This window comes from Enterococcus sp. BWR-S5 (assembly GCF_016745255.1).
In the GTDB taxonomy this organism is placed as follows: Bacteria; Bacillota; Bacilli; order Lactobacillales; family Enterococcaceae; genus Enterococcus_L.
Map to the genome: position 1 here is coordinate 57,672 of NZ_JADOEQ010000005.1, position 115,343 is coordinate 173,014.

Annotated in this window: 108 protein-coding genes (2 of these 108 cut by a window edge); 81 read left to right on the forward strand and 27 right to left on the reverse strand. The window is 40.0% G+C overall.

Annotated features, from left to right (window positions below; translation table 11 throughout):
* The 6 genes from IW510_RS07940 to IW510_RS07965 form a co-directional block, all read left to right on the forward strand.
* Window positions 1–20: the end of a beta-glucoside-specific PTS transporter subunit IIABC gene (locus IW510_RS07940; RefSeq protein ID WP_202058391.1), read on the forward strand. 1,870 nt of this gene lie to the left of the window's left edge; 20 of the gene's 1,890 nt are visible here — the last part of the coding sequence; its start codon lies beyond the left edge, outside the window; it ends in the stop codon at window positions 18–20.
* An 18-nt stretch (window positions 21–38) separates the two neighbouring features.
* Window positions 39–1,487: a glycoside hydrolase family 1 protein gene (locus tag IW510_RS07945; protein WP_202058392.1), complete on the forward strand. Its 1,449-nt coding sequence runs from the start codon at window positions 39–41 to the stop codon at window positions 1,485–1,487.
* Between the two features lie 280 nt (window positions 1,488–1,767).
* Window positions 1,768–2,583 carry a PrsW family glutamic-type intramembrane protease gene (locus IW510_RS07950; RefSeq protein ID WP_202058393.1) on the forward strand — a complete coding sequence of 272 codons (816 nt, stop codon included), beginning with the start codon at window positions 1,768–1,770 and terminating at the stop codon, window positions 2,581–2,583.
* A 222-nt stretch (window positions 2,584–2,805) separates the two neighbouring features.
* The gene (locus IW510_RS07955) at window positions 2,806–3,627 is read left to right on the forward strand and encodes a hypothetical protein (protein ID WP_202058394.1); all 822 of its coding nucleotides are present in this window, start codon (window positions 2,806–2,808) and stop codon (window positions 3,625–3,627) included.
* Between the two features lie 44 nt (window positions 3,628–3,671).
* Window positions 3,672–4,178, forward strand: coding sequence for a hypothetical protein (locus IW510_RS07960; protein ID WP_202058396.1), 507 nt, complete (start codon window positions 3,672–3,674; stop codon window positions 4,176–4,178).
* Between the two features lie 264 nt (window positions 4,179–4,442).
* Window positions 4,443–5,252 carry a hypothetical protein gene (locus IW510_RS07965; protein WP_202058398.1) on the forward strand — a complete coding sequence of 270 codons (810 nt, stop codon included), beginning with the start codon at window positions 4,443–4,445 and terminating at the stop codon, window positions 5,250–5,252.
* A 102-nt stretch (window positions 5,253–5,354) separates the two neighbouring features.
* Here IW510_RS07965 and IW510_RS07970 read toward each other — a convergent pair whose 3' ends face one another.
* Window positions 5,355–6,128, reverse strand: a complete 774-nt coding sequence (locus tag IW510_RS07970; protein ID WP_202058400.1) for a CAMP factor family pore-forming toxin — start codon at window positions 6,126–6,128, stop codon at window positions 5,355–5,357.
* A 468-nt stretch (window positions 6,129–6,596) separates the two neighbouring features.
* Between IW510_RS07970 and IW510_RS07975 the strand changes: the two genes are divergently transcribed.
* The 15 genes from IW510_RS07975 to IW510_RS08045 all read left to right on the forward strand — a co-directional run bounded on the left by IW510_RS07975 (window position 6,597) and on the right by IW510_RS08045 (window position 22,683).
* Window positions 6,597–7,118 carry a hypothetical protein gene (locus IW510_RS07975; protein WP_202058401.1) on the forward strand — a complete coding sequence of 174 codons (522 nt, stop codon included), beginning with the start codon at window positions 6,597–6,599 and terminating at the stop codon, window positions 7,116–7,118.
* A gap of 360 nt (window positions 7,119–7,478) precedes the next feature.
* Window positions 7,479–7,766 carry a hypothetical protein gene (locus IW510_RS07980; RefSeq protein WP_202058402.1) on the forward strand — a complete coding sequence of 96 codons (288 nt, stop codon included), beginning with the start codon at window positions 7,479–7,481 and terminating at the stop codon, window positions 7,764–7,766.
* 132 nt (window positions 7,767–7,898) lie between these two features.
* Window positions 7,899–8,822: a hypothetical protein gene (locus tag IW510_RS07985; protein WP_202058403.1), complete on the forward strand. Its 924-nt coding sequence runs from the start codon at window positions 7,899–7,901 to the stop codon at window positions 8,820–8,822.
* 50 nt (window positions 8,823–8,872) lie between these two features.
* Window positions 8,873–9,544, forward strand: coding sequence for a response regulator transcription factor (locus IW510_RS07990; protein ID WP_202058404.1), 672 nt, complete (start codon window positions 8,873–8,875; stop codon window positions 9,542–9,544).
* Window positions 9,541–10,599 (forward strand): HAMP domain-containing sensor histidine kinase, encoded by a 1,059-nt coding sequence (locus tag IW510_RS07995; RefSeq protein WP_202058406.1) that lies wholly within the window; start codon window positions 9,541–9,543, stop codon window positions 10,597–10,599. The genes IW510_RS07990 and IW510_RS07995 overlap by 4 nt, the downstream gene beginning before the upstream one ends.
* A gap of 15 nt (window positions 10,600–10,614) precedes the next feature.
* Window positions 10,615–11,151 (forward strand): hypothetical protein, encoded by a 537-nt coding sequence (locus IW510_RS08000; RefSeq protein ID WP_202058408.1) that lies wholly within the window; start codon window positions 10,615–10,617, stop codon window positions 11,149–11,151.
* Window positions 11,152–11,383: 232 nt separating this feature from the next.
* Window positions 11,384–12,526 carry a helix-turn-helix domain-containing protein gene (locus tag IW510_RS08005; protein ID WP_236674661.1) on the forward strand — a complete coding sequence of 381 codons (1,143 nt, stop codon included), beginning with the start codon at window positions 11,384–11,386 and terminating at the stop codon, window positions 12,524–12,526.
* Window positions 12,527–12,771: 245 nt separating this feature from the next.
* A complete protein-coding gene (locus IW510_RS08010) occupies window positions 12,772–13,485 on the forward strand; it encodes an ABC transporter ATP-binding protein (protein ID WP_202058630.1) in 714 nt (237 codons plus the stop codon).
* Window positions 13,478–15,028: a hypothetical protein gene (locus IW510_RS08015; protein ID WP_202058410.1), complete on the forward strand. Its 1,551-nt coding sequence runs from the start codon at window positions 13,478–13,480 to the stop codon at window positions 15,026–15,028. The genes IW510_RS08010 and IW510_RS08015 overlap by 8 nt, the downstream gene beginning before the upstream one ends.
* Window positions 15,029–15,175: 147 nt before the next feature.
* Window positions 15,176–16,075 carry a D-alanyl-D-alanine carboxypeptidase family protein gene (locus IW510_RS08020; RefSeq protein WP_202058412.1) on the forward strand — a complete coding sequence of 300 codons (900 nt, stop codon included), beginning with the start codon at window positions 15,176–15,178 and terminating at the stop codon, window positions 16,073–16,075.
* A gap of 312 nt (window positions 16,076–16,387) precedes the next feature.
* Window positions 16,388–18,124: a DUF2264 domain-containing protein gene (locus tag IW510_RS08025; RefSeq protein ID WP_202058414.1), complete on the forward strand. Its 1,737-nt coding sequence runs from the start codon at window positions 16,388–16,390 to the stop codon at window positions 18,122–18,124.
* Window positions 18,121–18,951 (forward strand): hypothetical protein, encoded by an 831-nt coding sequence (locus tag IW510_RS08030; protein WP_202058416.1) that lies wholly within the window; start codon window positions 18,121–18,123, stop codon window positions 18,949–18,951. Before IW510_RS08025 ends, IW510_RS08030 begins: the two co-directional genes overlap by 4 nt.
* Window positions 18,952–19,117: 166 nt before the next feature.
* Window positions 19,118–20,281, forward strand: coding sequence for a glycoside hydrolase family 88 protein (locus tag IW510_RS08035; RefSeq protein WP_202058417.1), 1,164 nt, complete (start codon window positions 19,118–19,120; stop codon window positions 20,279–20,281).
* Window positions 20,282–20,292: 11 nt separating this feature from the next.
* Complete coding sequence (locus tag IW510_RS08040) at window positions 20,293–22,074, forward strand: glycoside hydrolase family 35 protein (RefSeq protein WP_202058418.1); 1,782 nt, start codon at window positions 20,293–20,295, stop codon at window positions 22,072–22,074.
* 180 nt (window positions 22,075–22,254) lie between these two features.
* A complete protein-coding gene (locus tag IW510_RS08045; RefSeq protein ID WP_202058419.1) occupies window positions 22,255–22,683 on the forward strand; it encodes a VOC family protein in 429 nt (142 codons plus the stop codon).
* Between the two features lie 158 nt (window positions 22,684–22,841).
* On the opposite strand, the gene IW510_RS08050 is transcribed toward IW510_RS08045, so the two are convergent.
* Window positions 22,842–23,549: a GntR family transcriptional regulator gene (locus IW510_RS08050; protein WP_202058420.1), complete on the reverse strand. Its 708-nt coding sequence runs from the start codon at window positions 23,547–23,549 to the stop codon at window positions 22,842–22,844.
* Between the two features lie 241 nt (window positions 23,550–23,790).
* On the opposite strand from IW510_RS08050, the gene IW510_RS08055 reads away from it, so the two are divergent.
* From IW510_RS08055 to IW510_RS08075, 5 genes are all read left to right on the forward strand, one after another.
* Window positions 23,791–24,717, forward strand: a complete 927-nt coding sequence (locus IW510_RS08055; RefSeq protein WP_202058422.1) for a PTS mannose/fructose/sorbose transporter subunit IIAB — start codon at window positions 23,791–23,793, stop codon at window positions 24,715–24,717.
* A gap of 18 nt (window positions 24,718–24,735) precedes the next feature.
* Window positions 24,736–25,527 (forward strand): PTS mannose/fructose/sorbose/N-acetylgalactosamine transporter subunit IIC, encoded by a 792-nt coding sequence (locus IW510_RS08060; RefSeq protein WP_202058424.1) that lies wholly within the window; start codon window positions 24,736–24,738, stop codon window positions 25,525–25,527.
* On the forward strand, window positions 25,520–26,320 hold the full coding sequence (locus IW510_RS08065; RefSeq protein ID WP_202058425.1) for a PTS system mannose/fructose/sorbose family transporter subunit IID: 801 nt from the start codon (window positions 25,520–25,522) through the stop codon (window positions 26,318–26,320). The genes IW510_RS08060 and IW510_RS08065 overlap by 8 nt, the downstream gene beginning before the upstream one ends.
* A gap of 275 nt (window positions 26,321–26,595) precedes the next feature.
* Window positions 26,596–29,067, forward strand: a complete 2,472-nt coding sequence (locus IW510_RS08070; protein WP_202058426.1) for a polysaccharide lyase 8 family protein — start codon at window positions 26,596–26,598, stop codon at window positions 29,065–29,067.
* A 313-nt stretch (window positions 29,068–29,380) separates the two neighbouring features.
* Window positions 29,381–30,883: a DUF1846 domain-containing protein gene (locus tag IW510_RS08075; protein WP_202058427.1), complete on the forward strand. Its 1,503-nt coding sequence runs from the start codon at window positions 29,381–29,383 to the stop codon at window positions 30,881–30,883.
* Window positions 30,884–30,972: 89 nt separating this feature from the next.
* Here IW510_RS08075 and IW510_RS08080 read toward each other — a convergent pair whose 3' ends face one another.
* The 4 genes from IW510_RS08080 to IW510_RS08095 form a co-directional block, all read right to left on the reverse strand.
* Window positions 30,973–33,471 (reverse strand): ABC transporter permease, encoded by a 2,499-nt coding sequence (locus IW510_RS08080; RefSeq protein ID WP_202058428.1) that lies wholly within the window; start codon window positions 33,469–33,471, stop codon window positions 30,973–30,975.
* A gap of 1 nt (window position 33,472) precedes the next feature.
* Window positions 33,473–34,144 carry an ABC transporter ATP-binding protein gene (locus IW510_RS08085; protein WP_202058429.1) on the reverse strand — a complete coding sequence of 224 codons (672 nt, stop codon included), beginning with the start codon at window positions 34,142–34,144 and terminating at the stop codon, window positions 33,473–33,475.
* Window positions 34,145–34,232: 88 nt separating this feature from the next.
* Window positions 34,233–35,159, reverse strand: coding sequence for a sensor histidine kinase (locus tag IW510_RS08090; protein WP_202058430.1), 927 nt, complete (start codon window positions 35,157–35,159; stop codon window positions 34,233–34,235).
* Window positions 35,141–35,818 (reverse strand): response regulator transcription factor, encoded by a 678-nt coding sequence (locus tag IW510_RS08095; RefSeq protein WP_202058432.1) that lies wholly within the window; start codon window positions 35,816–35,818, stop codon window positions 35,141–35,143. Before IW510_RS08095 ends, IW510_RS08090 begins: the two co-directional genes overlap by 19 nt.
* A gap of 224 nt (window positions 35,819–36,042) precedes the next feature.
* Here IW510_RS08095 and IW510_RS08100 point away from each other — a divergent pair, with 224 nt between their 5' ends.
* The 7 genes from IW510_RS08100 to IW510_RS08130 all read left to right on the forward strand — a co-directional run bounded on the left by IW510_RS08100 (window position 36,043) and on the right by IW510_RS08130 (window position 42,351).
* Window positions 36,043–36,510, forward strand: coding sequence for a VOC family protein (locus tag IW510_RS08100; RefSeq protein ID WP_202058433.1), 468 nt, complete (start codon window positions 36,043–36,045; stop codon window positions 36,508–36,510).
* A 57-nt stretch (window positions 36,511–36,567) separates the two neighbouring features.
* Window positions 36,568–36,966, forward strand: a complete 399-nt coding sequence (locus IW510_RS08105; protein ID WP_202058434.1) for an SRPBCC family protein — start codon at window positions 36,568–36,570, stop codon at window positions 36,964–36,966.
* Window positions 36,967–37,175: 209 nt separating this feature from the next.
* The gene (locus IW510_RS08110) at window positions 37,176–38,198 is read left to right on the forward strand and encodes an SPFH domain-containing protein (protein WP_330932641.1); all 1,023 of its coding nucleotides are present in this window, start codon (window positions 37,176–37,178) and stop codon (window positions 38,196–38,198) included.
* A 34-nt stretch (window positions 38,199–38,232) separates the two neighbouring features.
* Entirely contained in the window at window positions 38,233–38,418 is a 186-nt protein-coding gene (locus tag IW510_RS08115; RefSeq protein ID WP_202058436.1) for a ribbon-helix-helix domain-containing protein, read from the forward strand.
* A gap of 177 nt (window positions 38,419–38,595) precedes the next feature.
* Window positions 38,596–38,997: a YbaN family protein gene (locus IW510_RS08120; protein WP_202058437.1), complete on the forward strand. Its 402-nt coding sequence runs from the start codon at window positions 38,596–38,598 to the stop codon at window positions 38,995–38,997.
* Complete coding sequence (locus IW510_RS08125) at window positions 38,990–40,708, forward strand: ABC transporter ATP-binding protein/permease (protein ID WP_202058439.1); 1,719 nt, start codon at window positions 38,990–38,992, stop codon at window positions 40,706–40,708. Before IW510_RS08120 ends, IW510_RS08125 begins: the two co-directional genes overlap by 8 nt.
* Window positions 40,705–42,351: an amino acid ABC transporter ATP-binding/permease protein gene (locus IW510_RS08130; RefSeq protein WP_202058441.1), complete on the forward strand. Its 1,647-nt coding sequence runs from the start codon at window positions 40,705–40,707 to the stop codon at window positions 42,349–42,351. Before IW510_RS08125 ends, IW510_RS08130 begins: the two co-directional genes overlap by 4 nt.
* 91 nt (window positions 42,352–42,442) lie before the next feature.
* Here the strand turns inward: IW510_RS08130 and IW510_RS08135 are convergent, their stop codons facing one another.
* From IW510_RS08135 to IW510_RS08145, 3 genes are all read right to left on the reverse strand, one after another.
* Window positions 42,443–42,682, reverse strand: coding sequence for a hypothetical protein (locus IW510_RS08135; protein ID WP_202058442.1), 240 nt, complete (start codon window positions 42,680–42,682; stop codon window positions 42,443–42,445).
* Between the two features lie 23 nt (window positions 42,683–42,705).
* Window positions 42,706–44,010 (reverse strand): PTS sugar transporter subunit IIC, encoded by a 1,305-nt coding sequence (locus IW510_RS08140; RefSeq protein WP_202058632.1) that lies wholly within the window; start codon window positions 44,008–44,010, stop codon window positions 42,706–42,708.
* 440 nt (window positions 44,011–44,450) lie between these two features.
* A complete protein-coding gene (locus IW510_RS08145; RefSeq protein WP_202058444.1) occupies window positions 44,451–45,833 on the reverse strand; it encodes a glycoside hydrolase family 1 protein in 1,383 nt (460 codons plus the stop codon).
* Between the two features lie 166 nt (window positions 45,834–45,999).
* Here IW510_RS08145 and IW510_RS08150 point away from each other — a divergent pair, with 166 nt between their 5' ends.
* The 5 genes from IW510_RS08150 (at window position 46,000) to IW510_RS08170 (ending at window position 48,702) form a co-directional block, all read left to right on the forward strand.
* Complete coding sequence (locus IW510_RS08150) at window positions 46,000–46,767, forward strand: MurR/RpiR family transcriptional regulator (RefSeq protein WP_202058445.1); 768 nt, start codon at window positions 46,000–46,002, stop codon at window positions 46,765–46,767.
* Between the two features lie 29 nt (window positions 46,768–46,796).
* Window positions 46,797–47,336, forward strand: a complete 540-nt coding sequence (locus IW510_RS08155) for an O-acetyl-ADP-ribose deacetylase (protein WP_202058447.1) — start codon at window positions 46,797–46,799, stop codon at window positions 47,334–47,336.
* 93 nt (window positions 47,337–47,429) lie between these two features.
* Window positions 47,430–47,585, forward strand: a complete 156-nt coding sequence (locus IW510_RS08160; RefSeq protein ID WP_202058449.1) for a hypothetical protein — start codon at window positions 47,430–47,432, stop codon at window positions 47,583–47,585.
* A 162-nt stretch (window positions 47,586–47,747) separates the two neighbouring features.
* Window positions 47,748–48,251, forward strand: coding sequence for a hypothetical protein (locus IW510_RS08165; RefSeq protein WP_202058451.1), 504 nt, complete (start codon window positions 47,748–47,750; stop codon window positions 48,249–48,251).
* 91 nt (window positions 48,252–48,342) lie between these two features.
* Window positions 48,343–48,702 (forward strand): hypothetical protein, encoded by a 360-nt coding sequence (locus tag IW510_RS08170; RefSeq protein ID WP_202058453.1) that lies wholly within the window; start codon window positions 48,343–48,345, stop codon window positions 48,700–48,702.
* 40 nt (window positions 48,703–48,742) lie between these two features.
* Here IW510_RS08170 and IW510_RS08175 read toward each other — a convergent pair whose 3' ends face one another.
* On the reverse strand, window positions 48,743–49,411 hold the full coding sequence (locus IW510_RS08175; RefSeq protein ID WP_202058455.1) for a hypothetical protein: 669 nt from the start codon (window positions 49,409–49,411) through the stop codon (window positions 48,743–48,745).
* A gap of 474 nt (window positions 49,412–49,885) precedes the next feature.
* Between IW510_RS08175 and lepB the strand changes: the two genes are divergently transcribed.
* From lepB to IW510_RS08210, 7 genes are all read left to right on the forward strand, one after another.
* Window positions 49,886–50,428, forward strand: a complete 543-nt coding sequence (gene lepB / locus IW510_RS08180; RefSeq protein WP_321388162.1) for a signal peptidase I — start codon at window positions 49,886–49,888, stop codon at window positions 50,426–50,428.
* Between the two features lie 265 nt (window positions 50,429–50,693).
* Window positions 50,694–54,260 (forward strand): PD-(D/E)XK nuclease family protein, encoded by a 3,567-nt coding sequence (locus IW510_RS08185; protein ID WP_202058457.1) that lies wholly within the window; start codon window positions 50,694–50,696, stop codon window positions 54,258–54,260.
* Window positions 54,253–58,047: a helicase-exonuclease AddAB subunit AddA gene (addA, locus tag IW510_RS08190; RefSeq protein WP_202058459.1), complete on the forward strand. Its 3,795-nt coding sequence runs from the start codon at window positions 54,253–54,255 to the stop codon at window positions 58,045–58,047. The genes IW510_RS08185 and addA overlap by 8 nt, the downstream gene beginning before the upstream one ends.
* Window positions 58,048–58,117: 70 nt before the next feature.
* Window positions 58,118–58,462: a winged helix-turn-helix transcriptional regulator gene (locus tag IW510_RS08195; protein ID WP_202058461.1), complete on the forward strand. Its 345-nt coding sequence runs from the start codon at window positions 58,118–58,120 to the stop codon at window positions 58,460–58,462.
* 501 nt (window positions 58,463–58,963) lie between these two features.
* Complete coding sequence (gene pheS, locus IW510_RS08200) at window positions 58,964–60,007, forward strand: phenylalanine--tRNA ligase subunit alpha (protein ID WP_202058463.1); 1,044 nt, start codon at window positions 58,964–58,966, stop codon at window positions 60,005–60,007.
* Between the two features lie 234 nt (window positions 60,008–60,241).
* On the forward strand, window positions 60,242–62,665 hold the full coding sequence (gene pheT / locus IW510_RS08205) for a phenylalanine--tRNA ligase subunit beta (protein WP_202058465.1): 2,424 nt from the start codon (window positions 60,242–60,244) through the stop codon (window positions 62,663–62,665).
* A 254-nt stretch (window positions 62,666–62,919) separates the two neighbouring features.
* A complete protein-coding gene (locus IW510_RS08210) occupies window positions 62,920–63,300 on the forward strand; it encodes a hypothetical protein (protein ID WP_202058467.1) in 381 nt (126 codons plus the stop codon).
* A 118-nt stretch (window positions 63,301–63,418) separates the two neighbouring features.
* Here IW510_RS08210 and IW510_RS08215 read toward each other — a convergent pair whose 3' ends face one another.
* The 4 genes from IW510_RS08215 to IW510_RS08230 form a co-directional block, all read right to left on the reverse strand.
* On the reverse strand, window positions 63,419–64,078 hold the full coding sequence (locus tag IW510_RS08215) for an amino acid ABC transporter permease (RefSeq protein WP_202058469.1): 660 nt from the start codon (window positions 64,076–64,078) through the stop codon (window positions 63,419–63,421).
* 11 nt (window positions 64,079–64,089) lie between these two features.
* Window positions 64,090–64,815, reverse strand: coding sequence for an amino acid ABC transporter permease (locus tag IW510_RS08220; RefSeq protein ID WP_202058471.1), 726 nt, complete (start codon window positions 64,813–64,815; stop codon window positions 64,090–64,092).
* A gap of 46 nt (window positions 64,816–64,861) precedes the next feature.
* Window positions 64,862–65,668: a transporter substrate-binding domain-containing protein gene (locus IW510_RS08225; protein ID WP_202058473.1), complete on the reverse strand. Its 807-nt coding sequence runs from the start codon at window positions 65,666–65,668 to the stop codon at window positions 64,862–64,864.
* A 94-nt stretch (window positions 65,669–65,762) separates the two neighbouring features.
* A complete protein-coding gene (locus IW510_RS08230) occupies window positions 65,763–66,494 on the reverse strand; it encodes an amino acid ABC transporter ATP-binding protein (protein WP_202058475.1) in 732 nt (243 codons plus the stop codon).
* Window positions 66,495–67,193: 699 nt separating this feature from the next.
* Here IW510_RS08230 and racE point away from each other — a divergent pair.
* The 6 genes from racE to IW510_RS08260 all read left to right on the forward strand — a co-directional run bounded on the left by racE (window position 67,194) and on the right by IW510_RS08260 (window position 72,971).
* Window positions 67,194–68,015, forward strand: coding sequence for a glutamate racemase (racE, locus tag IW510_RS08235; protein WP_442896404.1), 822 nt, complete (start codon window positions 67,194–67,196; stop codon window positions 68,013–68,015).
* Entirely contained in the window at window positions 68,011–69,366 is a 1,356-nt protein-coding gene (gene rph, locus IW510_RS21555) for a ribonuclease PH (RefSeq protein WP_202058638.1), read from the forward strand. The genes racE and rph overlap by 5 nt, the downstream gene beginning before the upstream one ends.
* Window positions 69,363–69,878 (forward strand): metallophosphoesterase, encoded by a 516-nt coding sequence (locus IW510_RS08245; RefSeq protein WP_202058477.1) that lies wholly within the window; start codon window positions 69,363–69,365, stop codon window positions 69,876–69,878. Before rph ends, IW510_RS08245 begins: the two co-directional genes overlap by 4 nt.
* A 231-nt stretch (window positions 69,879–70,109) precedes the next feature.
* Complete coding sequence (gene cbpB, locus IW510_RS08250) at window positions 70,110–70,604, forward strand: cyclic-di-AMP-binding protein CbpB (protein ID WP_202058479.1); 495 nt, start codon at window positions 70,110–70,112, stop codon at window positions 70,602–70,604.
* 350 nt (window positions 70,605–70,954) lie between these two features.
* Window positions 70,955–71,656, forward strand: coding sequence for a 2,3,4,5-tetrahydropyridine-2,6-dicarboxylate N-acetyltransferase (dapD, locus tag IW510_RS08255; protein WP_202058481.1), 702 nt, complete (start codon window positions 70,955–70,957; stop codon window positions 71,654–71,656).
* A gap of 187 nt (window positions 71,657–71,843) precedes the next feature.
* On the forward strand, window positions 71,844–72,971 hold the full coding sequence (locus tag IW510_RS08260; RefSeq protein ID WP_202058483.1) for an N-acetyldiaminopimelate deacetylase: 1,128 nt from the start codon (window positions 71,844–71,846) through the stop codon (window positions 72,969–72,971).
* A gap of 51 nt (window positions 72,972–73,022) precedes the next feature.
* On the opposite strand, the gene IW510_RS08265 is transcribed toward IW510_RS08260, so the two are convergent.
* Together IW510_RS08265 and IW510_RS08270 are read right to left on the reverse strand one after the other, a co-directional pair.
* Window positions 73,023–73,508, reverse strand: a complete 486-nt coding sequence (locus tag IW510_RS08265; RefSeq protein WP_202058485.1) for a hypothetical protein — start codon at window positions 73,506–73,508, stop codon at window positions 73,023–73,025.
* A 32-nt stretch (window positions 73,509–73,540) separates the two neighbouring features.
* A complete protein-coding gene (locus tag IW510_RS08270) occupies window positions 73,541–74,473 on the reverse strand; it encodes a mechanosensitive ion channel family protein (RefSeq protein WP_202058486.1) in 933 nt (310 codons plus the stop codon).
* A 136-nt stretch (window positions 74,474–74,609) separates the two neighbouring features.
* Between IW510_RS08270 and IW510_RS08275 the strand changes: the two genes are divergently transcribed.
* Together IW510_RS08275 and IW510_RS08280 are read left to right on the forward strand one after the other, a co-directional pair.
* Window positions 74,610–75,635: a branched-chain amino acid aminotransferase gene (locus IW510_RS08275; RefSeq protein ID WP_202058488.1), complete on the forward strand. Its 1,026-nt coding sequence runs from the start codon at window positions 74,610–74,612 to the stop codon at window positions 75,633–75,635.
* Between the two features lie 161 nt (window positions 75,636–75,796).
* Window positions 75,797–76,621: an aldo/keto reductase gene (locus IW510_RS08280; protein WP_202058490.1), complete on the forward strand. Its 825-nt coding sequence runs from the start codon at window positions 75,797–75,799 to the stop codon at window positions 76,619–76,621.
* Window positions 76,622–76,680: 59 nt separating this feature from the next.
* Here the strand turns inward: IW510_RS08280 and IW510_RS08285 are convergent, their stop codons facing one another.
* Together IW510_RS08285 and gloA are read right to left on the reverse strand one after the other, a co-directional pair.
* Window positions 76,681–77,403 carry a gamma-glutamyl-gamma-aminobutyrate hydrolase family protein gene (locus tag IW510_RS08285; protein ID WP_202058492.1) on the reverse strand — a complete coding sequence of 241 codons (723 nt, stop codon included), beginning with the start codon at window positions 77,401–77,403 and terminating at the stop codon, window positions 76,681–76,683.
* A 559-nt stretch (window positions 77,404–77,962) separates the two neighbouring features.
* Entirely contained in the window at window positions 77,963–78,340 is a 378-nt protein-coding gene (gene gloA, locus IW510_RS08290; protein ID WP_202058494.1) for a lactoylglutathione lyase, read from the reverse strand.
* Window positions 78,341–78,843: 503 nt separating this feature from the next.
* Here gloA and IW510_RS08295 point away from each other — a divergent pair.
* From IW510_RS08295 to IW510_RS08330, 8 genes are all read left to right on the forward strand, one after another.
* On the forward strand, window positions 78,844–79,293 hold the full coding sequence (locus IW510_RS08295; protein WP_202058496.1) for an NUDIX hydrolase: 450 nt from the start codon (window positions 78,844–78,846) through the stop codon (window positions 79,291–79,293).
* A 449-nt stretch (window positions 79,294–79,742) separates the two neighbouring features.
* Window positions 79,743–80,210, forward strand: a complete 468-nt coding sequence (locus IW510_RS08300) for a PTS sugar transporter subunit IIA (RefSeq protein ID WP_202058498.1) — start codon at window positions 79,743–79,745, stop codon at window positions 80,208–80,210.
* Entirely contained in the window at window positions 80,203–80,487 is a 285-nt protein-coding gene (locus IW510_RS08305; RefSeq protein ID WP_202058500.1) for a PTS sugar transporter subunit IIB, read from the forward strand. The genes IW510_RS08300 and IW510_RS08305 overlap by 8 nt, the downstream gene beginning before the upstream one ends.
* Before the next feature lie 220 nt (window positions 80,488–80,707).
* The gene (locus IW510_RS08310) at window positions 80,708–81,970 is read left to right on the forward strand and encodes a PTS ascorbate transporter subunit IIC (protein ID WP_202058502.1); all 1,263 of its coding nucleotides are present in this window, start codon (window positions 80,708–80,710) and stop codon (window positions 81,968–81,970) included.
* A gap of 143 nt (window positions 81,971–82,113) precedes the next feature.
* The gene (locus IW510_RS08315; RefSeq protein WP_202058504.1) at window positions 82,114–82,713 is read left to right on the forward strand and encodes an SIS domain-containing protein; all 600 of its coding nucleotides are present in this window, start codon (window positions 82,114–82,116) and stop codon (window positions 82,711–82,713) included.
* A 23-nt stretch (window positions 82,714–82,736) separates the two neighbouring features.
* Window positions 82,737–83,612, forward strand: a complete 876-nt coding sequence (gene dapA, locus IW510_RS08320) for a 4-hydroxy-tetrahydrodipicolinate synthase (protein ID WP_330932642.1) — start codon at window positions 82,737–82,739, stop codon at window positions 83,610–83,612.
* 24 nt (window positions 83,613–83,636) lie between these two features.
* Window positions 83,637–84,257, forward strand: a complete 621-nt coding sequence (locus tag IW510_RS08325) for a ketohydroxyglutarate aldolase (RefSeq protein WP_202058508.1) — start codon at window positions 83,637–83,639, stop codon at window positions 84,255–84,257.
* Window positions 84,258–84,375: 118 nt separating this feature from the next.
* On the forward strand, window positions 84,376–86,448 hold the full coding sequence (locus IW510_RS08330) for a BglG family transcription antiterminator (RefSeq protein WP_236674666.1): 2,073 nt from the start codon (window positions 84,376–84,378) through the stop codon (window positions 86,446–86,448).
* Window positions 86,449–86,522: 74 nt separating this feature from the next.
* On the opposite strand, the gene yidA is transcribed toward IW510_RS08330, so the two are convergent.
* From yidA to IW510_RS08350, 4 genes are read right to left on the reverse strand one after another with little or no spacing between them, the layout of a single operon-like run.
* Window positions 86,523–87,338: a sugar-phosphatase gene (gene yidA / locus IW510_RS08335; protein WP_202058510.1), complete on the reverse strand. Its 816-nt coding sequence runs from the start codon at window positions 87,336–87,338 to the stop codon at window positions 86,523–86,525.
* Window positions 87,339–87,369: 31 nt separating this feature from the next.
* On the reverse strand, window positions 87,370–88,737 hold the full coding sequence (locus tag IW510_RS08340; protein WP_202058512.1) for an HD domain-containing protein: 1,368 nt from the start codon (window positions 88,735–88,737) through the stop codon (window positions 87,370–87,372).
* Window positions 88,721–89,593, reverse strand: a complete 873-nt coding sequence (locus tag IW510_RS08345) for a lipoate--protein ligase family protein (RefSeq protein WP_202058514.1) — start codon at window positions 89,591–89,593, stop codon at window positions 88,721–88,723. The genes IW510_RS08340 and IW510_RS08345 overlap by 17 nt, the downstream gene beginning before the upstream one ends.
* The gene (locus IW510_RS08350; protein WP_202058516.1) at window positions 89,586–89,945 is read right to left on the reverse strand and encodes a hypothetical protein; all 360 of its coding nucleotides are present in this window, start codon (window positions 89,943–89,945) and stop codon (window positions 89,586–89,588) included. The genes IW510_RS08345 and IW510_RS08350 overlap by 8 nt, the downstream gene beginning before the upstream one ends.
* Before the next feature lie 760 nt (window positions 89,946–90,705).
* Here IW510_RS08350 and IW510_RS08355 point away from each other — a divergent pair.
* The 10 genes from IW510_RS08355 (at window position 90,706) to IW510_RS08400 (ending at window position 99,961) form a co-directional block, all read left to right on the forward strand.
* Window positions 90,706–91,713 carry a thiamine pyrophosphate-dependent dehydrogenase E1 component subunit alpha gene (locus IW510_RS08355; protein WP_236674667.1) on the forward strand — a complete coding sequence of 336 codons (1,008 nt, stop codon included), beginning with the start codon at window positions 90,706–90,708 and terminating at the stop codon, window positions 91,711–91,713.
* Window positions 91,713–92,696 carry an alpha-ketoacid dehydrogenase subunit beta gene (locus tag IW510_RS08360; protein ID WP_202058518.1) on the forward strand — a complete coding sequence of 328 codons (984 nt, stop codon included), beginning with the start codon at window positions 91,713–91,715 and terminating at the stop codon, window positions 92,694–92,696. The genes IW510_RS08355 and IW510_RS08360 overlap by 1 nt, the downstream gene beginning before the upstream one ends.
* Window position 92,697: 1 nt before the next feature.
* Window positions 92,698–93,645 (forward strand): sugar-binding transcriptional regulator, encoded by a 948-nt coding sequence (locus tag IW510_RS08365; protein WP_202058520.1) that lies wholly within the window; start codon window positions 92,698–92,700, stop codon window positions 93,643–93,645.
* 209 nt (window positions 93,646–93,854) lie between these two features.
* Window positions 93,855–94,289 carry a DUF1934 domain-containing protein gene (locus tag IW510_RS08370; protein ID WP_202058522.1) on the forward strand — a complete coding sequence of 145 codons (435 nt, stop codon included), beginning with the start codon at window positions 93,855–93,857 and terminating at the stop codon, window positions 94,287–94,289.
* A 75-nt stretch (window positions 94,290–94,364) separates the two neighbouring features.
* On the forward strand, window positions 94,365–94,988 hold the full coding sequence (rpoE, locus tag IW510_RS08375; RefSeq protein ID WP_236674668.1) for a DNA-directed RNA polymerase subunit delta: 624 nt from the start codon (window positions 94,365–94,367) through the stop codon (window positions 94,986–94,988).
* A gap of 228 nt (window positions 94,989–95,216) precedes the next feature.
* On the forward strand, window positions 95,217–95,978 hold the full coding sequence (locus IW510_RS08380) for an IclR family transcriptional regulator (protein WP_202058526.1): 762 nt from the start codon (window positions 95,217–95,219) through the stop codon (window positions 95,976–95,978).
* Between the two features lie 343 nt (window positions 95,979–96,321).
* Window positions 96,322–96,969, forward strand: coding sequence for a bifunctional 4-hydroxy-2-oxoglutarate aldolase/2-dehydro-3-deoxy-phosphogluconate aldolase (locus IW510_RS08385; RefSeq protein ID WP_202058528.1), 648 nt, complete (start codon window positions 96,322–96,324; stop codon window positions 96,967–96,969).
* 2 nt (window positions 96,970–96,971) lie between these two features.
* The gene (locus IW510_RS08390; RefSeq protein ID WP_202058530.1) at window positions 96,972–97,982 is read left to right on the forward strand and encodes a sugar kinase; all 1,011 of its coding nucleotides are present in this window, start codon (window positions 96,972–96,974) and stop codon (window positions 97,980–97,982) included.
* A gap of 96 nt (window positions 97,983–98,078) precedes the next feature.
* Window positions 98,079–98,918 (forward strand): 5-dehydro-4-deoxy-D-glucuronate isomerase, encoded by an 840-nt coding sequence (gene kduI, locus IW510_RS08395; protein ID WP_202058533.1) that lies wholly within the window; start codon window positions 98,079–98,081, stop codon window positions 98,916–98,918.
* 239 nt (window positions 98,919–99,157) lie between these two features.
* Window positions 99,158–99,961, forward strand: coding sequence for a gluconate 5-dehydrogenase (locus tag IW510_RS08400; protein ID WP_202058535.1), 804 nt, complete (start codon window positions 99,158–99,160; stop codon window positions 99,959–99,961).
* A 128-nt stretch (window positions 99,962–100,089) separates the two neighbouring features.
* On the opposite strand, the gene IW510_RS08405 is transcribed toward IW510_RS08400, so the two are convergent.
* Window positions 100,090–100,986, reverse strand: coding sequence for an AraC family transcriptional regulator (locus IW510_RS08405; protein WP_236674669.1), 897 nt, complete (start codon window positions 100,984–100,986; stop codon window positions 100,090–100,092).
* 216 nt (window positions 100,987–101,202) lie between these two features.
* On the opposite strand from IW510_RS08405, the gene bglB reads away from it, so the two are divergent.
* From bglB to IW510_RS08455, 10 genes are all read left to right on the forward strand, one after another.
* Window positions 101,203–102,309: a beta-galactosidase BglB gene (gene bglB / locus IW510_RS08410; RefSeq protein WP_202058537.1), complete on the forward strand. Its 1,107-nt coding sequence runs from the start codon at window positions 101,203–101,205 to the stop codon at window positions 102,307–102,309.
* Window positions 102,310–102,456: 147 nt separating this feature from the next.
* Window positions 102,457–103,473, forward strand: a complete 1,017-nt coding sequence (locus tag IW510_RS08415) for a TRAP transporter substrate-binding protein (RefSeq protein WP_202058539.1) — start codon at window positions 102,457–102,459, stop codon at window positions 103,471–103,473.
* A gap of 11 nt (window positions 103,474–103,484) precedes the next feature.
* Window positions 103,485–103,970 carry a TRAP transporter small permease gene (locus IW510_RS08420; RefSeq protein WP_202058542.1) on the forward strand — a complete coding sequence of 162 codons (486 nt, stop codon included), beginning with the start codon at window positions 103,485–103,487 and terminating at the stop codon, window positions 103,968–103,970.
* Window positions 103,971–103,972: 2 nt separating this feature from the next.
* A complete protein-coding gene (locus IW510_RS08425) occupies window positions 103,973–105,268 on the forward strand; it encodes a TRAP transporter large permease (RefSeq protein ID WP_202058544.1) in 1,296 nt (431 codons plus the stop codon).
* 227 nt (window positions 105,269–105,495) lie between these two features.
* A complete protein-coding gene (locus IW510_RS08430) occupies window positions 105,496–106,326 on the forward strand; it encodes a sugar phosphate isomerase/epimerase family protein (protein WP_202058546.1) in 831 nt (276 codons plus the stop codon).
* A 228-nt stretch (window positions 106,327–106,554) separates the two neighbouring features.
* The gene (locus IW510_RS08435) at window positions 106,555–106,815 is read left to right on the forward strand and encodes a DUF3130 family protein (RefSeq protein ID WP_202058548.1); all 261 of its coding nucleotides are present in this window, start codon (window positions 106,555–106,557) and stop codon (window positions 106,813–106,815) included.
* Window positions 106,812–107,198, forward strand: coding sequence for a hypothetical protein (locus IW510_RS08440; RefSeq protein ID WP_202058550.1), 387 nt, complete (start codon window positions 106,812–106,814; stop codon window positions 107,196–107,198). Before IW510_RS08435 ends, IW510_RS08440 begins: the two co-directional genes overlap by 4 nt.
* Window positions 107,185–108,747, forward strand: coding sequence for a pre-toxin TG domain-containing protein (locus tag IW510_RS08445; protein ID WP_202058553.1), 1,563 nt, complete (start codon window positions 107,185–107,187; stop codon window positions 108,745–108,747). The genes IW510_RS08440 and IW510_RS08445 overlap by 14 nt, the downstream gene beginning before the upstream one ends.
* A gap of 16 nt (window positions 108,748–108,763) precedes the next feature.
* Window positions 108,764–109,462 (forward strand): PoNe immunity protein domain-containing protein, encoded by a 699-nt coding sequence (locus IW510_RS08450; RefSeq protein WP_202058555.1) that lies wholly within the window; start codon window positions 108,764–108,766, stop codon window positions 109,460–109,462.
* 25 nt (window positions 109,463–109,487) lie between these two features.
* Window positions 109,488–109,793 carry a hypothetical protein gene (locus tag IW510_RS08455; RefSeq protein ID WP_202058557.1) on the forward strand — a complete coding sequence of 102 codons (306 nt, stop codon included), beginning with the start codon at window positions 109,488–109,490 and terminating at the stop codon, window positions 109,791–109,793.
* Between the two features lie 370 nt (window positions 109,794–110,163).
* Here IW510_RS08455 and bglX read toward each other — a convergent pair whose 3' ends face one another.
* The 4 genes from bglX to IW510_RS08475 all read right to left on the reverse strand — a co-directional run.
* On the reverse strand, window positions 110,164–112,383 hold the full coding sequence (gene bglX, locus IW510_RS08460) for a beta-glucosidase BglX (protein WP_202058559.1): 2,220 nt from the start codon (window positions 112,381–112,383) through the stop codon (window positions 110,164–110,166).
* A gap of 22 nt (window positions 112,384–112,405) precedes the next feature.
* The gene (locus IW510_RS08465; protein ID WP_202058561.1) at window positions 112,406–113,677 is read right to left on the reverse strand and encodes a PTS sugar transporter subunit IIC; all 1,272 of its coding nucleotides are present in this window, start codon (window positions 113,675–113,677) and stop codon (window positions 112,406–112,408) included.
* Window positions 113,678–113,768: 91 nt separating this feature from the next.
* A complete protein-coding gene (locus IW510_RS08470) occupies window positions 113,769–114,590 on the reverse strand; it encodes an AraC family transcriptional regulator (RefSeq protein ID WP_202058563.1) in 822 nt (273 codons plus the stop codon).
* 146 nt (window positions 114,591–114,736) lie between these two features.
* Window positions 114,737–115,343 carry the 3' portion of an AraC family transcriptional regulator gene (locus IW510_RS08475; RefSeq protein WP_202058565.1) on the reverse strand. Its footprint extends 263 nt past the window's final position, so the window shows 607 of its 870 coding nt (coding positions 264–870); the start codon falls outside the window, past its right edge; it ends in the stop codon at window positions 114,737–114,739.

Consider the following 115,343-nt stretch of genomic DNA (forward strand, 5'->3'; position numbering starts at 1 on the left):
TTCTGGTAGTTGTTAAATAGAAACGGAGGAAACAGAGCATGAAAAAAATTACAGGTTTTCCCGAAGGTTTTTTGTGGGGCGGAGCAACTGCTGCAAACCAGCTGGAGGGAGCATATCGCGAAGACGGTAAAGGACTTTCCGTTGCAGATGCAATGCCGGGAGGAAAAGAGCGTTTAGCAGTACTTTCCAGTGAAGCGTTTGATTGGTCGATAGATGAAGAAAAATATGTCTATCCGAATCACCGTGGAATCGATCACTATTATCGCTTTAAGGAAGACATCAAGCTTTTTGCAGAAATGGGCTTTAAATGCTACCGCTTCTCCATTGCATGGGCTCGGATTTTCCCGCAAGGAGATGAGCTTGAACCGAATGAAGCTGGATTGGCATTCTATGAGGCGATGATTGATGAATGTTTGAAATATGACATCGAGCCAGTCATCACGATTTCTCACTATGAGCTTCCATTGCATTTGGCAGTAGCTTATGGAGGTTGGAAAAACCGCCAGCTAATCGAATTTTTTGAACGCTACGCAACAACTGTTTTAACCCGTTTCTATAAAAAAGTGAAGTACTGGATGACTTTTAATGAAATCAATTCTGCTTTTCATATGCCTGTTCTGAGCCAAGGTTTGATTAAAAAGACGGGAGCAGGAGACAAACAGAATCTTTTTCAGGCGTGGCATAATCAGTTTGTTGCCAGCAGTAAGGCAGTAAAAATCGGTCATGAGCTTGATCCTGATTTACAAATTGGCTGTATGATTATCTATGCAACAACTTACAGCTTAGATGCGAATCCTATCAATCAGATGGCGACGTTGGAGCAAAATCAAGAGTTCAACTTCTTTTGTACAGATGTACAGGTTCGTGGCGAATATCCGGCTTATACTAGCCGTATTTTCAAAAAATATGGCGTAGATGCTGATACGCTAGAAATCGCTGAGGGTGACCTTGAGCTCTTGAAGAAATATCCGGTAGATTATATTGGCTTCAGCTACTACATGTCTACAGCTGTGACAATTACTGAGCAGAGTGAGGAAGTCGGAGGAAATCTATTAGGCGGTGTACGCAATCCGTTTTTAGAAGCCAGCGAATGGGGTTGGCAGATTGATCCGGAAGGCTTACGTATCGCGTTGGATGAACTCTATGACCGTTATCAAAAGCCTCTGTTTATTGTTGAAAATGGTTTGGGTGCTATTGATAAGGTCGATGAAAATTTCTACGTAGCCGATGACTATCGTATTGATTATCTTCGTCAACATATCCAAGCGATGGAAAAGGCGATAGAGGATGGTGTAGACTTAATGGGTTATACACCATGGGGCTGTATCGACCTTGTCAGTGCGTCAACAGGGGAAATGAGTAAACGTTACGGTTTTATCTACGTGGATTTAGACGATAACGGAGAAGGTACAATGAACCGCTACAAGAAAAAATCATTCAATTGGTATAAACAAGTCATTGAATCCAATGGTAAAAATCTGGATTAAGCATTTAGAGAGAAAATAGAAGAAACGTTTGGAGACTTTATCAGAGGATAAAAGCTCTAAACGTTTTTTTGATTGAGAAGCTTTTAATAAGAAAATTGATATACATGGATGTTTGACTAAAACGGTTATGATACACAAGCTGCATACAGCGGTCTTTTTAAAGGTGAGGGCGATAGGCTATCATTTTTCTCATGAAGTGAATCGTGCTATATTTAGATATGGAGCTGAAAGGATAGACTACTTACTTTTGACTGTTAGACATTAAAAGGGGGAATAAGACATGAAAAGAAATAGTCTGTTATTTTTCATTTTATTATCTATCGCAATTGGTGTTGAGTATGAGCTGAGCAGCTTATCTGATTTGGAGCTATCAACAGGTAAATATTTGGAGCTTTTAAGCAGCTTCTTGCTATTATCTATCTACATCATCCCTATCTGTGCGATGCTTGTCATTTATGCAAAAAGATGGAAGGTTCCCAAATATATTATTCCACTTTCCATTGTTAGCGGAGCATATGGAACTGGTTGGCTTGCAGGTTATGGCAACGATTATTTATTGGAAGGCTTAAAACGATTGCTTGGCAGCTCGAAAGCATTGGAGGCTTGGTCAGCGGCACTGACTGCTCCATTTGTAGAAGAAACACTTAAGCTTTGCTGCGGGCTGATTATTTTGTACCTGTTGAAGCGAAAAAATAGTCAATCTGCTTTTGTTGTAGGTGCTAGTGTAGGGCTGGGATTTCAAATCATTGAAGATATCTCATATATTATAGAGGCGGCACAGGATTCTTTTCAGACTGTTGTGCCCAAAACGTTAGAACGTATTTCAGGCGGTATCAGCTCCCATTGGTCTCTGACCTGTATTTTTACTGTAGCGGTGATCTGTATACTTTCTAAAACCCAGCTTAACAATAAAAGCAAGTGGTTGTGGCTGGTCTTTCCAATTACCATGCACTTCATCTGGAATTCGCCAATCAACGATTTACCATTAATCAGTACAGTTATATCTGCTGTGACAATTATGATTATTATTCAAATGATAACTTTTATAGAAGCAAATCAGAAAAACCAGCACCAACAAGTACGAGTTTTCAAATAGGAACAGTTGGCAGATGAGCATAGTATGGCGCATCTAACCAGCTGTTTTTTTAGTGATAAGAGTCTATCATTGGAAATTGAGAAGACAGCAGCTAGAAGATTATTGAGTCCATCTGGATTGCCGGTTTCATCTTTGTTATGATAGAAACAAGAAATTGATCTTCACTGAAAATAACGATGAGGTAAGGTTGATTTTAAAATGGAAAGTCAGGAGTATAACCATATGGTGAAAAAAAGAGAATTTGAGCTATTCAATGAGCATGAGTTAATAGAGCCGGTAACAGCGGAAGCCATTACATCCGTCTTTGAAGGGTTGAACGATGGGAAATTTCATATAGTGGTACTGGAAGCAAATCCAATGATTGCTGATAGCCCATTTATTCAAATTGCACGAGGAGAAGGCGTGTATATTGTTGAGATTCAGTATAGTAAGGATGGGGAGATTCAGCAGTTCCGAAAAGAAACAGATGATATCGAAGCCTGTCTACAGCTTTTCTTAGATTATTATGCAGAAACACTGCCTGAAAATAAAGGCTGGCAGGACGTTACAGCGGAAATCAGCTACTATTATGATAAAGAAGAGGAAGGGGTGACCAGAGAAACCTCACATCCATTTTTTGTTCGTCATTTTACGGACGAGCTGTATTATGACATCACAGATGATTATGCGCCGTTTGGGAATGATACAGGAAATGATAGCCTATACATGCTAGAAAAGCAGCTAGCTGAAAATGATGACCTAGAGGATTTTGATGGGCTTCCCGTATTTATTGCGAAGTCATGGGGGGTAGAGTATGTTGACCCATTAGAAAGCTCGAGTGATTCAGCGTTTATTTCTGAAAATGAAGTAGATATTTTTGAATCGAGTCAGATTACAATTGCTGTCGGGTTTGGTTTAATCAAAATCACAGGGGGGATTGGGCTGTTGCTTAAGGAGAGGACCCTTCATGCATTAGAGCAGTTAAAGACCTTACTTCCTGATGGACAAAAGATTTATCAACGACAAATAGATGATTTGAAAAGCTACCGGAGCTATGATGAATAGCAGTATAGTTTATGAAGAATTTGGAATAGAGAGTGAGGAATACAATGAGCAGTTTTGACATTTTTAGTCAGGAGTTGGCAGAGCAGCTTCCAGCTGTAATCGAAGAAATTCTTTCGATTCCTTCTGAGAATAGAGTCTACAGCATTGCGTTTGTAACAACAGATGATTTCTATGGCTTCTATGTCTCGTTTGACTATGATACAGTGGACAATCCCCACAATATTTGGGAGCATTTTGAATGGAAACATGCAATCTATCCAAGCTTTCTTTATCAAACCCTAGTAGACATTGTTGAAGGCTCAACGATTGACTTTACGAGAACATCGGATGAGAAATGGGCATTTGCCGAACAATTGATGATGCTTCTAAATAAGCACATACAAGCGCTTCCTCATGAGGTGTTTGAAAAATACGGGTATCAAAAAGAAGATATTCTTTTCTTCACAACGATGTCTGATGGGGACTATATGGATGAGTTGCTGACGGAGTCGGCAAAGCTGTTTAATCAATCAGAAACGCTTGAAAAATATCAGATTTCTTTAGAGGATTGAGAATTAGCTTGTCTATGTATTGGGAGTAAAGATGTTTCTTTCGGGGATTAAATGATTTTCATGTGTGAAATATCTCTAAAATAGATAAAAAAATAATCATTTTTGATTAATTTGATTATTTTTTTATCTATTTTTTTACGTTTTTATATGATATTCTAGTTGATAGATAGAAAAGGATAGTAGCATAAAAGTACGATATTCTTTTTTATTTATGGGAACACTACCATTAAATCAGGTGCAAATTGATAATTCAGGAGGAGAAAAATGAAATTGAAAAAATGGTTAGGTATGGGATTAGTTGCAGTAGGAGTACTTGGCAGCCTGGGATTTGCTGCAAAAGCAGATGCAGAGGAAGTTGATGAAAGAGTGTATATATCGAATTCATCCTTACGCTATTGGATAAACGATAGTTTGTCAAACAACGGAGAGAACGTAGAAAACGAGTTGCCGACAGTTGGGCAGTTGAACGGTCTGACAGGTACGTTTGATGGATCTGTTGGTGATTCAAGTAGTTACAGCCTTGAAGGTATTCAACACATGAAAAATGTAAAAAACTTTGGTTTAGTTCTGGGTGGAAACATTATAGATTTTAGACCGTTGTCAGATTTGTCCACAGTAGAGAATTTTCATTTTGGGCATGCTCATGGTGAACCTTGGGGGCCTGTTGCAGACATCTCGTTTGTTGAGAACTGGCAAAATCTTCAACAATTTACTTTTGACAAGGTCGTATTTGATCTAAGTCCACTAGATAATGCGGATAATTTAACATATGCACACTTTAGCGGGAGTCTTGGAACGGTTGGTGCCAAGCAGGCAATTTCTAAAGCAAATCGAGAATTAGTAATGGCCAATCCTGTTACTTATTCTAAACACTTTGGTGATGATGTATTGGTAGACAGTTATGATAATCTTGAGATTGAAGTGAAAAATTCAGGAGACTTATTTATTATAAAAGATATCCCTGAAAATACGGAGAGTATAACGATTCTGATTTCAAACCAAACGAATGATTGGGAAGCGGATAAAAGTTATTCTCATTTAGCCACATACAAAATCCCATTAGTGTGGTACTAAAATAAGATAGTTTAGAATAAAAGTATAGCCGGATGAACGTCATTTGTTCATCCGGCTAAAACTGAATAGATGTTGTTTTATTGTTTGATTACATCGTTTGTCTTATTTTGACTGTGCAGTATAGCTTAAAGCTAATTCTAATGCGTTTTCCAAGCTTTGGATTGCTACATTCACATCACCAACTGTTGACTTCAGGCTTAACTGAACCCCAACTGCTTTTGTAATTACTTTGTTCAAATCGTTGTAGACAGCGAAAGAAACTTTACCAAGGACTTTTTTATCACGTTCAAAACGAGTTGCCCAGATAGCGGCATCTAGCTTTTGTTTTACAGTGTATGTTGCGATTGAATTGTCATTTAAATCATCGTAAGTTAATACCTTTTCCATCATTTCCTGTAGAGAAACGATTTGTCGTTCGATTCCGGACACTGTTGCAAACGGATCAGCAACAACGATGACTGCTTTTGTGATTTCAACACCAAGCTCACGATGTGCTTGCTGCACTTTGTTGCCCAATTGCTCTACAGAAAAAGCAATTGCATTACTGATTTCAGTAATCAGCTGTAAACGAACCCCGATACTATCAAGATCATAGATAGTAACCATGTTAAAGCGAGCCTTGCTTGTTGTCGCTTGTACATCCTGCTCAAGATTAGCCAGAACAGGAGCTAAATCCTGTAGCATAGCCTCGTAGTCTGTTCCAATTGCTTTTTCCTCTAACTCTTCCAGCTTTTCTTTTTGTTCTTGAACGATTGCTGCATCACTTTGAGTAACTGCCTGATTTTGACTTTCTGCCAAAACCGGTACACCTGCTGCGGCAATACTCGCCCCAAATAAAGCTAATGCCAATACGCTTGTTAATGCTACTTTTTTCATTTGAATCCCCCTAAAATTTGTTAAAGCTATTACGCTTGAAAAATTAGTATAATAAAAATAACTAATTTAAGCAATGTTTTTTTTACAAAAAGTTATTTTTATGATAAAGAATTTAATTAAGGTTTTTTATTTTTTAGAAGATAAAGCCTATTGGTAGTAGCTAAAAAAATGTTACTTATAAAATATATTCGAATGTATTCTTGGATAAATTATTCTTTCATTGTCTTTGTACAGATAATTCTGTAAGAAGGGGGGAAGGGCTGCTTTTATGCGCGATTTTAGCGCTAAAGCAGCCTTTTTAAGCTGGATAACAGGAGCGAAAATTCTTTTTGAACGAACCTCAACATCTATAAAGCAAGTCACGTTTGACGTTTTAACAATTTATAAACAAATTACAAGTAATTCACAAACAAAGGAGCGGTAAGCTACAGACAGATAAAAAAGCAATAAACGAAGGAGAGAATACAAATGATGGAAGACAGAAACACAGATTTTATCGGTTATGAATACAAGGAATCTACAGTTGGGGGTTCGATGGAGATGTTGTTTGTTGACAGCTATACCAGTTTAGGATGGCAATTAGTAGAAACAACAACGTCGATGCATGGGCATGGAAAAGTAGCGATGCGGTTCAAGCGAGATCGGAAGATTCGGAATAAAGGAGAGCTGAACAGGTTGCAACGCAAGCTCGATGAGCTTATTGAAGAAATTGAGCGATTGGAATTTTCAAAAATTACAAAGGCAGCCGCAGTTGCATATATAGTGGGAATAATAGGCACAGCATTCATGGCTGGCTCTGTCTTTCTTTATCTGGCGGGGATGCTTCTTCCTAGCATTGTTCTTGCGATTCCCGGATTTTTAGGCTGGATTGTCCCCTACTTACTGTATCGGACAATTCGTCAGCGAAAAACGAATGAAATCAACCCGGTAATTGAACAGCGCTATGATGAAATCTATAGAACCTGTGAGCAAGCCAGTACTTTAATCTAAGAATGGTATCTACGTTATTGACTAAAAAGGAAATTGATAACGATGATTATATAGAAAAAGAAGGAGGACATGGTACATGATTAAAATAGTTGTTGCAGCAATCGTAGTTGTGGTAGTAATAGCAATTGGAACTTTTATCGTCAAAAAAAAGAAATAATTTGAGACGGAAAGGGTCGAATCAGCGGAGTTAAAATGCTTTGTTGGTTCGGCTTTATACATAGCTTTTAGAGTAAAAAAGATGTAAAGGAAGTGAAGACATGATTGAGGTTGTTTTAGCTTTATTGATTGCAGTTTTTAGTGTGTATTATGTGAGGAAAGCAGCGCTAAATGTGACGATTAACGTGGGGAGCGGGAGAAAAAATGAGTATAGATAAAAATGGTCAAGATGTTGTAACCATGGATTTTGAGTTGCCGCAAATGTTTGTCGCTTCATGTGACGGCGTGAAACAATATCTTCTATTGGAGTATACCATCGACGACTTTCAAGGTGCAGGTCTTTGCTTGTTCGATAGCAGTGGAAAAATAGGGATTTGGAACCCTAGATCCACCAGCGGTCTCCTGTTAGATTATTGTTTAACAGGAAATCGAATGAGTATAAGCTGTTTTCCAACAGGTAGCTGCATTACCAATATCTCCTGCATCAATTAAACTGAACCAAATAGGTAAAAAAATGACCAGAGCTTTTTAGTTGGTGTAAATGGAAAAATTATTTCAGAATTTTAACAAAACAGAAACATTGCTGTGCTATAGTAAATGAAATCAGTGTTTAGGAGGTAGAGGATGAACGGATGGCTGAATAAAATCAGAAATATCCGCCCGAAGCTGCTGCCTTCTTTTCTAGTCTTTTTTCTTTTTATGAATGAGACTTTATGGGCTGTATTTTTCCCAAATGCAGTAAGCGTCCCTGTATGGTGCACGTCTATGATTTCTGCAGGAGCGTTTATCAGTCTCTTGTTCCTGAGCTGGTCTGTGGCTATTTTTACAAGACAGGGTCGAATAAAAGAGAAGGTCAAAAATTGGAGTGAGCAAAGCAAGTTTTTAACAAAGCTTTTTAATGATTCTTCGTTTAGAGCCATCTTCGGTATGTATCGCTCACTGTTTTTTAATAGCATTTTGGCATTTTGGAAAGGTTGGCTGGGGATAATCTCTTCCTCGCCGTGGTTTCTTATTCTCGGCTGCTACTATTTGACACTTGCCATTGTTCGTTGGTTATTAGTAAGAAGCGGCAGAAAATTGAAAAGCGTTGAAAAGAAGAAGCCTCATCGTATTCTTAGATGGAAAATTTATCGTTTGACGGGAATCTTTCTGCTGATAATTACCTGTCTTCTTTATTTGACAGTTTCTTATATTGTGATGGAGGGGAACGGATTTACGTATGACGGTGTATGGATTTATGGTGTAGCTTTTTATGATTTCTATTTTTTATTAAAAGAAAGTATACAGCTGATTAAGGCTCGAAAAACAAGTAATCCCGTTCTAAAAGCAATGAGGGCAATCAGCTTTTTGACAGCAATGGTTGCGATGCTTTCTTTGGAGACTGCAATGTTTGCTGCTTTTGGATCAAGTTCAGAGCAATCGTTTCAACAGTTGATGAATGCATTGAGTGGTACGATTGTTTGTGTACTGAGTTTGATTATGGGCATTCACATGATTGTTAACGGAACAAAACAGCTTGCTCAGGTAACAAATGAGGAGCTGAATTGATGCAGAAGTTTTTTGCGAAAAGTAAAGGATGCTATTTAGGGGGAATGTTGATGATTCATATATTGGTAGTGGAAGATGATAAAAAACTTAACCAGATTGTGTGTACTTATTTAAGAGATAAAGGTTATCAAGTGAAGGGCTGTCTGGATGCTGAGGAAGCCTACGATGCAATGTACAACCATTTATATGATTTGATTGTGTCTGATATTATGATGCCTGAGATTGATGGGTTTGAATTTGCTCAGACTGTTCGAGAGATAAATGAAACTATCCCGATTTTATTCATGACTGCCAGAGATGATATGACTGCGAAGCAAAAAGGGTTTCAAATGGGTATTGATGATTATTTAGTTAAGCCGTTTGACCTTGAAGAGCTGGCGCTTAGGGTTGGTGCTGTTCTGCGGCGAGCAAATATTGAGGCCGCAAAAGAGCTGGCGATAGGCAATCTAGTATTGGATTCAGATGGAGTGAGTGCTCTTGTTGACGGTGAAGAAATCGCAGTGACGTTAAGAGAATTCAATATTCTTTATAAATTGCTGTCCTATCCTAAAAAAACATTTTCTCGGAGTCAACTGATGGATGAGTTTTGGGGATTAGACAGTGAGACAAGCTTACGATCAGTAGATGTGTACATCACTAAGCTAAGAGATAAGTTTTCTGAATGTGATGGGTTTGAAATCGTTACAGTACGCGGACTGGGGTATAAGGCGGTCTTACGATGAAAAAGAAAAAAAGTATGAGGATTGGTCGGTTTTCATGGGTTGAGTACCTAATCCTATTCTTCAGTTTGTCAGTTCTATCTGCACTTCCAGCGCTATTTTATGGCGGTTTCAAAACGATGCTGGAACACTCAATGCCTTATCTTGCCTGGTATATTCTTTATTGGCTCCTTGTCACAGCATTTGTTTGTGGACTTTCTGCTTATATTCGCTATCAGTCCTTTGATAAGCCGATGCATGTGTTGAGTGAGGCAACTAGAAAAGTGGCGGAAGGTGATTTTTCTGTGTATGTACAGCCTTCCAATCTGGTGTCTGAAAAGCAGAATTATATCGATGTGATGATGGCTGATTTTAATAAAATGGTTGAAGAGCTGGGTAGTATTGAAACGATGAAAACAGATTTTATCTCAAATGTTTCTCATGAAATGAGAACACCATTATCAATTATTCAAAATTATGCGACAGCTGTGAAAAATCCATCTATTTCGACAGAGGAAAAAGAAGAATATCTGGATACAATTATTGATAGTACACAGAAGCTGGCAGACTTGATAACCAATATTTTAAGACTAAGTAAGCTTGAAAATCAAGTAATCCAAGTCGTTTCAGAGCCCTATGACCTTTGCCGTCAGTTGAGTGACTGTGTTCTTCACTATGAAGAACGCTGGTCGGAAAAGGAAATTGACTTGGCCTTCGAGAGTGAGGATCAAGTGCTGATTCGTGCGGATAAAAGCATGATGGAGCTGGTTTGGAATAATTTGTTGTCCAATGCAATCAAGTTTACAGATTCAAAGGGAAGTATTTCAGTGATTCAAAAGTCTGAGGGGGAAGATATTATTGTTTCGATTAGTGATACCGGCTGTGGGATGAGCAAGCAGACGATGAATCATATCTTCGATAAATTTTATCAAGGTGATACCTCCCATGCACGACAAGGCAATGGACTTGGTCTAGCGTTGGTCTTACGTGTTGTTCAGGTTTCTGGTGCGACAATTTCAGTGAGCAGTGAATCAGGAAAAGGAACGACCTTCACTGTAAGACTTCCTAAAATGAAATAGGCCGGATTGGAGCGAATGATGAATAGAATTGAAAGAAAAGGACAGAATTTTATTGGCTATGAATATAAGGAGCTTTCTACTGACAGTCCGTTGTTTTCCTTACTGATTGACTGTTATCAGCATTTTGGCTGGGAACTGGATGATACCGTATTCCGCAGCTCGACAGGGAATCGTGTAGAGCTGAAGCGTAATCGTCGAATCATCAACAAGGCTGAGCTGACTAGATTGCAGCGGAAATTTGAAGCCAATATTGCCAGTCTCGAAGAATTGGAAAAAGCAAAAACGATGAAAGCAACAATTGCCGCGTTGACAATTGGTATTGTTGGAACGGCTTTTATGGCGGGGTCTGTTTTTGCGGTAACCGCAGACTCACCTCGGATAATCTTGAGTATTCTTTTGGCTATTCCGGCATTTATTGGTTGGCTTTCCCCGTATTTTATCTATAAAAGGATAACTGCTGACCAAATCAAGCAATTGACTCCTGTGATTGAAGAAACCTATGACACCATCTATCTAGTTTGTGAAAAGGGAGCGAAGCTGCTGCACAAATAGCTTGGCGGAATATGAGGAGCGATAGCTGAGAGTGATGGTGATTATTGATTGGAGGCTTACCAATCAATTGAAAAAATAGGTGTGATGAACTGTATGTTTTTTGAACCGAACCAGTGAGCGCGCGACATCTGTTATTGATGGCGTGCTTTCTTTTTCGTGTTTCCTAAAAGTTGTTTAGAGTCACTGTTAATCAACTGACAATCTATTGCTGATAATGAGTAAGAGACGTAAAATGAACAGTGAGAGGATGATTGCTATGCGAATGAATCTTGGCTCTGTTATCGCAGAGAAAAGAAAAGAGAAAAAGATTACACAGCAGGAGTTGGCTGAGTTTGTCGGAGTGTCCAAGGCAGCTGTGTCAAAATGGGAAACAGGCTTAACTTATCCTGACATTACGTTATTGCCCTTGTTGGCAGCTTATTTTGATATGAGTATCGATTCTTTGCTGAATTATGAACCGCAATTGACCAATAAGGAAATCCAGCACATATATGCTTCTTTGAAGAGTTCCTTTGAGACAAAGGCACCGATGGAGGTACTGACTTCTATTCGCAGCTTTGTTCATCGTTACTATTCCTGTCACCCTTTTGTATTGCAAATGGGGCTTTTACTGATTAATCATTTCGATCAGCTCCCGGGAGATACTCAGGAAGAAAAAACGCAGCGATACATGACAGAGGCGAGAGAATGGTTTGTTCATGTGCGCACACAGTCAAAAGAACCGGAGCATATTGTCCAGGCCACCAAGCTGGAAGCTTATACGTTACTTATCATGGAGGAAGCAGAGCAGGTTCTTGAAATTCTAGGAGAAACGGTTCCGGCAAGCTTTCCAATAGAAAGTCTAATTGCCGGTGCCTTTCAAATGAAAGGAGAGAATGGACGGGCAATTGAAACCTTGCAAAGTGCGTTGTTTCAATATATCAGCGTGATGTTGAGTCTGCTTACAAATTATCTTCAGCTTTTGTTGGACCAGCCGGAAAAATTTAAGGAAACAATACGACGAGGCAATCAACTGGCAATTACCTTTGACTTAAAAAAATTGAACCCCATTCTTTTGATAAATTTCCAATTGTCCGCAGCCTATGGCTTTGCGCAAAAGGGAGACGGAGAAGCCTTGGAAATACTCAATGAAATAGCTGATACATTGAGCCAGACTCAATTCCCCCTTGATTTTCATGGGGATACCTATTTTGATCAAATTGATCCATGGTTTGATGAGCTGGAGACAGGAAACCAAACACCACGAGATTCTATGATGGTGAAGAATGACTTTATTGCGATGATTATCGATCACCCGATGTTTTTGGCTCTTGAGGATCAAGAGCTGTTTCAGAAAATAAACAATCGCTTTAAGCAGTTAAAAAAGATGGAATGAGGGACTTCATAGCTAGAGTTGGCAGGTAAGGGCTTCTGCGGCCGAACTTACCTGCTTTTTTCATTGGAAAAAGACAGTTGGTTACTCCTGGTCAGCCGCAGTTTTGAAATGCAAGTATCTTGTTGCGATACTTTTACTCCCGTGGGTTTCCTATGTCTCCTTTGCTTCTCTTACAAATAATTTTTATAATAGAGGAAGAACGTAGAATGAATTCTAGCTATTTTGAAGGAGTGTCACTCATGACTATTTTATCTATTCAACAATTAACGAAGACATACGCCGGAGGCTTCGTCGCTGTCAACAACGTCAATCTATCTGTTGAAGCGGGAGATATTTTCGGCTTTATTGGACATAACGGCGCTGGAAAAACGACTACTTTAAAATCCGTGGTTGGTGCGCTTCACTTTGATCAAGGGGAAATATTAATTGATGGACATGATATCGTAAAAGAGCCATTAGCTTGTAAGAAGCGCCTTGCCTATTTACCGGACAATCCTGACCTGTACGACTATTTAACTGGCTACCAATATATTAACTTTATCGCTGATATGTTTGAAGTGCCAACAACAGAGAGACAGAAAAGAGTTGAACGCTTTGCAGAACGTTTAACATTGACCCATCAGTTGGGAAATCTGATTAGCACTTACTCTCATGGGATGAAGCAGAAACTGGCATTGATTGCCGCCTTTGTTCATCAGCCCAAGCTGCTGATTATGGATGAACCCTTTGTAGGACTTGATCCGGAAGCGACCTATCATGTGAAGCAGATGCTCCATGAGCTGTGTGAGGCAGGCAGTGCCGTCTTTTTCTCTACTCATGTATTGGAGGTTGCTGAAAACTTGTGTAATAAAATTGCCTTGATTGATCACGGAGAGATAAAGAGATGTGGGACGACCGAAGAGGTGAGAGGAAGTCAAACACTGGAAGCTGTCTTTCTGGAGGTGGTCGGCGGTGAATAAATTCAAAGCTCTTGTTCAACTTCAAGTAAGGAGCTATGGGCTAAATAAGCTGCGCCATCAAAGCCGGGGAAAATTTATAGGTGTGCTTGTCGGTGTTGTTCTTTTGGTGATGATGGCTATTAGCTACTTGCTGGGGATTGCCTTTCTATTGATTGATATGGGATTAGCAAGCTATGTACCAAGCCTGATGTTTTTTTTATCCTCTGCTATCTGTCTGGTTATTACTTTTATGAAAGGCAGTCGTTTTCTTTTCGGCTTCAATGATTTTGATATTTTAATGTCTTTGCCATTGACTCCTAGGATTATCATTGCCGGTAAGCTATTGGGGCTGTACCTATTGAATCTGCTGTTTAGTTTACTTGCCATTGTCCCAGCCATGATGCTGTATTGCTGGCATGTTCAAGAGCTTGTACCACTTTTAGGGGCGGTTCTGCTTGTACCGTTTGTTCCTTTGCTGCCATTGCTGCTAGGCTTGGTATTGACTACTGTAATTTCCTTAATTGCTTCGAATTTCAGGTACCAACAGCTTGTTGTTGTCCTTCTTAGCTTAGGGGCTGTCATTGCTCTCTTGGCGGGGTCATTTTCTTTAACCGGCTATGATAGTGCCGAAATGAATCAGCTGCTGCGCTCTGCCATGGCACAGATGGAGCGATTCTATCCTTTGGCAGAAGTAATCAACAAAGGGTTTTCCGGTCAGCCATTACTCCTTTTGCTTTTCATAATCATATCGGTTGTTCCAATGTTCCTGTTCGTAGTTATTCTTGATCGCTACTACTTATCCATTCATGCATTACTGACTGTGCGTGTGAAAAAAGGGCATTTTAAACTTGAAACCTTTCGTCAACGAAGCGTGTTTTCCAGCTTATTGATGAAAGAATTACGCCTGTGCTTTTCCAGTTCGCTTTATGTAACGAACTCTGTGATAGGTGCAATCTTATTTTTAGCTGCGGCAATTAGTTTGCCATTTGTACAAGGACAATTGTCAGCGATTCTTCCGCCGGGCAGCTCGATAGAGCAATATGTCGCTTGGCTGCCATATATCCCTTGCCTGTTTCTGGGAATTACCACGACAACCAGTGCGGCAATCAGTATGGAAGGAAAAAACTATTGGCAATATGCCAGTCTCCCGATTCCGGTTGGAAAAATCTATCAAGCAAAATTAATGGTTAATCTGTTACTGTTCTTTCCACCGCTTTGGATTGGCTGTACGGTATTGAGTATCGCTTTTGTTTCAACGGCATTCTCTGTCTTTCTACTCTTTCTGCTGCCAACTTGCTTTTGCCTGTTCATGTGTATTGTCAGCTTAAAGCTTAATCAATTGTATCCAAATTTCAAATGGGTGAATGAGCAGCAAGTCATCAAGCAGTCGTTGCCTGTACTTCTGACGATGCTGCTGGGGCTTGTCACTACAGTGATTGCAGCGGGCAGTGCTTTTCTAATTAATAATAGTGCGATAGCGGTTCTTGGAACAAGTATTATTTTGCTGGCACTCAGTATCACTGCATGGCGTTCCTTGCAGAAGCGAAACGCATTTGTTGAGTAACCTTCTAAATAGAAAAGCCGATTTATCTGAAGAACTCAATAAGTGACAAATCAATCCATCTTAAGATATCTTAAGGCATCACTAAGTGAATATTAAAACATCCCCTTCCTGCAGATGGTTAAATGAGTCTGTAGGGAGGTTGTTTTTATGTATAAGAAAAATAATTTTAGAAAAGCAGCAGCAATACTTTTAGCAATGCTTACTCTTTTAATCGGAGTCAATTATCTTCCGGTTCTTCGTTCATCGGGAGAGACTTTCTTTCAAATTTTCAGGAGTGAAGCACCTGACATTTCAGGGAGGAACTATGTACTGAAAAAACGTGGTGGTCAGGTTTTAACAAGTAAGAAAGAAGAAGAACAGATAGCTATTGCATCAATGACAAAGATTATGACAGCCATTTGTGTTATCGAAGCAGTAGAAAACCTAGATCAACTGGTTGAGGTACCTGTTGACATATTTCCCGAAATCGAGGAGCAGGGATTGGCAACGGCCGGACTATTTCAAGGAGAAGTCATTAGTTATCGGACGTTGCTTTACGCCATGATGCTGCCTTCGGGTGCCGACGCAGTATTGACTGCTGTACAGGCAATCAGTGGAAATGAACAGATATTTGCAGATAGGATGAATGAAAAGGCCGCAAGTCTGGGCATGAAGCGTACTCATTTCTCAAATACAACAGGGAAGGATGCGACAGACCATTATTCGACCGTTGCAGATATTATGACTCTTTTGGACTATGCGCTTGAAAATGAAACCTTTTACGAAATCTTTACAACGCTCTCCTATCAGAGCGTTAGCACGAATCTGCATCCAGAAGGGCTACCGCTTATCAGTACAGTCATCAGTCGAAATGAATCATTGGCCTTGGACAATGGACGTATTTTAGGCGGGAAAACAGGCTATACAATAGATGCCGGACTTTGTTTAGCAAGTATGGCGGAAATCAATGGAGAGGAGTATTTGCTGGTGTTAGCAGGATGTAAAGGAGATAATTTGACTGAACAGTTTAATGTCATTGAGAGCCGAGTTCTTTATAACTTAGTGTAGAAAACGATAATTTTATTCCATAGAGTATCGTTGGCGATATCCATTCGTTCATTAGAGATTATAAGAATTTTTCTTTCTTGATACAGCCATTTTCTTCTTTTATTTTCATGGTTTATATGTTAAGTATTAAAGGAGGATATTTTTATTCTCCTTTATTGTGCGCTATATAAGAGTTTGCTTTGTCGGTTGATAAGGTAAGTTCTCAATTCGTTATGAGGAAATTCAAATGATTTTCTAATTATATTAGAAAAATTCTTTTGAAAAGTAAAAGGACTATTGCTATTCTTTCTTGTAAACAGAGGAGGGCAACGGATGCATATTCGAGAGAATAATTTTTTGACAAGAGAGGATTATGCAGAGGCATTAGAATTTTTGCTTCAGCCTTTAAGAGAGGACATGCTTCATTCTGAAATACCTGGGATACATCTTGGCAGCAGCGGCGCAGTGTATAATCAAAAACGAGCAGATATGGAAGCGCTTATTCGTCCCTTATGGGGCTTGGCACCGTATTGGCGGTTGAAAACGGATGATGCGCTGAGGCTGGCGTATCTAAACAAACTCTCGAAGGGAACCAATCCTGAAAGTTCCCATTATTGGGGTGAAATTGAAGACTACGACCAATACATTGTTGAGCTGGCGGCAATATCCTTAACCCTTTTACTTCACAAGGAGGATGTGTGGGATGCGTTAGCTGAACAGGAACAATTCAATCTGGCTGCTTGGATGTCTCAAGCGCTGGAAAGGAAGATTCCAAAAAATAACTGGACATTCTTTAAGGTACTTATTCGAGTGGCGTTGTTCAAATGTGGAAATGTCTTAGATCGTCAAAAAATGAATGAGGAGCTGCAGTTAATCGACTCTATGTATGTTGGCGCAGGCTGGTATGTCGATGGAAAGACGACACAGCGGGATTACTATATTCCATTTGCCTTTCATTATTATGGCCTGATTTACTCGGTTTATATGAGGGAAGAAGATCCAATGTGGTCCCAATTGTTCATTGACCGAGCAAAGACATTTGCGCAGGATTTTATTTACTATTTTGACGAAGACGGAGAAGCACTTCCTTACGGGCGCAGTTTAACCTATCGTTTTGCTCAAGCGGCATTTTACTCGGCGTTGGTTTTTGCCGATGTGGAAGCCCGTCCATGGGGAGAAGTGAAGACAATCCTTTCTAATCACTTGAGCAGCTGGATGAAGCAGCCGATATTTACCTATGATGGACGTCTGTCTATTGGCTATCATTATGAGAATCTGGTTATGGCAGAGGGCTACAATGCACCGGGGTCTCCATACTGGTCACTCAAAACGTTTCTTTTGTTAGCTGTCCCGGATGGCCATCCTTTTTGGCAGGCACAGCCTATTCCGATAAAGAGACAGTCTGAGAAGCTGATTGAACAAGGACAGATGGTGTTCCGGCATGTAGACAATAGTCGGCACGTATTAGGTTATCCGGCAGGAATGCTGGTCGAAGGGCAGGCACATGCAGAGGCAAAATACAGCAAGTTTGTTTATTCGACAAAATTCGGTTTTAGTGTTCCAAAAGCAGGAATCACTTACGAAGAGGGCGCTTTTGATAACGTACTGGCTGTTTCTCTTGATGGTCGCTATTTTCGAACAAAGCGAGAAACTATTGCTTATGAGCTTTCGAACAGTCGCATTATGCATCGTTGGTCCCCGTTTTCAGGTGTAGAAATAACCACCGAAATTTACCCGTTTGGGGAATGGCATGTGCGTGTTCATGACATTAAGACACTTCATGATTTAGAACTGAGGGAAGGCGGCTTCAGTGTTGCAATGGTTGGACGTTTGCCGATTGGTGATAGTACAGCACAAGAAGCATGGGTGAAGGAAGGAGAGTTAGCTTCACGAATTATTGGTATTGAGGGATATGATAAAGCGAAGCTCATTTGTCCGGAGGTGAATACCTCAGTATTTTTCCCAAGGTCCAGCTTTCCCTGTCTGGAAAAGAAAGTAACAGCTGGCAGCCATCGTTTAATATCTTTGGTTGGCGGAGTTGTTAATAAAAGAAAGGAAGAGAATAGATGATAAAAATAGAACTAAAAAATGAACAAGGGAATCCTATTATCGGAAAAATTGACCACGAAAAGGAGCCTGCGCCTTTCGCAGCTGAAGGAGAAGAGCTTGCTGTTTTAGCAATCAAGGAATACACTTACGAAACTGGCGATAAAATTGTTATCACCTCTGATGAAGCGGAGGCCTATTTTATTGTTCAGCTGGATGAAACCTTAGCACCGTCACTCATCTATTTTCCTCAGAAAACATGGGAATATCACATCCCAACAACAAAAGAGGAAGGAACTGCTTCTGTTGATACTGGTTTTCGCTCAAAACGCCATCATCTGATGGTTCGAAAAGCACATGATTTTGAAGTGAATAATTATCAGAATTTAGCGGTTAATAGTCATGACCAGAAGGAAGCCTCCGGAGTCTTTCCACATGCTTATGCCAATGTAGAGACTAGAGGAGAAGCTGTCTTTTTTGCCAAAAATGCCATTGACGGAAAGCTGGGAAATCTTTCTCATGGTTCGTACCCATTTGCTTCTTGGGGAATTAACCAACAAAAAGATGCCGCTTTAACAATTGATTTTGGGCGTAAGGTAGAGATTGATTGGGTCCGCGTGTTATTCCGAGCAGATTATCCGCATGACAGCTATTGGACGGAGATTGCTTTAGTATTTTCTGATGGAGAAGAGATGACAGCAACAACAGATAACTCGTTAGATTTTCAGGAAATCAGATTCCCAACGAAGCAAACGGAGACGATTACACTAACCAATTTGAAAAAGGCGGAGGATGAATCGCCATTTCCGGCACTGACACAAATCGAAGTATTTGGGAAAATAGTAAAATAAAAGACGAAGCTGTCGATAATTAAAGCAAGCAGAAGCCGAAAGGATAGGCGGATGCTTGCTTTTTTTGTGGACTCAAAATCATTTTTCAGAAGAACAGTCGCTTTTTTTCTTTTTTTGCGCTATAATGAAATAAGTTAATATGTTAACAAGTTAAGGAGATGTAAAAATGACTCTTCAAGAAAATAAAAAAAGACTGATTGAACTAGGCGGAAAGGTGACAGCTAGTTGGCTGTCTGCTCAAATTGATTTTTGTGTTCAGCAAATCCAGAAGAATATGCAGCGCTTTGGGACGGATTTTCCATCTGCCTGTGCAACGAATGGAAAATATCGAATCAAGCCAAATGATGATTGGACAAACGGTTTTTGGACGGGCATGCTATGGCTGGCCTATGAATGGACCGGGGGAGAAGAATTCAAGGAAAGAGCGATGGAGAATATTCAAAGCTTTCAACAGAGACTGGATAATCATTTTGTGCTAGATCATCATGATATTGGTTTCTTATACAGTCCTTCTGCCGGTGCTGGCTATCACCTGACTGGTGATACCCTGTGTCGGTCTGAGCTGTTGCAGGCTGCAGAGGTTCTGATTGCTCGATTTCAGGAAATGGGGAACTTCATTCAGGCTTGGGGCGGTTACGGCGACCCTAAAGAATATCGCTTGATTATCGATTCTCTGATTAATTTACCCCTGTTGTTTGAAGCGTCAAAGCTTTCGGGCGATCCTAAGTATGCGAATATTGCTGTAAAGCATTATCGTACAGTATTGAAAACTGTCATTCGTGAAAATGCAACAACGTATCATACTTATTATTTTGATCCTAAAAGCGGAGAACCTACTCATGGAGCGACACATCAGGGAAACAGTGATGATTCCATTTGGGCACGAGGTCAGAGCTGGGCTGTTTTAGGTATTCCGTTGAACGAAAGCTGCTTGGGTTCGATAGGAGTTCCGAGAATCTATTCAAAAATTGTAGATGCTTTCCTGGAAAATCTACCTGCTGATTTGGTCCCCTATTGGGATTTCGATTTTAATGATGAGCATCCTTCTGATAAGGACAGCTCAGCTTTAGCTATTGCAGCTTGCGGGTTGCTGGAGGCTGAGAAGCTGACAGCATATCCTGAAGCGAAAGCACTGGCAGCGGGAATGGTTTATCAGCTGGGTGAACTGTATACAGCAAAAAATTCACCTGGAAATGAAGGACTGCTTTTACATGGCGTCTATGCACATGCTGAAGGAAAAGGGATTGATGAGCCTAACCTTTGGGGCGATTATTTCTATTTCGAAGCGCTGATGCGTCTGGCAAAACCAGATTGGCGCAGATATTGGTAAGGAGAGAGACGATGAGAACATTTGAGATAAAAGAAGAATTCCTATTGGATGGAAAGCCGGTCAAGCTGATTAGCGGCGCGATTCACTATTTTCGTATGACTCCGGCACAATGGACAGACAGTCTGTACAATTTGAAAGCACTCGGTGCGAATACAGTGGAAACCTATATTCCTTGGAATATTCACGAGCCCATAGAGGGACACTATGATTTTGAAGGAATGAACGATATCACTCGCTTTGTTGCGCTTGCCGAAGAGTTGGGCTTGATGGTTATTCTACGACCATCCGTCTATATTTGTGCGGAGTGGGAGTTTGGCGGATTACCGGCATGGTTGCTGAAGGAGAAAGGGCTGCGTTTGCGTTCAACTGATCCTCGTTTTATGCAAAAGGTGCGCCAATATTTTCAAGTACTGATTCCTAAGTTAGTTCCGTTGCAGGTGACACATGGCGGTCCGGTTATCATGATGCAGATTGAGAATGAATATGGCTCCTATGGGATGGAAAAAGAGTATCTAAGAGCAACCAAAGCCTTGATGGAGGAACTGGGGATTGATGTTCCGTTATTTACATCTGATGGCGCATGGGAGGAAGTGCTGGACGCAGGAACATTAATTGAAGAGGATGTTTTTGTAACTGGAAACTTTGGTAGCCAGTCGAAAGAAAATGCGGCTGTTTTACAGAACTTCATGAAGCGCCACGGGAAAAAATGGCCGATTATGTGTATGGAATACTGGGATGGCTGGTTCAACCGCTGGGGCGAACCAATCATCAAACGAGAGGCAGAGGACTTGGCAGCTGAAGTGAAAGATATGCTGGAGATAGGCTCATTGAATCTTTATATGTTTCATGGCGGAACAAATTTTGGCTTTTATAATGGCTGTTCGGCAAGAGGGACAACAGATTTGCCACAGGTTACCAGCTATGATTATGATGCTCTGCTAACCGAATCAGGTGAGCCTACTGAAAAATATTATGCCGTACAGCGAGCAATCAAGGAAGTTTGTCCGGATGTGTGGCAAGCTGAGCCTCGTCGGAAAACATTGTCCAATCTAGGCAGCTTCCCTGTAACAGACAGCGTTTCTTTATTTGCAACAAAAGAAACGCTTGAAGAGGGAATTTCATCTGCTTATCCATTAACGATGGAAGAGGCTGGCACTGGTTATGGCTACATGCTCTATTCACTGACCTTAAAAAACTATCAGCATGAGAATAAGTTGAAGGTTGTTGAAGCCGGTGATCGCTTGCAGCTGTATGTTGATGGACAGCATCAGGTGACGCAATATCAGGAAGAGGTCGGAGAAGAGATTCTGATTAACGGTCAAGCAAATCAAGCAACGATAGCATTGGATGTTTTGATAGAAAATCTTGGTCGTGTGAATTATGGCTTCAAGCTGAATAGCCCAACTCAATCAAAAGGAATTCGTGGAGGAATCATGCAGGATATTCATTTCCATCAAGGGTATCGCCAGTTTCCGCTATCGTTAAGTAAAGAGCAGCTGGCAAAAATAGATTATCAGGCACCTTGCGTTCCCGAGCAGCCGTCATTTTATCGGGCAGTTTTTGAATTGGAGGAATTGACGGATACCTTTATTAATTGTTCCGCTTACGGAAAAGGGGTTGTCTGTATCAATGGGTTCAATTTGGGAAGATATTGGAACATTGGACCAATCTGCTCTCTTTATTGCCCTAAAGAGCTGTTGAAAAAAGGGCAGAATGAAATCGTCATCTTTGAAACAGAAGGAATAGAGATTAAGCATGTGGATTTTTCTGCTCAACCAGTGATAAAGGGGTAGCAAGAAGCAAAAGGTCGTTTGTTTTCCTATTTTTATACGGTAGAGAAAGCTAATCCTATTACGTAATGCTGAATCTATACACCTATGATGGGCGCTGTTCTTTCGCAACGGTGCATGATATAATTTACTTAATTATGGTTTGACTAAAGGTAATTTATATCAGTGAAGGAAGTGACCTAAATGGTGATTGTAACACCCACTTTTAATTCAAATGGGCAATGCGAAGAAGCAATACAGCTTTACCAAAAGGCTTTCAATGCCAAAGTAGATTTCTTATTACGTTATTCTGATGCAGATCCGCGTGATTTTGATGATCCTTTGACCGAGGAACAGAAGAACTATGTATACCATGCAGAAATATATATTGGTGAACAGCGTGTAATGTTTTCAGATATTATCGGTTCGGACCATCTTATGAAAAGTACGTCTTTATTCTTGACGGTAACTCTGGATAGCGCGGAAGAAGTCAAAAAGGCGTATGAGATTATGAAGAATGGCAGCACGACAATTTATCCGTTACAAAGCACTACCTATAGTTCTTGCTTTGTTTCTTTCGTTGATAAGTTTGGTTTTCGATGGGGAATCATGACAGAGCAGACTGAAAGATAGATAGATGTATGGTAGGAAACAAGTATTGTGTGAAGTATTAAAATCAGTAATAGAACCAAAAAACCGTGATGACTGCATCATGGTTTTTTGGTTCTATGAATAATTGAGTAGAGCATAAAAAAGAAATATGCCCTGCTTATTCCTTGAGGAGTAGAAGCTTATTCGGCTTCCACTTCTATTTTTGTTTTGAAATATTTCCAGTGCTTATAGCTAATAATATATTCTGCCACGCTTCTATCCGGCAGGTAGGAGTGCTTCACCTGTTTGACTGCCGGTTCACGAAAGCTGAGATTCAAAAGATTTAGGAGCTCCGGATCATCAGGAAAGACAATCTCGTTTGTCTCGATAGACGACAAGGAGAAAAGATCAATGTCGAAGTCTTTTCGTACCTTTTCGTATACACTGGTATAGGCTGAAAGGTCTTCAGAAATTGGTTCCTTCACCAATTTCTTTGGCAAATGTGTCATATGGACTAAGAAAGGAATTCCATCGAATGAGCGAACGCGCAAGATTTTGTAGTATGAGCCGCTGCCGGGCAGTCCTAATTCCTTTAAAATGTCAGGTTCCTTTTCTTCATGAATGGAAAGGACATCAACTGTTTCAGTATCCAGCGAATGAAGCTCAATATCAGAAAACTTCACGTTTTGAGAGACTTTCGATTTTGATACGAAGGTTCCCTTTCCTTGTATACGGTAAAGATAGCCGGCACTGGTTAGCTCATTCAACGCTTTAACAGCTGTTATCGAGCTGACAGAGTAATTTCGTTTGATATCTGCTTCAGAATAAAATTTATCGCCTGGAATAAATCTATGGTTTTTTATTTCACTTAAAAGGTCTTGTTTGATTTGTTCATATTTTGGGACCACAGAAAGTGCCTCCTTTTCTATAGCTAACTATACCTTTAAGGATAACATGTCAACTTAACTTTAGCAATCGCTTCATTTTTAGCGCTATCTAAAATATAATAGTCATAGAATAAAATATCAAGAAAAACTCAATATATTAAGATATTAGGTTTACGAATGAATTAACATGTGATATAGTATGTTTGTAAGCGATATAACATGTTAAGTGGAGGCGACCCACGCGATATAGGAGGGAAATCAAGTGAGGAATATTTTATTAATCAGTCATGGTGGTATGGCAGAAGGGGTCAAAAGCAGTCTTGAGATGATTGTAGGCCAACAGGATCAAATAAGCACAGTCTCTCTGCAACCGGATGGAGACAATATCCAATTTGAAAATGAGTTGCTTTCAAAAATGAAAGCCCTTAACGGAAAAACGCTCATTATAGCAGATTTGGCTGGCGGAACGCCTTGCAATGTAGCAATAAAAAACTATTTGGAAGATGAACAAGTAGAAATCGTAGCAGGCATGTCTCTTCCATTGGTAATAGAAGCAGCAGTGAATCCACAGCTCACGGCACAAGAGCTGGTCAAACTTTCTAAAGACAGCTTGATTGATGCAAAAGCAAAAATGAAGCAGACTGAGGACGTACCAAGTGTTCAAGCCAAAGGAACTGATTTGGAAAAATACAAGGACTATGAAGGTCAAGCGAACCTTGTGAATACTCGAATTGACGAACGGCTGATTCATGGACAGGTGGCAGGAATTTGGACAACCAGTCTGAATACACAGCGAATCATTGTCGCTAATGATGAAGCAGCGGCAGATCCATTGCAGAAATCTTCTCTTCGTATGGCCGCGCCAACAGCAATGCGCCTCTCTGTTTTACCCGTTTCAGAGGCAGCAGAAAATATTCAAAAGGGAAAATATGGGAAGCAGCGATTGTTTTTACTATTTAAAAACCCAACAGATGCTTTGCGATTTTTAGAAGCAGGCGGCAGTTTTGAGACAATTAATGTTGGAAATATGAGCTATAAGGATGGCGCCCGTGAGGTAACTAAAAGCATTCAGGTAATGCAGGACGAAGAGCAAGTGTTTGAGTCAATCGCTTCAAAGGGAATAACAATAACAGCACAGCTTGTTCCAAATGATCCATCAATTGATTTTATGGAAAAGCTGAGAAATTAAATTTAGGAGGAAAAAATCATGCATTTAGCGGCGTATCAAATCATTCTTATTACGGTTTATGCATTTATTGCAATCAATGACTCACTTATTTCAAATACTTTGACACAGCCGGCAATCGCCGGAATGATTTCCGGGATGATTATGGGGGATATTAAGACAGGATTGATGGTTGGTGGAACACTACAGTTGATGCGTTTAGGAATTGCGGCCTTTGGGGGCGCTTCAGTACCCGATTACTTTACAGGTGCTGTGTTAGGTACAGCCTTTGCAGTCATCTCAGGAAAAGGCGCAGAATATGGAATCGGCTTAGCCGTTCCCGTGTCCTTACTAATGCTTCAATTGGACGTTGTTGCTCGTTTCTGTAACGTTTATCTGTTACACCGTGTAGATAAAGCAATTGACAATATGCAGGTGAATCGTATTCCTCGCTTTGTCTTGTCCGGTTCATTCCTTTGGGGATTGTCTCGTGCGATTCCGATTTTGTTGATGCTTCTGGTTGGTGATGCTGCAGTAACAACAATCACTGAAAACACACCGGAATGGCTAATGACAGGTTTGAAGACTGCCGGAGGCGTACTGCCTGTTGTAGGTGTGGCGATTTTGCTGCGCTACCTGCCGACAAAACAATATATTCCTTATTTACTGCTAGGCTTCTTTTTAGCTGCTTACCTGCAAGTACCGATGCTGGGAGTTTCAATCATTGGTGTGGTTGCTGCTATGCTGGTATTCAAACGTGACAGTGAAAAGCCAATGGCACAGTCAGCTTCAGGTTCAGAGACTTTAGAAGGAGGATTTGATGGGGATGAGTAATCAAAAATTAACGAAAAAAGAATTAAATGCCATCAGCTGGCGTTATATTTTAGGAAGTCAGTTGAACTGGAACTACGAGCGTATGATGAGTACCGGTTATCTTTATGGGATTTTGCCTGTTTTGAAAAAGTTCTACGGACATGACGAAACTCAGCTTCAAGATATGCTGCGTACCCATAATCAGTTTTTCAATACGAATGCTATCTTCGGTAATTTAATCATGGGGATTGACGTGGCTATTGAAGAGCAAGACGGGTATAAAGCTAAAGAAACAATTGTCGCACTAAAAACAGCATTGATGGGCTCACTGGCTGGTGTAGGAGATTCCTTATTCCACGTCATCTGGGGAACAATCTTTGGTTCAGTTGCCGGCACGCTTGCTCAAAATGGTTCAGTTGTAGGCTGTGTTATCTGGATTATTGCCAATATTGCTTTATTATTTGCTCGGGCGGCATTATTGCCATTAGGCTATAAACAAGGTGTGAAGCTTGTTACTACGTTAAAAGATAAACTAGCTGCTTTTACAAATGCAGCAACTGTTCTTGGAGTGACTGTAATTGGTGCGCTGATTCCTTCTGTCGTGAAGGCAACCGTTCCATTTGTATACAAAAAAGATGGCGTTGAACTGGTCATTCAAGACACCTTGGATGCAATCTTGCCATCTCTAGTTCCTATCCTATTAGTAATGCTGACGTACTGGATGTTAGGACAGAAAAAATTGAATTCAACTCGAGTAATTTGGTTGATTCTAATTCTGTCTATTGCATTAAGTGCATTTGGAATATTAGGATAGTCTGGGATAAAAAAGCTGTAGAATACCTTTTCGATGGATTCTATGGCTTTTTTTGAGTCAAAAAATCAATGTTAGAGGTCCATCGGCCACTTATGAAGCAGTCTATGTAGAAGAATTGTTTTATCTTTTCAATCTGTTGAATTGGGTCAGCGGGTTGAAAAATATATAAGCTGTCAGTTTTGGAAGGGGGAAAGGGTTGAAGCAATATGCTGGACAGTTCTATAAATAGAAACGGGCACTAGGGGAGAACTATTAAATGAAGAGGACGTGCAAATATGCTATCAAGCTATAAAAATGCTATCTTACTAATCAGTTGTTCTATCTTAACAGGAGCTGCTTTCTACAGCAGTGTTTCGGCGGCAGCAGAAGAACCATCCACTGCAGAGTCTTATCAACAAAACGGTCAATCTGTGCAAAAAGAAGCATCGAGCTATCAGGAGCTTCAACAAAAATGGCGGGCGCAGCTGGTGTCAGATGACTATGATGCACAGGTACCGGAAATTGCTAATTATGTCCAAGCCCTCTCGGCAGCGGCAGAAGATTTATATCAAAAAATGGATAAAGACCCAGATAGAACCTATCTTTGGCCTCTTGAAGCAGGAAACACGCCTTCAGCTGATTTAACTACTCAATTTACTAAATTACAAAAGCTGACTTTGGCTTATGGAACTAAGGGAACTGCGTACTATAAAGACCCAGTTATTCTTTCAGCAGTTGAAAGTGGGTTAGACTTTATGATTACCAACAAGGGGTATGATGGAAAGAAATATCATGGCAACTGGTGGGATTGGCAAATTGGCATTCCCCAGAAATTTGTCGGTATTCTAATGGTTTTGAAGGGTGAATTACCAGCTGAAAAAGTACAGCAATATATCACAGCGATTAGCGGCTATGTCCCTGACCCATATAAACAGCTCTATACGAAGCCTCAAGGTGTATTTGTTGATTTGGCTTTCATCCCTAATTTTGTAACTTCCGGTGCGAATCGCACTGATTTAGCGCAAACTGTTTTAGGCTTAGGTATTCTACAGGAGGATGCGAGCAAGATTCGTCAAGCCTCAGAGAGTATTATCGATGTGTTTGAGCTTGTAGCAAAAGGGGACGGCTTCTATGCAGATGGTTCCTTTATTCAGCACAATAATATTCCCTATACAGGCTCTTATGGAAATGTGTTGATGAAGGGGGTAGGTCAAATTTTGAGTATTACGAAGGATTCTGAGTTCGAGTTGGCTCCGGAGGTCGTAGATGGCTTTGTGACAAATGTGGAGCGGGCCTTTCTACCGTTGATTTATCAAGGCGAAATGCTGCCGGGTGTGAATGGACGCTCAATCTCAAGAGCGCCTTCCAAAAATAAAAGCGGTTATGGCTCAACCACGATGTACAATTTATTGATTGTTGCGAAATTTGCGGACACCAACAGTCAGCAGAAGCTGAAGGAAGCAGTAAAGTATTGGATGAAAGAAAACGAAACCTATTATTTGACCAATACAAGAGACTACAACGACCTTTTGATGACGCTTTCACTGCTTAATGATTCTTCAATTATTGGTAATCAACTACCGTTTGTTGGTACACAGATGTATGCATCAATGGACAGATTCGTTCAGAGAACACCGGAATATATGTTGAGCTTAAGCTTGTATTCTAACCGTATTTCTTCCTTTGAAGCCGGCAATAAGGAGAATAAACGAGGCTGGCATACTGCGGATGGAATGATGTATTTGTATAATGATGACGAGGTACAATTCAATCAAGCCTATTGGCCGACAGTCGATCCCTATCGGTTGCCTGGAACAACCGTCGATACAGTTCCGTTACAGGATGAAATTTCCGCATTTACAACAGTTACCTCTAAAGAAAAATGGGTCGGCGGTGTGGCTATAAACGATAGAGCAGTCGTTGGAATGTCACTGAATAAGTCAGGAACGAAGAATAACGGACAGGTTCTGCCAATGAATCTGCAAGGAAAAAAATCATGGTTTATTTTGGATGGTCAGGTAGTTGCTTTAGGTGCTGGGATAACGGGTGATACGACCGCAACGATAGAGACTGTGGTAGACAACCGTTTACTGAATGATGCTTACGATTATCAGGTTCTGTCAAATAACGGAACGATTACCTCTCCGACAGAGAGCAGCAGTAAAGAATGGCTGCTGTTGCAATCGAATCACAAAAATGCCTCAATCGGCTACTATTTCCCGAATGGAGAAACTGTCGATGTTATCAGTGAGGCACGTACAGGAACCTATAGTGAAATCAATGAGGCTTTTCCAAGTAATGACCTTTATACAGGAAACTACCGCAAGTTCTTAATTAATCATGGGCAGCATCCAAGCGATTCAGACTATGCCTATGTGATGCTTCCGGGTATTGCTGAAGCGGAGCTGAAGGAGTATGCAGCGAATAAACCGGTAACTGTACTGGAAAACTCCCGAGATATTCAAGCAATAGCATTAGAAGAAGAAGGGTATACAGGAATCAATATATGGAAAAGCACAGGTGGAACAGTGACGGGTATCAGCTCAGATAAGCCAGTTTCCTTGCTGAAACAGGCAAAAGGAGCGGAAAAACACTATGTTCTATCGGAGCCAACGCAGTCAAATGTGACCATGAAAGTAAAGATTCCTAAGGACTATGCAACAATTCAGACGATGAGTGAAGGAATTACCTATGATAGTGTGCAAGACATTTTCACGATAGACTTTACAAATAGCAATGGCGGCAGTAAACAAATTATCGTGGAATAGAGTATCGTTTGTTCCTCATGTGAGTAAAACGAAACGCATAAAGAGGAATCAGATAAATAAAATCAGCAGCTTGTCACAATGAGCTGCTGATTTTTCTTAGATTATTGCTGAAAAAATAGGGCAGATGAACGAAAAATCAGTAATGAAGAATTTTCGTGCAGTTTCTTGTTGACGAATGAGGAGATTAATGGAAGAATGTTATGGAATGGTCGAGGAATGTAGGGGTGTTTTTTTGAGCAAACACAACAATCCTCGCAAGAAACTGACTCAGAATTTGAGAAAGAGGCAGTCTCAACGATAAGGAGGAGTCTTGGTGAGAGAAATAGGATTTGATTCGGAGAAATATCTGACAGAGCAATCCCAATACATTCTGGAGCGAGTAAATCAGTATGATAAGCTTTATCTGGAATTTGGTGGTAAATTGGTGGATGACAAGCATGCAAAACGAGTGCTGCCGGGCTTTCAGGAAGATGTCAAAGTAAAGCTGCTGCAAAAACTCAAAGATCAGGCGGAGATCCTGATTTGCTTGTATGCCGGAGATATTGAGCGGAACAAAATCCGTGGTGATTATGGCATCACTTATGATATGGACATTTTACGTTTGATTGATGAGCTAAGAGGCTATGGATTGTTGATTAATAGCGTGGTTATCACTCGATACAACAATCAACCGGCAACCAAAGTGTTTATCAATAAACTGGAGCGTAGAAACATCAAGGTCTATAAGCATGAAGCAATCGAAAATTATCCAATAAACGTTGAGAAAATCGTTTCTAACGAGGGCTTTGGAAAGAATGAATATATTGAAACTGAGAAGCCGATTGTGATTGTTACTGCTCCCGGACCGGGAAGTGGGAAGCTGGCTACTTGTTTGAATCAGCTTTATCATGAAAGTAAAAAGGGACACGCTGCCGGCTACTCAAAGTTTGAAACGTTCCCAGTGTGGAATGTTCCTTTGAAGCATCCGCTAAATATTGCCTATGAAGCGGCTACAGCAGATTTAGGGGATGTCAATATGATTGATTCCTTCCATTTGGATTATTATGGAAAGATGGCAGTCAACTACAATCGAGATATCGAGACATTTCCGGTCATTAAGCGAATCATCGAGAAAATTACCAATCAGGAATCTGTTTACAAATCACCTACAGATATGGGTGTAAATCGAATTGAGGCAGGAATTATCGACGATGAGATTATTCAAGAGGCCTCACGTCAGGAAATTATCCGTCGTTATTTCCAAACAGAATGTGACTTTAAAAAAGGTCTGGTCAATGAAGAGGCTGTGAATCGAATCAGCTTAATTATGGAAGAGGTTGGTTTGAAACCGGAGGATCGTAAAGTTGTTGCGCCGGCACATGCATATGCGGAAAAATTCGAGTCTCAGACGAAGGACCCTGCAGCTGTTATTGCATTGGAATTGCCTTCAAAAGAAATTATCACAGGGCGGACAACCCCTCTGATGGAAGCACCGGCTTCTGTTATCTTAAATGCTGTGAAGGCTTTGGCAAAAATTGATGATGATATTCACTTATTATCACCAATTACGCTGGAAACGATACAGAACTTGAAAAAGAATGAAATGCACATGAAGGATCATTCACTGGATGTCAGTGAAGTGTTGATTGCGTTGGCAATTAGTGCGGTAACCAACCCAACGGCCCAACGAGCTTATGAAAAGCTGGTTGAGCTGGAGGACGCTCAAGCGCATTCAACAGTTATATTAAGCAAGAATAATGAGCAGGCATTGAGAAAGCTGGGAATCGATATCACGTCAACTGCTGCGTTTCCATCAGAGCAGTTATACCACCAATAGTCTATTATCTGGAAACAGAATGAACCGCCCACTACGAAAGAGCAGCTTTTGTAGTGGGCGGTATTTTTTACGTTGTTTAAGGCTGAATTTTATTGCGCTTGGCGAAGCTGTTCAATAACGCTGGTGCGTTGAACATACTTCAAGGCAAGCAAAGGGGTGCTAACACAAATAAGAATCGCAGCGGTATAAATCACAATAATTAGAAGCCAAGGAAATGAAAAAGGGACTTGATATTCATTCAAAGTAGTAAAAATCAAATAGGAAATAGCCGTACCAACCGTAGAGGTGAGGAAAAGTGAAAATCCACTGTACATCAATCCTTCAAGCAACAGCATTTTTTGCAGTTGCCTTTTTGTCATACCAACACTTTGCAGGATTGCAATTTCTTTAAGACGGCTGTTGATGCTGGTAACCATTAAGTTGACATAGTTCATCAAGCCTAGTAATGCAAGAATCACTGCAATGCTTCCTCCAACGATAGTCAATTGTATTTCTGATTGTTTCATGTTATCGTAGCGGTTGATTTTTGATTCATAATCGATAAAGTTGTTGTTGCGAATCAAATGAAGAATTGCTTGGTCTGCTTTTCGATCGTAAGTTTCTTTGTAAGTTATTTCTAAATGATCGACAAAAGGAACTGCGCCGTCCACTTTTTCTTGTTCAGCAAAAGCATTACTACTCATCAGCTTTTTTAAAAAAACATTAGATACGACCATATCTGGATAAAACTCACTATACTGAGCGCGAGGAAGAAACTCAATAACAGCACTGTTGGTAATTTGTTTTGTAGAACCAAAAGCGGGATAGCTGATTTTTTGGGAAATCGTGTCCTTTAGAGAATCAGTCATCAGACCAATGCTTGTCAGGATACCAATTTCACCGGCAAGAAAAGCTTCTCGATCGATTGTGAATTGCTGTTCTGAGGCCAGTTTATCCAAATGCTCTATATCTAATCCGATAAAGGTCATGTTGAAATTTGCAGGTTGCTTTTCCATTTCTTCCATACCGGTTTCTAAGTCATAATGATAAAATACATCAAAGGCCTGCTTATAATAGTCAGTAAATATCTGCTGTTTTGTCATTGGCAGAGTAACAGCAGTTATCGGATAAACCGACGCAACCCCGTCAATTCTTTCAATTTCTGCTATAGTTTTTTGCGAGAATTGTTGAACCTGTTCGTCGCTGCCGGAGGTTTTATTGGTCAGCACCATATCAGTAATATTTAAGGCGGTTAGAATTTTATCTGCTTCATTAGCTGATGTAAGTGTTGCTACAGTGGTAAATGATGTGATACCTAAAAAGAGTGAAAGAAAAACTAGCAATGTCTGTTTCTTGTATCGAAAAATATTGGTCCAGGCCATGAAATAAATCTTACTGCCATTTTTTCTGATTTTCATTTTTCCTGAGGACAGGCTGCCTTCATGATTAAGTGCTTCAATAGGCGAAATGAGGCTGGCAATCTTGGCCGGCTTAAGACTGCTGGAAAAAATTGTCAGTAGGACGAAAATAGCCGCTACTAGATATATGGAAAAATGAAAGTTCATCGCAATGGGTATATTGTATATTGAGACAGCAGTTAAGATATGAGGAACAATTTTCTGAGAACTGACACCGCTTAGGAATAAGCCTAAGGTAATTCCTATGGCAGTTACAATCAATACTTGCCGATAGACAATCTGTCTAATTTGCTTTTTTGTTGTACCTACAGTTTTAAGCAGTCCATAAAAACGAATTTCTTTATTAATAGAAATCAAAAGAATGTTGTGAATAAGCAAATAGGCAGTGAGGGTAATCAGAAAAACTAGAAAGAGGACTGCTGCTCCCATTCTCAACAGAAGTGCACCACGTTCGGTGTCAATATGAAGCCGTTGATTCTTTTTAAGCTGCAGCTGATCCTCCATTTTTTTGGCTTTCTTTTCATTAATAAATGGTGTGTTGAAATTCAGGTAAAGACGTCCACGTTCCAAATCATCCGAAGCTGTTCCATAGATTTCTTGAAAATCTCTTGAGATAAACCCCCGATTTTTATTTGAATAATCATTGAAGTAGCCGCTAAGTATAAATTGTTCATTTTTTATCCCGTCATAAGCAGCAAATTCCAAGTCCAATACCATGCCTACCTGTGGCTTGGTAATGCCCATTTTTTTTAGTGCAGTCTTGGAAAGCAGGAGCTCATTTTTTGCTTCCGGGTAGGCTCCTACCAAGGATTCAAAAGCAGGCTTGAGCTGTATTTCCCAGTTTGTTTCATCCGACCAGGCAAGTGAAGTTGTTAAAGGTATTTCTCCAAACTGTGTAAGTGTTACACAGCCAACTATGATGCCGGCCGCTGAGACCTCCGGCATTTTTTTTGCAGCTGCAACCTGAGCCTCTGAGGGACCTGTAAGCATCGCATCATAGTCACTGCCATTTATTGAAATGTTTTGGTCTGTTAGGGAGGAGTAGTAAGTAATTCCAAGATTACAGACAGTTGTCAGCATAAAGGTTGAGAGAAGCACAGCAATCATCAGTAGAAAATTACGAGTCTTTTGACTTCTAAATTGAACGCCTGCTAATTTACGAATAATTGGTCGATTGTTTACACGTATCACGCTACTCACCAACCTTTACTTTTCCATCCTCTATGCGGATGATGCGATGGGCAAGCTGGGCAATCTCTTCATCATGAGTAATCATAACAATGGTTTGGCAGAAGAGCTCACTGGTAGTTTTCATTAGTCCAAGAACGTCCATAGATGTCTTGCTGTCCAGATTGCCCGTAGGCTCATCAGCAAGAACGATTGAGGGCTTTGCAGCGAGTGCTCTGGCGATAGCAACACGCTGCTGCTGACCACCGGATAAATTATTTGGCATCTCGAATTTTTTTTCACTCAGATTCAATGTGTCCAATACAGCATCGATATAGGACTCATCTATTTTCCCACCATCTAATTGAATAGGTAAAACAGTGTTTTCATAGACATTCATCAATGGAAGTAAATTAAAATTCTGGAAGATGAAGCCGATTCTTCTGCGTCGAAAAATAGTCAGCTCATCATCGGATAATTGTGAGATATTCTGTTGATCAATCCATACTTCTCCGTCTGTTAACTTATCTAACCCGCCAAGCATGTGTAACAAAGTTGATTTTCCGCTGCCTGATGTACCAACGATTGCGACAAATTCACCTTGTTGAACGCGTATCGATACATCATCTAATGCTTTGACTTGATTTTCTTTTGATCCATAATATTTTTTCAGGTGTTCTGCTCTTAAACTATCCATTTTCAACTCTCCTTAATTTTGATAATTTTAGAATACAGAAACATCCTTTCAAACTTCTTTCTCAAATCTTACATCCTTGCAAGAATTCTTATTTTGGAAGAAAGAGACTGAAACACGCTCCTTGTTTTTTATTATTGGCAACTTTAATGAATCCACCTTGACCGGAAAGAATTTCTCTCGCTAAGTAAAGACCAATTCCCAATCCATCTGATTCCCGGACAGCTGTTCCACGATAAAAGCGTTCGAAAATCTGAGCGTGTTCTTCTTCCGGGATGCCAATCCCTTGATCCGAAATAGTTATTTTTACAAAAAATTCGTAGGCTTCACAAGAGATGAAGATTTCTGTGTAGGAAGGGGAATATTTAACCGCATTTTCCAATACATTCACAATTGCCTCGAGCGTCCAGCGAAAATCATAAGAAACCGCTAAAGATGTGTCTTGAAGTCTAAGCTCAATTTGCTTTTTCTCTGCTGCGGGAGTAACCGAATCGACGGCTTGTACCAGCAATGGCTGGATAGCTTTTTCTGTTTTAGAAAGCTGAATTAAATCATCTTCCAGATAAGCCGTTTTAATTAGCCTTTCAATAAAAAACTGCATTTTATCAGATTGCTGCTCAATTTCATTTGCATAATTTTGTATGGTTGGTTCCTTGTTCTTTTCCTGAATCAATTGATTGTATAAAATAATATTTGTTAAAGGGGTCTTTGTTTGGTGACTGATGGTTGCAATCAGCTCTTTAATTTGCTTTTTTTCCAATTGACTTTTTTGTGTTTGCAATTGTTGAATGGATAAGAAACGATGTAATTTTTCTTCTATCTGGGAAGCATACGCCTCATCAAATTTGGCTGTAACAGGACTTTGGGAGATAGCTTTTTCTAGAGAATCATCTAGCCGTTCCATTATCCTGCGTGTCGCATAAAGTTTATGTAGACCAAAAATGGCCAGCATTCCTCCGCAAACCAAAGGAGCTGTAAATAAAAAGAACAGAGAAGTGGTCATGGCTTCACTTCCCATCGATAGCCTAGTCCGTAAACAGTTTTGATTAGGTCGATTTTTTTTGAATCCTGCACCAATTTGTTACGTAGTCGGTTCACTGATACAGAAAGAGCATTTTCATCGACAAAGCTGGAATCTATGGACCAAATCGCATCTATTAATTGCTCCCTTGTTAGTACACGATTCGGATTGGAAACAAATAGCTTTAATAATCGGAACTCTGTGTTGCTTAATGGAATCAGCTGATTTCCCTGTTTTACTTCCATTTTTTCAAAATCAAAGGAAAAGCCATTTTGCTCATAATAAACTGGTGTCTGACTTGTTCGACGTAGGACAGCTGTTACACGTGCACGTAAAATTGAAAGATTAAATGGTTTTGTGATGTAATCATCGGCTCCATAGCCAAATCCGGTAACAATGTCATATTCAGAATCATTTGCCGTTAACATAATGATTGGTGTTTGAGAGATTGTTCTCAGTTCTTGACAAAAATCCAGTCCACTTCCATCAGGTAATTGAATATCTAATAGGAATAAATCAAACATCACTGCTGTTTGCAATGCTTCTCTGGCTTGTTGGATTGTACTGCACTCAGTAAAAAGATAATCATCTCCTAATGACAAAATGATTCCCTTTCGCAAAACCTGATCGTCTTCTAACAATAAAATTTGCTTCATTGATTACTCCTCCAATTTTTCTTACTTTATATCATACAATATTTTGGACGAATGAACAGTGAATTTAGTGAAATCTTTCGGCAGCTGGTTTTATGATGGAGCAAGATGGAGATGGGGAGAAAATGATACAAAAAATCCTCCTAGCATTTCACGGCAGAGAATGTGTGATGCCCATTTCCTCATTTTGATACAATAAATGAAAATAGCAAATAGGGAGCGAGACGATGAAATTTAGAGGACCGATGCTGGTTGTAAAGGATATTGAAAAATCAAAGAACTTCTATACACAGATTATAGGAATAAGGGTCATTTCTGATTTAGGTGAAAATGCAACACTGACTGGAGGTCTTGCACTTCAAACAGAAAATTCGTGGATAGCATTTACAAACTGTAAAGAGGAGTTTTTCACTTATCGTGGGAATGTGACGGAAATGTATTTTGAAGAAGAAAACTTTGATGCATTTTTGGAAAAGCTTGAAGGCTTTGAGGTTGAAAGGCTTGGCTCAGAGCTGATTATGCCGTGGGGGCAGAGAGTTGTTCGATTGTATGATCCCGATGGACATATCGTAGAGGTTGGGGAAGAGCTGAAGGTAATGGTTAAACGTCTCTATAATGAAGGATTGACGATTGATGAGCTGGCGGAAAAGACATTTATGAAAAATAAAATGATTGAAAAGATCATCAACAGCTGATTGAAAAAACATTTATAAGCTGTAAGAATGAAAAGCTAAATCAGTGGAGGAACTCATATGACAACAGTCAATAGTAAAGCAATGTTTGATTGTGACTGCCAAACCATATGGCAAATAGTAACATCATTAACCGATTATTCTTGGCGAAGTGATATAAGCAGGATTGATATTGTTAGCGAAACGGAATTTATTGAGCATACGCCAGACGGGTACGCAACAACCTTTCGAGTTACTGCTTCTGAAGAGCCAAAGTATTGGGCGTTTGATTTGGAAAATGATACCATCAAAGGTCATTGGACAGGCAGTTTTACAGCTAAAAATGGACGGACAGAAATTGATTTTACAGAGATAATTACAGCGAAAAAGCTAGTGATGAAGCCCTTTGTTAAGGGATATTTAAAAAAACAGCAAGCACAGTATATCGCTGATTTACAGCAAGCTATCGCAAAAAAATGAATAGATTAAAGGCGTATGCCGGGAAAAATTACTTCCTATGAACCTGATAGTGGAAAAGGTTCGTAGGAAGTTTTTTATTCTCTCTTTAAAAAGAGAAGGATACGAATTCTTTTGACAACAATTGTTTTTTCTGGTAATATTACTGTAATATTTAAGTGATATCAAAATGATATCACTTGGAGAGGATGAAAAAAATGGAAAATAAAAAAATGGGTGTAAGTAACGTACCTTCACAGGAGGTTCAATTAAAAGCAACAAGCGGGATGCCTATTCTGCTGTTGAATATTTTGGGAATCGTTTTATCGATTATCGCTTTTATCTTTGGCGTTGTTTATCTGGAGAAGGAAGCGTTTGTGTTAGGCGGTATTCTTCTGACGATAAGTGTATTTTACTGGTGTGTGCCGATGCCTTTGTTATTTGCAGGTCTGAAAATAATTAGACCAAATGAAGCGATGGTTATGACCTTGTTTGGACGTTATATTGGGACACTCAAAGGAGAAGGCTTTTACTTTGTAAACCCGTTTACAACAGCAGTACCTATGCCCACCGGCTTGACTTCTTCTGAAAAGGCTCCGGCTTTAGAAGCGGAAACAATTTCTTCTGCAAAAGGAACTGGCAATGCACAGCAACGTGTGTCACGTAAGCTTTCCTTGAAGACAATGGCATTGAGTAACAATAAACAGAAGGTTAATGACCGATTGGGAAATCCAATCATCATCAGTATCGTTGTTATTTGGCGAGTGGCAGATACAGCGAAAGCGATGTTTGACGTTGATAATTTTACTGAATATTTATCTATTCAATGTGATTCTGCATTGAGAAATATTGTTCGTCTGTATTCTTACGATGCTGCTGATAATGAAGATGCCAATGAGAAGAGCTTACGTGGATCAAGTCAGGAAATCAGTAATCGCTTGAGTGAAGAAATTCAGTCAAAGGTTACCGTAGCCGGGCTGGAAATCATCGAAGCACGAATTACTCATTTGGCTTACGCTCCTGAAATTGCTGCAGCTATGCTTCAGCGCCAACAGGCTTCGGCAGTAGTTGATGCACGACAATTAATCGTTGAAGGTGCTGTTGGAATGGTTGAGATGGCGTTGGAAAAACTAAGCGAACAGGAAATTGTCGAATTGGATGACGAGCGCAAAGCTGCGATGGTTAGTAATTTGATGGTTGTTCTATGTGGAAATCGAGATGCTCAGCCTATTGTAAATAGCGGATCATTGTACTAAGATACGTATAGTATTTGCGGAGAGGATTGTTATCATGGAAGGAAAAGAGCAGAAAACAAAAAAGCAAGTGCCGCTGCGCCTTTCCACCGCACTGTATAATGAACTGGCAGCTTGGGCGGAGGATGAATTCCGCAGTGTGAATGGGCAAATTGAATACTTGTTGACAGAGGCTGTGAAAAGAAGAAAGGGCTCTGGAAAACAAATGAATAGTGAAGAGTGAAAAAGAGTCAGCAATGGGGAGACCTGTTGCTGACTCTTTTTATATGAAATATACATGAGAATGATTATCATTATCGTTTTCTTGTGTTATACTTAACAAATGAGAAGAGCGGTTTTTAGAGCCGATTCGATAGCAGTGCAAAATGAATCTATAATGAAATAAGGAGTGACGTGTCCTATGAAGAAGGGACTATTTATTTTGTCGGGAACCATTACATTTATTTTAGGAACAATCGGCATTTTTTTACCATTCTTACCGACAACTGTTTTTTATTTATTAACCGGCTTCTTCTGGTTGAGAAGTTCGGAAAAGCTATACCATCGCTTTATTCAGTCAAAACGCTATCAAAAATATGTAGAGGAGCCGATTATTAAGAAAAATATTTCTACCGGAAATATGATTAAAATGTTTTTAGCTATTTTTGTTGTGTTCCTGATTCCTTGTATTTTTGTAGATAATTTGATGATGAGAGTGACGATGGCGATTGTTTATATTGCCCACGTTGTTTTGTTGACTTGGTACTTAAAAGGAAAGAATCGAAACACAGTATCTGTGAAAGCAGGTAGCGGTAATGATTGATAAACGACTTTTTCAATTGGTTGAAAAGAAACAATTAATTTGGCTCGTGCTTGTCCGCTTGTTGAATCTGGGGCTTTCAATCAGCATGTGGCTTGTTTTTGCCCAAGCGTTAGCGGAGTATATTGAATACGGGCTTATAGATAGTACAAAGCTGCTTGTTTCAGCAGCAGGAGTATTGATTGGTAAGAGTATCTTAACGAAGATCGTTGAAAAGCTGACGTATGATTCTTCTGCAGCTTTACGTCTGGCAATTAGAAAATCAGTCATGCAAAAAGCTTTTCGAATGGGTAATAATGAAGGACAGCTTCCCTCTGCGACATTAGCACAATTATCCGTTGAGGGGATTGAACAGCTGGAAATTTACTACGCCCGATTTTTACCGCAATTTTTCTATTGTATGTTGGCATCATTAATGATTTTCTTCACATTAGGTATTTTCGCATGGCAGCCTGCCGTAATTTTACTCATTTGTATGCCGCTTATTCCGATTGTGATTATGGCTGTCATGAAAATTGCTAAACGAATCTTAAGTAACTATTGGGGCAAGTATACGGATTTAGGTAAGAAGTTTCATGAAAATTTGAACGGACTAAGTGTCTTAAAAGCCTATAATCAAGATGAATTCAAACAAAAAGAGGTTGCTGATGACGCAGAACGTTTTCGTAAGGTAACGATGAGCCTGCTTTCTATGCAATTGAATTCAATTACAATCATGGATATTATCTCGTATAGCGGCGCGGCTTTAGGTATTGGTTTCGCCCTACTTGCTTATCAAGACGGAACAATCAGCACGGTTGGACTTTTGCTGTTCATTCTTTTAAGCGCAGAGTTTTTCATTCCAATGCGTCAATTAGGTTCACTCTTTCATGTTGCAATGAATGGTATTAGTGCTTGTGGTAAGCTGTTTGCTTATTTAGAGCTTCCTGAACAGAAGTACGGAAATCGAGAATTACCGTCGATTCTGCAAACCATTACTGTAGAAGAAGTGAATTTTCAGTACAATAAATCTGATTGTCCGGCGTTACAACAAATATCAGCTACATTTAAACAAGGAAGTTTTTCAGCTCTAGTTGGGAAATCCGGCTCGGGAAAGAGCACCTTCGTCCGTTTACTTCTTCATCAGCTTTCCGAGTACAACGGAAAGATTTTATGGAATGATTTAGAGTTAAGTGAGTTGACTGCTGAAACGATTCATAAACAAGCCTTATTGGTTGATAATCATGGTTATCTTTATCCTGAATCAATTAAGAAAAACTTGCTGCTTGCAGGAGCAAGCATTTCAGAAAAGGAACTGTGGGCTGTCTTGGACAAGGTTCGCCTGAAAGAATTTGTAGAGCAGCTGCCCATGCAGCTGGAGGAGCCGCTGACTGAAAATGGCGGTAATTTATCCGGTGGGCAACGACAACGACTGCTTTTAGCACGCGCATTATTACGACAGGCACACGTTTATATTTTCGATGAAATTACCTCAGGGATTGATTTGGAAAGTGAAGAAATCATTTTAGAGGTGCTGAGAAACCTTTCTCAGCAGGCTATCGTTTTATTCATTTCTCATCGCTTATATAATGTGTTACAAGCAGACCAAGTATTGGTTTTTGAGGATGGTAAAATTGTTGAAAGCGGAGCGCCGGATCAGCTGCAAAAGCAAAACGGTTATTTCAAAGATTACTTCCAAGAAGAAAATGTACGATTAAAGGGGGCGAGCAAATGAAGCAATCATCGATTATTATCTGGCTGCTTTCTTTCGTGAAGCCTCTAAGAGGAAAAATGGCACTTGCAATAACATTGGGAATTATCAGCAATTTAGCTGTTGTTGCGATTCCAGTCATCGGTGCGAAAGAGCTTTGGCTGCTTTTTTCAGGAGCAGAGGGAAATCCGTTAACTGCTTTGTTTGTTATGGTAGGCTGTGGCATTTTGCGAGGAATTGCTCGGTATTCTGAACAATACTTAAACCATGATATTGCCTTTCGTCTATTGGCTCATATTCGGGAAGAAATTTTTTCTGTGTTGAGAAAGCTAGGCCCCGCAAAGCTAACAGGAAAACAGAGTGGTGAGCTGATTACAGCGATTACCTCTGATGTAGAGGCGTTAGAAGTCTTTTTTGCCCATACGATTTCACCGACTTTTATTGCAATTGGAACAACTCTGTTTACCGTTGGCTTTCTATGGTACTACGATGTAGGGATGGCTCTGATTCTTTTGGCTGGCCAGCTGTTGGTTGGTGGCGTGATTCCTATTGTTGGATATCAAAGGAATAAAGCTATTGGTGACGACTATCAATCCGCTTTGTCAGCACTAAATCAGCAAGTAATGGAAAACGTGGAAAGTCTGCAGGATATCACTCAATATGACCTTTCAGAGCAACGTTTGGAGCAGTTGGAGAAAACAGGGAAAGCTTTGAATAGTCAATATCAGGGACGTCTAAAGCAGTCAAGTATTTTACAGATTTTGAGCGAAATTGTCTTGCTTGGTACGGCCGTTTGCCTCTTAATATATGGAGGTGCTATGGAATTTTCCGGCGAACTTGTGATGCTTGGAACTATTTTAAGCTTAAGCTCTTTTGGGTCTGTTTTAGCACTTAGCGGTTTGGGAAATGCGCTTCTTACAACCTTAGCAAGCGGTAGGAGACTACGCGCGCTTGTTCAGGAGGAGCCGACGACTTCCTTCCGGCAAAGTAATCAAGAGATAACAGATTTTTCAGGAATTTCATTGGATAAGGTATCCTTTGCTTACGATCATGAGCAGCAGTTGCTAGATAACCTTTCTTTGGAAATACCACAAGGTAGTATCGTAGGTATTGGTGGAGAAAGCGGAAGTGGGAAAAGTACATTGCTTAAGCTGCTCATGCGTTATTGGGACCCGCAGTCTGGAACCATTCAGCTTAATGATGTGAACCTGAAAACAATTACGGAGTACTCGATTCATCAATTAGAAGGGGTCATGGAGCAGGCAACCTTCATTTTTGAAGACACGATTGCCAGTAATATCAGTTTAAGAAAATCTGGTGTTTCAATAGAGGAGATAGAAGAAGCTGCCAAGCAGGCAGCGCTTCACGAGTGGGTATGCTCGTTACCGGAAGGCTACGACACGATAATTGGCGGACAGGCTCGTGCTGTTTCTGATGGAGAACGCCAACGGTTTGGATTGGCACGTCTCTTTCTACATGACGCACCGCTTTTATTGTTGGATGAACCAACCAGTAATTTAGATTACCTCAACGAGCAGGAAATTCTGAATGCCTTGTCTGAAGCATCAGCAAATAAGACAATATTCTTAATTTCTCATCGAGCAACAACCCTAGCGTTTGCCGATCAACAGCTGTTTTTAGCGCAAGGAAAGTTACATTTAAACTAAAAGAGGCAGGGCCTGATATAGCGCCCTGCTTTTTTTAGTTTGGATTGATTTCGCTGATAAGCAGTGTTTACTCTAACAAGACAAATATTCTTTATTTGTTTCTTGTTTGGATATTCCGTAGGTACGTATTCTGCAAGAGGACAGCTGTGACTAAGGTGCTGAGGATAACTGGCTGCAGTGTTCCAATAAAGGTACTAATGACAGCAGATAAAAGCAGCAATATTACTGTTAGTCCTAACAGCTTACCAAAAGACAGACTGATTTTCCTCTGGTAACGATTAAAAAGAACATGCGTCAGAAAAATAATGCCGGCATATAACAAGTAGTTCATAGAAATCTCCTCCTGTGCGTAAGTTAATCAAGTTTAGCCGCTTCTGCAGATTCCTGTTCTACCTGCATTTTTTCGAATGCCTTGAAGAATGGGTAGTAGATCATTAAAGAGACGGCGAAACAAACAAATACCATCACACAAGCAACCCAGTTCCAATTTGATGTAATCAAGGCCCCCAGTGGTGCCGGAATAGAAAATGGCGGTTTGACCATCATTTTCGGCATCCATCCAAGAATCGTGACGATATAGACAAGTATGGTATTAACAATCGGAACTAAGATAAAAGGGATTGCCAATAGCGGATTCATGACGATTGGTGCACCAAAAATGACAGGCTCGTTGATATTGAAAATTCCCGGAAGAATGGAAAGACGTCCCAGCTGTTTCAAATATTTTGAACGAGAGAATAGGAAAAGGACGACTAAAGCCAAAGTTGCTCCGGTACCACCCATTTGTGCATACCATTGATAAAATTGTTCAGTGAACAGGTTAGGCAGTTGAAAGGCGCTAGTTCCATTTTGAAACAGCTCAGCATTTTCGATAATTGCCTGATCCCAGAATGGGCGAATGATTGGACCGAGAACAGCATGACCGTGAATGCCAAGTGCCCAGAAGAGACAAATCATAAATTGAGTAATTACACCGCCAAACAGATTATTTCCAGTTAGAAATCCTTTTAGTGGTGAAATAGCTAAGCTTAGCAGCTCATTTAGATTGAAGTTCAAAAAGTGTCTTGGAATCCAGAAAAGCAAGATGACAATTAAGGTTGGTAAAAGTGCGGCAAAGGATTCACCTACAACCGGAGGAACGCCCGCTGGCATTTTAATTTCCAGTTTTTTTTCTTTTGTGAAGCGATAAATTTCAACAGAAATAAGTGCAGCAACAATCGCGCCAAAGAGACCTTGTGAGCCTAATGGAGTAATGGGAATATATCGACCAGCAGTAACTGCCTGACCGACTGTATCCACTCCTTCTTGAATGTTAACAGGAACAACCATTAGTAAAGTGGCAAGCATAGACAGGAAACCACTGGTAATCTTATCCAATTTATATGTGCTTCCCAAAAAAGCACCAATCGTGAATGAAGCATATAGTGACATCAGTCCGACGGTAAAACGAAATGGAACGTCCAATGCTTGTATATAGGGGGCAATCATTTCTGAGTACCCGTCAATTGGAAGGTTTAATAGTATCGTGAAAAATGAACCAACGATTGTTAATGGCAGAATAGAAATTAGTCCGTTTCGTATGGCTTGCAGATGCCGCTGATTTCCGATAGCGTTTGCAATTGGCAGCAGCTTAACAGCTAAATTATCAAAAACTTTCATCATGAGAGATCGCTCCTTTAATTTGTAGAGGAAACTCGTCAGGTAACTGCCGAGTTTCTTCATTTAGGTGGTCCGCAGTCCGCTTCCCTAGATAACGTGGAAAAAGGGAAGTGGCGCTCCTTTAATTTATAGAGGAAACTTGTCAGGTAGCTGCCGAGTTTCTTCATTTAGGTGGTCCGCAGTCCGCTTCCCTAGATAACGTGGAAAAAGGGAAGTGGCACTCCTTTAATTTGTAGAGGAAACTTGTCAGGTAACTACCGAGTTTCTTCATTTAGGTGGTTCGTTGTCCACTTCCCTAGATAACGTGGAAAAAGGGAAGTGGCCCTCCTTTAATTTATTGAGGAAACTTGCCAGATAACTGTCGAGTTTCTTCGTTTTGGTGGTTCGTTGTCGATTTCCCTAGAAGATATGAAGTAAGGGAAATCGCACTTCTTCGTTTTTTATTCAAATCCATGATTCTCTGTCAGCTTTTTGAACCAGTGTCCGGATTTTTTGCAGGTTTTTTCTCCTGTTTCGGTGTCTAAACGGTAAAAGCCGTAACGGTTTTTATAGGCATTTCCCCAAGACCAGCAGTCCACAAAGGTCCACATATGGTACCCTAAGCAGTTGGCGCCTTCCTTCATTGCCAGATTCAAATAGGTCAAGTGCTCCTTCAGAAAATCAATGCGATAATCGTCTTGAACAATCCCATTTTCCATGAACTGCTCCTCCTCTTGGATACCGATTCCGTTTTCTGAAACAAACCAATCAATGTTGCCGTATTCGTTTTGAATTTTTTTTGCGATATCGTAAATTCCTTTTGGATAGATTTCAATCCCTCTGGAAGTATTCATTCTACGACCAGGCATCTCATAGTTGTCAAAAAACCATTCCGGAGAGAATACACCTTGAGGGTTAGGTAAGCATTCTTTTGCCTTTACCCGTCTAGGTCGATAGTAGTTAATACCCAAAAGGTCAATTTTTGTTGAAGCAATAAGAGCCGTGTCCGTCGTTGTAACCTCAGGAAGTTGGTCATATTCAAGAAGAACTGATTTCAGCTTATCGGGATATTTCCCCTTTAAAATCGCATCGTTGATACTTTTTGTATAGAAAAGATCAGCCATTTCAGCAGCTTCAAGGTCGGCTGGATGCTGACTGCGGGGATAGACAGGAATGACATCCATGATAATTCCAATTTTTCCTGAGAGCTTCATTTCTCGGTATATTTTTACTGCTTCACAATGGGCGAGGACGATATGATGTAAAACAGCGGCGGCTCTCTTAAAATCGACGACATAAGGATAATGCCGATCGTGAAGGTAACCGGCCTCAGCAGGAATCATTGGTTCGTTGAACGTAAACCAATAGTTTACGCGATCGCCAAACAGTTCAAAGCAAGTCCTGGCATAATCAGCATATGCCTGAATGACTTCGCGGTTTTCGAACCCGCCGATTTCCTGCAGCTTTATCGGCATATCGAAATGATACAAATTGATAAATGGTTCAATCCCCTGAGCCAGTAGCTCATCAATCATTTGATTATAAAAATCGACCCCTTTTTGATTCAGCTCGCCAACACCATCTGGGAAAAGTCTGGACCATGAAATTGAGGTTCGAAAAGAGTTGAAGCCAATCTCTTTCATTCGTTGAATGTCTTCTTTGTAGTCTTGGTAAAAATAAGAAGTATGTTCGGTTGTTACGCCGTCGTAAAATCGAAAGTTGAATTCTTTGGATGAATAATCCCAGATATTTTCTCCTTTGCCATCATGCGGCTCACGACCTTCTGACTGAGTGGCACTGCTGGCAGCTCCCCAGAAAAAGTTTTTTGGAAATTCCGTTGTCATGTTGTTCCTCCTCGTTTGTCTATTGCGGATTGTTAGGACGCCCTCTATAATGGAGTATAGCATCATGAATAGTGTAATGTTATACGCTTTCAATCTGTTGTCATTTGTGTCGACAGGTTGATACAAATGACAAAAATGTCACAGCCTGTGACAGGGGAGGGTACGCATGCTTTTTTTAGATTATATTCCTGAATTGAATCCTTTGGAGTACGAAATTTACCATTATATTGCGAACAATCTTAAGACAGTTTCTTATATGAGAATTAGAGACCTTGCGGAGGAAACACATACAAGTACAGCTACTATTCAGCGATTTTGTCATAAATTTGAATGCAGCGGCTTTGCAGAGTTTAAGGTTAAGCTTCAGCTCTATGCGGATTCCCTTCAAAAGGCTCAGGTTGCTGATGTGGATGAGACTCAGTACATTCATTTTCTCGAACGCGTGAATGAGCCGTTTTTAAAAGAAAAAATTGAGCAGGCGGTTGATATTCTTGAACAGAAGGGGTTGGTTTTGTTTCTCGGCTCCGGTTCATCAGAAATGATTGCGGGCTATGGTACCTTGTACTTTACAAATCTTTCTCAAACCGCTCTGCGTATTGAGGACCCCTCAAACTATCCTATTGAATGGTTCCCTGATGATGTGCTGCAAAACACCTGTGTAATTGCTCTATCTGTCACCGGAGAAACCAAAGAAATTATTCATTATATCAAACGTTTGAACACAAAAAAATGTCCAATTATTTCTATTACAAATAGTGATAGCTCGACAATCAGTCGGATGTCTGATTTGAACATCCCTTATACAATTAATCGAGAAACAATCTATAAAACCAGTGACAACCATGATAAAACGATTGAGCTGACTTCTCAGCTGCCTGCACTTTTTTTGATTGAAAAAATCGCCAAGCGCTTGAGACTACGTAAAAATATTTAGAAGCCGGTTCAAGAAATATAAGGAGAAAATTGATGAAAATAAAATTAATACTGGGAGATATTACAACGATGTCCGTTGATGCAATTGTAAATGCTGCAAATAGTTCACTGTTAGGCGGCGGAGGTGTGGACGGAGCGATTCATCGAGCGGCTGGAAAACAGCTGGTAGAGGAATGCCGAACACTTAATGGCTGTCGCACAGGTGAGGCGAAGCTGACAAAGGGCTATAACTTGCCGGCAGATTATGTGATCCATACAGTTGGACCTGTTTGGAATGGCGGCAGTAAAAATGAGCAGCTTCTTTTGCAGAACTGTTATTTGAACAGCCTGAGCCTAGCCGCTGCAAATAGTATACAGACGATAGCTTTTCCTTGCATCAGTACTGGCAGATACCGATTTCCTTTAAGACTTGCTGCGGAAACGGCGGTAACAGCAATTGTGAACTACAGCGAGAAGCATAACGATATAGAGGAGGTTGTTTTTAGTTGTAATGACCGAGAGAATTACCGGCACTATTCAGAAGTTTTGAAAGAGCTTCAATCATCCAATGTAACGATAGAGTTTCTATAGATAGGGATAAAGAAGTAAAGAGCAGCTTTAATTACTGCTCTTTTTTTCTGTTTTTTCTTTGCGCAACCTTTTTTAAAAGATGGATGGAACAGTTTGTTCTATAATAAGATTCATCAAGTAATTGATTTGGTAATCAACTTTCTGAACAATTCCAGACTGGCGGGTTCGATTCCTGTATTACTTATAAAGACACTGACAGCAATGCAACAGCCAATCTATCTACTTAAAATAGACTCATGTGTCTTGTAAGGGCGCCTACAGCAAACAAACAACCTACTCTTTTCCGAGAATGTGAAAACGAGCGCCCTGTAAAAAAAGGAGTGCAGCAGAAACAGCCTAGCTAGTTGTTTCTGCTGTTTAGCAGTGCCATGAAAAGCTGCAGCTGCTAACAAAGGAAGGCGGACGTTAATTGTGGAGCAAATTAAAAAACTGCTGAAAGAAAATAGAATCAAAGAAGTTTATCTCGTTGGCTTTGTTGATGAAATAAATGGGGTATTTGAGTTTTGCCCGGACCTTCGTTTCCTCTATTTCGAGTTTTCGGAAGGAATCATTGAATGTCGTTCTGTTGAACAGTATTCAAGACTTCAACTAAGGATTGTTGATTCAATCAGGCATGATTTTGAGATTGATGAGGATATGTTTGCAGCGACATCCAGAGCCGGCGAATTGATTTTGGACAATCCGGAATTGCTTACGAATGAGATTGCCCATTTGGTCGCTTATGATTTAAAGCAGATGGATGGGGGAATGAACTGTTTGGCGTTGGAAATGCAGCTGAAATCTGGACAGTTTATTTTTATAGATCCAACTTTTCTTCATGGGATTAGTGTAGGCAGTCATAACCAAAAGAAGCTGTGGAAGGAAAATCTGGTTGATAGACTAGCTGTGGAAGCAAGTGAGTATAGCGTATTTTAGAGGAAGCGCAGCACCTTTCTCTCGTATTTAATGATGAGAGAACATAAACGAACAGGGAAGAATGGGTGTGATAAAGGAGTAGGAGATAGGGATGGATTTTTATTGTAAAATGTTTGTCCAGACACCACTAACTAAAACTGAGTTGGTAGGTAGGTTGGCTCAAGAGTTTGGTTGGCAGTTTGATGCTCATTTTTCAACAGAAAATGACTATCTAAGCTTGGATATTCGTGATAATGAAGAATTTGATACAACGGGCTTGAACAAAGAAGCAACTGGATTTTTATTTTTTCGTTATTTTTTTGATATCGAGCTTTTAGATGAGCGCAAGGTGGACGAATACAAAGAGCAGGTAGCTCGCGTAATATACTTGCTACAAGATAGAAAGTGTTTGGTTGTAACCGCCTGTTCCTTCGAAGAGGAGCTGCCTAAAAGCGGGAAGTGTTCATTTTAAAGAAATAAAGAATCCCGAAGCCGTCAGGCCTCGGGATTTTTTATTCATATCTATTGTCTGAGTTTTCTTCATCCTGATAATGATTCTCCTCATTTGCCTGTTGTTGCTCCGGCTGTTGATAGTAATCATTTGGTTGCTCAGAGTATTGATTAGAGTAATTATCATAATTTGTAGAATAATCATCCTGTGAGTAAGTATCAGAAGGCTGCTCCTGATAAGAAGCTGGTTGTGTATAGTGTGCTCCTTCATCATAAGCAGTTGGCTGAGATGGATATCCGTCACTGTTCTCCTGATAGGAATTAGGCTGTGAATAGTAATCCGCTCCATTTTGATTCTCGTGATAATACCCATTATCTTGATAGGGCTGATTGTCTTGATAGGTTTGTTGTGTATCGCTTTGATTGTTCTGTTCCTCATAGCTAGGAGGATAATCAGCTGAAGCTTGATTTGTATAGTAAGCATCTTGATTTGAAGGGTACTCATTAGTCCCTTCGGTTTGGGTTGATGAATTTGTATTATTCAGATAAACAAAACTTTGGTCCTGAGATGTGGATGGTGGTGTTGTTTGAGCGACCTGCTGCTCCACCTTCATTTTAAGCTTGGATTGCTTTTTATCCTTATCTCCAGTTAAGGTTAGGTAAATAATCAAACCGATCATGATGATCGTTAGGATAATCAGCCCAATGTATTGGCCAAAAGATATAAACATGGTGACCTCCCCAGTCATTTGATTTTTATTAGAAAATATGCGAAATCATTCTTTAGATAAGAAGTGGTGGCTTTCATTGTATGAAAACAGTAACGCTTCGTTTTTGAATGAACCATTTCGTTGTATTCATATAGTTTATCAAATGTTTCTTTTGACGTCATCCTTTTTACAGGAAATTTTCAAAGTCTTAATCATCTTTATATGAAAAAGAATGAACATGGTTGGAAATAATTTACATAGATACTGAGAATCCTACTTTTAGTATTAAAAAGATAGCTGTTAAGGCTTTAATGAAGAAGGAGAGCATTTTTATTTATATATCTGATTTAAAATTCTTAATGCGTGAGGAACTAATCAGAAAAGCAGCTAATCGTTGTTTTAGTATGTAAGGTTAATTATTTGTAAAAACAGTCAATTATGTTTGGATAGATAAATTGGTTATGGTAAACTGTATAAAGCAAGCTTTTTGGAGGAATACTATTGAAATCAAAAGAGATGTTAAAAACTATTCTATTTTTTGTGGGATTGGCAGCAGTGCTGTTTTTACTTAGACAATTTGTGTTTACACCAGTAGTCGTGAAAGGCCATTCAATGGATCCGACACTAGCTGATGGAGAACGAGTAATTGCGTTTAAAAATACGAAAATCGAGCGTTTTGATATTGTAACATTTCCCGCTCCGGATGAGCCGAATAAGAACTATATTAAGCGAATAATTGGCTTGCCGGGAGAAACAATTGAGTACAAAAATGATGTGCTGTATATTAATGGAAAAGAGACCAATGAGCCTTATTTGGACCAGTTTAAATCTGAACTGACTGATGGCGGTCCGTTAACCTATGATTTTTCATTGGAAGAAATTGGCGCCACTACTGTACCTGAAGGCGAATACTTCGTTTTAGGAGATAATCGCAGAAACTCGAAGGATGGGCGTATGATTGGCTTTGTCAGTGAAGAAAAGATTTTAGGCGATGTCAAATTTGTTTTATGGCCATTAGATCGGTTTGGAACAATCTAGGCATTAGATACTAAGAATAGAAAATACAGCTGGGATGGCAAGTATCCCAGCTTTTTCTTTTGGGTTTCAATTTTTATTGTTGCAAAAATGAACAGGTTTTTGTGGTGGAAATCATCTGCCACGATTATAATGATGTAGAGTGAGTAGGTACTCGTCAGAGAAACACAAACTCCTCACATAGATACAGACTATTTTACTGCGGCGTTCAACTAATAACGGTTGACTCCCTGTTATTTATAAGAATCAAGGGAAAGGAAGTGGGAGCATGTCACTACAATTTATTCGAGGAACCGGAGAAAAGAATCTGGAGAAAACGTTGGTAGACAAAGCGACGGAATGGTTGGAATCTCACCCGAATAATGAAGTATTTTATTTGGTTCCCAACTATATTAAATTCGAAAAGGAAGTTCTCTTCTTAAAAGAAATCAGGAAGAGAATTGCACCGTCTGGAAAAATGATGGCAACGATGCGTTTACAAGTATTCAGTTTTCAACGATTGGCTTGGTATTTTCTGCAGCACACACAATACTATCAGCAGGAGCTGTTATCTGAAGTAGGGGCAGCAATGATTTTCCGTAAGCTGTTGAAGGAAAATGAGGAGAAGCTGACTGTTTTTCGCGGAGAAATCAATAAATCTGGATTTATCCAACAGCTGTATGCTTTGTATCAGGAAATGAAGGATGGAAATGTTGAGCTGTCTGATCTTGCGTTAATAACTGAGGCAGAGCAATTGCCGAATGATCAGGACATGGCACGAAAGCTGGAGGATATTCAATGGCTGTTTACTGCATTTGAGCAGGAGCTTGAGAAGCATGGAATTAATGAAATTGAGTATTTGACCGTTTTAAGTACGTATTTAAAGACGAAAGATTTAAGCAATGTTCTTTTTGTGTTGAGCGGTTATGATCGTTTTAATGCCAAGGAACAGCTTTTACTTCAAACCCTGATGGAGCAAGGTGCAGAGGTAAAGGTTGCGCTGACATTGGATCGACCATATGCGGATAGAAAACCGGAGGCCGTGGATCTGTTTTATGAAACAGGCAGTACCTACTTTGAGCTGTATCAACTGGCTAGAGAATCTCAGGTACCGGTTTTGACTGACGATGTTGAAAAGAATTATTCGCTCATTCAATCGGAAGAAATAGCCGCGCTTGGTGATTTCTGGGTTCAATCACGAAAAGAATTTAGTAACAACAGTACAGCGGATAAGATGCAGGATGTTGAATTGTGGTGTGCCGAGACGCCTAAAGAAGAGCTGGATTCAGTGGCAAAGGAAATTCGACGGCTCGTCGTCGAAGAAGGATATCGCTATAAAGATATTCAGCTTGCGACAAGAGCATTTGATGACTACCAACCTATATTGAAGCCGATTTTTCAACTGCATGATATTCCAATTTATATCGATCAGGAAATGTCTATGGAACAGCATCCGCTGGTTGAGCTGATACAGGCGTTATTCGCTATTCATAACTACCATTTTAGGTATCGTGATGTCTTGCGTTTCTTGAGAACAGAGCTGTTTTTCCCAGGTACCATGTATACTGAGGAAGTGCAATGGCAGCTTGAGCGAGATGATTGGCGAAGAAAGATAGATATCACTGAAAATATCGTTTTAGCCTATGGTTATGAGGGAAGTCACTGGACCAGAGAAAAGGACTGGACATTCATTCGGTATGATTTTGAAGAAGAAAAATTAGACGAGACTGCTGTGCTGGAAATGGAATCAAATGAAGTTCGTTATGCTGTAAGAGATATCCTACCGGCATTCTTTGCGAGTCTTAAGGAAGCTGAAAATGGTGAAAAAGCAGCAGCAATTTTTTATCAATTTTTGATTAACAGTGGTGTCGAAGAACAAATAAGAATGTGGCGGAATCAGGCGATTGCTGCAGGTGAGCTGGAGGAAGCAAGGAACCATGAACAGACATGGGATGCGCTGATGGCGCTTTTAGATGAATATGTCATGATTTATAGCGATGAGGCATTTGAATTTGAAAGCTTTCAAGAGATTTTTGCCAGCGGTCTGGAAAACCTGCGCTACAGTAAAATTCCAACGGCGATTGATCAAGTACAAATCCGTCATATTGACACTCTTCATCCCGGGCAGGGAAAAGTTACCTTTGCTGTTGGCTTAACGGATCAGGTGTTTCCGCAGAAAATTGAAAATAAAACATTGCTGTCTGATGAAGAAAGAAGTCGTATGAATGAAGGCTTAGCAGAAGGGAAATTCTTTCAGCAGGGAGTTAGTCAACGCATGGCACAAGAACCCTATACTGCCTACACCATGCTGCTATCCGCAACAGAAAAATTGTACCTGACCTATCCGAGAATGTCAGATACAGCGCATGATGTGAAGCCATCCTCTTATCTTTCAATTTTGCAGAAGTATTCGAAGCAGCCGTTTATTTACAAAAATAGTTTAACCATTTCAGATGATGAAGCGGCCAGCTTGCAGCATGTCGGTACTTACCGCACGCTGATTGGAGAGCTTACCAATCTGAAGAGACAAAACAAAGAAACCGCTATTGGTATATCCGGCTTTTGGCAGATGCTTGAGCGTTCCTTGCAAAACCAGCCTTTGGCACCACTAGCAGCGCAAATCTTCGAGAGTCTGAAACATAAAAATATACCTGAGCCTTTAGGAGCAGAGCTGGCAGAAGAGCTGTATGGGAAGCATATCTATACCTCAGTATCCCGTGTTGAGAGCTTTTACAGATGTCAGTATCAATATTTTTCACGGTTTGGTCTGCGACTGAGAGAGCGGGATGTATTTGGTTTGTCTTCGGCAGCGACAGGTGAATTTTTCCATGAGGCGCTCGATCAGCTGTTCAAGGTTTTGATAAAAAATAACCAACAGCTTTCCGAGTTAACAGATACTCAGCTGAACGAAGTGGCAGAAGAGGTACTTTTCAACGTCTTAGGAGATCAGCGATTCGATATTTTGCATTCATCTCATCGTATGAACTTTATTCGTCATCAGCTGCGCCAAACAATTAAAAAGGTCAGCTGGGCGTTAAAAAAACAAAGCGAGCGCAGCGGGCTTTCGACGGTTCAAACGGAAGTTTTGTTTGGTCAAATTGCCGGGAAAAAGGGTATCCGTGGACTGGAGCTGCCGTTACAAAATAACGGTCAAATCAGTGTTCGTGGGAAAATTGACCGTGTCGATCAGCTTTCAATCGATGGGGAGACCTATTTGGGTGTCATTGATTATAAATCGAGTCATCGTAAATTTAATTTAACAGAAGCCTACTATGGATTGGCCATGCAAATGCTGACATATCTGGATGTGGCACTGATGGATGCCGTTGATTTGGTTGGTCAGCAAGCCAAAGCGGCAGGCTCGCTGTATCTGCATGTGCATAATCCGATACTGGGCTTTGAAGGAGAAGAGCAGCAGGAAAAGCAGCTGCTGAAAAAATTCCAATTTGATGGTCTTTTAGTGAATGATTCGAAGCTATTAGATTATCTGGACCGTTCGCTCGAACCTAAACAGAGCTCATTGGTATTTCCAATTGAGGAATCTGCCAAAGAAATTATTAAACCCGGCCGAAGACAGGAAGATAAGTTCGTATCAAGCGAAGAGTTTGAACTATTAAGAACGCATAATCGAAACAAGTTTACAGAGGCCGGGAATAAAATGATTAGCGGGGAGGTCCTGCTTGATCCTGCCTATCAGGGGAAAGAACGGATTGCCTGTAAATATTGTCCATTCCGTAGTGTATGTACCTTTGACGTTATGCTGAAGGAAAATGATTACCACCGAATTGAAACAATGGGTAAACAGGAAATTTTGGATCGAATGAAACTAGGAGAGGAGGGACAAGCTGATGAGTAAGACAATTCCGTTAAGACCGCCTCATGAATTGTTTACAGACAATCAATGGCAGGCAATTTTTGATGAAGGACAGAATATTTTGGTCTCAGCTTCTGCTGGTTCAGGGAAGACGACAGTCCTTGTACGGCGCGTGATAGAAAAAATTAAAAGCGGGACAGATATTGATCGTCTGTTAGTTGTTACTTATACAGAAGCGGCTGCCAGAGAAATGAAGGAACGAATTCAGGTAGAATTGCAGAAGGCATTGACGCAAGAGACGGATCCACAGCAAAAGCAGCACTTTGTTCGTCAGCTGTCTTTACTGCCGACCGCCAGTATCAGCACTCTTCATTCCTTCTGCCTTTCGGTGATTCGCCGTTTTTATTATCTAATTGATATGGACCCGGTATTTCGTTTATTGACAGATGAAACAGAGATGCTGCTGCTAAAAGAGGATGTCTGGGACGATTTAAGGGAGAAGCTGTATGAAAGGGAAGAAGAATCTTTCTATCAATTAACCAGTAATTTTTCTAATGATCGTTCAGATGACGGGCTGACAAAACTGATTTTTTCTCTTTATGAGTTTGCAAAAGCCAACCCGGACCCGGAAGAATGGTTACAAAAGCTTCCGAAAGCCTATCAAATCGATGGCGATATTGGTGAGTCATCTCTGTATCAAGAGACCCTAAAGCCGCCGGTAATTGAGAGTCTGAAGCTGGCTATTCAAAGATATGAAAAAATGTTGGAGTTTTCTGTAGGACAAGAGAAAATGGAGAAGCTTGCAGCATTGAGTCAAAAAGAGCTGGAATGGACAACTCTTTTTACACAAAAATTGATGGATAATGAGCTGTCAGCTGCTTATCAGCTGACTGAGACCTTAAGCTTTGATCGTTTTCCGACTGTCCGAGTGCCGGAGCTGAAAGAGGATGTAGAGCAAATTAAATCGTTGCGAGAACAGAATAAAAAATCGCTTAAAGAAATTACCTCTTCGCTTTTTACTTTAGACCCGGAAAAAATGAAAGACATTTTAGAACAGGCAGCTGTTTTGGTTCAAACTATGGCCGAAGTTGGTGCACAGTTTATGGCAGACTATGGTTCAGAGAAGCTACGCAAAGGGTTAGTTGATTTTAATGACTTAGAGCATTTTACCTTGAACATTCTTTCAACGAAAGAAAATGGGGAGTGGCTGCCGACTGAGGCTTCGAATTATTATCGCAGCAAGTTTGATGAAGTGCTTGTTGATGAATATCAAGATATCAATCGTCTGCAGGAGAGTATCCTTTTCTGGCTTCGCCGTTCTGAAGCGGATGAAGGGAACCTGTTTATGGTGGGCGATGTCAAGCAATCTATTTACTCTTTCCGATTGGCAGACCCAAGCCTGTTTATCGAAAAATATACACGATACGGCAATCAGGAGGACGGTAAACGAATTGTTTTGGCTGAAAATTTTCGTTCCCGATCCAATGTATTGGATTTTACTAATTTGGTTTTTGAACAGTTGATGGATGAGCAAGTTGGGCAGATTCCTTATGATGAGGATGCGAAGCTGGTGAATGGGTTTCAGCAGTTCTTAGAGGCTGACGACTATACGACTGAAGTGTTGATTTATGAGAAAAAGAAGACTGCTGATTCACAGGATGATTTTCCTTTAGCAGCAGAGCTGCAAATTGAGGATAAGACTGAGGGCGAGCTGCATATGACTGCCCTAAAAATCCGCGAACTAATTGATCAAGGGTACCTCATCTATGACAAGAAATTGAAAGAAAGTCGTCCGGTTCGTTATCAGGATATTGTGTTACTGACACCAACGAAAAAGAACAATTTAACGATTCTGGAGATTTTCAAACGCTTCGATATTCCGTTACAGGTTAATGATGCGCAGAATTATTTTCAGGCAACAGAGATTCGAACGATGATTTCATTGCTTCAGCTGATAGATAATCCGTATCAGGATATTCCGCTTGCAGCTGTTCTTCGTTCGCCGATTGTTGGTCTTAAAGAGACGGAGCTGGTGAAGGTGCGTCTGGCCAAAAAAGAAGGGCTGTATTATGATGCGTTCCTAGCCTTTAACCAAGACCCGGAATCTTCTAACGAACAGCAGGTCGTTGAAAAAACACGAGCATTTGCTGAAAAATTGGCACGTTGGCGCGAGCTGTCTCGCAGAGTCAGCTTGTCAGAGCTGATTTGGAAAATTTATCAGGATACTGCTTATCTCGATTATGTAGGCGGAATGCCGGCTGGACAGCAAAGGCAGGCGAACCTCTATGCGTTAGTTGATCGAGCGGCCAATTATGAGAAAACCAGTTTTAGAGGGTTGTTTCAATTTATTCGTTTTATTGAAAAAATGCAGGAAAAGGATAAGGACTTAGCCGAGCCTGTCATACTTGAGGATGAAAATGCGGTTAGGGTCATGACAATTCATGCCAGTAAAGGGCTGGAGTTTCCAATTGTTTTTCTACTGGATATGACGAAGGAATTCAATCTGTCTGATTTGAAGGAGCGCTGCATTTTTGATGACCGGTTGGGCGCAGGTGTCCGTTTTCTTGATGAGGAGACACGTGTCCTTTATGATACACTGCCGTATCTTGCGTTGAAGCAAATTAAAATGAATAAGCTTCTTTCCGAGGAGATGCGGAAGCTGTATGTTGGACTTACCCGTGCGGAACAAAAACTGTTTCTTGTTGGTTCTTATAATGATCGAGAAGCAGCTTGGAAAGAATGGGGAAAGGCGAAGGATACAGAGTCATTGGTACTCCCTCAGGAAAGTCGCCTGCAAGGAAAAAGCAGTTTGATGAATTGGATTGGTATGACTCTGATTCGGCATCGGGATGCTGAGCCAATCAATGATTTTTATGAGACAGCTAAGGTAACTGAAGTAACGAATCATCCAGGACGGTTCAAGATTTCGTTTATGGATGAGCAACAGATTGAAGCTGGTTTTTCAATGGTACAGCATGGGGTTGGGCAGGGGCAGTCCGTCCTTCACCAACCTGAAAAGGAAAATCAGGTGTTGCTAACCAGAGGGTTGAAAATTCTAAACTATGAGTATCCGTATCAGCTTGCTGCGCATACAACCAATTATCAATCGGTTTCAGAAATCAAGCGTATTTTTGAAGACCCTGATGATCGCTCCATTGGAAAGCTGGAGATTGGCGAAAGCCAAGTCTCTCATTCCTCAGGCATCGTTCATAGGCTGACTACTCAGGAGCTTGGCAGACCAAGCTTTTTTCAGGATGTTCAGCAGCCGGCCTCTGTGGAGATTGGAACAGCTACCCACTATCTGCTTCAGCTTATTGATTTGTCACAAGAGCCGACCTTAGAAAGCTTACAGGAGCTATTGCATAATCTAGTCTCTCAACGACTCATTGCAGAAAAAACCAGTGAACGGATTGATCTGCATAAGATACTTGATTTTTTCCAATCAGAGTTGGGCAGTATGCTATTGGTGCATTCAGAACGAGTCAAAAGAGAGCAGCCGTTTTCTATGCTGCTTGATGCTGAGGAAATTATCAAGGATTATCCGGAAAAAGCCGAAGACGAGCTGCTTATTCACGGAATCATCGATGGCTATATCGAGTTGGATGAAGAGTGTATTCTATTTGATTACAAAACAGACTATGTAAGGAATAGCAATGATCCGGCAGAGCTAGAAAAGGTCATCAAACGTTATCGAGGACAGTTGAACCTCTATCAGAAGGCGCTGGCTTTAACGATGAACAAACCGGTAACTCACGTATATATGGTCTTACTGCGTGCAGAAGTAATGATTGATATGGTGAGCGGTGATGTGATTCCAATTAAGAAATAGGAAATTGAAAAGCAAATGAACTTACAAATAGTAAGTTCTGTGCTATACTCATGGCATGAGGTGAGGAAAAATGGAACAAGTAAAAACAACCAACTTTTCTTTGTGTCCCAAATTTGAAAAAGCATTTAGCATCCTAGGTAAAAAGTGGAATGGCTTGATTATTGATGTGTTGCTGGAGGATGGACCTCAGCGCTTTGGCGAATTAAAGAATAAGATTCCAATGCTGAGTGATCGTTTGCTTGTAGAGCGGTTGCGTGAATTGGAAAGGGAGCAAATCGTTGCGAGAGCTGCACGTTGTGAAGACTCCGCCAGATTGGAGTATTTCTTGACAGACAAGGGTCAGGATTTACAATTGGCAATGAATCAGTTGCAGGTTTGGGCAGAAAAATGGGTTACTGAAGAAGAATGCGGTTGACCAAATTCAGAAGTTCTTGTAAAATATATGAATACGACCAAATAGACAATATGGTGTAGAATTGCTATTGTTTATAGTGCAAACAATAGCCACTCTTCGTGTAGCGTATTATTTCGTGCGATTCATATAGAGTCAATTGAATAATAAAGAATGTTGATGGAAGCAAGTAATTTGGCTGATTCGTACAAGGGAAGACCTGTCATAGACTGGAAGCAGGTCACGTAATCGAAAAATGAACATTTCACTTCCGGAGTTTGTTTTGTCTTGATTGACTTGACCGGCTGATGTCGTTAAAAAATAGAGTGCACAGTGTTTTTTGCTGTGAATGAGGATGGTACCACGAGAGCTCGTTCCTTTTTTAGGAATGAGCTCTTTTTGTTTTTTTCAGGATGCCGACACTATTTTTTAAGAAGTATGCCAGTTAGATGAAAAGACAAGTGAGGAAATGAATAAACTGCGAATTAACAGCAGTGAGCGTATAAAAAGAAAGGATGGAAATGTATGTCATTACAGACACAGCTTGAAGTGTTGAAGGATGAAACACTTTTGAAAATTAATGAGTCGAGTGATTTAAAAGAATTAAACCAGATTCGTGTAGAAACACTTGGGAAAAAGGGACCAATTACTGAAGTTTTGAGAGGAATGAAGGATCTTTCTCCCGAAGAACGACCTGTAGTTGGAAGCTTTGCCAATGAAATCAGAGATGCGTTGAATCAAGCGATTGAAGAACACAAGGAAGTGTTGGAAGCGGAAGCGATGAATGCTTCTTTAGCACAAGAAACGATTGATGTGACGCTGCCGGGAGAACAAATGCCTCGCGGAACCAGACATGTTTTGTCTCAAGTAATGGAAGAGATAGAAGATATTTTTGTAGGTATGGGTTATCAAATTGTTGAGGGTTATGAGGTTGAGTCGGATCATTATAACTTTGAGCGAATGAATCTGCCTAAGGATCATCCGGCAAGAGATATGCAGGATACATTTTATATTTCCGATGAAATATTGATTCGTACGCATACATCCCCGGTACAGGCACGAACAATGGAAAAACACGATTTTTCTAAAGGTGCTTTACGGATGATTTCTCCGGGGAAAGTTTTCCGCAGAGATACGGATGATGCTACCCATAGTCATCAGTTCCATCAAATTGAAGGTCTGGTTATCGACAAGAATATTACAATGGGCGATTTGAAGGGGACATTGGAAGTTGTTATGAAGAAAATGTTTGGTGAGGATCGCAGCATTCGTCTTCGACCAAGCTACTTCCCATTTACTGAACCCTCAGTAGAAGTCGATGTCAGCTGTTTTAAATGTGGCGGCTCCGGCTGTAATGTATGTAAGCATACTGGTTGGATTGAAATCCTTGGTGCAGGTATGGTTCATCCTGATGTACTGAAAATGTCAGGCATTGATCCTGAGGAATACACAGGATTTGCCTTTGGCTTAGGACCTGATCGAGTAGCGATGCTTCGCTACGGTGTCAATGACATTCGAAGCTTCTATCAAAACGATTTACGCTTCCTAAATCAGTTCAAAGGACAGTAAGAAAAAAGAAGGAGGCACTATTTCTCCTATCAAATTTTTAGGGAAATAGGAATCGAACCTCCAAAATAAAGAAACGGGACAGTTGCCTGGCCTGTTTCCTCACTAAATTGTAAAGGAGAGCCATTATTCTAGTGTAGGAACCTCTAGAGATAATAGACATCGGACCTCCAAAATAAAGAAACGGGACAGTTATCTGGACTGTTTCTACAATAAAACGTAAAGGAGTTATAACTAATGTTAGTTTCTTATAAATGGCTAAGCGAATATGTTGACCTGTCAAAGGTAACGCCAAAAGAGTTGGCAGATACTATGTCTGTCACTGGAATCGAAGTCGAAGGAATCGAAGTGCCTGAAGAAGGCTTGAAAAAAATCGTTGTCGGAGAGGTAAAAGAATGTGTTCCTCATCCGGATTCGGATCATTTATCAATTTGTCAGGTAGATATCGGTGAAGAAGAGCTGTCTCAAATTGTTTGTGGTGCGCCAAATGTAAAAGTGGGGATTAAGGTAATTGTTGCGCTTCCCGGTTCCCGTATCACTGGAAATCAAAAAATTAAAAAAGGAAAAATGAGAGGTGAAGTGTCAAATGGAATGATTTGTTCACTTCAAGAGTTGGGCTATTCAGACAATGTCATTCCTAAAGCATACGCTGAGGGAATTTACTATATGCCTCAAGAGGCAGTAAATGGAGATAGTGTCTTTTCTTATTTAGATATGGATGATTCAATTATTGAGCTATCGATTACACCGAACCGGGCAGATGCGCTAAGTATGCGCGGTGTTGCCTATGAAGCGGCGGCAATCTATCGCCAGACCCCTAAGTTTGAAGAAATCAACTTACAGGAGGATACTTCTGAAAAAGCAGAGGATTACATTTCTGTAGATGTGGCGGATAAAGAAGACGCACCCGCTTACCAAATCCGAATCATCAAGGATGTAAAAATTCAGGAAAGTCCTCTTTGGCTGCAAACACGTTTGATGAATGAAGGCATTCGTCCAATCAACAATGTTGTTGATGTGACAAACTACATTCTCCTATTGTTCGGTCAACCGTTGCATGCATTTGATTACGACAAGCTGGGAAGCAAAAATATTTTGGTTCGTCGAGGCAAGGACAATGAAGAAATCGTTACTTTAGACGGAGAGACACGCAAGCTCTCTGCTGAGAATATTGTTATTACAAATGGCGAGGTACCTGTCGCATTAGCAGGAGTAATGGGAGGAGCCGATTCAGAAATTACGGAGGCAACCACTACTGTAGCGTTAGAATCTGCTTTATTCAATAGCCTTTCTATTAGAAAAACATCAAAGCAATTCAATCTGCGCAGTGAATCATCCAGTCGCTTCGAAAAGGGCATCAATAAAGGAACAGTTAGTGATGCCGGTGCGGCAGCAGCAGCAATGATTGCCGAGCTTTCAGGCGGGACAGTTGTTTCAGGAGCAAGTACAGGCAGTGAATTGGTTGTTCCTCCTGTTGAGGTTAGTGTTTCAGTAGAACGCGCCAATAAATACTTAGGCACAGAATTGACAGATGAGGATGTAGCAGAAATCTTTACAGCACTTGGTTTTGATTATACTGCTGCAAACGGTGTTTACACAGTATCCGTTCCTTCAAGAAGATGGGATATTACGATTGAAGCTGACTTGATTGAGGAAATTGCCAGAATCTATGGTTACGATAAATTGCCTTCTACATTACCTAAAGGTGAGACAGTAGCCGGCAGTTTAACAGATACACAACGCTTTGTTCGTAATTTAAAAGGAACATTGGAAGGCTATGGTGTGAGTGAAGCTATCAGCTATGCACTGACTACAGAAGAAAAAGCCGGACAATTCTCTATGAAGGAGAGTAAAGCAACGAAACTGAATTGGCCGATGAGTGAAGAACGTTCTGTTCTACGAATGAACTTGATTTCAGGATTGCTTGATGACATAAACTACAATGTTGCACGCAAAAACAGTGCGATTGCTTTGTATGAAGTGGGGCATGTGTTCTATCAAGAGAAAGATCCATTAAAGGATTTGCCGTATGAAGAAAATCATTTGGCACTTGCTCTGACTGGCGATCAGCTGGAAAAGGATTGGCAGACAAAAGCGAAAGCAATTGATTTCTATACAATCAAGGGAATCTTAGATCATCTATTTGAGATGACTGGTTATCAAGAATCGATTACGTATGAAGCAACACAGAATATGAAAGAAATGCATCCTGGTAGAACAGCTTATGTTAAATTGAATGATGAAATCATTGGTTTTGTCGGACAAATTCATCCATTAACAGCAAAAGCTTATGATATTCCTCAAGCTTATGTAGCTGAGTTGAACTTACATGGCTTGTTGGCTGGAGAAAAAGCACCATTTGTCTTTGAAGCAGTTTCTAAATTCCCGACAGTTAATCGCGATATTGCCTTGCTTGTGAAGGAAGAAGTAACTAATCAAGAATTGACAGACTGTATTTGGAATCATGCCGGACGTTTCCTGAAACATGTTCATTTATTTGATGTTTATCAAGGAGAGAATATTGAAGCAGGAATGAAATCAATGGCGTATAGCTTAACTTTTGCTAATTCTGAAGCCACATTGGTAGAAGAAGAAATCAACGGTGCAATGAAGAAAATTGAAAAAGCATTGGTTGAACAGCTAGGTGCGGAAGTTCGCTAAGAAACAAGAACTAAAAAACAGTTACCTTTAATATGAAAAGGGACGATAGCTAAAGAACCTCTCGAGAGATTGAGGGGTTCTTTATTTTGTAAATGAAACTCTTAGTCGTAAAAGCACTTTTCTAATGATACACTATTTTATAGGCAGTTTCCCTTTATCTGAACAACAAATTTTCTATTGATGAATGTGAGATTGGACTCGTTTTAGGCAATAAAATATTCAGGCTTTTATTTTAATTTTTTGGAGATGAACAAATGAAAAAGAAACCGTTACCAATTATAGCTCTGCTGGCAATCCTTGTTCTTTGTACAGGCGTATTGTCGATGAAAAAAAGAACAGGAAATTCACATTTAGAGTACCTTTATGGTTACGCAGAGGATGTGCGAAGTGAGTCAATAATCATCGTATTAACGCGTTCTTTTTCTAAGTCGAATGATTTAACGCCAAGACAAGGAGACAAGGTATATCTTTTTATTCCCTTAAAAGAAGTGCAAGAAGAGCTGCTGAACAGCTATGAAAAGGGTGAAAATATAAAGATTTCGGTCTATGATTCAAACAGTATTCACAATAGTAATGGGTTGTATTCAGTGGTGATTATGGATAGTGATCAGATAAGTAAAAGCGGTTCGAATTAGTCATGCTATTTCAACTTAAAAACTATGCCATGTCCAACAGTATTGGTAAAAGAAAAAAGTTGAATATTTACTAACCTATTGCAGTATGCACTGGTTAGTAAATATTCAACTTTTTAAATTAATACCCTTTCGCCCAATTACGAGACAGCCATCTCGAAAACTGAGAGATAGAAAAGTTGACGAGAAAATAAATCAAGGCAACGATTCCGTAGATTGTAAATACTTGTCCGGTTTGTCCATATCTTCCCATAAGAATATAAGATTTTCCGAAAAGCTCTTGAAGAGCGATGACGGAGTAGAGGAAGCTGGTATCCTTAATTACTGTTACAAATTGTGAAACAATTGCAGGGAGTACGTTTCTGATTGCTTGAGGCAATACAATATAACGCAGAATTTGGAGCTTGCTGAACCCTTGTGAACGAGCGGCCTCCTTTTGTCCTGTGTCAACGCCATTCAATCCACCACGAATAATTTCTGCCAATGCAGCAGTGGTAAATACGGTGAAGCTGACAATTCCTGCTGGTGTTGATTTAATTCTAAAGATTAAAAAAATTACATAAATCCAAAGTAAGTTTGGAATATTTCGAACGATTTCAATATAAATACTGGCAAGAATCTTGAGCGGTCCTCGTTTTTGATTTCGGAAGACAGCTAAAATCGTTCCGAAAATCGTACTCAGCACAATAGCGATAAACGAGATATACAGGGTAAGCTTAAGACCATCAAACAAGAATTTCATATTGTTCGCTGTAAATATTTGACTGATTTGTTCTGACATCGTTTACCCCCTTATCTGCTATAGGCTTTCTTATTTTTTTCTTCCATTCTGCGTGCAAAGGTAGCCAATGGAAAGCAGAGAATGAAATAGAGAAGGCCGGCTAACGCGAATGCCGGTATATAGTTTAAGTTCGCAGAAGACCAGCTGTTCGCGGCAAACATGACATCGGCACCAGAAATGATTGCGACCGTTGCGGTATTTTTAATTAAGTTTACCAGCTGATTTGTTAATGGCGGCAACATGATTTTCCACGCTTGCGGTAAAATGACATACATCATAGTTTGCTTGTAATTAAAGCCTTGTGAAAAGGCAGCTTCAAACTGTCCTTTGGGAACAGCACCAATCCCGGAACGAACAACTTCTGAAATGTAAGCCCCGTGGTACAATCCAACACAAAGAATAGCTGTAGATGTTGCAGAAAAAACAAAAAATGGCTGTCCGTTAATGAGAATCAATGGTAGCCCGTAATACACGACAACAAACTGAATCAGCAAAGGTGTATTTTGAAAAATTTCCACATATACTCGGCTGAGTGCTTTCAATAGTTTGCTTCGCGTCGTAGACATGCTTCCGAAAAGAATACCCAAGGCTAATGCAAGCGCAAGGGCTCCTAGAGAAATCATGATTGTATACAGAAAAGCATCTGCAAACAGACGCCAATCCGTTAAAAGTGCCCGCCAGCGATGAAGGGCAAAAGGCCCTTCATTCAGCCAGGAAGCAGTAGCTAAAAATGACATAACAATCCCTCCTAAATTCTTTTATTCCACACTCGAATCAGAAAGGTTAATCTAAATTCCAAGTTTTGTAGATTTCTTCCAATGAACCATCATCCTGCCATTTTTTAATCAGGTCATCAAGATAGTCATTCAATTCAGCATTTGATTTTTTAGTTGCGATACCATATTCCTGAGGAGAGAAGCCGTCAGCAAGAATTTCTGTGTTTTCATCAACATAACCACTCAAGATAGATTTATCCACTGAGAAAGCATCGATTCTCTTAGAAGTCAGAGCAGTTTTCAGTTCAGGGTAAGAACCAAGCTCTTGGAACTTGAAGGATACGCCCAATGTATCTCCTTCAGCGATAATAGCATCTTTTGTTGTTGCAGATTGAGCGACACCGATTGTTTTTCCATCCAGGCTCGCTGTATCAGTAAAGCCGTCGTCTTTTCTCACTAGGAAACCAACTTCATCTTGATAATAGGGTGTAGTAAAGTTATACGTTTCTTTACGCTCATCTGTAATTGTGAATGTCGCAATGACCATATCTAGCTCACCATTATCTAACAAAGGTCCGCGAGTTTTTGCAGTAACACCGACAAACTCTACGTTGTCTTCGCTACCAGTTAGCTCTTTGGCAATTTTGCGAGCGATATCAGGCTCCATTCCTTCATTCTTATTTGAGTCAGGATTCATATAGCCGAAGTTCGGAATATCTTCTTTGATTCCTACTTTAATTACACCGGCTTCTTTAATTTTATCAATTGCTGAACCGCTGGAATTTGCTGCATCTTCACTGCCGCCACATGCTGTAAACAATCCTAATAATGCCAATAGTGATAACCCGCCAAGTACTTTTTTCATGCTTTTCATAAATTTTCCTCCCAGTTTACTTGTTTTATTCAATAGAATGAAGCGTAGTTCATTATCGTAATCGTATTTATTTGTTTTTGTGTTTCTTCTTTGATTATGAATTATGGATAATTTTACTTAGAAATTCTTTTGCACGTTCATTTTGTGTGTTAGTAAAGAAATGCTCCGGAGTTCCGGTCTCCACGATTTGTCCATCATCCATAAAAATAACCCTATCGGCTACCTGACGTGCAAAGCCCATTTCATGTGTAACACAAATCATTGTGATATTTTGCTTTGAAAGGTCAACCATTACGTCCAATACTTCTTGAATCATTTCAGGATCAAGTGCAGAAGTCGGCTCATCAAATAGAATAACCTCAGGATGCATATTCAATGTTCTTGCAATAGCAACACGCTGCTGCTGACCGCCGGAAAGCTGTGCAGGATAAGCATTCGCTTTATCAGCTAAGCCAACTCGCTCCAGATACTCCATACCTGTTCGTGTAGCTTCCTCTTTGCTGACACCTTTAACTTTTATAGGCGCCAATGTCAGATTGTCGATAATCGTTTTATGGGCATATAGATTAAAATTTTGAAAGACCATGGCTACTTTTTGACGTATCTGCTGGATAGGTGCTTTCGGTTGGGTGATATCAACACCATCAACAGTTATTTTTCCGTCGGTTACTTTTTCAAGTCGATTGATACAACGAATCAAAGTACTTTTACCGGAACCCGATGGCCCAATGATAACGATTTTTTCACCGTGATCGGCAGTTAATGAAATATCTTTTAATACGTGATGGTCACCAAAATATTTGTTTACATGTTCCAAAGAAATCATAGTCGTGCTCCTTTACTTAGTTGTGGCTAACTCCTAGAACTGCATATCTGAGTTTGCTCCATTTTGGAGGTCTGTTATCCCCATTCCTAAGCCGAAAAATCGGCAAGAAATATAGACCTCATTTTTTATTCCGATATACCCATTCCGGTTCTCATAAGAACAAAAGGGGAGACTCTCTTTTAATATGAAGATAGTTGATGTGCAATGACATCTTTTAAGTATGAAGGTACTTTTGGGATGGTAGGCATGTGATGATGATCTGCGCCTTCTAATCTTTCAATCAAGCTGTCAGATTCTCTTATGTCTGGTTTTGTATCATCATATGCTATAGTATGTAGAGAATGTCTATCGGAAAAATGAAAAAAAGAATTGATAAAACCCATTTTTGTTGGAAAAATGGAAGGAGTACGTGTCGAGAACCTTGCTAACTAGTTGAAATTAGGGGAAATGGCACTGTTTTTCATATTGTAAAAACACTTATACTCGAAATTTAATCCTATTATCATAATTCTTTTCTTTTGTTAATGTTAGAAATTATAACATATGTTTGATTCGAATACCAGTTTTTTATAAAAATCATTCGTTGGACAACAATGAGTAATTACTAAATGGTTTATAAGAAAAGGAATAAGACTTGAAAAAGTCTCTGAAAAAGTAGAGAATAAATGTATTGAAAAAAACAATAAAGGTTTGATAAATGTGAACAATGGAGCAATTGGATTTATAGATTCAGGTGTTGGCGGGCTGACAGTTGTTAAGGAAGCATTGAAGCAGCTGCCGAATGAACAATTGATATATCTAGGAGATACGGCAAGATGTCCGTATGGACCGAGACCTGCTGAACAGGTCATTCAATTTACATGGGAAATGACTTCTTTTCTATTAAAGAAAAATATTAAAATGCTGGTGATTGCCTGTAATACGGCAACAGCTGTAGCACTGGATGAGATAAAAGAGAAATTAGATATTCCGGTAGTTGGCGTTATATTGCCGGGATCACGTGCTGCATTGAAGGCGACACGAACGAACCAGATTGGTGTCATTGGAACACTTGGAACAATCAAAAGTGGCTCTTATAAAGAAGCGTTGAAGAATAAAGTTCCTACTGTAGCAGTCCAGAGTTTGGCTTGTCCAAAGTTTGTTCCTATTGTAGAAAGTAGCGAGTATCGATCGTCTGTTGCTAAAAAAGTTATTTCAGAAACGCTGAGACCTTTGAAAAACAAGGTTGAATTAGATACACTAATCTTAGGCTGCACCCATTATCCGTTACTAAGACCGTTGATTCAAAATGAAATGGGGAGCGGTGTAAAATTGATTGATTCAGGAGCAGAAACAGTTAGTGAAGTAAGTGTATTGTTAGACTACTTTAATCTGGCGGCACAGCCTCAAAAGATTAATCCTGCGAATGAATTTTATACCACCGGTTCAGCAAATATGTTTAAAGCGATTGCCAATGATTGGCTTGAATTAGAAACAATTAATGTAGCACATGCAAAAATAGGAGGAAATACGAGTGATTAGACATGATGGAAGAAGTCCAAAGCAATTACGAAAAGTGACAATAGAAACAAATGTGTTCAAGCATCCGGAAGGCTCAGTTGTTATCTCTTTTGGTGATACTAAGGTAATCTGTTCGGCAACTGTAGAGGAAAAAGTACCTCCTTTTCTAAGAGGACAAGGAACTGGTTGGGTTACTGCTGAATATAGTATGCTGCCAAGAGCAACGAATACGAGAAATATTCGTGAGAGTGCGAAAGGAAAACTTTCCGGAAGAACGATGGAAATTCAGCGTTTGATTGGTCGATCCCTTCGAGCTGTGACTGATTTAGAAAAGCTTGGGGAACGAAGTATCGTAGTTGATTGTGATGTCATTCAAGCGGATGGCGGTACAAGAACCGCAAGTATTACCGGAGCTTTTACAGCAATGAAGCTGGCGATTGAGAAATTGATGCTTTCCGGTGAGCTTGCTGAAGATCCTATAAAAGAACATCTTGCAGCAGTCAGTGTTGGTATATTGCCTGAAGGAGATTGTGTATTAGATTTGGATTACCAAGAAGATTTTTCAGCGAAGGTTGACATGAATATTGTCATGACGGAATCCGGTGAATTTGTTGAAATCCAAGGAACTGGGGAAGAAGCGACATTTTCAGGTGACGAGTTGAACGCGATGCTCTTTTATGGAAAAAGCGGGATTAGTGAGTTGATCGCAGAGCAGAAAAATGCGTTGCTTGCGTCATTTTCTGAGCGGCCTATTGAAGAAAATACTATTGTCATTGCTACTGGAAATGCTGGTAAAGCTGCTGAATTTAAAGAATTATTTGGAGCTAAAGGGTATCAGGTAAAGACTTTATTGGACTACCCTGAGCTTCCTGAGGTGGAGGAGACAGGTAAGACCTTTGAAGAGAATGCGCGTTTGAAGGCAGAAACGATTGCAGCTATTCTGCAACAGCCGGTTCTTGCAGATGATTCAGGCTTAATCGTCGATGCTTTAGGTGGTATGCCGGGTATTTATTCTGCACGTTTCGCTGGAGAGCCGAAGAGTGATGCGTCGAACAATGCGAAGCTGCTGCATGAAATGACAGATGTGCCTAAAGAAAAACGTACAGCCCGCTTCCATTGTACCTTGGTTTTTGCAGCACCCCATAAGGACAGCCTTGTTGTTGAAGGGGAATGGGAAGGAATGATTGGGACGATTCCTCAGGGAGAAAATGGATTTGGTTATGATCCGTTGTTTTATGTACCGGAGGAAGGGAAAACATCTGCTGAGCTTCCGCGAGAACTGAAGAATAAAATTAGTCATCGAGGAAAAGCTGTTGAAAAGCTGAAAAACGAATGGGAAAGCTGGTTGAACGGTCAGGAGGTAGCCAAATGAAGTATTTAGTTGTCAGTGACAATCACGGAGATCGGGATATCTTGGTACAGCTGGTTGAGAAGTATAAAGGAAATGTTGATGCTCTCTTCCATTGTGGCGATTCTGAGCTGGAAGCAACTGATCCTTTATGGGATTCGTTCACTGCTGTAGTGAAGGGGAACTGTGACTATGGTCCGGGTTATCCTGAAATCGCATTAAAGAATACGGGTGAAGATACAGTGTTTATGACACATGGGCATTTATCCAATGTGCGTTTTGGTTTGACCCAATTAGGTCTTCAGGCGGAAGAAGCCGGGGCAACAATTGCACTCTTTGGCCATACTCACGAAATCGGTTGTGAGATGCATCAAGGCTGCTTGTTTTTGAATCCTGGCAGCATTCGTCAGCCTCGCGGACCTATTCAAATACAGTCCTATGCAATAATTGAAAGTACAAAAGAAGCATTTGATGTTCAATACTATGATCGAACATTTAAACCGGTGAGCAATCTTCATTTCAAATTTTCAAAATAAGGTATTTGTTCCTCGAACAGCTGATTCCTTTTACATTGGGAAGCCTGTTCGAGGTATTTTTTAGAAGATAAGAAAGCGGAACCATATCAAAGGCTTTCTAGCAAAAAAAGGATACGAACTTAAATGTAAAATTTTTTAAACTATTGTGAAAAAACTGCGAATTTTGAGACATTCGACCATCTTTTCTGTACAATAAAGACTGTAGTGAAAAAACGAAATGGAGGCACTCCAATGATTGGAAATGCTGTTAAAGAATTACTATTAGAAAAACAAGATACCTTTATGATACCAGCCGAAAATGTAGCGAATGTTATGTGTTTAAATCCGTTAAATCATGCGTTGCTGGTTCTATCACAAGTAAGATATTCGAAAATTCCTGTTTTAGATAAGGGAGATAGATTTGTCGGCTTGATTAGTCTGGCTGATGTTGTAGATAAGATGTTTGACCTGACAGAAATTGATTTAGAAAAGCTGCAAGAGTTTACTGTAGCAGATGTAATGGAAGTCGGCGTGACAGTTGTCGGTGAAGATTGGGATTTAGAAGATGTGCTGCATTTACTCGTAGATTCACCATTCTTACCTGTTGTAGATAACAATCAATGCTTCAAAGGGATTATCACTAGAAAAGAATTGCTGAAAGCCATCAATCACATGGCTCACGAATTAGAAAAACACAACATTGTTCTACCAAAAATTGATGAAGAACAAGAAAATCAAGCGATTTAAAACACCTATATTCACATTTTACAAAATTTTTGATATGCTATATGAATCGCACGAAACAATACCTTGCGCGATGAGCGCATGTTGCAATCAGAGCTAATAAGCAACAAGAATAATCGTTTCGTCGATTCATATAAATGAATTGCACGGAACAACACCTTGCGCGAAAAGTTGCCAGTTCCACTAAAGAAGCTTACCTAGTGGAATGGTATGCGTACGAAGATAAGACTGAATGTTTGGCAAAACATTCAACCTTTTATTTGAGTTAGCCAATGTTGCAATAAGAGCTAAAGGCAACAAAATAATTGTTTCGTCGAAGTGTTTTTTTGTAGAATCTGAAGGGGGTTAATGTGATGGATGCGTATGAAATTATTAGTTATATCGGGAATGCTAAAAAGAAAACACCAGTGAAAGTTACCTTAAAGGGTCAACTAAAAGGAATGGAGTATCCAGAGTCCATTAAGGCCTTTACAAACTGTAAAACCGGTACTTTGTTCGGTGAATGGGAAGATATCAAAGCTTTTTTAGAAGAAAATAAAGCTGTTATTGCTGATTATGTTGTAGAAAATGATAGTCGCAATTCTGCTATTCCATTGCTCGATACAAAGGAGATTAATGCGCGTATCGAACCAGGTGCGATTATTCGTGATCAGGTTGAAATAGGAGACAATGCAGTTATTATGATGGGCGCTGTTATCAATATCGGTGCAGTCATTGGAGAAGGGTCAATGATTGATATGGGGGCTATCCTAGGTGGAAGAGCTACTGTTGGGAAAAACTGTCATATCGGAGCAGGAACAGTATTGGCAGGTGTTATCGAACCGCCTAGCGCAGAACCTGTGGTCATTGAAGACAATGTCTTAATTGGTGCCAACGCAGTTGTATTGGAAGGAATTCGTGTGGGTAAAGGTGCTGTAGTAGCCGCCGGAGCGATTGTTGTGAATGATGTTGCACCGAATACAGTAGTTGCCGGAGTACCGGCAAGAAAAATCAAAGATATTGATGAAAAAACTAAAGGCAAAACAAACATGATGGACGAGCTGCGCAAGCTTTAATCAATTAGAAACTGAGATGAGGAAGACAACCTGTATATCCCGATTAGCGGATTGACGTTCAATACAGTATTGTCTAGTTGGAATGAGCAGGTGAGCAGGGATAGCTTTCTGTTCATCGGCTTCCTCTTCTTGGTTTTTTCGTATATGCTATATTGAAACGTGGAAATGGAATGGGAGAATAGACGCAATGATACAAGAAAGATTAAGTGAAATAAGAAGAGCGCTTCATCAAATTCCTGAAATTGGATTAGAAGAAGTTAAAACACAAAGCTATCTACTTGATGAAATCGAGCGAATTAAAAAAGACTATATTGAGGTAAGCTGTTGGCAAACCGGCACACTGGTATTTGTTCACGGGAGTGCACCAGAAAAGACGATTGGTTGGCGTGCAGATATTGATGGACTGCCAATTACTGAAGAGGTTGAGTCTGGATTTAAATCCGTTCATGAAGGAAAGATGCATGCTTGTGGTCATGATTTTCATATGACAATTGGATTAGGCTTACTGGAAAAGCTTTCTGAGGAGCAGCCTAAAAACAATTATCTTTTTCTGTTTCAACCTGCTGAGGAAAACGAGGCTGGCGGAATGCTGATGTATGAGCATGGCGCATTTGGTGATTGGCTGCCAGATGAGTTTTATGCGCTGCATGTCAATCCAGAGCTTCCAGTCGGCAAAATTACCACTAGACCTGGCACGCTGTTTGCAGCAACCTGTGAGGTTCGTGTCTATTTTAAAGGAAAGAGCGGTCATGCAGCTTTTCCTAATGAATCGAATGATATGATTATTGCTGCTGTCAACTTCGTTCAGCAGGCTCAGACGATTATCAGTAGGAATGTTAATCCGGTTGAAGGAGGAGTTGTTACCTTTGGAACCTTCAATGGAGGAACAACGAATAATGTAATTGCGGGAGAAGCGAGTGTTACAGGGACGATTCGAACGTTGACCGAGGAAACAAATCAACTGACTCAAAGAAGAATCAGAGAGCTGGCTAAAGGAATCAGCTATTCATTTAATTGTGAGGTAGAAGTGGTTTTGGATCAAAAGGGTTACGTACCGGTCATCAATGACAAGGAGACGACGGAGCGCTTCATTCAATTCATGGAGGATAATCCTGAAGTAGCGTTTGAAAAAGCCCCAGTTGCGATGACTGGTGAGGATTTTGGTTATTTACTTTCCAAGGTTCCCGGAACTATGTTTTGGCTAGGTGTAAACAGTCCTTATGGCTTGCACTCTGAGAAATTTGAGCCTGATGAAGCAGCACTGCCATTTGCAGTAAAACAGGTCGGTGCTTTTTTAAAAATGTTGGATAAATAATGCAAAACAGTGCCCTCGCAAATACATGTTGTGAGGGCACTGTTTCATTTTTTACTTTTTAAGAACTGTTTCTTCATCGAGTAGTAGCCACAAGTTCTGCTCATCATAAGCTAATATTTTTCCATGAACTGTTTGACCAGCATAGATTTCACCAGCAGAAATGCAACTATCTTCTAAACGTTGATAGCTTGCCAATGCAATATAATCATTGATTGATACAAGAACTCCTTGTGGATAAATCATTTTGACTGTACCAATAACTGAAGCGCCAATTGGGTATTCACTCTTTCCTCGTTGAAACCTATCCATATAGTGTGAAAGTTGGCTCTGCCAAACCGCTTCAAAATCTTCAGCAGAGATAAATGAAACGAGTTCATCGATTTCGACCGTTTGATCAGCCAAATTATCATGAATGCAGGAAATTTCCCAAATATCATCAGGAAAGGTTTGATGCGTAATTTGTCGGTAGGCAGTACCTTGGGCATCAATTTCAATCCAGTAGTTGATTGCATCAAATTCAAAATAAATGTATATCATATTTTCTCCCTTGGTCTACAAAAATAAATTATTTACAATTTTGTTATTGGTGTGTTCGGAATCGTAAAGTCTTCAGCAGATAGAGCTGTAACAGACTGAGCGAGAAAATCCTCTTTGATGACTGCCTGCTTTCCGTTTAATACATACATCGTCGTTCGAACAGCAAAGTTTCCATTGCCCAAATCAACCATTCCGAATAGTGTTGGACCGCTTTGGATATCTTCCTTATGCTTATCAGCTAAGCGTTGGTTTACTTCGGAAAGAATCTCCTGTATCTTCTCTATGCCTTCCTCAGGCACGATGCGAATATCAACAATCACTTGAATATTAGAACGTGAAAGGTTGCTGATGGTCGTGATATTTCTATTTGGGATGAAATGAACCGTTCCATCTAAAGATTTCAGCTGAGTGGTTCTTAGCCCGATGGATGTCACTGTTCCTTCGATATTTAATGCCAGCAAACGAATGTAATCTCCAACATCCATCTGCTGTTCAAGAATAATGAAGAAACCAGTGATGATATCATTCATAAATCCTTGCGCCCCTAACCCAATAGCGACTCCGGCAATCCCGGCTCCTGCAAGAAGCGAACCAATAGGCACACCTATGACGCTCAATAAGGAATAGAGGAAGAAAAAGAATAGTGTGTATTGAAAGGCATTTCGAGTCAGTAGGTGGAGCGTGCTGACACGGCTGTCACTGATTGATTGGCGTTTACTAATTTGACTCTTATATAGATGATTAATTAGGCTTTTACCAATTTTATTAATCAAAGCAAAAAGTAAAAATAAGAATAAAAGATAGATTGCTTTTTCAATAATCAGTGTAGTAATTTGATCCCAGTTAATTGATTCCCAGTATCGCTGAAAGGCGTTAACCTTTTTCACCGTTTCCTGGGTTAGGTCGCCGACAGAAGAATCAATCGTCGACTCAATTGTTGATGTAGACTGTTGTAACAAAAACATACATAATCACCCTTTTAGAACATTTCCTTTATTTTACCTAAAAAGAACGATTCTAGCCAGTTTTCTCTATGTGCAACGAAAAACTTTCAAAAAATTCTAACAACTCAAGAAATAGTGTGGTACAATAATCAGAAAAATGAAGGGGGAATATAAGATGATCGATTGGGATAACTTAGGATTCAACTATATAAAAACACCATATCGCTATTTATCAATTTGGAAAGATGGCGAATGGGATGATGGGGTATTGACTGAAGATAATACCCTGCATATAAATGAAGGCTCCGCTGCACTACATTATGGACAGCAAAGCTTTGAAGGGCTTAAGGCCTATCGTTGCAAGGATGGCTCAATCAATCTCTTTCGGGTAGAAGAGAATGCAAGACGGATGAATCGCAGTGCAGAGCGGCTGCTGATGGCAAAGGTGCCGGAAGAAAAGTTTATCCATGCGGTAAAAGAAGTTGTAAAAGCGAATGAGGAATACGTTCCGCCTTATGGTACTGGAGCAACTTTATACATTCGTCCTTTGCTAATCGGGATTGGTGAAGGAATCGGTGTGAGTCCTGCGCCGGAATACTTGTTTACTGTTTTCTGTATGCCTGTTGGGGCTTATTTTAAAGGCGGACTGACACCGACAAACTTTATTGTGTCTGACTTTGACCGAGCAGCGCCACAGGGAACAGGTGCGGTTAAGGTTGGAGGAAACTATGCAGCCAGCTTGTATCCGGGACAGGAAGCACATGAGAGAAAGTTCTCTGATTGTATTTATCTTGATCCTGAAACACATACGAAAATTGAAGAAGTTGGCTCAGCGAATTTCTTTGGTATCACCAAGGATAATCGGTTTGTGACACCGTTGTCTCCATCCATTTTACCGAGTATTACAAAATACTCGCTGTTACATTTAGCAGAGCACCGTTTAGGGATGGAAGTACTGGAAGGCGACGTCTATTTGGACCAGTTAGATCAGTATACAGAGGCTGGAGCTTGTGGCACGGCAGCTGTGATTTCGCCAATTGGCGGTATTCAGACCTTTGATTCTTTCCATGTGTTTTATAGTGAGACTGAAGTAGGTCCTGTCACGCAAAAGCTTTATGATGAGTTAACAGGGATTCAATTCGGGGATGTAGAAGCACCAGAAGGTTGGATTCAAAAAGTTTAATATAAGCTGTAAAAGACTGTGGTATCGTCAAAAATGAACGATGCTGCAGTTTTTTTTATAGTTAAAATAGAAAAATGAAGAAGACATATTTTTTTATAGAATAGTTTTTTTGACGTATAATGGAAGAAGTAATGATTTTCCGGAAAGGGTGGAAGTATACTATGACTTTTGAAGAAACGAAAAAACTGGCAAATGGGAATCTGATTCCTCGTTTAGGCTTAGGTGTTTGGCGAGTAGAAGATGGCGATCAAGTCATTGACTCTGTGAAATGGGCTTTACAGGCTGGTTATCGCTTAATCGACACAGCGGCAGTTTATAAGAATGAAGAGGGCGTAGGTGAAGGAATTCGTCAGTCCGGTGTACCCAGAGAAGAAATATTTGTTACAACTAAACTTTGGAATGATGATCAAGGCTATGAATCAGCGCTGGAAGCCTTTGATATCAGCTTGAACAAACTTGGCTTGGACTATGTTGATCTATATTTAATCCATTGGCCTGTGAAAGACAAATATAAAGATTCGTGGAAAGCGATGGAAGAAATCTATGCTTCTGGTCGTGCGAAAGCCATTGGTGTATCGAATTTCCACGAGCATCATATCAAAGATTTGTTAACAACGGCTAAAGTGAAGCCGATGGTTGATCAAATTGAGCTTCACCCAACATTGACACAAGAGCCTTTAAGAGCTTATCTGAAGCAAGAGGGTATTGCAGTGGAGGCTTGGTCACCGTTAGGACAGGGAACGATATTAAAAGACCCTGTTCTTGTAGAGATTGGGAAAAAGTACGGAAAATCTGCTGCACAGGTTATCATTCGTTGGCATTTGCAGAACGATATCATTGTGATTCCTAAATCCGTTCATGAAGAACGAATCAAAGAAAATTTTGATGTTTTTGATTTTGAACTAAGTAGTGAGGATATTGATAGAATTAATCAACTGAACAGTGATGAACGATTAGGATCAAACCCTGATAGTTTTGATTTCTAAGAAATAGAATAAACAACAGCCGCTACTCTTTTTTTCATAGAGTGTCGGCTGTTGTTTTATTATAGCTGATTGACAAAATAACGGAAAAGCTCAAATTCTTTTTCATCATTATGAAAGATTAATTCAGGGTGCCATTGAACACCCAACAAACGCTGCTCAGGGTTCTTTGCTTCTACGCCTTCAACAAGCCCGTCTGTTGAATAGGCTGTAGCAACCAACTGAGTAGACAGTCTGCGAACTGCTTGATGGTGATAAGAATTTACTAAATGATTTTCTCCGAATAACTGGTGCAAAATACTGCCTTCTTCAGTGCTGATTGAATGGGTAGGAAACTCTGGTGCTGTTGGCTGCTGTCCGTGCTTTACTTTCCACTCAGAGTATTGAGAAAGATCTTGATATAGTGTGCCGTCCAAGGCAACATTTAATATCTGCATCCCTCGGCAAACAGCAAAGATTGGTTTTTTCTGCTTGATAGCTTCTTTAATCAATGCCAATTCAAATAAGTCTCGATTTCTGTTCGTTTCTTCCAGTTTAGGATGTGGTTCTTCACCATAAAAATCAGGCGATACATCCTGACCACCGGCAAGAAGCAGCTTGTCGATTCGTGAAATATAGTCAGCTGCAGTATTGGTAGAATCGATTGGAATGATTAGAGGAATCCCGCCTGCCTTTTGAACTCCTGTAACAAATCCTTGTGGTGTATAAGAAATCTGATTGCCATGAAATGCTTCCACTGCATGAATCAGCTGATTTCCGGCAATCCCGATAATTGGTTTTGACATGGTATCTCTCCTTTATTATTTTGAGGAAAGTAGTCAGGTAACTGACTACTTTCTTCATTTTGATGGTCCGATATCCGTTACATCTAGAGGTTCCTACACCAGAGTAACGGTTCTCCTTTGGGTTGTTGAGGGAACTAGCCAGATAACTGTCTTATTTCTTCATTCTGGTGGTTCGATGTCGATTTCCCTAGAAAGCTTGGAGCAAGGGAAATCGCTCTCCTTTGTTTTGTTGTGGAAATAAGCCAGATAACTGTCTTATTTCTTCATTTTGGTGGTCCGATATCCGTTACATCTAGAGGTTCCTACACCAGAGTAACGGTTCTCCTTTGTTTTGTTGAAAAAAGTAGTTAGATAACTGTCTACTTTCTACATTACTAGAAGGTTATTTATTTGATTAATGAGTAAGTTTCTGTAAATCGTTGTTCTTATTCTATCATTTATTTTAGGTTTGGCTATTGATATGCTTTTCAATCAAGTAAAAAAGGACTTGGCAAGGATACCAAAGTCCCTTTTTATAATGAGTAAGAACAAATGTACTAGGACAATGTTCTCATGTTTTTTAGTACTTTGTACGAATAACCTCAACTTTGTATCCATCTGGATCAGTGATGAAAAAGTAAGAAGGAGGTGTGCCAGGTAAGCCTTTCATATCAGTAACATCAAAACCAGCTGCTTTTTGCTTTTCGTGCAATGCTTCGATATCATCTGTGCTGATTGCAATATGTCCATAACCATTTCCGAGGTCATAACCTTCGTGGTCGTAGTTATAAGTCAGCTCCAATTCATATTCATCGCCTGGTAAAGTCAGATACACTAAAGTAAATTTATGTTCAGGGAAGTCTCTTCTGCGGCTTTCTTCAAAACCAAAAGCATTTTGGTAAAAAGTCAGTGAAGCCTCTAAATCTTTTACACGTACACAAGTGTGCGCCATTTTCATTCGTTATTCATCCTTTCGTTCTGCTTTTCAAAAGCATCATTCTTTTTAATACTAGCATAGTCTTTTAGAAAAGATAAGTATTTTGTATCTTTACAGTGATTGAGAAATTGTTTTTTTGCAGGTTATTAAGAACGTTTTTTTTCTGATAACTCTGAAGGCAACACTTACTTTGCTCATAATGTAGCCTACGAAGTGCCGTTGGTTTGGTACTGATAAAAATGAAAGTTATTCATAATTATTGGTGAACGGATGTATTGATATGAAACTAGAATGTGTCTGAAAATAGAAACGGTAAATATTTTCGTTACTTTGATGGGACTCATCAGTAGACATACTTGATTAGGTACCACATAATCCATGTTTTCTTTCCAGCACTCTGTCAAAATCTCTGAAAAATTTGGAATCCGTAAACTTTTCCGACGCGTTCTATGAATACTCCTTTTTATACTTGTTTATTAGAATGTTCTCATGTAAAATTAAAGAGATTTAAAGGAGTTGTTCATATGGAAATCCCTACTTTTGGAGAAAAATTAAGCCAAAGGGACTATAAAAAGCGATTGGGTGCGTATATTATCGTTACCAGAAATGATTTACAGGAAATGGTTTTGATTCAGGCGCCAAATGGAGCCTATTTTCTTCCTGGTGGAGAAATTGAGAACGATGAAACAAAAGAGCAGGCGATTGCTCGTGAGATGCTGGAAGAGCTTGGCATCGAAGTCGTGATAGAGAGTTATCTCGGTCAAGCAGATGAGTATTTTCATTCCCGTCATCGAGCAACGGATTACCATAATCCTGGCTATTTTTTTGTTGCGGCCAGTTGGAAACAAGTTTGCGAACCTCTTGAAAAATGCAATACGATTCGTTGGGTCAGCATTAATGACGGAATTGAGCTGCTAAAGAGAGGCAGTCACAAGTGGGCTGTTCAAACTTGGCAAAGCCAGTTAAAACTATAGTATCAATCTATTAGAAAGAGCAGATGTCTATTCACGTGTTGATAGGTGTCTGTTCTTTTTTTGTTCAGAAAAAATCAAATGGATGCTATCAATTTTGAATAGAGTTAATGAATGTTTTTTTGAATATTTCTGAAAAAAGGAAAAACCATTGAAAAAAATGTGTGTTTCAATCAATGATTGATAGAGTGCAGAAACATTATCTGGAGGGAATAAGTGCCTATAGCATCATTAAGTTATAATTTTTTATCATAATTCTATACTTGGACCGATTTAAACCTATCTTTTGTTTAACTTGGGTCTTTTTTTGTCTGTTTTTGGAACACTCTTTGTGGCAGATAGGCACAAAAGTAGCTTCCAAATTCGTTTGAAAATGCTTTCTTTCCGTAATATAGTTTAATTAGAAACAAACAAGTCGTACGCTTGAGTATCTATGAAAGAGGTGTTGCATATTGTTAAGCGAAATGATCAATGAAGAGTTTATACAACTGAAAATAGAGGTAAATGACTGGGAAGATGCAGTCAGACAATCCGCAAAACCTCTGATAAAAGGAGGTAAAATCACCGAAGGGTACGTGGATAAAATCATAGAGATTGCTCATGATACAGGACCATACATCGTTATCACAAAGCATGTAGCACTTCCACATGCACCATCAGAATTCGGTGCATTAGGGTTAGCTATGGGAATTACAACATTAAAGAAGCCTGTTGTATTCGGGAATCAAGCCAACGACCCTGTGAAGTATCTATTTTGTATGAGTGCAACAGACAGTGAAGCTCATCTTGAATCAATGGCTGAACTAGTTGATTTACTAAGTAACGAAAGCTTTTATCATTTATTGGATTCAGCCGCTTCAGCAGATGAAATTCTGACATATATTAAAAAGATTGAACAAGGAGGAGAAAGCAATGCATAAAGCACTTATTGCCTGCCGTGCCGGAGTAGGCTCAAGTTTAATGTTAAAAATCAAAACAGAACAGGTCATAAAGGAAAATCAGTTTCCAATCGAGGTAGAGCATTCTTCCTTGGATGCTGTCCATGGCTTCAACGGAGACCTGTTAATAACTTTATCCGATGTAGCAGAAGAGTTAAGCAGCAAAGGATTGAAACAAACCATTATCGGTATCAATAATATTGTAGATAAAAATGAAATCCAGACAAAACTCTCAGCATTTCTTGAGCAAGATAAATAGGAGTTTGAAGAGCGAAAATATGAAGCTGTCTTTTGGCTTTAACTATCAAGAGAAAAAATGAAGAAATAAGGCAGTTATCTGACTTATTTCCACAACAACCCAAAGGAGAGCGATTTCCCTTTTACCAAAGTTTCTAGGGAAATCGACATCGGACCATCGAAATGAAGAAAGTAGCCAGTTACCTGACTACTTTCCACAACAAAACAAAGGAGTGAACAGTGTGGATTTTATTATTAGTTTTCTAAGTACCCCTGCAGTCTTATTGGGGATTGTAGCTCTTATTGGATTAGTTGCCCAACGCAAAACCGGAACAGAGGTATTGACGGGCACATTTAAAACGATTATCGGATTTATGGTTTTTAGTGCTGGTGGTAGCTTGATGACCGGCGCTTTACAGAACTTCAATAAGCTGTTTCAAACAGGTTTCAACATTGTCGGAGTAGTAGCTTCTCCTGAAGCAGCTACAGCGATGGCGCAGGATCAGTATGCTTTAGTTACTTCCTGTACACTGATTCTAGGATTTGTGATGAACTTGGTGTTTGCTCGAATCACGCCAATGAAAAATATTTTCTTTACTACTGGCCACAGCTTATTCTTCGCCTGTGTATTGTCGCTGATTCTTAAGTCTCATGGAATATCTGACATGGTAGCGATTGTTGTCGGTGGTTTGATTCTTGGCTTCTGTTCTGCTGCTTTACCTCAGCTTTGTCAGCCGTTTATGCGTAAAATCACAGGGAGTGATGATGCGGCAATTGGTCATTTCAATATGATTGGGTATTCACTATCAGGGTATATCGGTAAGTTGTTCAGCAAACACGAAGACAAAAGTACAGAGCATATTAATTTTCCAAAATGGTTGTCCTTCTTTAGAGACTTCCTAATGGGTGTGGCAGTTATCATGTTGATTCTATTCTATGTATCCGCGTTGAAAGCGGGTCGTGATGTAACACAGGAATTAGCTGGTACAACGCATTGGTTAGTATTCCCGATGATTCAAGCCTTTACCTTTACCGCGGGAATGTCAATCTTGATGACTGGTGTGCGGATGTTTCTTGCTGAAATTACAGCAGCATTTGTATCAATTTCTGAAAAATTTATTCCGCATTCACGTCCTGCACTGGATGTGCCGACTGTTTTCCCCTATGCACCAACAGCAGTAATTGTAGGTTTCCTTTCTTCTTATGCTGCGGGCCTATTGGGAGTAGCTGTTATGGTTATCTTTAAGTTTCCTGTAGTTATCATTCCGGCAGCACATATCTGCTTCTTCTCGGGTGGTACAGCTGGTGTGTTTGGGAACTCAACTGGTGGCTGGCGGGGTGCCGTTGCCGGCTCATTTGTAGTAGGTTTACTGCTTGCTTTTCTACCGACAATTCTCTATCCGGTATATGGCAGTATGGGCTTAGAAGGTTCGACATTCCCTAATATCGATTATAATGTTGTCGGTATTTTCCTTGAAAAGATTTTGGGGTTATTCTCTTTCTAAAAAACTAAATTAGACCTACAGCAAAAGAAAAAATCAAATACTTCAAAAATAATGGGGCTGAATGGTGCAAATAAATGTTTGCCAGGGAATAAGCTGAGAGAACAGCTATTTCCTTCAGCCTCTTACATGAAGGAGAATTATCGATGGATCAGACATTAAAAAGTTTTTTTAGTACAACGTTCGAAGAAATACAACGATTTATGGAGGCTGTTTCAGTTGAACAGCTGCATTTAGCAAAGAATATGATTATCGAAGCAGAGGAAAAAGGCGGGAGAGTTCATATTACCGGTATTGGAAAACCTGGACATGTAGCCGAATACATTGCTTCACTATTTTCCTCTGTAGGAACACCGGCATATTTTTTAGATGGAACTGAGGCGATTCATGGCTCATCTGGACAGGTTTTACCTAACGATATAGTGATTTCGATATCAAATAGCGGAGAGACAGAAGAATTGAAGAAAACAATCACGACTTTAAGGAACAATGGCGCGAAAATCATATCAGTTACCGGCGGAGAGCAGTCGTGGCTGACAAAAAACAGTGATTGTGTGCTATTTGCCAAGGTGGAACAAGAAGGTGATACGTTGAATAAACCTCCGAGAGCGTCCATTATTATTGAAGTCTTTGTTTTACAATCTTTAAGTATTCTGCTTCAAGAGGAGAAAAACCTGACCTTGAAGGAATATGTTCAATGGCATCCCGGCGGTACGCTTGGAAAATCGTTGGTTTCGGAAAAATAGAGAGAGGAGGAAACGATTTGGAAATGAAAGGTATTATTACCGCAATGGTTACACCCTTCGATCATCGAGGAGAGATTAGCAAGCAAGGCACAAAGGAATTGGTTCGTTATCTCTTGGGAAAAGGAATCGACGGGTTGTTCATTTTAGGAACAAATGGTGAGTTTCATGTTATGGAAGAGAAAGAAAAACTTGAATTTGCAGAGCTGGTCATAAATGAGGTAAGTGGTCAAATTCCTGTGTATGTTGGAAGCGGGGGCAATAGCACTAAGCAAGTGATAGAACTGTCAAAGCAGTTTACTCAATTGGGTGCAGATGCATTATCAGTCATTTCTCCTTACTTTGTGGCACCAACTGAGCATGAGCTGGTCGCTCATTACACAATGATTGCAGACGCAGTGACGATTCCCATGCTTATGTACAATATTCCTAAAAATACCGGAGTAAACATTAGCAAAGAAGCGGTAACTGTTCTGGCCAGACATGAGAATATTGCTGGTATTAAAGACAGCAGCGGCAAGCTGGAGAATATGGTGAGTTATATCCATGCCGCTGAAGGCCAGTCTTTTAATGTCCTGTCGGGTTCGGATTCTTTGATATTATCAGGCTTGAAAGCCGGAGCAACAGGAGCCGTTGCAGCGACCTCTAACGCGTTACCTGAAATTGATCGAGCAATTTATCAGCTCTGGTTGGAAGGGAAAATTGCTGAAGCAGAAGCAATGCAACAAAGAATCGAACCATTCCGTTCAATTCTTAAGCTGGGAACGATTCCTTCTGTGTTAAAGGCAGCAATTCAGTGGCGAGGGATTGATGTCGGTGCGGCTCGTTTACCTGTGCAGCCCTTATCGTCAGCTTCTCTTCAACAGGTAGAAGCTGTAATGAAGGAATACTACGAACAATAGTAGGAGTATAGAAAGGAGAAATACATGTACCGAAATACAATCATAAATCGTATAGTAAACACAAAAATAATGGCAATTGTTCGAGTTGAAACTGTAGACCGAGCGGTTGAAATTGCTGAGGGCTGTTTAGCTGGTGGTGTTGATTGCTTGGAAATCAGCTATACATTACCAAATGCCGGTGAGGTTATTGCTGCATTAAATACGCAATATGGCGATCGTTTGGTGATTGGTGCAGGAACAGTCTTAGACAGTGAGACAGCTAGATTGGCGATTTTATCCGGTGCAAAGTTTGTCATCGCACCAAATTTTAAAGAAGAGGTCTGCCGTTTATGTAACAGGTATCAAATCCCTTATATGCCTGGTTGTACCAGTATGACTGAGATGGTTGATGCGATGGAAGCCGGAGCTGCAATGATTAAGGCATTTCCAATCTCCGGCTATTATGGATCAAGTGTCGTTTCGACCTTGAAAACCCCATTACCTTATATGCCAATTCTGTCTTCCGGCGGAGTAACGTTAGATAATGTGAAGGACTGGGCAGCGACAGCAATTGATTGTGTCGGTGTCGGTAGTCTCTTGACCAAGGGAACGACTGAAGAAATAGCAGAAAATGCCCGATTGTTGAAGAGTGCTTTTTCAAGTTAGCCAAGGTGTCATACGAGCTGTCGAAGAAGCCAATCTTCTTCGGCAGACTCAATCGGCTGTAGCTTTTCAATGATTCTCTGATTATAATAAACAAAATAGCATAGGGGAGGTGACGCAAATGATTAGCGATGAACGCAGTAGAAAGGTCATAAACTATTTACTTGAACGTCCGATCCATAACATAGAAGAGCTGGAGCTGCAGACTAACCTTACAAGAAGACAGTTGGAATATTCATTGGATAAAATCAATGAATGGCTGACGGAGCATGGCGAGCAATCTCTTAAGGTAGAAAACAATCGAGTGGTGGTCTCCGAAAAAACAAGAGAACAATTCTTTGCTCAGCTTGAGAAAAAAGTTCCCACTAAAAATTATTGGATGAATAGTGAAGAACGAATCAAATACTTATTTTTGCTATTATTTTATTTTTACGATGATTACTTTTCTGTTAATCATTTTGTTGAAGTTTTCGGAGTTGGTAAGACAACAATTATCAACGACCTGAAAAAACTGAATGCTGAGCTGGAGCCGGAGAACATTGCTGTTGTTTACTCAAGAAAGAAGGGCTACCAACTCGTTGGTGAAGAGAGGAATATTCGCTATTATCTGATGAAGCTGATTCTTTGGGATTTTACTGCCCACCAATCAACATTTATTTATGATCTATTCATCGAAAAAAATGAGTTAATTGGTTTTCAGGAGACGAAGAAAGTGGTTGAAGAGATGCTGCAAAAATATCATATTACGTTTGTAGAAAATCGCTTAACAGAATTCATTTATACCTTTATCTTCTTGAAAAAACGTATCGATTCAGAGGTTCAAATCATCGGTAAACCGTATAAAACGACAGCAATGATTCCGATGAAGGAGTATCAATTTTCTGAAGAGCTGTTGAAAAACTATCAAATTTCCAGCCAATCAGCCATTCTCTATATCTGTTCTTGGATATTGGGCGTATCAATCGGAACGCCGGATAAAATGACGAAGGATTATGAAACAATCATGAATCTTGTAGAGCGGATTAGTCTACGTTTTGAAGCGTTATCCGGTATCCGTTTCTCTAATGAGGAAAAAGCTGTTCGACAACTCTATGCACATTTTCGCCCGGCCTATTATCGATTACTTTTCAAACTGCCGATTATCAACCCGCTACATGAAAAAATAAAAGAAGAGTACAGTGAACTCTATGATATTGTCGAAGAGGCTTTGAAGCCGATTGCGTCCCTTTTCAAAGAGCCAATACCTAAAGATGAAGTTGCCTTTTTGACGATGCATTTTGCTTCATTATGTTCGAATGCTGAGGACCGTCACTATTCTAAGAAAGTAGCTTTGGTTGTTTGTCCTAATGGGATAGGCAGTTCGTCAATTCTCTATACGGAGCTAAAAGCACTCTTCCCGGAACTATCGTTTATTGGACCTGTAGAGACCAACGAGGTAGAAAAACTGGGAGATTCGTATGATTTAATCTTTTCAACGGTTCCCAATGTTCGGCTGTTTTATACAAAAAAGCTGGTGTATGTAGTTAGTCCCATTATGAGTACCTCAGAGAAATATCGTTTGATTAGCGATGTATATACGCATATTGGAAACTTCAATTTTAAGATTCCTCGTGTCGATAAGCTGCTGTCTATTGTTGATAAATATACGACGATTGAGAACAGAGAGGGTCTGGAAAAAGAGTTAGCTGATTATTTAATCAAAGGAGAAGAGCAGCCAGTTGATATACCGGAAGAAGGACCGGAGCTGTATCGAATTACAGCTTCAGATATGATTCAAACCGGTGTGAAAGCAAGTGATTGGGAAGAAGCCATTCGTTTGTCTGCAGCTCCTTTGCTGAAAAATAAAAAGATTAATCGTGAGTACATCGAAACGATGATTCGAACTGCGAAGGAGGAAGGACCTTATATGGTCATCGCCAAGCATGTTGCACTTCCTCATGCTCGTCCGGAGGAAGGGGCATTGGATTTGGGAATTAGTATTACTGTATTGGACTATCCTATCAATTTTGGAAGTAAAGGGAATGATCCGGTAAAGTACATCTTTTGTCTGTCGGCACCGAAGAGCAATCGTCATTTGAACGCGATGGCTGAGCTGGTAAATCTGCTTGATGATCCTCAGTTTTACAAATTATTGGACACAAGTAAAGAACCGGCAGAAATTTATGCGTATATTTGTAACCAGTCAAAACCTTAGCGTGGGAGAAAGAGACATCAAAAACACCCTTGGCTTTCAAGTCGCCAAGGGTGTTTTTTACTGTTGCATTGTGTTTAAACATTCAATACGTAATTATTCAATGCTTCGGCAACGCCGTCTTTGTCATTTGTACCTAATAGAATATCGGCGGCTGATTTAATTGATTCAGTCGCATTGCCCATAGCCGCGCCGACTCCGGCTGCTTCAATCATGGATAAATCATTTTCATTATCACCGATGGCCATTGTTTCCTCAATTGGGATATTCAGGTGAGCAGCCAGTTTCTTTAAAGCTGCGCCTTTGCTGGCTTCTTTGTTTAGAATTTCATAGTAAAACTCAGTGCTTTTAACTGTTGTGTATTTTTCCTTGAAGCTCTCAGGAATTTTACTGATTGAAGCGTCCAATACTTCCGGATCATCAATCATCATCATTTTAATCACATTGATATCCGGTGTAATTTCTTCTACTGTACGATATCTAAGAGGCATGTCTACTAGGTAAGCCTCATGGACAGTGTATTTTCCGATGTCTCTGTTAAACGTATAGATGGAATGCTCATCGCTCATATGCAAATGACTGCCAACTTTTCTGGCCATCAGTTCAATTTCCATAAAATCGTCGTAGGAAAGGGTATACTGAGAAATAATTTCTTTTGATTTAGTCGCCTGAACCAATGAGCCGTTATAAGTAATGACGTAATCATTTTCTTTGTAAAGATCCAGCTCTTTGAGTAATGCTTCCACTCCCGGTAATGGTCGTCCTGTACATAAAACGATATAAATTCCTTGGTCATTTGCTTTTTTTACCGCTTCCTTCACACCTGGTGTCAGTGTGCGGTTTGAATCTAATAATGTTCCATCAATATCGATGGCTACTAGTTTAATTGCCATAGTGTCTAATTGCCTCCTGAACTTTTGGTAGTTATTGCTTGTCTATAATTGCGCCATTATGAATAAATGACTGAAATTCCCGATAGGTTTCTTCAAAAAGATCCAAATGCTGATCCTTAGCAGGCTGCAGCATTTCTTTTGGGAAATAAAAACGATGGTCGCCTTGTCCCTGTCCTGCGAGTGCAGCAACGAGCTGGCTGACCTTTGATAGTTCAACTAAGGTTCCGTCTTTTTGAATAATTTCTATTTGCGTGCGATGACTGTCCTTTTCAGGACGATAAAAATCATAAGGCAGATCATAGCTTGAATTGATAGCTGTGTAATATTTTGGATTGAAACCAACCTTCTCAATAAGCTCCTTCAGATGTTCAATAATCTTTTCATCTCCGACCTTTGAAAAAGTGGCTGATTTCAATGGTTTACGCATTAAAAATCGTTTAGTCAAATCTGTTAAGACAGAATCTCCCAGCTCACTCCACTGAGTAAAATACGTACTTAAAACACCATCATCAAGCTTTAGATACTCCTGTAATGTATAGCTCCCCTTGAAGAAGGGAACTAACAGTCTGGAATGGAGCAGGTAGTCTTCCGGTTGCTCTTCGTAAAGCTCTTTCGCACGATGTAAGAGATGGTCCAAAATAACCTCCATCCCTCTGGATACTGGATGGAAATAGACCTGTACATACATCTGATAGCGACTGACGATGTAATCCTCGACGGCATGCATCCCGTTCATCGTAAAGGCGATTCCGCCTTTATATGGGCGAATCACACGCAAGATACGTGTTAAGTCAAAGGTGCCATATTCTGTTCCTGTAAAATAAGCATCTCGCAGCAAATAATCCATCCGATCAGCATCAATCTGACTGGAAATCATTTGAACGACCTGAGGGTTTGGGTATTCCTTGGTGATTACGCTGGCAACTTTTTCCGGAAAATCGGCAGAAACCCGATTCAATATTTGGAAAACCTCTGTCTCCGGAGAGGTAATGATAGCGACCGTGAACTTTTCATGGTCAGTCTGGAAGATGTGCTCAAAGGTGTGGGAGTATGGTCCATGCCCCACATCATGCAGCAGCGCAGCACATAGTGCAACTAGCCGTTCCTCGTCGTTCCAACCATCTTCTCCCAGTTGTTCGGAAGAATAGTTGCGTTGAAAAATGTCACAAATGCGCCTGGTTATTTCGTAGACACCAAGTGAGTGGGAAAAACGACTGTGTTCTGCGCCGTGAAAGGTTAAAGAAGAAGTACCTAGCTGTTTAATTCTTCGAAGTCGTTGAAACTCTCCGGAATTAATCAAATCCAAAATCACTTGATGCTGTACATGGATATAGCTATGGACGGGATCGCGAAAAACTTTTTCGATTGGCAAATATTGGTTTTTATAAGAATAGGTCATTCTGATCCTCCTTTAACTGTTGATTTCGCTGAATCATTTTCTCCAGCTGTTTTTGATACTCTTGTTTTACATCAGGTGAGGAGAGCCACTTTGAAAAATCAAGCGTTTCGATGGTCTGCTTCCCGTCATCACAAAAAGCTGTTAACAGCTTTTCCTTTGTTTCTTCTATCGTTAACTGGTATTCCAACAGCTCTGCCAAGTTCTCCATGACAGATGGGTTAACTGCAGGATAGCCATCTGTTCCAAAATTCTCTCTTAAGCCTGCGTGATAGAACTCTTGGACCGTTTTTCCGCGTGCCTGTTGGTCACCGCTAATACTAAGGTAAGCCATCACTGCTAATCCGTTTCGAACTCTACGCTGGGCGATTCCAGCAAATTTCTTTCCATTGATGCTCAAATCGAAAGTACCGGGACAGTACGAGCTGCTTATTTCATACGCTTCGATTTTCTTTCCTGTCTGTTCAAACGCCTGTCGAATCCAATTCCACATAAAAATATAGCCTTCATCAATCGTAAACTTGTGATTGGAAGGCTGTGGCAAGATGAGTGAGACATTCAAGGTTCCTGTATCTGCAATGACGCCCAGTCCGCCTGAATTACGCACTACTGCATTGTAGTGGTTCTTTTCCAGTGAAGCCAGTGCATCTGCAAGGTGAGGAACACGAGTATCTTTCATGCCCAATATCATGGTTTGATCCAATTGCCAGAAATGCAAAATCGGTTGCTGTACCTGCTCGGAATAGGCAACTAATGTATCTGTGAGTGCAAACGGAATAAGGCTCTCGTCTGCTGACAAAATTTTCTGGTTTAACAGCAAGACAGCTTTTTCTGAATACAGCGGTCTGAAATCATTCATAAGGTTCATCGTCCTGCTTGCCTTTTGATACATATTCTTTGACTTCCTTGTTCATCTGCGAGTACTCATTCGTAAATCGAACGGGTTTGCTGATAAGCCTCATCGGCATTGAAGAAAGGAATTTACTAAAATCTTTTCGAGCTTCTTCTGATAAACGTCCCGGTTTGGAAATCAGACGTTCATATAAATAATGATAGAACTCTTTCATCGCATCAACATCGATGCTCATTTGGCTATGACATTCTTCACACTCAATACTTGAAATAACTTCGTTCATATATTGAATATCGTGAAGTGTCTCTTTTTGGCAATGCATACAAAATAACATTGCTTCCTCATCATGAAACAACATAGTTTCCACCCCCGTAATCTATTATAAACTATTTATAGCAAAAGTTACGTATGAAAACCGGAAAGTCTAAAGAAAGTTTTATTTTTTTTATAGATTCACAGGAAATGCTTTTTTAGGGTTGCAAGTATGGTAGGAATGTTATAAAATGTTTACATGACTGTTTACAAATGATTTTATGGAGAACAAATGTAAAGATGACTGACGTTTTTTGTTACTTTAACAAGTAGAAGTGTAGGGTGTTGGAGAAAGCAAAAGTTAAAATATTTCTATAATAAGTTCTGTAAAAGATAGTATGCTGGAAAGAGTGACCATTGTTTGTAGTATTACGGAAAAGAAGCGATTGTACAACTTCCATTTCTTTTACAAAATTTATATATGAATGGTGTAAAAAACAGCTGAATGAAAGAGTGTTATCAGCTTTTAGTTTACGAAATTCATATATTTCACTGAGAGAGGGCTAATGATTTTTTTCTGACGGATAGAGCGAGTGTAAAGCTTTAATAAGCCGTTCGTTTGGAAAAAGAAATTAGTTTCTCGACTAACATCAAGGACAATAAGAGAACGACTTACGTGTTTGCTTATTTCGAAGCTGGGAGTATCACCTGAGGATATCTGAGAATGCAGAAGAAGCTAATGGGATACAGCATAGTTGCGCTATGTGCAAGCGGAATAACGAACGATAGACAGACAGCTTTTTCGAGAGCAAGGTTTCTCGACGGCGTATGTCGCAATCTTATTGTCAGAGAATAAGGAGATAATTATGGTATATCTAATGGGTCAATCAGAGAATGCAGACATCTATTCTGTAAATGTTTTGGAAGCATATAAGGAAATGTGGGAGATACGTATCTTTGAAGAAGCGATTCAAACATTGTTTGATGAGGGAAAAATGTATGGCACGATGCACTTATGTATTGGTCAGGAAGCTACTGCAGTCGGCGGAGCAGGCATCTTAAGAGAAAGTGATTGGATGTTGTCTACACACCGTAACCATGGGCATGCGATTGCCAAGGGAACGGATCGTCGTGCAATGTTTGCAGAAATGCTTGGAAAGAAAACCGGAACAAATGGAGGAAAAGGCGGCAGTATGCATATTGCTGACCTTGAGGTAGGAAATCTCGGCTCCAACGGTATTGTCGGTGGAAACTTTCCTATTGCTGCCGGAGCTGCTCTAAGTGCGAAAATGAATCATACGGATCAAGTTGTTTTGTGTTATGCCGGAGATGGAGCAACGAATGAGGGGAGCTTTCACGAGGCATTGAACTTGGCTTCTATTTGGCAGCTTCCGGTTGTTTATCTGATTGAAAACAACCAATACGGTATGAGTAGTGCCATTGAACGCATGGTGAATATCGATCGTTTGGCAGAACGCGGCAAAAGCTATGGCATTGAAGGTGTAACGATTGATGGCAACGATGTGTTTGAAGTCAATCAGGCAGTGAGTGCAGCGGTAGAAAAGGCACGAAGAGGCGATGGACCTACATTGATAGAAGCAATTACTTATCGCTATAAGGGGCATTCGAAATCTGATAAATTGCTTTATCGTTCGGAAGAAGAATGCCACTATTGGATGGAAAATCACGACCCCATTTTACGTTTGGAACATTATATATTGAAAGAAAAATTGGCTGAAAAAGCTGTTTTAGAAGAAGTTGCTTTAGCTGTACAGCAGGAAACTGAGGCGATGATTCATTCTGTGCTAAATGATCCGGAGCCTACACCGGAAGAACTGTGGCTGGATGTTTATGCTGAAGGAGGCCGAAGCTGATGAGAGCAATCACTTATCTTGAAGCTGTGAATGAAGCATTAGATGAAGCCTTGCAAGATGATCCAAAGGTGTTTTTATTAGGTGAAGATATCGGTGTTTACGGCGGCGGCTTTGGAGCAACTCACGGCTTGCAGAAAAAATACGGGGCAGAACGAGTGAGAGAAACGCCCATTTCAGAAAGTGCAATTGCCGGTGTAGCTGTCGGAGCAGCCATGACTGGCATGCGCCCGATTATGGAGCTGCAGTTTTCTGATTTTATTACCGTAGCGATGGATCAGCTGGTGAATCAGGCAGCTAAAATCCATTATATGTATGGTGGAAAAGCCAATGTTCCAATGGTTATGCGGACTGCCGGCGGCTCAGGTACAGGAGCTGCAGCACAGCATTCACAAAGCCTGGAAAATTGGATGGCGCATATTCCGGGACTAAAGGTTGTTCAGCCGGCTAATGCCTATGATGCAAAAGGCTTGCTTCATGCAGCGATTGAGGATGAAAATCCAGTCATGTTCTATGAGCACAAGTTGCTTTATAAAACGGAAATGGATGTGCCTAAGGCAAAGTACACGATTCCATTAGGCAAAGCAGATATCAAACGCGAAGGTCAAGATGTGACAATCGTGGCAACGGGAATTATGGTAGAGAAGGCACTGAAGGCTGCTGAGCTTTTAGCGCAGGAGGGAATCAGCTTGGAAGTGGTTGACCCACGTACCTTGGTTCCGTTGGATAAGGAAACGATTTTTAGCTCTGCTGCCAAAACGAAAAGAGTTATTGTTGCAACAGAGGCTGTGAAGAACAGCGGGTTTAGTGCTGAATTAGCAGCTGTCATCGCTGAATCGGAAATCAGTCGGCAACTGCTTCATCCAATCGTTCGTTTAGGTGGAGAATTTGTTCCAATGCCAGCTCAGCGACTTCTTGAAGAAATGGCAACACCGCAAATTGAAACGATTGTTCAGGCAGCCAAACAATTATTGAAAGAGGGATAACATGAGAATCAGTGAGAATCGTCGGAAATTATTGAAGGTTGTAACCCTTTATTATGATGCTGGGCTGACACAGGCTGAAATTGCCAGAAAAATGTCTATTTCCCGTCCGGTGATTTCCAAAATGCTGCAACAGGCAAAAGAGGAAGGAATCGTAAAGATATCCATTCACGATGATTCTGCTTATGCGGTCAAGCTCAGCCTTGAGCTGGCTGACCGTTATCAACTTGAGGATGTAATCATTGTTCCGGACAATGATTACAGTCCTGAATTGAAAATAAAGAGAAAGGTCAGTGAAGCGGCTGCCGATTATCTGGGAAGTATCCTGGAACCGGAAATGTCGATTGGCCTATCTTGGGGCACAACCTTGGCAGATGTGATTGACGCACTGCCATTTTATTCGTTTCCGATGATTGACGTCTGTCCGTTAGTCGGGGGAGTGTCAAGTGAGCATCTTTATTATGACACCAACCATTTAGCCTTCCGTCTATCTGAAAAACTGAATTGCCGCTGTCAATACGCTTATTTTCCTGCATTGGCTGAAAGTACTGAGCTTGCGGATGTATTGAACCAGAGCAATATGCTGCAGACAGCAATGGATCATGCGATGAAGGTTGATTTGGCGATTATAGGTGTAGGAAATCCGACAAAGCATTCAACGTGGCATGAGCTGGGTTATTTTGATGAGCAGAATATGTTGGATATTAAGCAGGACGATATCAAAGGTGATGGTGTAGCGTCATTGTTTGACAAAAATGGCGAAACGGTGAACAATACTATTAGCAGACGCATGCTGGGAATAAAGGTTGAAGATTTGGCGGAAATTCCTCAAGTCATGGTTATCGGCAGTGGGAAAGAAAAAGCGGAAAGCATCCATCCATTGTTAATCGGTAACTATTGTTCAATTCTTGTCACTGACCAAATGGCGGCAGAAGCATTGCTGGCAATGTGAGTACATACAAAGAGCGCGCGTAATTGTGAAAGCTTGAAATCCAATACAAAGTACACTACAATATATCAGTACAAAAACACTTCACTATAGAGTGTTTGGTCTACTGATAGAACGAGAAGACTGCTATTTGTAGAAATGAAAAACATAGATGAGAAGAAACCTAGAGTGCTGACCTAGTTTCTTCGTTAGTTAAAAGGAGGCTCATCAAGATGGATTTAACACAAGGAACAGATATTTCAATTCAATTGAAAACAGAAGTAACACAAGGTGGAGAAAAAAAGGATTTCTTTTTTGACTTAACAGGTCAGATTGTAAAGATTGGAGATACCCTTTATATTCGCTATAAAGAAGAGCTGGAAGATGGAAAAGAAACACCAGTAACCATTAAGGTTGAGCCGGATGGGAAAATCCAGCTAATCCGCTCCGGTGAACTGCGGATGCGTTTGAAATTCGGTTATCGTGAACGACTGGATACTACCTATCGAACACCGTATGGACTCTTTGAAATTACAACATACACCCATAATTTGAGATTTAGTCTGAAGGATCAGCCTATATCAGGGTCAATTGTGATCGATTACGATTTGTACTCTCAAAGTGAAAGAGTTGGGGAATACCATCTAGAGTTAGAATTTACTGCGTAATTGTGAAAGAATCAATTGCTTTTTTGAGTGTGATTTTGTATGATAAAGTGTAGACTGTGAAAGGACGTGTACTACTTGGAAATTAATGTATTTGAAGGATTGAACAAGAACGAATTATCCATGATTGAAGTTGCCCACGCAATTTTAGAACAAAAAGGTGATGTCATGGATTTCTCAGACTTGGTAAATGAGATCCAAAACTATCTTGGAACGTCTGATGGCAACATCCGCGATTCTTTAGCGCAATTTTATACTGACCTGAATATCGATGGAAGTTTCATCTCTTTGGGGGACAATCAGTGGGGCCTTCGTTCATGGTATCCAATCGATTCGATCGATGAAGAAGTAACACATGGCCTTGATGAGGATGAAGATGATACACCACGTCGTAGAAAGCGTAAGAAAGTCAATGCGTTCATCATGGATACAAATGATGAAGATGTCATTGATTACAATGATGATGATCCGGAGGATGCAGAATTAACTGCAGATGAGGATGAAGACATCTACGATGATGAAGAAGATGATGAAGATGAAGAAATCAAAGCATATAACAGTGATCTGCAGGAAATCGGTGCAGATGAAGATGAAGAAGACGATGAGCTGGAAGAGTTGACAATCATCGATGACGATGAGGTAGACAGCGACTTTGACGATGAGGAAGAGGAAGAAGAAGAGTACGATTCTGAAGAAGAATAGTTCGTTTGATTCGACTTTTTATTTCTTAAGAGACAAACAGTGAAATCAATTGGAACTGTGGCGAGTCAGTCGTCACAGTTCTTTTTATGTCCGATTTTTTTAGAGAAATATTTCTTTCGAAAGGTAATCAATCAGCAATGGAGTAACTTATTTCCCAAAAATTGATGAGAAACAGTTGATTTTTCTTATTTATACTATATAATTTCTTATAAAGAAAGGATGAGGGCGATGGCAGAAGCAAAACCTTATGGAACAGTGCTAATCAAAGCAGCGAAAATTATGGATTATCTATCAGAGCATCCCAACCGTTCTCTACAGGAAATTGCAACTAGTATTGGGATGACGGCATCAACAACAATTAAAATCCTTGATACCCTTGTATTGATTGGCTATGTTCAAAAAAATGAAGATAAAAGCTATCGTTTGGGCTCTAAACTGATTCGATATGCCAATAAAAGGCTGGAACAATTGGATTTGGCAGAGATTACTTATCCTTATTTGGAGAGACTTCAACAAACGATTGATGAAACAATCCATTTGGGTATACTGAATGATAATGAAATATTATATATCAATAAGCTGGAACCGAAGCATCAAACGATTAGGATGTCTTCAAAGGTTGGGATTACTCGACCTCTATACAGCTCTGCGATGGGGAAGGCGGTACTGGCGAAATTTTCTCAACCAGAGTTTGAAGCATATTTGGAAAGTCATGTATTGACTCCTTACACCGAAAATACCATTACGAATCCTTTGAGATTGGCAAAAGAGCTGGATGAAATCCGGCAGACTTGTGTCGCCTTTGATGATGAAGAGATGGAGATGGATATTTTTTGTATCGGTGCCTCTCTTGAAAGTGAAAACCAGATTATCGGTGCATTTAGTGTCAGCATGCCAAAGTATCGCTTGAATGAGAAGACGAAGGAGCTAATTATCCAAGCCGTGCTAAAAACAAAGGAAGAGCTGGAACAGATTTTGATGGCAAAATAGAAAACAGAAGGAATGAGAGAATCGCAAGCAGCGCTTCTCTTTTTTTGTATGTAAAGAAATTAGTAAGTTTGTAATTTCAATGATATCAAGAGATAGAGCGGGAATAATTGGAAGAATGTCTAGCTGAACGAGCCCGTTCGGCGTTTCTAATGTAAAGTCGATTTAGCTCAAAAGATACAGCCTTTTTGAGAAACGACAGAATGAAGAGAGTTAAAAGTTTTAGGAAGCTTTCGATAGATTTATCATTAAAAAACGTTTGCATTTTCTGTTTTTGTATGTATAATGAAAGTGTAGATTTCTTAATAGTAAAACAAAATTTCTAAATAAGAAAAGAGTGGTGGGCTTGAAAAGAGTTAATATTCTTCAAAGATTGGAAACAGCAGGAGTAATTGCTGTAGTTCGCGGAAAAGACAAAGAGGAAGCAATCAAAGCAAGTCATGCAATCGTAAAGGGTGGTATGCATGGTTTGGAGCTGACATTCACTGTACCTCAAGCAGATGAAGTCATCAGAGAATTAGCAGAAGCATACAAAGATAAGCCGGAGGTAGTCATTGGAGCCGGTACAGTATTGGATGCTGTAACAGCACGTATGGCAATAATGGCAGGAGCAGATTATATTGTGAGTCCGTCCTTTGATCGAGAAACAGCTGAAATCTGTAACTTGTATCAAATTCCATATTTACCGGGTTGTATGACTATCACCGAGATGAAAGAAGCATTGAAGAGCGGTGTTGATATCATTAAGTTGTTTCCTGGTAGTGCGTATGGTCCAAGTATTATTTCAGCATTCAAAGCACCAATGCCTCATTTGAATATTATGCCAACAGGTGGTGTAAGTCTGGATAACATGGCCGAATGGTTTAAAGCCGGCGTAATTACAGTAGGTGTAGGTGGGAATCTTTTAGCACCGGCAGCTGTTGGTGATTTTGATAAAGTAACTGAAGTTGCTGCTGAATACATGGCGAAGTTCCATGAAATAAAAGGAGCATAGCGATGGGTAAAGTTGTAACTCTTGGTGAAATTATGCTGCGATTTTCAACAGACTGCGGCATTCGTATTGCTCAAACTGAAGCTTTTACGGCACATTACGGTGGTGGTGAAGCAAATGTTGCTGTTTCTCTGGCAAACTATGGACATCAGGTAGCTTTTGCAAGTAAGGTTCCGAACAACGCTTTGGGTGAAGCGGTGAAGAAACATCTGAATCGTTATAGTGTTGACACCAAATATCTGTTAAAAGGTGGACCAAGGCTAGGCTCTTACTACCTTGAAGCAGGAATTGGTGAACGTGCTGCCAGCGTTATCTATGATCGAGCGGGCTCGAGCTTTGCGTTGATGACAGCTGTTGAATGGGATACAAAAGAGCTATTCTCGGATTGCGATATTTTTCATATCTCAGGGATTACACCAGCGCTTTCTGAGGCTTGGAAAGAGCTGACCATTCAATTGATTCAAGCTGCAAAGGATGCAAGCTGTCTGATTAGTTTTGATGTCAATTATCGCGGCAAGCTTTGGACTAAGGAAGAAGCGGGGCAAACAATCCGCACCATCCTGCCATATGTAGATTATTGTTCAGCTGGAAACTTGGATGCACAGCATTTTCTGGAAATCAGTAAATATACTGGAACTTCAGAAAAAGAAGAATCAAGCTATTACTATCAAGAAATGCAAAAGAAATATCCGAATATTTCTGTGTTTTATTCAACAAAACGCAAGGTTCATTCTGCCAGTGCAAATGAATTGATTGGTACACTTTGGGCTGGGGAACAGTATTACGAATCTCAATGCCATTTAATCGATCCGATTGTTGATCGAGTGGGCGGCGGAGATGCGTTTGCGGGTGGTGTGCTGCATGGTTTGTTAAACAAAACAAACTACCAAGATGTTATCAGCTTTGCAACAGCTGCATCTGCCTTGAAACATACCGTACATGGTGACTGCAATCAATTTAGTGAAGAGGAAGTCAATAGCTTCTTAGCTATGGGCTCTGGGAAAATTATTCGTTAGTACATGCTAAATGACTCAAGTAAATCAAAGTTATGCCTATAAAGTGACTGAAACTGCTGTTTCAGTCACGTCAAAATAGAGAGGAGCACTAGAAACATGCAAAATATGGAAACTCGTTACACTCATAGTCCGGAGGATATCCGTCATTATTCTACAGAACAGCTGAGAGATGAATTCTTAGTAGAGAAGGTTTTTGTGCCTGGGACAATTGCATTGACCTATACACACAATGACCGCATGATCTTTGGTGGGGTTACACCTGCGAAGGAAGCATTGGAAATCAAGTTGGATAAAGAGTTAGGCGTAGACTACTTCTTGGAACGTCGTGAATTAGGTGTTATCAACATTGGTGGACCTGGATTTATCGAAATTGACGGACAAAAGGAAGAAATGAAAAAGCAAGATGGCTATTACATCGGAAAAGAAACACGTCATGTTGTTTTCTCTTCTGAAAATCCTGAAAATCCGGCAAAATTCTATATCAGCTCAGTTCCTGCACACCACAAATATCCAAATGTGAAAATCAGCATTGACGATATCAAACCGATGGAGACTGGTGAGCCGTTGACACTGAACGAACGTAAAATTTATCAATACATCCATCCAAATGTCTGCGAAAGCTGTCAATTACAAATGGGTTATACAATCTTAGAACCAGGCAGCTCATGGAATACAATGCCTTGTCATACCCATGAACGTCGTATGGAAGCATATGTATACTTCGATATGGAACAAGACACACGTGTGTTCCACATGATGGGTAAACCAGACGAAACAAAACACTTGGTAATGGGGAACGAACAAGCAGCCATCTCACCAAGCTGGTCGATTCACTCTGGTGTTGGAACAAGCAACTATTCATTTATCTGGGCAATGTGCGGCGAAAATATCACATACACAGATATGGATATGGTACCAATGAATCAATTGAAGTAAGAAAAGCTGAACAGACCGGGCAGCTCCTGAGCAATAAAGAGACTTGATTCAATGATAATCTGTATCATTGCAAGCAAGGCATCCTATTGTCGAAGGCGTTGGTCAGTGAAGCTGGACAAAAAGAAAAGCTGAACGAGCTCGTTCAGCTCTCGAGCACTATAGCTCAAATAAACGTTAAGAGAACTCGTCAGCTTTGGCATGACGGTCGACAACAAAAAAGAAAAGAGGAGAAAAATCAGATGGATTTTAATATGGATAGCTTCCGCTTAGACGGAAAAATTGCTCTTGTTACAGGAGCTGTATACGGAATTGGGTTTGAAATTGCCAGCTCATTAGCAGCTGCAGGTGCAACAATTGTTTTCAATAATATTGACCAAAAATCAGTAAATGATGGTGTTGAAAACTATAAAAAAGCTGGTATTGACGCGAAGGGTTACGTTTGTGACGTAACGAATGAAGAGCAAGTACAGGCAATGGTTAAACAAATCAAAGAAGAAGTCGGCGTTATTGATATTCTTGTAAATAATGCGGGTATTATTAAACGTACACCAATGCACGAAATGGCTGCTGCAGATTTCCGTCAAGTAATCGACATCGATTTGAACGGACCATTTATTATGGCAAAAGCTGTTCTTCCTGGTATGATGGAACAAAACAGTGGGAAAATCATCAATATTTGTTCAATGATGAGTGAGCTTGGACGTGAAACAGTAAGTGCTTATGCAGCTGCTAAGGGCGGATTGAAGATGTTAACGAAAAATATTGCATCTGAATACGGTGAATACAACATCCAGTGTAACGGCATTGGACCTGGCTACATTGCAACACCTCAAACAGCGCCATTGCGTGAACAGCAAGAGGATGGTTCTCGTCATCCATTTGACCAATTTATCGTTGGACGTACACCGGCAGCACGTTGGGGAACACCTGATGATTTAGCTGGGCCAGCAGTATTTTTGGCTTCTAAAGCGTCAGATTTTGTTAATGGTCACATTCTGTATGTTGATGGTGGAATCCTGGCATACATTGGTAAACAACCTTAAGTCTTCAAGGTCTCCTAAGTAATAACTGTATATAAAAAATTCCTAAGTAAATAAATAAGGTTCTGCTTCACATGCGTGAGTGAAGCAGAACCGTTTTTTGTCCTATGAATCATGGGATGCATCTTTGTTTATGATTGGTGGTGATCGAAAAAGATAATTTCTTGGTTCTGGTGTTTTTTTAAATATTCCTTTGGCGTCAGCCCAAACTCTTTTTTGAAGCATTTTAAGAAATGAGGATAAGACTTAAAGCCGCATTGCAGATAGATTTCATTCGAGTTTTTGTAAGTCACCAACAGCTGTTTTGCATAGAGCAGTCTCTTTTTCAATACATAGCTATGAAAGGTGAATCCAGTTGTACTTTTGAAGGTACGGGCAATGTAATATTTGCTGACGAAGAATTTCTTCGCAACATCCTCAAGCGTCAATGAAGCATCTAAATTTTCCGATACATAAACCATTAAGTTTTCAATTAGGCTATTTTCCATCACCTCTTTTGGCTGCACCTCTTGTTCTTCGCTCATTACCAGCTTATTTAAAAAGACCAAAAAGTTAATAAATTGCTGCTCATACATCAAATCCATGCCGTAGATTTTTTTGTCTGCCGGCGCTTCAATTAATGAGAGATAGTATTTTAAACGCTCAGGGTCTGTTTGAATGATTTTGCTTTTAGTTGTACCGGTAGGGTGGAAGCAACGTTCCAAATTCGTATATTTACTGGAATGGCTACGTAAAAAACTAGGCGTAATGAACATATAGACCCGTTCAAAGACTTCAGAATCTTGTTTGACAATCCTATGTAAATCTAAATTATGGATAAAAATAACAGAACCGGGCTTCAAAAGATATTGTTTGCCATCTAAATAGAATTCTGCTGTTCCAGCCAATGTGCAATGTATCTCATAGAAGTCATGATAATGATAAAGCGTTTTCTCTTGGACGACGAAATCCCTTACATGAAAGAGTTCATAGTCATTTGACAGCATGGTATTTACTAGTGAAGTGTTGAGCAATGTGGAGTCTTTCATAAAATATCCCCCCTGAATAATCATTTATTACGCTTACTATAATACACCAAAAAAGAAATGAAAAGGCTTTATGTGCAATTTTTGACAGTAATTAGGCAATTTTTACTATATATTCATTTTTGATAACTTGTTAAACTAAGAACATGATAAACGATTGAAAGCGCTTTGAGAAAAACTCGAGGATACTATAAATGTAAAAGGAGCTTGAATGACAAAATGATAATTAAACAAGAGTTATTCGTACCAAAAGAAACTGTAGAAGAAAAAATTGATTTGATGATTGCCAACTTGACGACAATCAAAGATAACAGCGGAGAATTCCTTTTGGATTTTGATGGCTTAAAGGTTGATGACAAAAGCTGGACAATTTGGAACTGGCCGCAAGGGGTTGGTTTGTATGGTATTTACAAAAATTATCAAATTACTAAAAATGAAAAAGCCTTGAAAGTCGTCAATGATTGGTTTGATGGACGAATGAAAGAGGGCGCTCCTCCCAAGAATGTAAACACAATGGCACCGTTGCTAACAATGGCTTATCTTTATGAGGATACAAAAGATTCGAAATACATTCCTTACTTGGAACAATGGGCCGAGTGGGTAATGCATGATATGCCTAGAACAAATGAAAACGGCCTGCAACATGCAACTTATGGACCGGCGAACACAAATCAGCTGTGGGATGACACATTGATGATGACGGTTCTTCCGTTGGCAAAAATCGGTAAGCTGTTGAATCGTCCGGAATATCTGGAAGAAGCAAGACATCAATTCTTGATTCATATCAAATACTTGATGGATAAGAAAACCGGACTATGGTATCACGGTTGGACCTTTGAAGGAAATCACAACTATGCGGAAGCGCTATGGGCACGTGGCAATTGCTGGATTACGATTGCCATTCCTGAAATCATTGAAATTCTTGAGCTTCCAAAGGGAGACGGACTAAGAGATTTCTTAATTAACACGTTGAATGCACAGGTTGCTTCTTTAGCGAAATATCAACATGAATCAGGCTTATGGCATACGTTGTTGAACGATTCAAGCTCTTATCTGGAATCTTCGGCAACAGCGGGATTTGCTTACGGTATCTTGAAGGCTGTTCATAAAAAGTATATCAGTAGTGAGTATGAAGAAGTTGCTTATAAAGCGATGGCTGGCCTGTTGGAAGAAATTGATGATAAAGGTGAAGTACAGCATGTATCCGTTGGAACCGGAATGGGTGATGATTTAGATTTCTACAAAAATATTGGGATGACAGCTATGCCATACGGTCAATCACTGACTATTCTATGCCTGACAGAGCTGTTAGTATCGTATTGCTAAATAACTAAGTATCAAAAATGGGATGCGACAATCATTTGCTGATTCATAGATAAAGTGATGATTGTCCTCTCTCTTAACAAGGTAGCGAGTGTTAGTTGTAAGTTGATTTTTAAAAGAGCAAACTTAGAAAAAGCAGGAGGAAGAAAAATGAAGAAAAGACATGTTATTTCCGGATTGATGCTTTCAGCAGCTGGATTGACTTTGCTGAGTGGTTGCAGCAGCTCAGAGGCATCTTCAGACGGTACCATCGTATTACGCTATGCTTATGCCAGCAATAGTCAGCCGGTTATTGATTCAATGAATGAGTTTGGCAAGCTGGTGGAAGAAAAGACCAATGGAGAAGTAACCATAGAATATTTTCCAGATGGACAGCTCGGTGGAGAGACGGAACTGATTGAGCTGACTCAAACTGGCGGTATCGATTTTACCAAGGTTAGCGGCTCTGCACTGGAGAGCTTTTCGAAAGATTATTCCATTTTCGCCGTTCCTTATATTTTTGACAATGAAGAGCACTTTTTCGCGGTAATGGAAGATGAAGAGATTATGGATGAGATTTACAATTCAACTGAAGAACTAGGATTCGTGGGATTAACCTATTATGATTCAGGGCAGCGAAGCTTTTACATGACGGATGGACCTGTGAACTCTCCTGATGATTTAAAAGGAAAGAAAATTCGTGTTATGCAAAGTGAAACCGCCATCAAAATGGTTGAGCTGTTAGGTGGCTCACCGGTTCCTATGGGCAGCTCTGAGGTATACACGTCATTGCAGTCTAACCTGATTAACGGTGCAGAAAATAATGAGTTTGTGCTGCATACTGCCGGACATGGTGGTGTAGCCAAATATTATTCTTACGATGAGCATACACGTGTTCCGGATATCGTAATTATGAACGACAGTATAAAAGAGCGCCTTTCAGATGAACAGTATGAAGCAATTGTTGAAGCAGCAAAAGAATCAACTGAATTTGAGAAGGAAGTATTTAAGGAAGCAGTTGAAGAAGAAAAAGCAATCGCTGAAAAAGAATATGGTGTTGTTTACAACGACGTTGACAGTGCACCTTTCCAGGAAGCTGTTCAGCCACTTCACGATCAATTCAAAAATGATAAAAATTACAGCGACCTTTATACAAAAATCCGCGCTGTAGCTGACGAGATGGAGTAGGGGGAGTAAAAATGAAAGCAGTTAGAAATGCTTTAGATAAGTTTTTAGAAATTTTTGGTTCAATTCTTTTAGCAGTGATGATTCTTGTTGTGCTGTATCAGGTATTTACCAGAACGGTATTGAATAGTCCAAATACAGTGACAGAAGAGCTTGTTCGATTTGGTTTAGTTTGGCTGTCAATGCTGGCTTCAGCCTATGTTGTCGGTAAGCGCAGCCACTTAGCTGTGACGATGCTCAGTGATAACCTGAGCGGAAGCAACAAGCGTTTATTGGAAATTGTCGTACAGATATTATTCTTAGTTTTTGCCGCATTCATCATGGTATTTGGCGGATGGAAGGCTGTTACTGTAACGATGGGACAGATTTCACCATCACTTTCCATTCCGATGGGCTATGTCTATCTGGCTGTTCCGGTATCAGGAGTTATTATGTTTATCTATAGTTTGCTGAACTTATTGGATCAGCAGTCAGAAGAAGAAAGTAAAAAGGAGGGGTAGATATGGCGTTAGAAGCAGGTCTGATATTATTCATCGTTTTTGCCATATTGTTGATTTTGGGAATGCCGATTGCAATCAGTGTCGCCGTTTCCTCAATCGTAACGTTGTTGTTAGTTGTTCCATTTGATATTGCAGTCTTTACCTCTGCACAGAAAATGGTGTCCAGTTTAAATAGTTTCTCTTTAGTGGCCATTCCATTCTTTGTCCTCTCGGGCATTATAATGAATGGCGGCGGAATTGCTGAAAAGCTCGTGAATTTCGCTATGTTGTTTGTTGGACGTGTGCCTGGTGGACTGGCGCATACAAACATTTTAGGAAATGCTTTGTTTGGTTCAATGTCCAGTTCAGCCATCGCAGCATCAACTGCGATTGGTGGCGTATTGATTCCTCAGCAGGTGAAAACCGGCTATGATCGTAAGTTTGCGACTGCGGCCAATATTGCTTCTGCACCAACAGGCATGGTTATTCCTCCGAGTACAGCCTTTATCATGTATTCATTGGTTGCCAGCGGAGCATCCATTTCTTCACTTTTCTTAGGTGGTTACTTGGTCGGCGCGTTATGGGCATTAAGTATCATGATTGTTGCCTTCCTTCATGCAAAGAGACACAATTATAAAACGATTAGTCGTTCTGAGCTAGGCTCAGTAGGAACTGTACTGAAAGAAGCCTTACCAAGTGTTATGCTGATTGTGATTATTATCGGCGGTATTCTATCTGGATTGTTTACTGCTATCGAGGCTTCAGCTATTGCTGTTGCGTATTCACTAGTTATCGCGATGTTCTTTTATAAAACAGTAACAGTCAAAGACATTCCCAGAATGTTGAGAGATGCAGTATTGACAACAGGAACAATTGCTTTCTTACTGGCAACTTCATCTATGATGTCCTTTGCTATGGCATTTACAGGAATTCCACAGGCAATCAGTGCAGCAATCTTAGGTTTGACATCAAATAAATATATCATCTTGCTGTTGGTGAACATTGTCCTGTTGATTGTAGGAATGTTTATGGACGTAGGCCCGGCAATCATGATCTTTACACCAATTTTCTTACCTGTTGTAACAAGTGTCGGTGTTGATCCTGTACACTTCGGTCTGTTCGCAATCATGAACTTATGTGTGGGTTCAATCACACCACCTGTGGGTTCGGGCCTCTATGTCGGAGCCAGTGTCGGCGGCGTCAAAGCAGAGCAGATGTTGAAGCCGTTAGTCCCATTCTATATTGCGATTCTAGCAGTCTTGTTCTTGATTACCTATTTCCCGCAAATTGTTATGTGGCTGCCAAATCTCGCTTCTTAAATCACATAAAAGTAGTTCATCGTGATCACCCCAAACTTTCACGATGAATGACGAAACAACCAGAGAAGGCAGTTTTTTATAGAATAAAAGGAGGGACCGCACGTAGTTTATAACTAAAAAAATAAAAGGGAAGGGCTACTGATAATCACCTGATTGTCAGCAGCCTGTTTCCTATTTTATAATGAATAGTACAAGAAAGTGAATAGAGAGAAAGAGGAGCGGTCATTTTGTATAATTTAACAGTAAGAGGGCACGATATATCAGGAAATCACAGTTTTACAGCACTGCCTGAAAAAATAAAAGCAGTAGGTATAGGGAATGTTCAGTTGGCTTTAGGGATGTCATTTCCTGAGCTGCCAAGCGGTAAAGAGAATATATCTCCTGGTTTTGGGACATTTATGAAAAATACTTTTATGAAACAGGATGTACAGATAGCGATTTTGAGCTGCTACATCAACATGATTCATCCGAATGAAGAAATAAGGGAAGAAGTGTTACAGAAATTCGAAAGCTATCTGAAATATGCAAAATATTTTGGTGCTTCTATGGTTGCTTCTGAAACAGGCAATGTACTGGAAGAAATAATCTATACAGAGAAGAACTTTACGGAAGCAGCATTTGAGAAAGCAGTTGTCTCTATTCAGCGTTTGGTTAACTGTGGTGAAAAGTACGGTATGATGGTCGGCATCGAGCCTGGATTAAATCATCCAATCTATTCTGTAGAGAAAATGCATGACCTGGTTCAACGAATTGACTCTGATTATCTGGGCGTTATTTTGGATGCGACAAACTTAATTACAGCCGATAATTATCAAAAACAGACGGAAATTTTGCAACAAGCGTTTGATTTGTTCGGAGAAAAGATAGTTGCCATCCATTTGAAAGACTTTATTATTGAAGATGAAAAAGTTGTTCCGACAGCAGTAGGTGAGGGCCTGATGGATGTTCAAGGTATGCTTGAAATCATCAATAAGAATAAACCGCTGATTAACATTGTATTAGAGGAAACGAAGGACGAAAAAATAGCTCAAGCGAAAAAACTAATTGCTTCGTTGTAGAATATCTGTTGACCACTGATAGAGTAACAATACGGGGAGAGCATGAATGCTCGGAATGAATGAGGGAAGAAATAGAAAACCTCAAGTTCCAGTCGGTAAAATAAAGGAAGGATAACCAGATTGTTGGTTATCTTTTTTTTGTATTTTTTTAAAAACTTTATTGAAATAGTTTTTTTACATTGTGGTAAACTTTATGCTCGGTGTGTTATGGGTTGTAAAGGAGAAAAAATGATAAAAAACAGTGTAACAACAGCAAATGCTATAGCCAATGAAATTGCAAAAGGCGGCAGCATGACATTCAATGTACAAGCGTCTGTCTCGTATTCAGACAGTCCGGCTGTATCTGGATTAACTAGCTGTATTTCAGACTTAACAGGGCTTGTTTCAGGCTTTGCATCGAATGTGCAAACCGACAGTGGAAACATTCGACAAATTGCAGCAGCCTACAAAAATGCAGATTCGGAAGCTGCGAAGGTAGGTGTCAAATGACTGAAGCAAGAACAATTCAAGAAAAAGAGGCAGAGGAAACTCTTTTCACTCTTCGGCAAGAGTATGACCGGCTGGAAGAACAAGAAAGCACCATTAAAAAGAGAAAGAAGCAGCTTTCTGATTTTGTGGAATCGTGGGAGCAGCTCAATAGAGCGGAGTTAGAAATATTAGAGGAGGTCAGTTTCTTAAGTCAAGGCACGCACTCAGAGGCTCATTCGCTGCGTAGCTTTGATGAAAGGGAGCTAGTGACTAGGCAAGGACGCATGTCAATAGATACCGAATTTGAGGAGATTGAATACCAGCAGCGAAAAGTTAAGCGTGAGCTGGAAGAGGTAGAAAGTAACCTAGATCGCCAAAAAAGGGCGGTGCATGGAAATGGTTAAAATTGACTTTTCTGAGCTGTCAGCAGTAGCAAATTCAATAAATGGGGCAGTCATGTCTATGAGTGATTCTTTCGAGAGTGTAAAGAGTGGCGCAAATGATTTAGTGCACACATCGTCGCTTGATAGTCCGGCATGGAGTAATACAAAAAATTATTTCCAGACTTATCCTGTTCTCGGGGATGGAATTTGGAATAGTGCCATGACTGTATCAGAGACATTAACAAGCTATTTATCTGCTTTTCAATCAGAAGTCGGATCACCAAAGAATCAACTTGATAGCGATAAGCTGCAGGAGATGCAAGACAAACTCACCGGAATACAAACAAGTAGAAAGAACTTGCTAGAAAGCATGTCAAAGGCGGAGGACTATGTACTGTCTAACCTGTCGAATAGGTTGAGTGGCTTAGATTCAAGTGCGGAGTATTTCACGAAAGAAATTGAGATATTAACGAAGTATATAGCTTTTGAAGCAGCTCACAGCGGGGATTTTAACGATATACAATCCACTATCGGAGAGCTAAAAATAGGGATGACACAAATTTCTCAATCAAAAAATTTCCATCCGATTAAGGGCTATGCACGATTAAATTATAATAAAATGGATTGGTATAACAAAGTGTCTGTTTTTAATTCTGAGCAGCCGGAAGTGCGAATGGTCAAATTTACCCACGATGGGATTGAGCCATTCCCACAATACAAAATATACAACAACGGTGTGCTTAATCAAGAAGCAACCGACAAGTTCAATAAAATAATGATGGAGAAGGATTTAGAATTCCTCATAGACTTTGTGGGCGAGGTTTCCGGTGTATACGATGGTGTTCGCTTTTTCATAGGAATAGATCCAATAACTGGTGAAAAGGTCACATTAGAAGAGTGGATGAAAGCTGGATTCTGGACAGCTTTAGAATTGTTATCAGCAGCAAAAATGATTGATATACTTAAAAATATCAAACTTAATAAGAAGCTGCTTAGTGGTGTTTCATTGACTGAGGATGAACTCAGACTGTTTTCTAAAATGGGTGACTTGGGTGATTATAAGATAATTGAAAAAGCAGATGATATGGTACCTAGAAATCTAAACAAAGGTTCACAAAGTCAAATTATCAAACAAATTGAAGACGGCTCTCTCTCGTTGACCGAAAAAGGAAACACTGTTAGGAAATCCAATTATGGTGAAATGAAAATGGATCAAGTCATGGCGGAAAAAGGATATAATAGAATTAGCATAGACACTGTGAAAGAGATAGACAATCCAATTAGAAAAGGGATAGACGGGGTATACTATAATCCAGATGGACACCCGCCTTATATTATCGGTGAAGCGAAGTTTGGAACATCTACGCTTGATAAATTAAAAAATGGAACTAAGCAAATGTCTGACGGTTGGATTTTACAAGATGATAGACTAATAAAAGCTGTTGGTAAAGATGTTTATGATGATATCCTATTAGAAGGATATGATAGAGTACTGATTGAAAAAATCAATCCTGACGGTTCGTATGTTACGGCCTACGTAGATGAATTTGGAAATAAAATAAAAAAGTAGAATGAGGTTATAATAAATGTTGAGAGATAGACTGAAAAGCGAGGATTACTTTGACGCTTTCATAAAAGAAGATTCTTTACGTGTGGAAAAGTTTGATACAAAATTGAGAAAAAATGAAGTTCGTGAAGATCGTATTCTGCCTGTAAAAGATGGGAAAAACCGTATTGAAATTGGGCTAGTAATTGCTAAATATTCACGAGGCGATAGTCTTTCTGAATTGAAAAAGGAGTTTACTAATATATTAGATGAATATATAGAGCTAGGAACTCAAGGGGTTACTCACGGATACTCTGAGGCGTTAACATTTGTCTCGTTAGCAGTTTTGTTAGAATCAGATAAAGAACAATTAGAGAAGCTAGCAACAATCGATTTACACCAAGATTCTCTAATGAATTTTCTAATTAATGGAAAAATGACTGAGGAGATATCTAATCAGCATTTGCAAATTGAGGATTATAAACCATTATATAACTTGGTTTTTTTGGATGACAAAGAAAGACAGTCAGAACAGCTTAAAACTTTTGTAAACGATGTTTGGTATAAAACGAATGATGAGATGGGTTGGTACGACTCTCATAAGGAGACAAAGGTAAATATTTACAACGGTTACTGGTGCTTTGAAGCTGCAGCAGTAGCAAAACTGCTAGATATACCCGATAATAATTTAAAAGATTCACAATATTATCCCTATGATTTGGCTCATTTTGAGGGTTGAACGAGAAGAAAAAAGGAGAATATAAATGTTTGTTTTTATAATGATATGGATTTCTGGATTAGTCGCTTTAAGATTCGCTCAGGTAAATTTTGGAAGAAAGGGCTATTCAAATGGTGTCGGGCTGGTTATACCAATTGGGTATGTCTCGTTTCTGTTTCTTTTAAGACAAGCCTCAGGGGGAGGCAATATAGGAATAATGTTGTTGATACATGGTGCTATAGCGGCTTATTATTACGATGTTTTTTCTACAGAGAAGAAAAAGAATTCTGAACAAAAGTATTTTGAGAAAGAAAATGAGACGAAGAAGGAAGACGAAAAAGTAATAGAATAAAGCTCTATCAACGCTAAATAATAATTAGACCGCCTATCGTCGGGCAGTCTTTTACATAGAAAAAGCAGCCTCTTATAATAAAAGCTGTTCCCGATTGTTCGTTCGCTATTTTTAATTGTCCCTTGGGGTATTCCGTTTATAATTAAGATTGTTGATATATAAGAATTCGCACCCCGTCACACTCAGTTGTTCCAACGTTTCACATAGCAGAGTGTCATGTAACTAAAAAAGCAGTTACCTTTTTGGGCAATTATCCCTGTCTTAATCCAAACACCATGTAACACCTATACAGAATTGATTTTCTTTATTCAAACAACAGCTAAAAGCGCCTATGTACTAAATATCTAGTACATAGACGCTTTTATTTTAATTATACCAATTCAAAAGCAGCTTCCTGTGTATCTGTGCTGTTTGGCCCAACGAAGGCAATGAATGTACCATTTTCTGCTTCGTAGTTCATTGAGCATGTATAGAATTTCAGCTCTTCTCGAGTCAGTGTAAATGCTACTGTTACTGTAGCGTGTTCGGCAATCTGAACTTTTTTGAATTGCTTCAGCTCCTTAATTGGTCGAACAACTGAGCCCACTACATCTTGGATATAGAGTTGAACGGTTTCAAGACACGCACGGTTAGAAGTGTTTTCAATTTGTACGCTGATTGTCAGCTCCTCTGACATTTTCGTATCACTTAAGGTTAAGCCTGAGTAATGGATATCGCTGTAGCTTAGCCCATAACCGAATGGAAAGAGTGGCGCATTTGGACTATCAAGATATTTGGATACGAAGCGTCCGGAATGTGTCGCGCTGGTCAATGGTCGACCTGTTTTGAATTCATTATAATAAATTGGTAATTGTCCAACCGAATAAGGGAAGCTCATGCTTAATCTTCCGGATGGATTTGTTTGACCAAACAGGATATCAGCAATTGCGTGACCACCTTCTGTTCCCGGGAACCAGACCTGAAGAATGGCATCAATGGTTTCTGCTTCCTCAGTCAAGACAAGCGGACGTCCGCTAATTGAAAGTAAGATAGTTTTTTTATTCAGTACAATTAGCTGCTTCATGAACTCTCTTTGAATTTGAGGCAGGCGGATATCGGTTCGACTGCCGGCTTCACCGCTTTGCATCGTATGTTCGCCCATTGCAAAAATGATAGTGTCTGCTTTTTCAGCTGCGGCTAGTGCACTTTCTAAATAGGTTTTCTTCTCTTCATCAGACAGTGACAGACTATCAATCATATCTTTTGTCGCACCGAACTCCCCAAGGAAATCATAGCTTTCCAGCATGTCGCAGCCTTTCTCAACACAAAGGTTTTCTGGTTTAAGATAGCTTTCGAGACCAGCTTTGATAGAAACCGTGTCAGAGGTTTGCCCATGAACAGCCCAAAGACCAATCAATTCTTGATTATCTCCGTAAGGACCAACTAATAGGATTTTTTCATCTGCCTGAGGATTGAGCGGTAGAAGGTTGTTTTTATTTTTCAGTAAGACGACAGATTCAGCTGCTACTTTTTTAGCAAGTGCTCGATGGTCTTCTTTCAACAACGTTTCCTTTTCTTTCGCTTCACTTGCTCCTCTATATGGATCTTCAAAAAGACCCAGCTCGTTTTTCAGCTTCAGTACGCGAAGGACAGCTTGATTAATCAGCTCACCATCAATTCGTCCGTCTTTCAATAGAGGCTGCAACTCATTTGCATAGCAAGGCGATTTCATGTCAATATCATTGGTTGCTTTCATCGCCAGATAAGCAGCTTCTTTATTATCTTTAGCAATGCCGTGATCAATCAATTCTCTCACCGCCGCATAGTCGGAAATGATTACACCGTCAAACCCCCATTCCTCCCGAAGGATATCCTTTAGAATAAATTCATTTCCCGTAACTGGAACACCATCATAGGTATTGAAGGAGGTCATGACCATTTTGCAGCCGGCATCAACCGCAGATTTATAGCTGGGAAGGTAGTCCTGTCTCAAGCGTCTTTCGGACATGTCAACGGTGTTGTATTCTCTTCCTGCTTCCGCTGCGCCATAAGCAGCAAAATGTTTCACACAGGAAGCAATTCCTTCTTGTTTATCTAAATTCTTTTGCAGTCCGTTAACCATAGCAGAGGCATAGGCTGCATTCAATAAGCTGTCTTCGCCCGTAGATTCCAGGCATCGTCCCCAACGGGCATCTCTGACTAAATCGACCATCGGAGCAAAAGTAACATGTGCACCGCCAGCCTGTGATTCCTTTCCGATGATTGTATATGCTTCTTCTATCAAGTCTGGATTCCAAGAGGCACCAAGACCAAGCGGGATAGGGAAGACTGTCCGATAACCATAAATGATATCAGCCATAAATAATAACGGGATTTGATGGCGAGATTTTTCAAGATAAGTTTGTTGAATTTCTTTCGTTTTTGCTGCACCCGCTACGTTGAGTACAGACCCGACATTGCTTAATATCTCATCAGAGATGCCTAGCTTTTGCTGCGGACCAACGGTTAATGCGGAGGTGTTAAAAAACTCACCTGATAGCTGAACGAGCTGTCCTACTTTTTCTGTCCAAGTAAGGGAATGGAGCAGCTCCTGTAATTTTTCTTCTTTCATGATAGTGCCTCCTGATTAAAGATTATTCTTTTTCTGCTTCTTGTTCCAAGCGATAAGTTTCGTTATCCAATGCCTTGAACCATGGATACCATAGTAATGGGGATAGGATAAGCTGGATGAATAGCTGCAGAAGAATAATGGAAATACTCCCTTGAACAGCTGCATGAAAACCAATTGGCAAACCAAAAATTGCCTGTACTCCGGAAAAATGAGCAACTAAACCGGTTTTTGTCAGTAAATAGGCTAAGAGTAAAGCGATTGAATTATTTGTAATGAATGGTACCGCCAGTCTGAAGTTTAAAACTAAAGGCGTACCGAAAATAACAGGCTCAGTAATACCGAAAAGCGCAGGAACTATTGAGACTTTCCCGACCTCACGGAATTGCTTGCTTTTCGCTCTCATCATAAGTAGAACCAGACCAAGTGCCATACCGCCCCAAGTGATAATGTTGAAAAATGCTAACCCGGTAATATTTGGTGGTGTTTGACCGGCAGCAACGGCATTTAGATTTTCGACATCCATTGCCATCCATAACGCAGTGACAATTGGCATAACTACATTAGTACCGTGAATACCGAAAAACCAAAGAATTTGCTGTACAAGAGAAATGATGATGACAGCACCAATGGAGCCGCCAATCCCTTGAAGGGGCTTTTGAATAATTGTATAGACAAATTCATGCATATTTTCGAATGAGGTCATACTGAAAAGTGAAGAAATAAGTATGAAAACCAGTGCAATCAAAATGGTTGGAAGGATGGACTCAAAAACCTTTGTTACCATCGGCGGAACTCCATCAGGCATTTTGATTGTCCAACCTTTGCGCTTAATTCCTAAGTACAATCTAGCGCTGACAAGTCCGACAAACATCGCGGAAAAAACACCGGGAGCTCCCAGCCAAGTTGTAGGAATCGCCGTAATATCTTCTGGTATTGTACCAAGAGGGGTAATAATCAAGAAACATAATAAAGAAATAATACCTGCAGAAATTCCGTCCTCTGTTTCATCAAGGTTCCTTACAAGCTGATAAGCCATTAGTACAACGACATACAGAGCCATAGCCCCAATCGTGATGGCATTCAGTTTAGAAAATAAATCTGAATAGTTGGTTAAAAAGGATAGGAAGGGTAGTGATGACGGTAAAACCATCAATAGTACAGCGATTGATCCTATCAATACAGGTCCTAAAGTTCCCATCATCGCCCCTGAAATGGCTTTAAGATAGGGACTGTTCCCCATTTTGTCGAAAAAAGGGCTTAATCGATCAAATAAATTGCTGATCTTTGTTTTCAAGAAAAACATCTCCTTTAGCTTTGATACCTGTATTATATTCGTAAGCGCTTTACAAGTCTTTCCGAAATTTTACGAGAAATCGGTCATATTTTTACGTTAGAAATTGTTGGCGATATTGTTTTGGGGAACTCCCATAATGTTCTTTAAATGCGAGATAGAAAGATTTTACACTGCCAAAACCGCATTCGTTTGAGATGGATAAAATGGTCAAATCGGTATCTCTCAATAGAGAATAGGCTTTATTAAGACGAACTGATTTCAGATATTCAATAAAGGTAATCCCCATAAACTGCTTATAATATCGAGAAAAATAGGAGGTATTGTAATTAAAAGTCGTTGCTACTTCTTCCAGTGTTAAATTTCTGTTGTAGTTGTCTTCAATAAATCGGTTGACTTTCCTAAGCTGATCCAGATTTTTTACGGAGCGGATATCTTTGATTTCAACCGTTGGAATACTGAAGGATTCCAGTAAGACAGAAATAATCTCATACACTTTGCTCATGACTAAAGCGCGTTTGGCAATGCTGTCTTCTTGGTAAATCGTATGAATTTCTTTAATCAGTTGTATAAGCACAGGATGCTGAGAGAGCTCCTTTTCAAAATAAATCGACTGCGTATAGGTATCTTCTGTCAGCTGTCGAATAAAGCTTAAGGGAAACTGTATGACAAACACCTGACTTGGTTCAGGTGTTTTTGTGGAGTGGATGATATTGCTGTTAATCAAAAACAGATGATTCTTTCTAACCTGATGGATGGACTGCGGGTATCTGATTTCCAACAAGCCATCTAGACATAGCAGCAGTTCCATGCTGCTGTGCCAGTGGGGGAGTATCAATCGTTCGGTGTCCTTAGAGTGGAACTCAAAAATTTTAAATGGATATTTTTTACTTGGAATGATTTTTTCGTGCTTCATTCTCATTTTCCTCCCAATACAGTTGTAAGAAAAAGCCTATTGTTTGTGCTGCGCCAAAGCAACTAGTGATTGCTAGATTAAATGATGCTGTGTTCAAAAAAAGTGAGCTACACGCTTTTTTATCTCCAGAAAAAGAAACGTAAAAGCTACCCAATCTTCCTATAAATGCTTGGTGATAACCCTGTTCGTTTTTTGAACAAGCGGCTGAAATAGGCAAAATTCTCCAAGCCGATTTCCATCGCAATCTCTTGAATCGACTGATTGGAGTACCTAAGCAGATCCTTCGCATACGAAATTTTTTTATTAATTTGATAGTTTATAGGGGGTTGTCCGATATAACGGGAAAAATCTTTGTTCAATTGATACTTGTTAACATGAAAAAGCTTTTCCAGCTGTTCCATAGAGATTGACTCTTTGAAATGCTGATCCAAGAAATCTTTCATAGCCAAGACGTGATTCGGAATTTCTTCATAAGTAAAATCCAACTGATTTTTTTGCAGCAGCAATTCATTCAATAATTGATGAAGCAACACAGAGCTTTGATAATCTGTTTGGGCGTGCTGGCTTTCCTGCAGCAGCAAAAGCTGATTGATAATGAGGTGGATTGGATTATTCAAAGGCGGTGTGTCGGTATGAAAAACATTTGTCCCGTTTCGCATAAACTCCTGATAAAAGGCCTCTGACATTCCGCCAAAAAAATGAACCCAGTCCATTTCCCAAGGTTCGTCACTAATTGTTTGGTAATGCTGATAC

Coding starts and splice junctions, on each gene's coding strand:
- IW510_RS08455 (WP_202058557.1), top strand. CDS start 109,488: ATGTTTGTTTTTATAATGATATGGATTTCTGGATTAGTCGCTTTAAGA.
- IW510_RS08415 (WP_202058539.1), top strand. CDS start 102,457: ATGAAGAAAAGACATGTTATTTCCGGATTGATGCTTTCAGCAGCTGGA.
- IW510_RS08470 (WP_202058563.1), bottom strand. CDS start 114,590: ATGAAGCACGAAAAAATCATTCCAAGTAAAAAATATCCATTTAAAATT.
- IW510_RS08305 (WP_202058500.1), top strand. CDS start 80,203: ATGCATAAAGCACTTATTGCCTGCCGTGCCGGAGTAGGCTCAAGTTTA.
- IW510_RS07970 (WP_202058400.1), bottom strand. CDS start 6,128: ATGAAAAAAGTAGCATTAACAAGCGTATTGGCATTAGCTTTATTTGGG.
- IW510_RS08135 (WP_202058442.1), bottom strand. CDS start 42,682: ATGAACTACTTGTTATATGCCGGCATTATTTTTCTGACGCATGTTCTT.
- IW510_RS08100 (WP_202058433.1), top strand. CDS start 36,043: ATGAAATTTAGAGGACCGATGCTGGTTGTAAAGGATATTGAAAAATCA.
- IW510_RS08360 (WP_202058518.1), top strand. CDS start 91,713: ATGAGAGCAATCACTTATCTTGAAGCTGTGAATGAAGCATTAGATGAA.
- IW510_RS08140 (WP_202058632.1), bottom strand. CDS start 44,010: ATGAAAGTTTTTGATAATTTAGCTGTTAAGCTGCTGCCAATTGCAAAC.
- IW510_RS08120 (WP_202058437.1), top strand. CDS start 38,596: ATGAAGAAGGGACTATTTATTTTGTCGGGAACCATTACATTTATTTTA.
- IW510_RS07960 (WP_202058396.1), top strand. CDS start 3,672: ATGAGCAGTTTTGACATTTTTAGTCAGGAGTTGGCAGAGCAGCTTCCA.
- IW510_RS08270 (WP_202058486.1), bottom strand. CDS start 74,473: ATGTTTTTGTTACAACAGTCTACATCAACAATTGAGTCGACGATTGAT.
- IW510_RS08070 (WP_202058426.1), top strand. CDS start 26,596: ATGCTATCAAGCTATAAAAATGCTATCTTACTAATCAGTTGTTCTATC.
- IW510_RS08350 (WP_202058516.1), bottom strand. CDS start 89,945: ATGTTGTTTCATGATGAGGAAGCAATGTTATTTTGTATGCATTGCCAA.
- IW510_RS08040 (WP_202058418.1), top strand. CDS start 20,293: ATGAGAACATTTGAGATAAAAGAAGAATTCCTATTGGATGGAAAGCCG.
- IW510_RS08170 (WP_202058453.1), top strand. CDS start 48,343: ATGGATTTTTATTGTAAAATGTTTGTCCAGACACCACTAACTAAAACT.
- IW510_RS08440 (WP_202058550.1), top strand. CDS start 106,812: ATGACTGAAGCAAGAACAATTCAAGAAAAAGAGGCAGAGGAAACTCTT.
- yidA (WP_202058510.1), bottom strand. CDS start 87,338: ATGGCAATTAAACTAGTAGCCATCGATATTGATGGAACATTATTAGAT.
- IW510_RS08215 (WP_202058469.1), bottom strand. CDS start 64,078: ATGTCAGAACAAATCAGTCAAATATTTACAGCGAACAATATGAAATTC.
- IW510_RS08280 (WP_202058490.1), top strand. CDS start 75,797: ATGACTTTTGAAGAAACGAAAAAACTGGCAAATGGGAATCTGATTCCT.
- IW510_RS08405 (WP_236674669.1), bottom strand. CDS start 100,986: ATGAAAGACTCCACATTGCTCAACACTTCACTAGTAAATACCATGCTG.
- IW510_RS08005 (WP_236674661.1), top strand. CDS start 11,384: ATGAACAGTGAGAGGATGATTGCTATGCGAATGAATCTTGGCTCTGTT.
- IW510_RS08130 (WP_202058441.1), top strand. CDS start 40,705: ATGAAGCAATCATCGATTATTATCTGGCTGCTTTCTTTCGTGAAGCCT.
- IW510_RS08030 (WP_202058416.1), top strand. CDS start 18,121: ATGATAAAAATAGAACTAAAAAATGAACAAGGGAATCCTATTATCGGA.
- IW510_RS07975 (WP_202058401.1), top strand. CDS start 6,597: ATGATGGAAGACAGAAACACAGATTTTATCGGTTATGAATACAAGGAA.
- IW510_RS08220 (WP_202058471.1), bottom strand. CDS start 64,815: ATGTCATTTTTAGCTACTGCTTCCTGGCTGAATGAAGGGCCTTTTGCC.
- IW510_RS08185 (WP_202058457.1), top strand. CDS start 50,694: ATGTCACTACAATTTATTCGAGGAACCGGAGAAAAGAATCTGGAGAAA.
- gloA (WP_202058494.1), bottom strand. CDS start 78,340: ATGAAAATGGCGCACACTTGTGTACGTGTAAAAGATTTAGAGGCTTCA.
- IW510_RS08230 (WP_202058475.1), bottom strand. CDS start 66,494: ATGATTTCTTTGGAACATGTAAACAAATATTTTGGTGACCATCACGTA.
- IW510_RS08390 (WP_202058530.1), top strand. CDS start 96,972: ATGGGTAAAGTTGTAACTCTTGGTGAAATTATGCTGCGATTTTCAACA.
- IW510_RS08365 (WP_202058520.1), top strand. CDS start 92,698: ATGAGAATCAGTGAGAATCGTCGGAAATTATTGAAGGTTGTAACCCTT.
- IW510_RS08295 (WP_202058496.1), top strand. CDS start 78,844: ATGGAAATCCCTACTTTTGGAGAAAAATTAAGCCAAAGGGACTATAAA.
- IW510_RS08445 (WP_202058553.1), top strand. CDS start 107,185: ATGGAAATGGTTAAAATTGACTTTTCTGAGCTGTCAGCAGTAGCAAAT.
- IW510_RS08035 (WP_202058417.1), top strand. CDS start 19,118: ATGACTCTTCAAGAAAATAAAAAAAGACTGATTGAACTAGGCGGAAAG.
- IW510_RS08085 (WP_202058429.1), bottom strand. CDS start 34,144: ATGGATAGTTTAAGAGCAGAACACCTGAAAAAATATTATGGATCAAAA.
- IW510_RS08420 (WP_202058542.1), top strand. CDS start 103,485: ATGAAAGCAGTTAGAAATGCTTTAGATAAGTTTTTAGAAATTTTTGGT.
- IW510_RS08345 (WP_202058514.1), bottom strand. CDS start 89,593: ATGAATGATTTCAGACCGCTGTATTCAGAAAAAGCTGTCTTGCTGTTA.
- IW510_RS08225 (WP_202058473.1), bottom strand. CDS start 65,668: ATGAAAAGCATGAAAAAAGTACTTGGCGGGTTATCACTATTGGCATTA.
- IW510_RS08435 (WP_202058548.1), top strand. CDS start 106,555: ATGATAAAAAACAGTGTAACAACAGCAAATGCTATAGCCAATGAAATT.
- IW510_RS07945 (WP_202058392.1), top strand. CDS start 39: ATGAAAAAAATTACAGGTTTTCCCGAAGGTTTTTTGTGGGGCGGAGCA.
- IW510_RS08150 (WP_202058445.1), top strand. CDS start 46,000: ATGCTTTTTTTAGATTATATTCCTGAATTGAATCCTTTGGAGTACGAA.
- pheS (WP_202058463.1), top strand. CDS start 58,964: ATGTCATTACAGACACAGCTTGAAGTGTTGAAGGATGAAACACTTTTG.
- IW510_RS08045 (WP_202058419.1), top strand. CDS start 22,255: ATGGTGATTGTAACACCCACTTTTAATTCAAATGGGCAATGCGAAGAA.
- IW510_RS08380 (WP_202058526.1), top strand. CDS start 95,217: ATGGCAGAAGCAAAACCTTATGGAACAGTGCTAATCAAAGCAGCGAAA.
- kduI (WP_202058533.1), top strand. CDS start 98,079: ATGCAAAATATGGAAACTCGTTACACTCATAGTCCGGAGGATATCCGT.
- IW510_RS07955 (WP_202058394.1), top strand. CDS start 2,806: ATGGTGAAAAAAAGAGAATTTGAGCTATTCAATGAGCATGAGTTAATA.
- IW510_RS08355 (WP_236674667.1), top strand. CDS start 90,706: ATGGTATATCTAATGGGTCAATCAGAGAATGCAGACATCTATTCTGTA.
- IW510_RS07950 (WP_202058393.1), top strand. CDS start 1,768: ATGAAAAGAAATAGTCTGTTATTTTTCATTTTATTATCTATCGCAATT.
- IW510_RS08110 (WP_330932641.1), top strand. CDS start 37,176: ATGGGTGTAAGTAACGTACCTTCACAGGAGGTTCAATTAAAAGCAACA.
- IW510_RS08020 (WP_202058412.1), top strand. CDS start 15,176: ATGTATAAGAAAAATAATTTTAGAAAAGCAGCAGCAATACTTTTAGCA.
- IW510_RS08060 (WP_202058424.1), top strand. CDS start 24,736: ATGCATTTAGCGGCGTATCAAATCATTCTTATTACGGTTTATGCATTT.
- bglX (WP_202058559.1), bottom strand. CDS start 112,383: ATGAAAGAAGAAAAATTACAGGAGCTGCTCCATTCCCTTACTTGGACA.
- IW510_RS08175 (WP_202058455.1), bottom strand. CDS start 49,411: ATGTTTATATCTTTTGGCCAATACATTGGGCTGATTATCCTAACGATC.
- pheT (WP_202058465.1), top strand. CDS start 60,242: ATGTTAGTTTCTTATAAATGGCTAAGCGAATATGTTGACCTGTCAAAG.
- IW510_RS08145 (WP_202058444.1), bottom strand. CDS start 45,833: ATGACAACGGAATTTCCAAAAAACTTTTTCTGGGGAGCTGCCAGCAGT.
- IW510_RS07980 (WP_202058402.1), top strand. CDS start 7,479: ATGAGTATAGATAAAAATGGTCAAGATGTTGTAACCATGGATTTTGAG.
- dapD (WP_202058481.1), top strand. CDS start 70,955: ATGGATGCGTATGAAATTATTAGTTATATCGGGAATGCTAAAAAGAAA.
- IW510_RS08315 (WP_202058504.1), top strand. CDS start 82,114: ATGGATCAGACATTAAAAAGTTTTTTTAGTACAACGTTCGAAGAAATA.
- IW510_RS07985 (WP_202058403.1), top strand. CDS start 7,899: ATGAACGGATGGCTGAATAAAATCAGAAATATCCGCCCGAAGCTGCTG.
- IW510_RS08115 (WP_202058436.1), top strand. CDS start 38,233: ATGGAAGGAAAAGAGCAGAAAACAAAAAAGCAAGTGCCGCTGCGCCTT.
- IW510_RS08095 (WP_202058432.1), bottom strand. CDS start 35,818: ATGAAGCAAATTTTATTGTTAGAAGACGATCAGGTTTTGCGAAAGGGA.
- IW510_RS08025 (WP_202058414.1), top strand. CDS start 16,388: ATGCATATTCGAGAGAATAATTTTTTGACAAGAGAGGATTATGCAGAG.
- cbpB (WP_202058479.1), top strand. CDS start 70,110: ATGATTGGAAATGCTGTTAAAGAATTACTATTAGAAAAACAAGATACC.
- IW510_RS08125 (WP_202058439.1), top strand. CDS start 38,990: ATGATTGATAAACGACTTTTTCAATTGGTTGAAAAGAAACAATTAATT.
- IW510_RS08330 (WP_236674666.1), top strand. CDS start 84,376: ATGATTAGCGATGAACGCAGTAGAAAGGTCATAAACTATTTACTTGAA.
- IW510_RS08210 (WP_202058467.1), top strand. CDS start 62,920: ATGAAAAAGAAACCGTTACCAATTATAGCTCTGCTGGCAATCCTTGTT.
- bglB (WP_202058537.1), top strand. CDS start 101,203: ATGATAATTAAACAAGAGTTATTCGTACCAAAAGAAACTGTAGAAGAA.
- IW510_RS08090 (WP_202058430.1), bottom strand. CDS start 35,159: ATGGGAAGTGAAGCCATGACCACTTCTCTGTTCTTTTTATTTACAGCT.
- IW510_RS08285 (WP_202058492.1), bottom strand. CDS start 77,403: ATGTCAAAACCAATTATCGGGATTGCCGGAAATCAGCTGATTCATGCA.
- IW510_RS08265 (WP_202058485.1), bottom strand. CDS start 73,508: ATGATATACATTTATTTTGAATTTGATGCAATCAACTACTGGATTGAA.
- IW510_RS07965 (WP_202058398.1), top strand. CDS start 4,443: ATGAAATTGAAAAAATGGTTAGGTATGGGATTAGTTGCAGTAGGAGTA.
- addA (WP_202058459.1), top strand. CDS start 54,253: ATGAGTAAGACAATTCCGTTAAGACCGCCTCATGAATTGTTTACAGAC.
- IW510_RS07995 (WP_202058406.1), top strand. CDS start 9,541: ATGAAAAAGAAAAAAAGTATGAGGATTGGTCGGTTTTCATGGGTTGAG.
- IW510_RS08245 (WP_202058477.1), top strand. CDS start 69,363: ATGAAGTATTTAGTTGTCAGTGACAATCACGGAGATCGGGATATCTTG.
- IW510_RS08065 (WP_202058425.1), top strand. CDS start 25,520: ATGAGTAATCAAAAATTAACGAAAAAAGAATTAAATGCCATCAGCTGG.
- IW510_RS08400 (WP_202058535.1), top strand. CDS start 99,158: ATGGATTTTAATATGGATAGCTTCCGCTTAGACGGAAAAATTGCTCTT.
- IW510_RS08425 (WP_202058544.1), top strand. CDS start 103,973: ATGGCGTTAGAAGCAGGTCTGATATTATTCATCGTTTTTGCCATATTG.
- IW510_RS08275 (WP_202058488.1), top strand. CDS start 74,610: ATGAAGGGGGAATATAAGATGATCGATTGGGATAACTTAGGATTCAAC.
- IW510_RS08260 (WP_202058483.1), top strand. CDS start 71,844: ATGATACAAGAAAGATTAAGTGAAATAAGAAGAGCGCTTCATCAAATT.
- IW510_RS08340 (WP_202058512.1), bottom strand. CDS start 88,737: ATGACCTATTCTTATAAAAACCAATATTTGCCAATCGAAAAAGTTTTT.
- IW510_RS08325 (WP_202058508.1), top strand. CDS start 83,637: ATGTACCGAAATACAATCATAAATCGTATAGTAAACACAAAAATAATG.
- IW510_RS07990 (WP_202058404.1), top strand. CDS start 8,873: ATGATTCATATATTGGTAGTGGAAGATGATAAAAAACTTAACCAGATT.
- IW510_RS08370 (WP_202058522.1), top strand. CDS start 93,855: ATGGATTTAACACAAGGAACAGATATTTCAATTCAATTGAAAACAGAA.
- IW510_RS08000 (WP_202058408.1), top strand. CDS start 10,615: ATGATGAATAGAATTGAAAGAAAAGGACAGAATTTTATTGGCTATGAA.
- IW510_RS08195 (WP_202058461.1), top strand. CDS start 58,118: ATGGAACAAGTAAAAACAACCAACTTTTCTTTGTGTCCCAAATTTGAA.
- IW510_RS08450 (WP_202058555.1), top strand. CDS start 108,764: ATGTTGAGAGATAGACTGAAAAGCGAGGATTACTTTGACGCTTTCATA.
- dapA (WP_330932642.1), top strand. CDS start 82,737: ATGAAAGGTATTATTACCGCAATGGTTACACCCTTCGATCATCGAGGA.
- IW510_RS08105 (WP_202058434.1), top strand. CDS start 36,568: ATGACAACAGTCAATAGTAAAGCAATGTTTGATTGTGACTGCCAAACC.